Origin of the sequence: Enterobacter sp. Ag1 (genome assembly GCA_000277545.1) — a bacterium.
Lineage (GTDB): Bacteria > Pseudomonadota > Gammaproteobacteria > Enterobacterales > Enterobacteriaceae > Cedecea.
The window spans coordinates 228,232-343,574 of record AKXM01000004.1 but is presented as its reverse complement, the minus strand read 5'-3'; the positions used below and the strand labels follow the sequence as shown (position 1 = coordinate 343,574).

At 55.7% G+C, this 115,343-nt stretch carries 109 protein-coding genes, 2 pseudogenes and 1 riboswitch (2 of these 112 only partly in view); of the genes and pseudogenes, 49 read left to right on the top strand and 62 right to left on the bottom strand.

Features of this window, described 5'->3' with window-relative positions; all coding sequences use genetic code 11:
• Positions 1–3,191: the 5' portion of a nitrate reductase subunit alpha gene (locus A936_RS02340; RefSeq protein WP_008454214.1), read on the bottom strand. The gene continues 556 nt to the left of window position 1, outside the view; the window shows 3,191 of its 3,747 coding nt (coding positions 1–3,191); its start codon is at positions 3,189–3,191; the stop codon falls past the left edge of the window.
• 347 nt (positions 3,192–3,538) lie between these two features.
• Positions 3,539–4,930 (bottom strand): NarK family nitrate/nitrite MFS transporter, encoded by a 1,392-nt coding sequence (locus tag A936_RS02335; protein ID WP_008454213.1) that lies wholly within the window; start codon positions 4,928–4,930, stop codon positions 3,539–3,541.
• Between the two features lie 307 nt (positions 4,931–5,237).
• Here A936_RS02335 and narX point away from each other — a divergent pair, with 307 nt between their 5' ends.
• Together narX and narL are read left to right on the top strand one after the other, a co-directional pair.
• Positions 5,238–7,031 carry a nitrate/nitrite two-component system sensor histidine kinase NarX gene (gene narX, locus A936_RS02330; protein ID WP_008454211.1) on the top strand — a complete coding sequence of 598 codons (1,794 nt, stop codon included), beginning with the start codon at positions 5,238–5,240 and terminating at the stop codon, positions 7,029–7,031.
• Positions 7,028–7,678, top strand: a complete 651-nt coding sequence (gene narL / locus A936_RS02325) for a two-component system response regulator NarL (protein WP_008454210.1) — start codon at positions 7,028–7,030, stop codon at positions 7,676–7,678. Before narX ends, narL begins: the two co-directional genes overlap by 4 nt.
• A gap of 6 nt (positions 7,679–7,684) precedes the next feature.
• Here narL and A936_RS02320 read toward each other — a convergent pair whose 3' ends face one another.
• Positions 7,685–9,085, bottom strand: coding sequence for a YchO/YchP family invasin (locus A936_RS02320; protein ID WP_034807413.1), 1,401 nt, complete (start codon positions 9,083–9,085; stop codon positions 7,685–7,687).
• 160 nt (positions 9,086–9,245) lie between these two features.
• Here A936_RS02320 and A936_RS02315 point away from each other — a divergent pair, with 160 nt between their 5' ends.
• The 3 genes from A936_RS02315 (at position 9,246) to A936_RS02305 (ending at position 11,965) form a co-directional block, all read left to right on the top strand.
• Entirely contained in the window at positions 9,246–9,599 is a 354-nt protein-coding gene (locus A936_RS02315) for a DsrE/DsrF/TusD sulfur relay family protein (protein WP_008454206.1), read from the top strand.
• A gap of 110 nt (positions 9,600–9,709) precedes the next feature.
• Positions 9,710–11,497, top strand: coding sequence for a methyl-accepting chemotaxis protein (locus A936_RS02310; RefSeq protein ID WP_008454203.1), 1,788 nt, complete (start codon positions 9,710–9,712; stop codon positions 11,495–11,497).
• A 222-nt stretch (positions 11,498–11,719) separates the two neighbouring features.
• Entirely contained in the window at positions 11,720–11,965 is a 246-nt protein-coding gene (locus A936_RS02305; protein ID WP_008454200.1) for a DUF1883 domain-containing protein, read from the top strand.
• 35 nt (positions 11,966–12,000) lie between these two features.
• Here A936_RS02305 and A936_RS02300 read toward each other — a convergent pair whose 3' ends face one another.
• Positions 12,001–12,696 (bottom strand): gamma-glutamylcyclotransferase, encoded by a 696-nt coding sequence (locus A936_RS02300; RefSeq protein WP_008454197.1) that lies wholly within the window; start codon positions 12,694–12,696, stop codon positions 12,001–12,003.
• A 572-nt stretch (positions 12,697–13,268) separates the two neighbouring features.
• Here A936_RS02300 and chaA point away from each other — a divergent pair.
• Positions 13,269–14,372 carry a sodium-potassium/proton antiporter ChaA gene (gene chaA / locus A936_RS02295; RefSeq protein WP_008454195.1) on the top strand — a complete coding sequence of 368 codons (1,104 nt, stop codon included), beginning with the start codon at positions 13,269–13,271 and terminating at the stop codon, positions 14,370–14,372.
• A gap of 161 nt (positions 14,373–14,533) precedes the next feature.
• On the opposite strand, the gene kdsA is transcribed toward chaA, so the two are convergent.
• From kdsA to hemA, 6 genes are read right to left on the bottom strand one after another with little or no spacing between them, the layout of a single operon-like run.
• Positions 14,534–15,388, bottom strand: a complete 855-nt coding sequence (gene kdsA / locus A936_RS02290) for a 3-deoxy-8-phosphooctulonate synthase (protein ID WP_008454194.1) — start codon at positions 15,386–15,388, stop codon at positions 14,534–14,536.
• 24 nt (positions 15,389–15,412) lie between these two features.
• The gene (sirB1, locus tag A936_RS02285) at positions 15,413–16,222 is read right to left on the bottom strand and encodes an invasion regulator SirB1 (protein ID WP_008454192.1); all 810 of its coding nucleotides are present in this window, start codon (positions 16,220–16,222) and stop codon (positions 15,413–15,415) included.
• Between the two features lie 2 nt (positions 16,223–16,224).
• Positions 16,225–16,614: a SirB2 family protein gene (locus A936_RS02280; protein ID WP_008454190.1), complete on the bottom strand. Its 390-nt coding sequence runs from the start codon at positions 16,612–16,614 to the stop codon at positions 16,225–16,227.
• 20 nt (positions 16,615–16,634) lie between these two features.
• Positions 16,635–17,465 carry a peptide chain release factor N(5)-glutamine methyltransferase gene (prmC, locus tag A936_RS02275; RefSeq protein ID WP_008454188.1) on the bottom strand — a complete coding sequence of 277 codons (831 nt, stop codon included), beginning with the start codon at positions 17,463–17,465 and terminating at the stop codon, positions 16,635–16,637.
• Positions 17,465–18,547, bottom strand: coding sequence for a peptide chain release factor 1 (gene prfA, locus A936_RS02270; RefSeq protein ID WP_008454187.1), 1,083 nt, complete (start codon positions 18,545–18,547; stop codon positions 17,465–17,467). The genes prmC and prfA overlap by 1 nt, the downstream gene beginning before the upstream one ends.
• Positions 18,548–18,583: 36 nt before the next feature.
• Complete coding sequence (gene hemA / locus A936_RS02265; RefSeq protein WP_008454185.1) at positions 18,584–19,840, bottom strand: glutamyl-tRNA reductase; 1,257 nt, start codon at positions 19,838–19,840, stop codon at positions 18,584–18,586.
• Between the two features lie 202 nt (positions 19,841–20,042).
• Here hemA and lolB point away from each other — a divergent pair, with 202 nt between their 5' ends.
• From lolB to dauA, 4 genes are all read left to right on the top strand, one after another.
• Positions 20,043–20,666: a lipoprotein insertase outer membrane protein LolB gene (gene lolB / locus A936_RS02260; RefSeq protein WP_008454183.1), complete on the top strand. Its 624-nt coding sequence runs from the start codon at positions 20,043–20,045 to the stop codon at positions 20,664–20,666.
• Between the two features lie 2 nt (positions 20,667–20,668).
• A complete protein-coding gene (gene ispE, locus A936_RS02255) occupies positions 20,669–21,535 on the top strand; it encodes a 4-(cytidine 5'-diphospho)-2-C-methyl-D-erythritol kinase (protein ID WP_192810965.1) in 867 nt (288 codons plus the stop codon).
• Positions 21,536–21,660: 125 nt separating this feature from the next.
• Positions 21,661–22,608, top strand: coding sequence for a ribose-phosphate diphosphokinase (gene prs / locus A936_RS02250; RefSeq protein ID WP_008454180.1), 948 nt, complete (start codon positions 21,661–21,663; stop codon positions 22,606–22,608).
• Between the two features lie 116 nt (positions 22,609–22,724).
• On the top strand, positions 22,725–24,407 hold the full coding sequence (gene dauA, locus A936_RS02245) for a C4-dicarboxylic acid transporter DauA (RefSeq protein WP_008454178.1): 1,683 nt from the start codon (positions 22,725–22,727) through the stop codon (positions 24,405–24,407).
• A 15-nt stretch (positions 24,408–24,422) separates the two neighbouring features.
• Here the strand turns inward: dauA and A936_RS02240 are convergent, their stop codons facing one another.
• Entirely contained in the window at positions 24,423–24,635 is a 213-nt protein-coding gene (locus A936_RS02240) for a tautomerase family protein (RefSeq protein ID WP_008454175.1), read from the bottom strand.
• Between the two features lie 13 nt (positions 24,636–24,648).
• A complete protein-coding gene (locus tag A936_RS02235) occupies positions 24,649–25,389 on the bottom strand; it encodes an SDR family NAD(P)-dependent oxidoreductase (RefSeq protein ID WP_008454173.1) in 741 nt (246 codons plus the stop codon).
• A 117-nt stretch (positions 25,390–25,506) separates the two neighbouring features.
• Here A936_RS02235 and A936_RS02230 point away from each other — a divergent pair, with 117 nt between their 5' ends.
• Positions 25,507–26,418, top strand: a complete 912-nt coding sequence (locus A936_RS02230; RefSeq protein ID WP_008454170.1) for a LysR family transcriptional regulator — start codon at positions 25,507–25,509, stop codon at positions 26,416–26,418.
• Here A936_RS02230 and A936_RS02225 read toward each other — a convergent pair.
• Together A936_RS02225 and ychH are read right to left on the bottom strand one after the other, a co-directional pair.
• Positions 26,375–27,427, bottom strand: coding sequence for a MerR family transcriptional regulator (locus tag A936_RS02225; RefSeq protein ID WP_008454168.1), 1,053 nt, complete (start codon positions 27,425–27,427; stop codon positions 26,375–26,377). The two genes, A936_RS02230 and A936_RS02225, sit on opposite strands and share 44 nt — an antisense overlap.
• Before the next feature lie 123 nt (positions 27,428–27,550).
• Positions 27,551–27,829: a stress-induced protein YchH gene (gene ychH, locus A936_RS02220; protein ID WP_008454166.1), complete on the bottom strand. Its 279-nt coding sequence runs from the start codon at positions 27,827–27,829 to the stop codon at positions 27,551–27,553.
• A 274-nt stretch (positions 27,830–28,103) separates the two neighbouring features.
• On the opposite strand from ychH, the gene pth reads away from it, so the two are divergent.
• Together pth and ychF are read left to right on the top strand one after the other, a co-directional pair.
• Positions 28,104–28,688, top strand: a complete 585-nt coding sequence (gene pth / locus A936_RS02215) for an aminoacyl-tRNA hydrolase (RefSeq protein WP_008454164.1) — start codon at positions 28,104–28,106, stop codon at positions 28,686–28,688.
• Between the two features lie 139 nt (positions 28,689–28,827).
• A complete protein-coding gene (ychF, locus tag A936_RS02210; RefSeq protein WP_008454161.1) occupies positions 28,828–29,922 on the top strand; it encodes a redox-regulated ATPase YchF in 1,095 nt (364 codons plus the stop codon).
• A 63-nt stretch (positions 29,923–29,985) separates the two neighbouring features.
• Here ychF and A936_RS02205 read toward each other — a convergent pair whose 3' ends face one another.
• The 7 genes from A936_RS02205 to A936_RS02175 form a co-directional block, all read right to left on the bottom strand.
• Positions 29,986–31,422: a purine-cytosine permease family protein gene (locus A936_RS02205; RefSeq protein WP_008454158.1), complete on the bottom strand. Its 1,437-nt coding sequence runs from the start codon at positions 31,420–31,422 to the stop codon at positions 29,986–29,988.
• 331 nt (positions 31,423–31,753) lie between these two features.
• Positions 31,754–32,155 carry a DUF6515 family protein gene (locus A936_RS02200; protein ID WP_008454157.1) on the bottom strand — a complete coding sequence of 134 codons (402 nt, stop codon included), beginning with the start codon at positions 32,153–32,155 and terminating at the stop codon, positions 31,754–31,756.
• A 205-nt stretch (positions 32,156–32,360) separates the two neighbouring features.
• Complete coding sequence (locus A936_RS02195) at positions 32,361–32,996, bottom strand: carbonic anhydrase (RefSeq protein ID WP_008454155.1); 636 nt, start codon at positions 32,994–32,996, stop codon at positions 32,361–32,363.
• 156 nt (positions 32,997–33,152) lie between these two features.
• Positions 33,153–34,031, bottom strand: a complete 879-nt coding sequence (locus tag A936_RS02190) for a cycle-inhibiting factor (RefSeq protein ID WP_008454153.1) — start codon at positions 34,029–34,031, stop codon at positions 33,153–33,155.
• Between the two features lie 104 nt (positions 34,032–34,135).
• Positions 34,136–35,599: a hypothetical protein gene (locus tag A936_RS02185; RefSeq protein ID WP_008454152.1), complete on the bottom strand. Its 1,464-nt coding sequence runs from the start codon at positions 35,597–35,599 to the stop codon at positions 34,136–34,138.
• An 87-nt stretch (positions 35,600–35,686) separates the two neighbouring features.
• Positions 35,687–36,394, bottom strand: a complete 708-nt coding sequence (locus tag A936_RS02180) for an SDR family oxidoreductase (RefSeq protein ID WP_008454150.1) — start codon at positions 36,392–36,394, stop codon at positions 35,687–35,689.
• Between the two features lie 92 nt (positions 36,395–36,486).
• Complete coding sequence (locus A936_RS02175; RefSeq protein ID WP_008454148.1) at positions 36,487–37,854, bottom strand: formimidoylglutamate deiminase; 1,368 nt, start codon at positions 37,852–37,854, stop codon at positions 36,487–36,489.
• Positions 37,855–37,961: 107 nt separating this feature from the next.
• On the opposite strand from A936_RS02175, the gene hutC reads away from it, so the two are divergent.
• Positions 37,962–38,723: a histidine utilization transcriptional repressor HutC gene (gene hutC, locus A936_RS02170; protein ID WP_008454147.1), complete on the top strand. Its 762-nt coding sequence runs from the start codon at positions 37,962–37,964 to the stop codon at positions 38,721–38,723.
• Positions 38,720–39,274 carry a HutD/Ves family protein gene (locus A936_RS02165; protein ID WP_008454145.1) on the top strand — a complete coding sequence of 185 codons (555 nt, stop codon included), beginning with the start codon at positions 38,720–38,722 and terminating at the stop codon, positions 39,272–39,274. The genes hutC and A936_RS02165 overlap by 4 nt, the downstream gene beginning before the upstream one ends.
• Positions 39,275–39,316: 42 nt before the next feature.
• Here the strand turns inward: A936_RS02165 and A936_RS02160 are convergent, their stop codons facing one another.
• From A936_RS02160 to A936_RS02125, 8 genes are read right to left on the bottom strand one after another with little or no spacing between them, the layout of a single operon-like run.
• Complete coding sequence (locus A936_RS02160) at positions 39,317–40,078, bottom strand: enoyl-CoA hydratase (protein WP_008454143.1); 762 nt, start codon at positions 40,076–40,078, stop codon at positions 39,317–39,319.
• Positions 40,071–40,964 (bottom strand): 3-hydroxyacyl-CoA dehydrogenase family protein, encoded by an 894-nt coding sequence (locus A936_RS02155; protein WP_008454141.1) that lies wholly within the window; start codon positions 40,962–40,964, stop codon positions 40,071–40,073. Before A936_RS02155 ends, A936_RS02160 begins: the two co-directional genes overlap by 8 nt.
• Before the next feature lie 16 nt (positions 40,965–40,980).
• A complete protein-coding gene (locus tag A936_RS02150) occupies positions 40,981–42,177 on the bottom strand; it encodes a CaiB/BaiF CoA transferase family protein (protein ID WP_008454139.1) in 1,197 nt (398 codons plus the stop codon).
• Positions 42,170–43,729, bottom strand: a complete 1,560-nt coding sequence (locus tag A936_RS02145) for an HAL/PAL/TAL family ammonia-lyase (RefSeq protein WP_008454137.1) — start codon at positions 43,727–43,729, stop codon at positions 42,170–42,172. The genes A936_RS02150 and A936_RS02145 overlap by 8 nt, the downstream gene beginning before the upstream one ends.
• A 9-nt stretch (positions 43,730–43,738) precedes the next feature.
• The gene (locus tag A936_RS02140; protein WP_008454135.1) at positions 43,739–44,623 is read right to left on the bottom strand and encodes an ABC transporter substrate-binding protein; all 885 of its coding nucleotides are present in this window, start codon (positions 44,621–44,623) and stop codon (positions 43,739–43,741) included.
• Between the two features lie 33 nt (positions 44,624–44,656).
• On the bottom strand, positions 44,657–45,337 hold the full coding sequence (locus tag A936_RS02135) for an ABC transporter permease (protein ID WP_008454133.1): 681 nt from the start codon (positions 45,335–45,337) through the stop codon (positions 44,657–44,659).
• 3 nt (positions 45,338–45,340) lie between these two features.
• Complete coding sequence (locus tag A936_RS02130; RefSeq protein ID WP_008454132.1) at positions 45,341–45,985, bottom strand: ABC transporter permease; 645 nt, start codon at positions 45,983–45,985, stop codon at positions 45,341–45,343.
• Complete coding sequence (locus A936_RS02125; protein WP_008454130.1) at positions 45,982–47,079, bottom strand: ABC transporter ATP-binding protein; 1,098 nt, start codon at positions 47,077–47,079, stop codon at positions 45,982–45,984. The genes A936_RS02130 and A936_RS02125 overlap by 4 nt, the downstream gene beginning before the upstream one ends.
• 497 nt (positions 47,080–47,576) lie before the next feature.
• On the opposite strand from A936_RS02125, the gene hutU reads away from it, so the two are divergent.
• From hutU to gap, 5 genes are all read left to right on the top strand, one after another.
• Positions 47,577–49,253, top strand: coding sequence for a urocanate hydratase (hutU, locus tag A936_RS02120; protein WP_008454128.1), 1,677 nt, complete (start codon positions 47,577–47,579; stop codon positions 49,251–49,253).
• A 51-nt stretch (positions 49,254–49,304) separates the two neighbouring features.
• Entirely contained in the window at positions 49,305–50,513 is a 1,209-nt protein-coding gene (gene hutI / locus A936_RS02115; protein WP_008454125.1) for an imidazolonepropionase, read from the top strand.
• Positions 50,506–51,303, top strand: coding sequence for an N-formylglutamate deformylase (hutG, locus tag A936_RS02110; RefSeq protein ID WP_008454123.1), 798 nt, complete (start codon positions 50,506–50,508; stop codon positions 51,301–51,303). The genes hutI and hutG overlap by 8 nt, the downstream gene beginning before the upstream one ends.
• 40 nt (positions 51,304–51,343) lie before the next feature.
• A complete protein-coding gene (locus A936_RS02105; RefSeq protein ID WP_008454121.1) occupies positions 51,344–52,324 on the top strand; it encodes a GlxA family transcriptional regulator in 981 nt (326 codons plus the stop codon).
• A gap of 78 nt (positions 52,325–52,402) precedes the next feature.
• A complete protein-coding gene (gene gap / locus A936_RS02100) occupies positions 52,403–53,413 on the top strand; it encodes a type I glyceraldehyde-3-phosphate dehydrogenase (protein ID WP_008454119.1) in 1,011 nt (336 codons plus the stop codon).
• 86 nt (positions 53,414–53,499) lie between these two features.
• Here gap and mqo read toward each other — a convergent pair whose 3' ends face one another.
• Positions 53,500–55,158, bottom strand: a complete 1,659-nt coding sequence (gene mqo / locus A936_RS02095) for a malate dehydrogenase (quinone) (RefSeq protein WP_085938874.1) — start codon at positions 55,156–55,158, stop codon at positions 53,500–53,502.
• Between the two features lie 301 nt (positions 55,159–55,459).
• Positions 55,460–56,020, bottom strand: coding sequence for an NADPH-dependent FMN reductase (locus A936_RS02090; RefSeq protein WP_008454115.1), 561 nt, complete (start codon positions 56,018–56,020; stop codon positions 55,460–55,462).
• A 97-nt stretch (positions 56,021–56,117) separates the two neighbouring features.
• On the opposite strand from A936_RS02090, the gene A936_RS02085 reads away from it, so the two are divergent.
• Positions 56,118–56,888, top strand: coding sequence for a helix-turn-helix domain-containing protein (locus A936_RS02085; RefSeq protein WP_008454114.1), 771 nt, complete (start codon positions 56,118–56,120; stop codon positions 56,886–56,888).
• Here the strand turns inward: A936_RS02085 and A936_RS02080 are convergent.
• Positions 56,852–58,273 carry an MFS transporter gene (locus A936_RS02080; protein WP_008454112.1) on the bottom strand — a complete coding sequence of 474 codons (1,422 nt, stop codon included), beginning with the start codon at positions 58,271–58,273 and terminating at the stop codon, positions 56,852–56,854. The genes A936_RS02085 and A936_RS02080 overlap by 37 nt on opposite strands.
• Positions 58,274–58,384: 111 nt before the next feature.
• On the opposite strand from A936_RS02080, the gene A936_RS02075 reads away from it, so the two are divergent.
• From A936_RS02075 to A936_RS02050, 6 genes are all read left to right on the top strand, one after another.
• A complete protein-coding gene (locus tag A936_RS02075) occupies positions 58,385–59,260 on the top strand; it encodes a helix-turn-helix transcriptional regulator (protein ID WP_008454110.1) in 876 nt (291 codons plus the stop codon).
• Positions 59,261–59,745: 485 nt separating this feature from the next.
• The gene (locus tag A936_RS02070; protein WP_008454109.1) at positions 59,746–60,240 is read left to right on the top strand and encodes an SH3 domain-containing protein; all 495 of its coding nucleotides are present in this window, start codon (positions 59,746–59,748) and stop codon (positions 60,238–60,240) included.
• 120 nt (positions 60,241–60,360) lie between these two features.
• Positions 60,361–61,320: a hypothetical protein gene (locus A936_RS02065; protein WP_008454108.1), complete on the top strand. Its 960-nt coding sequence runs from the start codon at positions 60,361–60,363 to the stop codon at positions 61,318–61,320.
• Between the two features lie 38 nt (positions 61,321–61,358).
• Positions 61,359–62,741 carry a serine/threonine protein kinase gene (locus A936_RS02060; RefSeq protein WP_008454107.1) on the top strand — a complete coding sequence of 461 codons (1,383 nt, stop codon included), beginning with the start codon at positions 61,359–61,361 and terminating at the stop codon, positions 62,739–62,741.
• 174 nt (positions 62,742–62,915) lie between these two features.
• Complete coding sequence (treA, locus tag A936_RS02055) at positions 62,916–64,673, top strand: alpha,alpha-trehalase TreA (protein ID WP_034807478.1); 1,758 nt, start codon at positions 62,916–62,918, stop codon at positions 64,671–64,673.
• Positions 64,674–64,913: 240 nt separating this feature from the next.
• Positions 64,914–67,091, top strand: a complete 2,178-nt coding sequence (locus A936_RS02050) for a TonB-dependent siderophore receptor (RefSeq protein WP_008454105.1) — start codon at positions 64,914–64,916, stop codon at positions 67,089–67,091.
• A 65-nt stretch (positions 67,092–67,156) separates the two neighbouring features.
• Here the strand turns inward: A936_RS02050 and A936_RS02045 are convergent, their stop codons facing one another.
• A complete protein-coding gene (locus A936_RS02045; protein WP_008454104.1) occupies positions 67,157–67,408 on the bottom strand; it encodes a GlsB/YeaQ/YmgE family stress response membrane protein in 252 nt (83 codons plus the stop codon).
• Positions 67,409–67,644: 236 nt separating this feature from the next.
• On the opposite strand from A936_RS02045, the gene ycgR reads away from it, so the two are divergent.
• Positions 67,645–68,376, top strand: coding sequence for a flagellar brake protein YcgR (ycgR, locus tag A936_RS02040; RefSeq protein ID WP_008454103.1), 732 nt, complete (start codon positions 67,645–67,647; stop codon positions 68,374–68,376).
• 1 nt (position 68,377) lies between these two features.
• Here ycgR and emtA read toward each other — a convergent pair whose 3' ends face one another.
• Entirely contained in the window at positions 68,378–68,989 is a 612-nt protein-coding gene (gene emtA, locus A936_RS02035) for a membrane-bound lytic murein transglycosylase EmtA (RefSeq protein ID WP_008454102.1), read from the bottom strand.
• Positions 68,990–69,084: 95 nt separating this feature from the next.
• Between emtA and ldcA the strand changes: the two genes are divergently transcribed.
• Both ldcA and A936_RS02025 read left to right on the top strand, forming a co-directional pair.
• Positions 69,085–69,996 (top strand): muramoyltetrapeptide carboxypeptidase, encoded by a 912-nt coding sequence (ldcA, locus tag A936_RS02030; protein ID WP_008454101.1) that lies wholly within the window; start codon positions 69,085–69,087, stop codon positions 69,994–69,996.
• A gap of 83 nt (positions 69,997–70,079) precedes the next feature.
• Positions 70,080–71,798, top strand: a pseudogene (locus tag A936_RS02025) (potassium/proton antiporter); the annotation flags it as partial.
• Here the strand turns inward: A936_RS02025 and A936_RS24035 are convergent.
• From A936_RS24035 to A936_RS02015, 3 genes and pseudogenes are all read right to left on the bottom strand, one after another.
• Positions 71,748–71,882 (bottom strand): annotated as a pseudogene (locus A936_RS24035) (hypothetical protein); the annotation flags it as partial. The pseudogenes A936_RS02025 and A936_RS24035 overlap by 51 nt on opposite strands.
• Before the next feature lie 125 nt (positions 71,883–72,007).
• Entirely contained in the window at positions 72,008–73,078 is a 1,071-nt protein-coding gene (dadX, locus tag A936_RS02020; protein ID WP_008454096.1) for a catabolic alanine racemase DadX, read from the bottom strand.
• Between the two features lie 11 nt (positions 73,079–73,089).
• The gene (locus A936_RS02015; protein WP_008454094.1) at positions 73,090–74,388 is read right to left on the bottom strand and encodes a D-amino acid dehydrogenase; all 1,299 of its coding nucleotides are present in this window, start codon (positions 74,386–74,388) and stop codon (positions 73,090–73,092) included.
• Positions 74,389–74,713: 325 nt separating this feature from the next.
• Here A936_RS02015 and A936_RS02010 point away from each other — a divergent pair, with 325 nt between their 5' ends.
• Positions 74,714–76,246, top strand: coding sequence for a SpoVR family protein (locus A936_RS02010; RefSeq protein ID WP_008454091.1), 1,533 nt, complete (start codon positions 74,714–74,716; stop codon positions 76,244–76,246).
• Between the two features lie 208 nt (positions 76,247–76,454).
• Here A936_RS02010 and fadR read toward each other — a convergent pair whose 3' ends face one another.
• Positions 76,455–77,174: a fatty acid metabolism transcriptional regulator FadR gene (fadR, locus tag A936_RS02005; protein ID WP_008454089.1), complete on the bottom strand. Its 720-nt coding sequence runs from the start codon at positions 77,172–77,174 to the stop codon at positions 76,455–76,457.
• Between the two features lie 228 nt (positions 77,175–77,402).
• On the opposite strand from fadR, the gene nhaB reads away from it, so the two are divergent.
• Positions 77,403–78,968: a sodium/proton antiporter NhaB gene (gene nhaB / locus A936_RS02000; protein WP_008454085.1), complete on the top strand. Its 1,566-nt coding sequence runs from the start codon at positions 77,403–77,405 to the stop codon at positions 78,966–78,968.
• Between the two features lie 145 nt (positions 78,969–79,113).
• Positions 79,114–79,644: a disulfide bond formation protein DsbB gene (dsbB, locus tag A936_RS01995; RefSeq protein WP_008454083.1), complete on the top strand. Its 531-nt coding sequence runs from the start codon at positions 79,114–79,116 to the stop codon at positions 79,642–79,644.
• Positions 79,645–79,694: 50 nt separating this feature from the next.
• Here dsbB and A936_RS01990 read toward each other — a convergent pair whose 3' ends face one another.
• From A936_RS01990 to A936_RS01970, 6 genes are all read right to left on the bottom strand, one after another.
• Entirely contained in the window at positions 79,695–79,934 is a 240-nt protein-coding gene (locus A936_RS01990) for a putative hemolysin (protein ID WP_008454082.1), read from the bottom strand.
• 24 nt (positions 79,935–79,958) lie between these two features.
• Positions 79,959–80,168 (bottom strand): cold shock small protein YmcF, encoded by a 210-nt coding sequence (gene ymcF, locus A936_RS24030; protein ID WP_442892445.1) that lies wholly within the window; start codon positions 80,166–80,168, stop codon positions 79,959–79,961.
• Positions 80,169–80,266: 98 nt separating this feature from the next.
• Positions 80,267–80,713, bottom strand: coding sequence for a cysteine cluster protein YcgN (ycgN, locus tag A936_RS01985; RefSeq protein ID WP_008454079.1), 447 nt, complete (start codon positions 80,711–80,713; stop codon positions 80,267–80,269).
• 89 nt (positions 80,714–80,802) lie between these two features.
• Positions 80,803–81,462 (bottom strand): fumarylacetoacetate hydrolase family protein, encoded by a 660-nt coding sequence (locus tag A936_RS01980; protein WP_008454077.1) that lies wholly within the window; start codon positions 81,460–81,462, stop codon positions 80,803–80,805.
• Positions 81,463–81,552: 90 nt separating this feature from the next.
• Complete coding sequence (locus A936_RS01975; RefSeq protein ID WP_034807475.1) at positions 81,553–82,614, bottom strand: lytic murein transglycosylase; 1,062 nt, start codon at positions 82,612–82,614, stop codon at positions 81,553–81,555.
• A gap of 75 nt (positions 82,615–82,689) precedes the next feature.
• A complete protein-coding gene (locus A936_RS01970) occupies positions 82,690–82,965 on the bottom strand; it encodes a YcgL domain-containing protein (protein WP_008454073.1) in 276 nt (91 codons plus the stop codon).
• Positions 82,966–83,091: 126 nt separating this feature from the next.
• Between A936_RS01970 and minC the strand changes: the two genes are divergently transcribed.
• Genes minC through minE form a run of 3 tightly spaced genes read left to right on the top strand, consistent with a single transcriptional unit; the run spans position 83,092 to position 84,918 of the window.
• Positions 83,092–83,802 carry a septum site-determining protein MinC gene (gene minC, locus A936_RS01965; protein ID WP_008454072.1) on the top strand — a complete coding sequence of 237 codons (711 nt, stop codon included), beginning with the start codon at positions 83,092–83,094 and terminating at the stop codon, positions 83,800–83,802.
• Positions 83,803–83,826: 24 nt separating this feature from the next.
• Complete coding sequence (minD, locus tag A936_RS01960; RefSeq protein ID WP_008454070.1) at positions 83,827–84,639, top strand: septum site-determining protein MinD; 813 nt, start codon at positions 83,827–83,829, stop codon at positions 84,637–84,639.
• 3 nt (positions 84,640–84,642) lie between these two features.
• The gene (gene minE, locus A936_RS01955; protein WP_008454068.1) at positions 84,643–84,918 is read left to right on the top strand and encodes a cell division topological specificity factor MinE; all 276 of its coding nucleotides are present in this window, start codon (positions 84,643–84,645) and stop codon (positions 84,916–84,918) included.
• A 140-nt stretch (positions 84,919–85,058) separates the two neighbouring features.
• Here minE and rnd read toward each other — a convergent pair whose 3' ends face one another.
• From rnd to yoaA, 5 genes are all read right to left on the bottom strand, one after another.
• Positions 85,059–86,180 (bottom strand): ribonuclease D, encoded by a 1,122-nt coding sequence (gene rnd, locus A936_RS01950; RefSeq protein ID WP_008454065.1) that lies wholly within the window; start codon positions 86,178–86,180, stop codon positions 85,059–85,061.
• A 69-nt stretch (positions 86,181–86,249) separates the two neighbouring features.
• On the bottom strand, positions 86,250–87,935 hold the full coding sequence (gene fadD, locus A936_RS01945; RefSeq protein ID WP_008454062.1) for a long-chain-fatty-acid--CoA ligase FadD: 1,686 nt from the start codon (positions 87,933–87,935) through the stop codon (positions 86,250–86,252).
• 201 nt (positions 87,936–88,136) lie between these two features.
• A complete protein-coding gene (locus tag A936_RS01940) occupies positions 88,137–88,730 on the bottom strand; it encodes a Slp family lipoprotein (RefSeq protein ID WP_008454060.1) in 594 nt (197 codons plus the stop codon).
• 42 nt (positions 88,731–88,772) lie between these two features.
• Complete coding sequence (gene tsaB / locus A936_RS01935; protein WP_008454058.1) at positions 88,773–89,468, bottom strand: tRNA (adenosine(37)-N6)-threonylcarbamoyltransferase complex dimerization subunit type 1 TsaB; 696 nt, start codon at positions 89,466–89,468, stop codon at positions 88,773–88,775.
• A 68-nt stretch (positions 89,469–89,536) separates the two neighbouring features.
• Positions 89,537–91,447 carry a DNA repair helicase YoaA gene (gene yoaA / locus A936_RS01930; RefSeq protein ID WP_008454055.1) on the bottom strand — a complete coding sequence of 637 codons (1,911 nt, stop codon included), beginning with the start codon at positions 91,445–91,447 and terminating at the stop codon, positions 89,537–89,539.
• A gap of 128 nt (positions 91,448–91,575) precedes the next feature.
• On the opposite strand from yoaA, the gene A936_RS01925 reads away from it, so the two are divergent.
• Entirely contained in the window at positions 91,576–91,920 is a 345-nt protein-coding gene (locus A936_RS01925; protein WP_008454054.1) for a RidA family protein, read from the top strand.
• Positions 91,921–91,941: 21 nt separating this feature from the next.
• On the opposite strand, the gene A936_RS01920 is transcribed toward A936_RS01925, so the two are convergent.
• On the bottom strand, positions 91,942–92,142 hold the full coding sequence (locus tag A936_RS01920; protein WP_008454053.1) for a YoaH family protein: 201 nt from the start codon (positions 92,140–92,142) through the stop codon (positions 91,942–91,944).
• A gap of 62 nt (positions 92,143–92,204) precedes the next feature.
• On the opposite strand from A936_RS01920, the gene pabB reads away from it, so the two are divergent.
• The 3 genes from pabB to sdaA all read left to right on the top strand — a co-directional run bounded on the left by pabB (position 92,205) and on the right by sdaA (position 95,720).
• A complete protein-coding gene (gene pabB, locus A936_RS01915) occupies positions 92,205–93,572 on the top strand; it encodes an aminodeoxychorismate synthase component 1 (protein WP_008454051.1) in 1,368 nt (455 codons plus the stop codon).
• A gap of 3 nt (positions 93,573–93,575) precedes the next feature.
• Positions 93,576–94,172 (top strand): CoA pyrophosphatase, encoded by a 597-nt coding sequence (locus tag A936_RS01910; protein WP_008454050.1) that lies wholly within the window; start codon positions 93,576–93,578, stop codon positions 94,170–94,172.
• Positions 94,173–94,355: 183 nt separating this feature from the next.
• Complete coding sequence (gene sdaA / locus A936_RS01905; protein ID WP_008454048.1) at positions 94,356–95,720, top strand: L-serine ammonia-lyase; 1,365 nt, start codon at positions 94,356–94,358, stop codon at positions 95,718–95,720.
• A 142-nt stretch (positions 95,721–95,862) separates the two neighbouring features.
• Here the strand turns inward: sdaA and A936_RS01900 are convergent, their stop codons facing one another.
• Positions 95,863–96,723, bottom strand: coding sequence for a LysR family transcriptional regulator (locus A936_RS01900; RefSeq protein WP_008454046.1), 861 nt, complete (start codon positions 96,721–96,723; stop codon positions 95,863–95,865).
• A 95-nt stretch (positions 96,724–96,818) separates the two neighbouring features.
• On the opposite strand from A936_RS01900, the gene A936_RS01895 reads away from it, so the two are divergent.
• Together A936_RS01895 and pdeD are read left to right on the top strand one after the other, a co-directional pair.
• Entirely contained in the window at positions 96,819–97,832 is a 1,014-nt protein-coding gene (locus A936_RS01895; protein ID WP_008454043.1) for a nitrilase family protein, read from the top strand.
• A gap of 200 nt (positions 97,833–98,032) precedes the next feature.
• On the top strand, positions 98,033–99,631 hold the full coding sequence (gene pdeD / locus A936_RS01890; RefSeq protein WP_008454041.1) for a cyclic di-3',5'-guanosine monophosphate phosphodiesterase PdeD: 1,599 nt from the start codon (positions 98,033–98,035) through the stop codon (positions 99,629–99,631).
• A 1-nt stretch (position 99,632) separates the two neighbouring features.
• On the opposite strand, the gene yoaE is transcribed toward pdeD, so the two are convergent.
• A complete protein-coding gene (gene yoaE / locus A936_RS01885) occupies positions 99,633–101,195 on the bottom strand; it encodes a CNNM family cation transport protein YoaE (protein WP_008454039.1) in 1,563 nt (520 codons plus the stop codon).
• Positions 101,196–101,669: 474 nt separating this feature from the next.
• Here yoaE and manX point away from each other — a divergent pair, with 474 nt between their 5' ends.
• From manX to mntP, 5 genes are all read left to right on the top strand, one after another.
• Positions 101,670–102,635 carry a PTS mannose transporter subunit IIAB gene (manX, locus tag A936_RS01880; protein ID WP_008454037.1) on the top strand — a complete coding sequence of 322 codons (966 nt, stop codon included), beginning with the start codon at positions 101,670–101,672 and terminating at the stop codon, positions 102,633–102,635.
• A 63-nt stretch (positions 102,636–102,698) separates the two neighbouring features.
• Positions 102,699–103,499 carry a PTS mannose/fructose/sorbose transporter subunit IIC gene (locus tag A936_RS01875; protein ID WP_008454035.1) on the top strand — a complete coding sequence of 267 codons (801 nt, stop codon included), beginning with the start codon at positions 102,699–102,701 and terminating at the stop codon, positions 103,497–103,499.
• A gap of 12 nt (positions 103,500–103,511) precedes the next feature.
• A complete protein-coding gene (locus A936_RS01870) occupies positions 103,512–104,363 on the top strand; it encodes a PTS mannose transporter subunit IID (protein WP_008454033.1) in 852 nt (283 codons plus the stop codon).
• A 60-nt stretch (positions 104,364–104,423) separates the two neighbouring features.
• Entirely contained in the window at positions 104,424–104,882 is a 459-nt protein-coding gene (locus A936_RS01865) for a DUF986 family protein (RefSeq protein WP_008454032.1), read from the top strand.
• A gap of 198 nt (positions 104,883–105,080) precedes the next feature.
• A riboswitch (yybP-ykoY riboswitch) is annotated at positions 105,081–105,269 on the top strand.
• A 6-nt stretch (positions 105,270–105,275) separates the two neighbouring features.
• The gene (gene mntP, locus A936_RS01860; RefSeq protein ID WP_008454030.1) at positions 105,276–105,848 is read left to right on the top strand and encodes a manganese efflux pump MntP; all 573 of its coding nucleotides are present in this window, start codon (positions 105,276–105,278) and stop codon (positions 105,846–105,848) included.
• Here mntP and rlmA read toward each other — a convergent pair whose 3' ends face one another.
• The 7 genes from rlmA to mgrB form a co-directional block, all read right to left on the bottom strand.
• Positions 105,849–106,652, bottom strand: a complete 804-nt coding sequence (gene rlmA / locus A936_RS01855; protein ID WP_008454027.1) for a 23S rRNA (guanine(745)-N(1))-methyltransferase — start codon at positions 106,650–106,652, stop codon at positions 105,849–105,851.
• A gap of 55 nt (positions 106,653–106,707) precedes the next feature.
• A complete protein-coding gene (gene ftsI2, locus A936_RS01850) occupies positions 106,708–108,453 on the bottom strand; it encodes a peptidoglycan DD-transpeptidase FtsI2/PBP3(PARA) (protein WP_008454025.1) in 1,746 nt (581 codons plus the stop codon).
• Between the two features lie 231 nt (positions 108,454–108,684).
• On the bottom strand, positions 108,685–108,894 hold the full coding sequence (gene cspE / locus A936_RS01845; protein WP_001062678.1) for a transcription antiterminator/RNA stability regulator CspE: 210 nt from the start codon (positions 108,892–108,894) through the stop codon (positions 108,685–108,687).
• Positions 108,895–108,906: 12 nt separating this feature from the next.
• Entirely contained in the window at positions 108,907–109,050 is a 144-nt protein-coding gene (locus A936_RS22530) for a DUF2627 domain-containing protein (RefSeq protein WP_008454022.1), read from the bottom strand.
• A 542-nt stretch (positions 109,051–109,592) separates the two neighbouring features.
• Positions 109,593–110,594 carry an MBL fold metallo-hydrolase gene (locus tag A936_RS01840; protein WP_008454020.1) on the bottom strand — a complete coding sequence of 334 codons (1,002 nt, stop codon included), beginning with the start codon at positions 110,592–110,594 and terminating at the stop codon, positions 109,593–109,595.
• Between the two features lie 16 nt (positions 110,595–110,610).
• Positions 110,611–110,892, bottom strand: coding sequence for a YebO family protein (locus A936_RS01835; RefSeq protein ID WP_008454018.1), 282 nt, complete (start codon positions 110,890–110,892; stop codon positions 110,611–110,613).
• A gap of 54 nt (positions 110,893–110,946) precedes the next feature.
• Complete coding sequence (mgrB, locus tag A936_RS22525; RefSeq protein ID WP_008454016.1) at positions 110,947–111,090, bottom strand: PhoP/PhoQ regulatory lipoprotein MgrB; 144 nt, start codon at positions 111,088–111,090, stop codon at positions 110,947–110,949.
• Between the two features lie 159 nt (positions 111,091–111,249).
• Here mgrB and A936_RS01830 point away from each other — a divergent pair, with 159 nt between their 5' ends.
• The gene (locus A936_RS01830) at positions 111,250–111,489 is read left to right on the top strand and encodes a YobH family protein (protein WP_008454013.1); all 240 of its coding nucleotides are present in this window, start codon (positions 111,250–111,252) and stop codon (positions 111,487–111,489) included.
• A gap of 42 nt (positions 111,490–111,531) precedes the next feature.
• Here the strand turns inward: A936_RS01830 and kdgR are convergent, their stop codons facing one another.
• Positions 111,532–112,323 (bottom strand): DNA-binding transcriptional regulator KdgR, encoded by a 792-nt coding sequence (kdgR, locus tag A936_RS01825; RefSeq protein WP_008454010.1) that lies wholly within the window; start codon positions 112,321–112,323, stop codon positions 111,532–111,534.
• 175 nt (positions 112,324–112,498) lie between these two features.
• Here kdgR and A936_RS01820 point away from each other — a divergent pair, with 175 nt between their 5' ends.
• Positions 112,499–113,872 carry an MFS transporter gene (locus A936_RS01820; protein ID WP_034807375.1) on the top strand — a complete coding sequence of 458 codons (1,374 nt, stop codon included), beginning with the start codon at positions 112,499–112,501 and terminating at the stop codon, positions 113,870–113,872.
• A gap of 46 nt (positions 113,873–113,918) precedes the next feature.
• Here A936_RS01820 and htpX read toward each other — a convergent pair whose 3' ends face one another.
• Together htpX and prc are read right to left on the bottom strand one after the other, a co-directional pair.
• Positions 113,919–114,800 carry a protease HtpX gene (gene htpX, locus A936_RS01815; RefSeq protein WP_008454007.1) on the bottom strand — a complete coding sequence of 294 codons (882 nt, stop codon included), beginning with the start codon at positions 114,798–114,800 and terminating at the stop codon, positions 113,919–113,921.
• A gap of 191 nt (positions 114,801–114,991) precedes the next feature.
• A protein-coding gene (prc, locus tag A936_RS01810; protein ID WP_008454005.1) for a carboxy terminal-processing peptidase crosses the window boundary here: on the bottom strand, positions 114,992–115,343 show its final stretch. The gene runs 1,694 nt beyond the window's last position; the window shows 352 of its 2,046 coding nt (coding positions 1,695–2,046); the start codon falls outside the window, past its right edge; its stop codon occupies positions 114,992–114,994.

Genomic DNA, 115,343 nt, shown 5'->3' with positions numbered 1-115,343 from the left:
CGGTACACCACGAGGCTCTCGCCAAAGTCGCGCATCCACTGGTGATCCTGATAAAGCTGCTGGCGCCCAGACAGGGTGCGCCACGGGATCAGCTCGTGCACGTTGGTGTAACCTGCGTTATAAGAGACATGTTCGTCCTCCAGGCCGGACCAGGTCGGGCTGGAGATAATTTTGCGCGGCTGAACCTGAATGTCGCGGAAGCGAATCTTCTCTTCTTCTTTCGGCAATGCGAGGTGCGTGTGATCGCGACCGGTAAATTCACCGAGCGCGGCCCAGGCTTTCACCGCCACCTGGCCGTTGGTTTCCGGCGCCAGGCTGAGCACAACCTCGGCGGCATCAATGGCCGTGTTGATCATAGGCTGACCTTTCGCCGGGCCGTCGGTCTTCACGTAGTTGAGCTTGCGCAGGAACTCGACTTCTTTTTCGGTATTCCAGCTAATGCCTTTCCCGCCGTTGCCCATTTTCTCCAACAGCGGTCCGACGGAGGTAAAGCGTTCGTACGTCGCCGGATAGTCGCGCTCAACGGCAATAATGTGCGGCGCGGTTTTGCCTGGGATCAGGTCACATTCGCCTTTCTTCCAGTCCATCACGCCATACGGCTGAGCCAGTTCGGCGGCCGAGTCGTGCTGAATCGGCAGCGTCACAACATCGGTCTCTTTACCGAGGTGGCCAACGCAAACTTCGGAGAACTTCTTCGCGATGCTTTTGTAGATTTCCCAGTCGCTTTTCGATTCCCAGCAAGGATCCACGGCGGCGGAGAACGGGTGAATAAACGGATGCATATCCGAAGTGTTCAGATCTTCTTTCTCATACCAGGTGGCGGTCGGCAGCACAATGTCGGAATACAGGCAGGTGCTAGACAGGCGGAAGTCCAGGGTGACCACCAGATCCAGCTTGCCGTCCAGGCCGTTATCGACCCATTCCACCTCCTCCGGCATCAGCCCGCCTTCCTGGCCGAGATCTTTCCCCTGAATGCCGTGCTCGGTGCCCAGCAGGTATTTGAGCATAAATTCATGCCCCTTCCCGGAAGAGCCCAGCAGGTTCGAACGCCAGATAAACATGTTGCGCGGGTGGTTATAGCCGGAGTCCGGCTGCTCCGCCGCAAAGCGGATGCCGCCGGATTTAAGTTGTTCAACGGTGTAATCCACCGGAGACATTCCGGCCTCTTTCGCCCGGTCAGCAATGCGCAGCGGGTTAGTGCCAAGCTGCGGTGCAGACGGCAGCCAGCCCATGCGTTCGGCGCGCACGTTGAAGTCGATCAGGTGGCCGGTGTAGCGGGACTTATCCGCCAGCGGCGACAGGAACTCATCCGCCGTCACCGTCTCATAGCGCCACTGGCTGGAGTGGTTATAGAAGTAGGAGGTGCTGTTCATGTGGCGCGGCGGGCGCTGCCAGTCGAGGGCAAACGCCAGCGGCATCCAGCCGGTCTGCGGACGCAGTTTTTCCTGACCGACGTAGTGGCCCCAGCCGCCGCCGCTCTGCCCGATGCTGCCGCAGAAGATCAGCATATTGATAAGCCCACGGTAGGCCATATCCATATGGAACCAGTGGTTCACGCCTGCGCCAACGATAATCATCGAGCGGCCGTGGGTTTTGTCCGCGTTATCCGCGAACTCACGGGCAATGCGCACGATATCCTGGCGAGGCACACCGGTGATCTGCTCGGCCCAGGCTGGTGTATAAGCCTTCATTTCATCGTAGCTGCTGGCGCAGTTATCATCGTTCAGGCCGCGATCCAGGCCGTAGTTAGCCAGGGTGAGATCGTAGACCGTTGCCACCAGCACGCTTGAGCCGTCCGCCAGCTGCAGGCGTTTAACCGGCAGCTTATGCAGCAGTACGTCTTTCAGTTTGACGTTGTCGAAATGCTCGGTGCTCTCACCGCCAAAGTACGGGAACCCCACCTCGGCAACTTCATCGTGGCTGCCCAGCAGGCTCAGGCGCAGCGCGGTTTCTTCCCCGGTGCTGCCGTTACGCTGCTCGAGGTTCCACTTGCCTTTTTCACCCCAGCGGAAGCCAATGGATCCGTTAGGTGCAACCAGCTCGCCGGACTGATCAGCCAGCGCCACGGTTTTCCACTGCGGATTATTTTCCTGGCCGAGACTGTCGACCAGGTCTGCCGCACGCAGCAAATTCGCCGGGGCATAGAAGCCGTCACGGGCTTCCAGCGTCACTAGCATCGGCATATCGGTGTAGCGACGAACGTAGTCGGTGAAGTACTGGCTTGGTTTGTCGAGATGGAATTCCCGCAGCATAACGTGGCCCATTGCCATCGCCATCGCGGCATCCGTCCCCTGCTTCGGCGCCAGCCACTGGTCGCACAGCTTGGAGATTTCCGCATAGTCCGGCGTGACGGCAACCGTTTTGGTGCCTTTGTAGCGGACTTCGGTGAAGAAGTGGGCGTCCGGAGTACGCGTCTGCGGGACGTTAGAGCCCCAGGCGATGATGTAACCGGCGTTGTACCAGTCCGCGGACTCCGGTACGTCAGTCTGCTCGCCCCAGGTTTGCGGAGACGCTGGCGGCAGGTCGCAGTACCAGTCGTAGAAGCTCATGCAGGTGCCGCCGATAAGCGACAGATAGCGGGTGCCTGCGGCGTAAGAAACCATCGACATGGCCGGGATCGGCGAGAAGCCGGTGATGCGGTCCGGGCCGTAGGTTTTTGCGGTATAGACGTTCGCCGCCGCGATCAGCTCGTTAACCTCTTCCCAGGTCGAACGAACAAATCCCCCGCGGCCACGCGCCTGTTTGTAACTTTTGGCTTTGTCGGGATCGTTAATGATCGATGCCCATGCTTCAACCGGATCGTTATGCTGCGTTTTCGCTTCGCGCCACAGCTTGATCAGACGTTTACGCATCTGCGGGTACTTCAGACGGTTGGCGCTGTAGAGATACCATGAGTAGCTTGCCCCGCGCGGGCAGCCGCGAGGTTCGTGGTTTGGCATATCCGGACGGGTACGCGGGTAGTCCGTTTGCTGGGTTTCCCAGGTCACCAGGCCGCTTTTGACATAAATCTTCCAGCTGCAGGAGCCGGTACAGTTCACGCCGTGCGTGGAGCGCACCACTTTGTCATGCTGCCAGCGCTGGCGATACCCTTCTTCCCAGTCGCGATTGGTATCGAGTAGCTGGCCGTGTCCATTGGCGAAGGTTTCTCCCTTCTGCCTGAAATAACGAAACCGGTCGAGGAACTTGCTCATCGGGATACTCCTGATGTGGAGCCTGGTGGCTCTTCTGGTGAAATCGACATTGCTTGATGCCCGAGACGGTAACGCCTCGAAAGCTGGGGATTTTTGATAACGATCAACTGCTTCTGGTGTGGTTTTTGGGCACCCGGCGGCCACTACCACCAAAGTGTAAGGTCTTAAAAATTACTAACTAACTGAATATAAATACAAAAAAATCAAAACCTATCGGGGAAGGGGTAGCGACAAGCCGGGTTTGGGTATTAAGGGGTAGGCGGCGAATTAACCAGCGCTGAAAACGTAATGGGCAAAAAAAAGCGCGGACGAAGCCGCGCAAAGGGATAACCAAAAAGGTCAATGCATTAGCGAGAGGATTTCCGGCCATAAACGGCCCAGGTAATAACCACACACACAATGTAAAAGACGAGGAACAGCTTCATCGCCCCGGCAGGCGAGCCGGTCAACGCCAGGGAAGTGCCGAAGGCTTTAGGGATAAAGAACCCCCCGATGGCGCCAATGGCCGAAATAAAGCCCAGCGCTGCGGCGGTATCCGTGGCGGCCTCGCGCAGGGCGACTTCATCGCTGCCACCGGCGGCTTTTACTCTGTCCATTGTCAGCTTACGGAAAATCACGGAAATCATCTGGAAGGTCGAGCCACTGCCCAGCCCCGCCGTCAGGAACAGCATCAGGAACACCCCAAAGAAGGCGATGAAGTTCCCGCCCTGTCCGTTCGTTGGCAGCGTGGTGAACAGCAGCGCGCTGAAAATGGCCATCAGCATGAAGTTATACAGCGAAACTCGGGTGCCGCCCCAGCGGTCGGAAATCGCCCCACCTGCAGAACGTGCCAGGGCGCCAAACAGCGGGCCAAAGAAGGCAAAATGCAGAATGTTGACGTCCGGGAACTGGGTTTTAGACAGCATCGCAAACCCGGCAGAAAAGCCGATGAACGAGCCAAATGTCGCCAGGTAGAGCAGCCCCAGAATCCAGAGATGGCCGCGCTTAAGCACCGGCAGCTGCTCACGCAGGGAGGCTTTCGACGCCGAGAGATCGTTCATTCCGAACCAGGCCGCTAAGGTGAATACCGCCAGAAACGGCACCCAGATCCACGCGGCATTTTCCAGGAACAGCATCGTGCCGTCGCCCTGTGCCACGCCTTTGCCGCCAAAAATGGCAAACATCGACAGGGAGATAGCCAGCGGGGCCACCAGCTGCATCACGCTCACACCCATATTCCCCAGCCCGCCGTTAATCCCCAGCGCACCGCCCTGCTTTGCCTTCGGGAAGAAGAAGCTGATGTTTGCCATGCTGGAGGCAAAGTTCGCCCCGGCAAAGCCGCACAGCAGAGAGATACAGATGAAGGTATTAAACGAGGTGCTGGTATCCTGCACGGCAAAGCCCAGCCAGACGCATGGAATAATCAAGATCCCCGTGCTGAACGCCGTCCAGCGGCGGCCGCCAAAGACCGGCACCATGAACGAATACGGGACGCGCAGCAGCGCGCCGGAAACGGAAGGTAACGCCGTGAGCATAAACAGCTGATCGGTGGTGAAGGTAAAGCCGACCTTATTCAAATTCACCGCCACCGCGCTGAACAGCATCCAGACGCAGAAGGCCAGCAGCAGGCTTGGGACGGAAATCCACAGGTTGCGGCTGGCGATCCGATGACCTTGTTGCTGCCAGAACTGCGGATCTTCCGGCCGCCAGTCGGTAATCAGTGCGCCCGACGGCTTCTCGGGAACGGGAGACTGTGACATAAACACCTCATTTCGTGTGAGTAAATGCCGCAACCTTAGGGTTCCTGTGTCGAGATTAGTTGATGTAAATCAAGGGATAATCTATCTCTCCGGCGGGCAAAAAAGCCCCCTCATTCTTTGTGAGTAATCTTCTGGCAAAAAAATAACGTGATTTATCACACCCCTGCGGGACTTGCTGCTGACCGCTCCCATTGCCCTGCCACCTCTGGCAATTTGTGGGTAATCCTTTGGAGGTATGGGTATACTCCAGCTGTTGACTGAAAATAGCGCCACTCGTCACCTTTCCCACTCAGGAGCCCGTTTGCCAATGCTAAAACGCCTGTTTTCTCCCCTTTCGCTGGTCAATCAGCTCGCGCTGGTTGTCATGCTGCTGGCGATGTTAAGCGTGGTGGGAATGGCGATGGCCGGCTGGCTGGCCCAGGGGATTTCGGGCAATGCCCACGCGATCAACAAAACGGGCTCCATGCGCATGCAGAGCTACCGCCTGCTGGCAGCCATTCCGCTGACGGAGCAGGACAAGATGCTGCTGCGAGAAATGGAGCAAACCACATGGAGCGACGATCTCGGCCTTGCCGCCGAGCGCGACGGGCAGCAGGCCAGGCTTCAACAGCTACAAGATTACTGGCGCAGCACGCTTGAACCCGCGCTGATTGCCGCCCAAACGCCGCAGCAGGTAAAACCCGCCGTCGCCCATTTTGTCGCCAGCATTGATGAACTGGTCAGCTCCTTCGACCGCACCACCGAGATGCGTCTGCATCACGTGATTTTGCTGCAGCAGGGTATGGCGGTGTTACTCGGGCTGTTGATCGTCTTTACCCTGATTTGGTTACGCAAAAGATTACTCCGCCCGTGGCGTCAGCTACTGGCGATGGCCACCGCCATTGGTCAGCGAGACTTCACCCAACGGGTGAATTTTCGCGGCCGCGACGAAATGGCCACGCTTGGGAGCGCGCTTAACAGCATGTCCAGCGAGCTGGCGCAAAGCTACGCCGTGCTCGAGCGGCGGGTCCGGGAGAAAACCGCCGGGCTTGAGCAAAAAAACCAGATGCTCACCTTCCTCTACGAGGCTAACCGCCGCCTGCACGCGCAGGCTCCGCTGTGCCAGCGTATTTCCCCTGTACTGAGCGAACTCCAGGTTTTAACCCCGCTGCTGGGCATTGTGCTCCGGGTGTACGAGTACGAAGATGAAGAGAATTATCAGGAATACACGTTCCAGCCGGACGCGCACTGCGATGCCCGGGGCTGCCAGCTGTGCCCGGATGCCGGGGCAGCGCTGCCGCAGGACACCACCACGCTGAAATGGCGCCTCACCGATAACCATCTTCATTACGGTCTGGTGCTGGCCCAGCTTCCGTTGGGCAAAACGCTGACCGAAGACCAGCTGCAGCTTATTGCCACGCTAATGGAGCAGCTCACCGCCACGCTCGCCATGGAGCGTCAGTATGAACACCAGCAGCAGTTAGTGGTGATGGAGGAGCGATCTGCCATTGCCAGGGAATTGCATGACTCCATCGCCCAGTCACTTTCCTGTATGAAGATGCAGGTCAGCTGCCTGCAAATGCAGGGCAAAACGCTGCCGGAGGAGAGTCGGACGCTGCTGGAGCAAATACGCGGCGAGCTGAACACCTCCTGGCGGCAGCTGAGAGAATTGCTGACCACCTTCCGCCTTAAGCTCACCGAGCCTGGTTTGCGCCCGGCGCTTGAGGCCAGTTGCCAGGAGTTCAGCGACAAACTTGGCTTCCCGGTGGTGCTGGACTACCAGCTCCCGCCGCGCTTAGTGCCTTCTCATCAGGCCATTCATTTGGTGCAGATTGCGCGTGAAGCGCTGAACAACAGCCTGAAACACGCGGAAGCCAGTGCCTGCGGTATCAGCGTTACCCGCCACGGAAATCAGGTACGCCTTGCGGTGTGGGACAACGGGCGCGGTATTTCCGGCAGCGGCGAGCGCAGCAACCATTACGGCCTTATTATCATGCGCGACCGCGCTCAAACCTTGCAGGGTGACTGCCAGGTTCGCCCCCGTCCCTGCGGCGGCACCGAAGTGGTCGTCAATTTTATCCCCGAAGCACCGCTTTCTTCCGTAATAAGGAGCGAAGAATGAGTCATCAGGAAGCAGCAACCATTTTGCTGATAGACGATCATCCCATGATGCGTACCGGCGTTAAGCAGCTGATCAGCATGGCGCCAGAGCTGGCCGTCGTCGGAGAGGCCGGCAGCGGCGAACAGGGCGTGCAGCTTGCCGAAGCGCTCGATCCAGACCTGATCCTGCTCGACCTGAACATGCCGGGCATGAACGGGCTGGAAACGCTCGACTGCCTGCGCGAAAAAGCGCTGTCAGGACGCATTGTGGTGTTTACCGTTTCGAACCATGAAGAAGATGTGGTCACCGCCCTTAAGCGCGGTGCGGATGGCTATTTGCTGAAAGACATGGAGCCGGAAGATTTGCTCAAAGCCCTGCAGCAGGCCGCAGCGGGGGAAATGGTACTCAGCGAAGCGCTGACCCCGGTGCTGGCGGCCAGTCTGCGGGCCAACCGTGCAACCTCAGACCGTGACGTCAATCAGCTTACTCCGCGGGAACGCGATATCCTGAAGCTGATAGCCCAGGGGCTGCCGAACAAGATGATCGCCCGTCGCCTGGACATCACCGAAAGTACGGTGAAAGTGCACGTCAAACATCTGCTGAAGAAAATGAAGCTCAAGTCCCGAGTGGAAGCGGCCGTTTGGGTTCACCAGGATCGTATTTTTTAGCGCCGGTTACTCCTCCGGCAGCAAGGAGTAACGCGGGTCACTTTCGGGGGCAATCAGCAGCGGTGCGGCAGGCTGGAGCACAATCTCATTCGATGAGACGCGCTGCCCCTTTTCGTCTTCCACGGTGACCGACAGGTGATATTCATTTGCCGCACCTGCCTGCCACGCAGGCAAAATAATGCTCCAGCCGTCGGTGCTGAGCGGCCGTGCCGGCGGCGTCAGGCTGAGCACCTGGGTATCTCCCTGCCATACCAGCCGCCGGATGCCATGCGTCGCTTTCACCTGCAGCTTAAGCAAAACCGTTTCTCCCGGCTGCAGCTGCCACGGCGGCGTGGCCAGGAAAACTGACAACGTTTTACGCTGACGGAACTGCATCACCGGGGCGGACTCGCACTCAACGCTATCGTAGCGGCTGCCGCGCAGGGAGCTGGTCGCGGCCACTTCGTCCGCCGAGAGCTGCTTCTGCAGCGGCACCCCGAAACGATAATTCAGCTTGAGCCCCAGATTTTCCTGCGCGACGCCGCTTTCACCCTGTTTGTGCTGGGCCGTGAGCGTGATCAGCGGCACGGGCGTATAGTTAATGCCCATCGTCACCGCGACTGGGTTTCGGTATCCGCTATCGCTGTCGAAGAGCGTGACGTTGTCACCAAAGTATTGTTCGAAGCTAAGGCTGGTCGCAATATGCCGATAAAACGGCAGCCAGGCCTGTGCCGTGACGTCATAGCCCCGGGCCAGGCGCTGCTCAAGCGTGTCGGTTTGCCCGCGCCAGCCGTTCAGCGGCTGGTAATAATTGGCCGAAAGCCGCAGGTATTCGCCCCAGGCTTCGGCGCCAAATCCCGCCCGCTGTAGCTGCGTAGTCAGCTGATTATCGTAGAACGAGTTGTAGCCCAGTAGCCAGCTTCCGGCGACCCAGCGCTGCCCCAGCCCGAGGTTACCGGTGGTGCCGTATTTTTGCTGACTAAAGCCGAGCTGGCTCCAGGTCAGATAGCGGCTGTTGTCCTGCCAGGGCGTGAAAAGCGAACCATTGCTGCCCTTCCAGCTCCCGTGTTCATCCACCAGCAAATTGACGCTGGCCTTGCCCCAGGGCGAAAGCAAAGCCTGGGTTTCATCGGTCACTTTGTCGGCCAGTAAATCTCTCAGGCTGGTAAAAGCGAACAGTCGCGCCTGCTCGCCGGTATCCAGCCCGTTGTCCACCATGCTGTCTTCGCCAAACTTCTTCGCCATTGCGGCAATCCTGCGCGCGGCAGCATCGGTTTCAGGCGCGAGGCCCATGTTCGGCAGGTCATCAGCGGGAGAAGAGAAAGGGTTTTGGGCCGCGGGAACAACGTTGTTTGAGGTACTCATTGCCCCTCCCGGACGAGGGAGCAAACAACACAAGGTTAAAAGCGGAACGGCAAATCTACGCATTGATTAATGATAACACACTGGTTTTGCTCTTAACCCACCGGGGAGACATGCATGTACGACTCCAGGATTAATCCTGCTTTTCGGGCACAAATCATACCCGGCGATAACTCAGGGCGATACACTGCTTCTCACTCTCAACGTTATCATCAAGGAGAAACTCATGCAGAAGATAGTCATTATTGCCAACGGGGCGGCGTACGGCAGCGAATCGCTTTTTAACAGTTTGCGGCTGGCCATCGCCCTGCGCGACCAGGAGCCGCAGCCAGAAGTAAAACTGTTCCTGATGTCCGATGCGGTGACCGCTGGCCTGCGCGGTCAGAAGCCCGCCGAGGGATACAACATTCAGCAGATGCTCGAGATTCTCACCGCGCAAGGTGTGCCGGTGAAGCTCTGTAAAACCTGTACCGACGGGCGCGGGATCACCAGCCTGCCGCTCATTGAAGGCGTTGCCATCGGCACGCTCGTTGAACTTGCCGAATGGACGTTAGCGTCGGACAAAATCCTCACTTTCTAATTATTTCAGCGCGGGAATATTATTTGCTTATACCCTCTCCCGCGCCATCAAGTTACCTGCATTTGTTGCCGATATTTTGCTTAGGACAACACAGCAGCAGGATAATAATTATGGTTAAATCTCTTCGTACACGTCTTCTTTTAGTCACAGCAATTTGTCTGGTCTCAGCTCTATGTCTCAACACCTTCATTAATTACGCCGTCACCAGCCGCGATAACCAACGTGCCATCACCGACACACTAACCAGCACCAGCCTGAGCCATTCCGTCGCTATCGGCGACTGGGTCAGCGGTAAAATGGCGATCGTTAGCTCCCTGGAAAACACCGCGCTGAGCGAAGATCCCATCCCGGTCTTCACTCAACTGGCCAAAGCCGGCGGCTTCACCAATATCTACGTCGGTTATGCGAATAAAACCGCAAAATTTTCTGATCCAACGGGGGTACCGGCCGACTTCGACCCCACCGGGCGACCGTGGTATCAGCAGGTGGTGAAAGACGACGCTCCCGTCGTCACCGCTCCTTACGTGGATGCCGGTACCGGTAAGCTGGTCGTGACTTTTGCCGTGCCCATTAAGCAAAATGGCAGCCTTAAAGCCGTCGTCGCGGGGGATGTGGCGATGGACAGCGTGGTGGCGAACGTGCGCAGCATTCACCCAACGCCCGCCAGCAGCGGGCTGCTAATCAACAGCGATGGGACATTGATTGCCGCTCAGGATCCGACCCTGACGCTGAAAGCCTTTTCTGATGCCGTTCAACAGGCTGATTTACCTCAGCTACTCGGCGATACACATCGCGCCGTCGGCATAATCAGCGGGCAAAGCAAACAGCTGATGGCTACGCCGATTAGCGGCACGCATTGGTATCTGGTCGTTGCCCTCGACGAACATGATGCCACCTCCGGGATGCGCGCTTTACTGAAGGCTTCCGCCATCGCCCTGCTGGTGTTGGTGCTGATTTCTGGTGCAATTGTGCATCTGCTGATTAGCAAGGTGATGAGCCGCCTCGGGACGATTCGCGACGGGATGCGCGCCATCAGCAACGGCACAAATGATCTATCTCAGCGGTTGCCGGAAACGGGTCACGATGAAGTGACGGAAATCGCCCACGCCTTTAACGCCTTCAGCGACAAGTTGGGCGTAGTCATGACCCAGCTAAGGGATTCAAGCGCCTCGGTGAAAGTCGCCGCCAACGAAATTGCTGCAGGCAACCAGGAGCTTTCTGCCCGCACCGAGCGGGCCGCCTCCAGCCTGCGAGAAACAGCCAGCGCCGTAGAGCAGATCACCGCCTCTGTCGCAAATTCTACCGCTTCTGCCGCTCAGGCCAACGCTCAGGCCCACAGCGCCGGTGAAGCCGCTGAACGCGGGGGTGAAGTGGTCTCGAAGGTTATTACCACCATGCAGGCTATTGAGCTGGCCTCCGGCAAGATTGGCGATATTACCGGCGTCATTGACAGCATCGCTTTCCAGACCAACATCCTGGCGCTAAATGCCGCCGTTGAGGCTGCCCGCGCCGGTGAACAAGGCCGGGGATTTGCCGTGGTCGCTGGCGAAGTGCGCAACCTCGCCAGCCGCAGCGCACAGGCGGCGAAGGAGATCAAAAGCCTGATCGACTCCACCACCGCAAGCGTTGCCGATGGCTCGCTTTACGTGCGCCAGGCCGGTGAGGCGATGGACAAAATAGAACAAAGCGTCGGCAGCGTTTTGGTCATCATGCGCGAGATAACCCTCTCAACCGACGAACAGATGAAAGGGATTCAGGAGATTAATCACGCGGTGACCCATCTGGACAATATGGTACAGCAGAATGCTGAACTGGTAGTGGAATCCGCGGCGGCGGCGGGTGCATTGCAAAGTCAGGCTGGAGAGTTAGCGGAAACCGCGGGGCATTTCCGTATTTAATGATGCGCTGCCGGACGTTTGCCAACGAAACGCCCGCCGGCTGAAAGGTTTCAGGCACAATATGATTATTGTTTAATCGTTACGGCATTTTTTGATCAACATCAGCATTTACCCCTCTCGGCTCTGGTGTGATGCCATGAGTGATTTGTGAACAACATCACGAACCAGGACAGCACCTTTGGGGGCCAGCAGGCCATGTTTGATGCGGAAGTGGAGTGAAAAATGCCAGTAGTAAAAGCCAGTTTAAAACTTTTTGGTGGCGATACCGTGGTGGTTCGCTGTTCGAATAACTGTCATATCCATTTGATGTGCGACTCAGACAGGCGCGGTAGCGCGGAGGCCGACGTGCTAAGCGTGCAAAATCGCCAGTCGGCCTATATCGCCGTGCCCTACAGCGGGACCTGGAAGGTGCTGATCGACAGTCATACCCAGTCGCTGGAGCACTCCATCAGTTTTGTTCCGGCATAAAACACTGAGGCCACCTTTCGGTGGCCTTTTTCTTACTATGCAAAACCAGGCTGCAGCCCGCTGTTATCCTCATGCCCGCTCAGCCAGGCCCGCACCTGGTTTGCCAGTTCGGACATACAATCGTCCTTCATCCCGTGCTTTTTCATTTCCTGCTCGAGCGAAAAAAGATACTGAGCATTGGTGCCCAGCGGCCCGCTGGCAGAAGCGATCAGCGGCGCGATGGTTTCTGCCCGGGTATCCGCCTCATAAAGCGGGTGACGTGGGTCCATAATGAACACCAGCGCGTTGACCGTCCGCCCATCGTCCAGCTCGAGTTTGCACCAGGTTGGCAAATAGCAGCCGGTAATCATCTCCCGCTTCCAGACCAGCGTCAGCTCGTCTTCCAGGCCAGCCTCTGGCAACCGGTAAGCCAGCCCGGTCGTTCTGCCGCCCTCTTTAAGCGCGAGCATACGTCCAGGACGGCAGGCGGTTCCACGCCCCGCCGTCAACCGCAGGCAAAATGCACGATGCCAGCCCACCAGCATGCCGGGGGCTGACTCTTCAAATTCAAAAGCCGGGTTCCACATCAGTGAACCGTAACCAAAGAGCCATACCGGACTTTGGTCTGGGCGACAAGCGAGCGTGGCGGCAAGAGACGCCGAACGCTGCTCAGGGGACCACAGTAACGATTCCTCAATGGCACCAAAAGCCGTCTTACAATCCGCTTTCATTAAGAAATCACGCGTTAACACGATATACCTCCGCCACTGCTTGCTTCCGTGCGACTGCACACGCTGCGCCTTCCCGGCATTTATTGACAACTTTTGCCTACTAATAGAGCAATATATCAAGACCATAAGCAATTCACCGCGCGCTGGCAAGCATGATAGCGATCACAAAACAGATAAATTGTCATTTTTTCTTGCCAGACTGATGTGTGTTACCCTGTCGCCAATAAATTAGTCACACATAATGGAGGGTTAATTTTCATAACACTTCTTTTTGTAAACAATGCACTCGCCCGTTACTCTACCTCTAACATACTGATTTCGCGCCCAGGTTGTGATTTTCATGCCAATACCCGGGACTAACACCGTCAAAAACAGCGGTTATTTTACTGAATGCAATTCATATCAATATGTTTTATTTAAATTAAATAAAGAATATACGCCGTTTTGGTGCGCCAGACTTAAATTCAAATAAATGCCGTAAAAATAAGTAAATTTTTAACTAAAAGTAACGGTTTTTTGCTAGTTTATATGACTTCAAAAACCTGACTATAATGATCAAAACAGGTTATCGCCTGCAGAGATGGAGAAGTTGAATGACAAAAACACAACATGAGGCGGTAAAAACCCGCCACAAGGAGAGTTCTCTCATTTTCCCGGTACTGGCACTGGCGGTACTGGCGATGTGGGGGGCAAGCCAGTCCCTGCCGGTGGTTGTCGGCATCAATATTTTGGCGCTGGTCGCCATTCTGAGCAGTGCCTTTAGCGTTGTTCGCCACGCGGACGTGCTGGCGCACCGTCTGGGTGAACCCTACGGCTCACTGATTCTGAGCCTGTCGGTCGTTATTCTTGAAGTTAGCCTGATTTCCGCGCTGATGGCCACCGGCGATGCAGCCCCAACGCTGATGCGCGACACGCTCTATTCCATCATCATGATTGTGACCGGCGGCCTTGTGGGCTTCTCCCTGTTGATGGGCGGCCGCAAATTTGCCACGCAGTACATGAACCTGTTTGGTATTAAACAGTACCTGATCGCGCTCTTCCCGCTGGCGGTGATCGTGCTGGTGTTCCCGATGGCGCTTCCGGGCGGCAATTTCTCGCTGGGTCAGTCCCTGCTTGTAGCGCTGATCTCTGCCGCCATGTACGGCGTGTTCCTGCTGATTCAGACGAAAACGCACCAGAGCCTGTTTGTTTACGAGCACGAAGATGAAGGCGACAGCGACGACCCGCACCACGGCAAGCCATCCGCGCACAGCTCCGCGTGGCACACGGCCTGGCTTATCGTCCACCTGATTGCAGTGATTGCCGTGACCAAGATGAACGCCAACCCGCTGGAGCATCTTCTGGACGCGATGGATGCCCCAGCCCAGTTTACCGGCTTCCTGGTCGCCTTGTTGATTCTGTCTCCGGAAGGGTTGGGCGCGTTAAAAGCGGTGCTGAGCAACCAGGTGCAGCGCGCCATGAACCTGTTCTTTGGTTCCGTGCTCGCCACCATTTCTCTTACCGTACCGACGGTGACGCTGATTGCCTGGTTCACCGGCAACGACCTGGTTTTCGCCCTCGGCATGCCGCAGATGGTGGTGATGATGGCGGCGCTGGTCCTGTGCCAGATTTCGTTCTCCACCGGACGTACCAACGTGCTTAACGGCACCGCACACCTGGCGCTGTTTGCCGCCTACCTGATGACAATCTTTGCCTAAGTAAACAGCAAGACCGCCTGTAAAGGCGGTCTTTAATATTAGCTCCCCCCTTCCACGGGGAGAGAGCATCAGGCCACTGCGGACTTATTTCGCTGTCTCCCTCAAGAGAGGGTTCCAAATATAAAAAAACCCGCCGAAGCGGGTTTTCTTTTTTGCAGCAATTACTTGCTGGTGTCCAGCGGCTCGAAGTTCTTCACCAGATCGTCAATCGCTTTAATCTGGGTCAGGAAAGCTTCCAGCTTCGCCAGCGGCAGCGCAGATGGGCCATCGCAGCGGGCGTTATCCGGGTCCGGGTGCGCTTCAATAAACAGACCCGCCAGACCAGTAGCCATCCCGGCGCGAGCCAGTTCAGTCACCTGCGCACGACGACCGCTTGACGCCGCACCAAACGGGTCACGGCATTGCAGCGCGTGGGTGACATCGAAAATCACCGGCGCGCCGTTAGAGACCTGCTTCATCACGCTGAAGCCCAGCATGTCGACAACCAGGTTGTCGTAGCCGAATTGCGTGCCGCGATCGCACAGGATGATTTTGTCGTTGCCGCCTTCGGCGAATTTATCCACGATGTTGCCCATCTGACCTGGGCTGACGAACTGCGGCTTCTTCACGTTGATGACGGCGCCGGTTTTGGCCATCGCTTCAACCAGGTCGGTCTGGCGAGCCAGGAAAGCTGGCAGTTGAATCACATCAACCACGTCAGCCACAGGCTGTGCCTGGTGAGCTTCATGCACGTCGGTAATGATTTTCACGCCGAAGGTCTGCTTCAGCTCCTGGAAAATCTTCATGCCCTCTTCCAGGCCCGGGCCACGGTAGGAGTGAATGGATGAACGGTTAGCTTTATCAAAAGAGGCTTTGAACACGTACGGGATACCCAGTTTTTGGGTCACGGTCACGTAGTGTTCGCAGATGCGCATCGCCAGGTCGCGGGACTCCAGCACGTTCATGCCGCCAAACAGCACAAACGGCAGGTCGTTTGCGACGTTGATATCGCCAATGTTAACCACTTTTTGTTTCATATGTTCGCCTTATCAGGTGTGAACTTAATGCAGGGTAATCTGCTTGTGCGCAATCGAATTGATTTGCGCCTTAATCATTTCGCTAATTGGATCTTCCGGACACTGCTCAACAAAATAGCTCAAGTCGTTGAGCGCCACGTGCTCGCAGTCCAGCTGCGCATAAATCAGGCCGCGGTCGCGAATTTCGTACGGATCTTCCGGATTAAACTGCAGCAGTACTTCGCTGGCGCGCAGCGCCATCTCCATCTGCCGCTCCTCCATCAGCGCGGACTTGAGCGTATCCAGCAGCTTGCGGATCACCTCCGCGTTGTCGGACTCGTCAAGATCTTCATCGAACAGCTCCGCCGTCGGGTTAATATTGCCCTTGATCCACACTTCCAGCGTGTGCTCATCCAGCGTATCGCCGTTAAACGGATTGATAAGCCACATTTCGCCGTCCATCCAGTCGGCACGCAGAATAAGCTGCGTCGGGAAAATCACCGGCATCAGCGGAATATCAAGCTGCTCGGCAAGCCACAGCAAAATTGCCCCAAGGGAAACCGCGCTCCCCTGACGACTTTTTAAAACGTTGTCCAGCCACAGGGCGTCGGACAGGCGATACACGCCGCCTGAGTCCTTAAAGCCCCATTCGCCGTAAAAGAGTTCCAGCAGTTTTTCCAGCTGCAGGTCGGGATGTGTCCCCAGGCAAATCTCTTCTTTTGCCAGCTTCACCAGTTCCCCGAGCTGTGCTTTCACTTCTGCGGTCGGGAAATCATCCCGAATCAGCTGCGAGACCAAAATCATGCCCTCGCAGAGCGGTGCCTGATTAAATTCGAAATCGGCTAACGACTTCATACTTACCCCAATATCGGTATTTTAGTGGTGGCGAGTTTTATGATGATGTAAAGCACCACCAGCCCCAGCAGAAAAGCAAACCAACGAACCTGCTGGCTGCGCGGACGTTTTCCCAGCGCGATAAAACCTAAAGCGATATAGATAATAACGCCAAACAGCTTTTCAGTCAGCCACGTTCCCTGCGGCGTAAAAGGATAGAAATGCGTAACCATAACCAGCGCAAAACCGCTGATCAATAACAGCGTATCATTAACGTGCGGTACGATGCGCACCCAGCGCTTGCCGGACATCACAGACCCGCGATATTGCCACCAGTAGCGTAAAACAAACAGGCTGATTGAAATAACGACGGTGAAAATATGCAGATATTTAAGTGAAAAATAAGTCGCCAAAATGTCTGTTCCTTAATAAGTCAAAGATAGCGTCCTGACGTCAGGCGATCGTTATCGCCATAATCTTTGTAGGTTGCAACCTCGGTAAAACCGGCATCCCGCAGCAAACGCTGCACGCTTTCGCCCTGCGTCCAGCCGTGCTCCAGCACCAGCCAGCCGCCGGGTTCAAGAAAACGGCGTGAATCGTTAACCAGGGTTTCTAAATCGGCCAGACCATGATTCTCCGCTACCAGCGCGCTTTTCGGTTCAAAGCGAACGTCACCTTCACTGAGGTGCGGATCGGCTTCGTCGATATACGGTGGATTACTGACAATCAGCGCAAAGCGCTGGGCATCAAGGGCGTTAAACCAGTGGCTTTGCAACACCCTGACGTTGTTTATGCCCAGGTTTTCTGCGTTCGTTTTCGCCAGCGCCACGGCTTCCGGCACCACGTCCAGCGCGGTGACGTCGCAGTCAGGACGTTCGCTGGCCAGCGCCAGAGCGATAGCGCCCGTCCCGGTGCCAAGATCTAACATTGCGCACGGGGTTTTCGGCAGCTTAGTTAACGCATGTTCGACGAGGCATTCGGTATCAGGGCGAGGAATCAGCGTCACCGGAGAAACGCGCAGCTGCAGCGACCAGAACTCACGTTCGCCCACAAGGTGTGCAATCGGTTCACCGCGCTCCCGGCGAGCCAGAAGCCCATCAAGCTCGGCTTGCTGGGCTGGCGTCAGCGAGGTTTCACCAAAAGCGAGGATAAACGTGCGGGATTTGCCGGTGACAAACCCCAATAAAATCTCCGCATCTCGTTTTGGGCTTTCGCTTTGCGCCAGGCGCTGAACGGCCTGGCGAAGCCATGACTGAAACTCCATTAATCCTGCTCGGACAGCGCCGCGAGCTGATCGGCCTGGAACTCCTGCACAATCGGCTCGATCAGGGCGTCGATTTTCCCTTCCATCACTTCATCCAGACGGTAAAGCGTCAGGTTAATGCGGTGATCGGTCACGCGCCCCTGCGGGAAGTTGTAGGTACGGTTGCGGTCAGAGCGGTCGCCGGAGCCGAGCAGGTTACGGCGAGTGGAAGCCTCTTCCTGCTGACGTTTGGCGACTTCGGCGGCGCGAATTCGCGCCCCCAGCACGGAAAGCGCTTTGGCTTTGTTTTTATGCTGGGAACGTTCGTCCTGGCACTCCACCACAATGCCGGTCGGCAAGTGAGTAATACGGATTGCGGAGTCGGTGGTGTTAACGTGCTGCCCGCCCGCCCCAGAGGAACGGAAGGTATCGATGCGCAGGTCCGCCGGGTTAATGTCCGGCAGTTCCGCCTCTGGAATTTCCGGCATCACCGCCACGGTACAGGCGGAAGTATGAATACGCCCCTGGGATTCCGTGGCCGGAACACGCTGCACGCGGTGGCCGCCGGATTCAAATTTCAGGCGGCCATAGACGCCCTCGCCGCTGATTTTTGCGATCACTTCTTTGAAGCCGCCGTGCTCGCCTTCGTTGGCGCTGATGATTTCAATCCGCCAGCGGCGGGCTTCGGCATAGCGGCTGTACATGCGGAACAGATCGCCGGCAAACAGCGCAGCTTCGTCCCCGCCGGTGCCGGCACGAACTTCGACAAACGCATTGCGCTCATCGTCGGGATCTTTTGGCAGCAGCAGAACCTGAAGCTGCTGCTCCAGCTCTTCGCTGCTGGCTTTGGCTTCGGCCAGCTCTTCCTGCGCCATTTCGCGCATTTCCGGATCGCCGAGCATACTTTCTGCGGTCTCAATGTCTTCCTGTACCTGACGCCATTGCAGGAAACAGCGCGATACATCGCTTAACTGGGCATATTCACGAGACAGGGCGCGGAAACGGTCCTGATCGGCAATGGTCGAGGCATCGCCTAGCAGGGCCTGAACTTCTTCATGGCGCTCCTGCAAGGCTTCCAGTTTGGCAACAATAGAAGGCTTCATGGGCGGTGGTTCACCTTGTAATAAGAGTTGTGTGTGCTAATCCAGCCCGAGGCTGTTACGCAGGATTTGCAGGCGTTCGTCGTCCCCGTCACGGGCAGCCTGCGTGAGCGATTTGGTTGGGGCATGAATCAGGCGATTGGTCAGTTTCCAGGCCAGATCCTGCAGTACGGATTCCGCGTCGCCGCCCTGTTGTAGGGCAGCCAGCGCTTTGGCAGCCAGGTCGTCTCTCACCTGCTCTGCCTGACTACGGTATTCACGAATGGTCTCGGAGGCGCTTTGCGCGCGCAGCCAGGCCATAAATTCACTGCATTCCTGCGCCACGATAGTTTCAGCCTCAACCGCCGCCGCTTTGCGCTGCGCAAGGTTGCTCTGAATAATGGCCTGCAGGTCGTCCACGCTGTAAAGGTAGGCGTTCGCCAGCTTACCGACTTCGGGTTCGACGTCACGCGGTACGGCGATGTCTACCAGCAGCATCGGCTGGTTACGACGGGCTTTAAGCGCGCGTTCCATCATCCCCTTGCCGATGATAGGCAGCGGGCTGGCGGTAGAACTGATGATGATATCGGCATCCGCCAGACGTTCGTCAATTTCACTCAGGCTAATCACTTCCGCGCCGACCTCATCGGCCAGCACCTGAGCGCGTTCTCGGGTACGGTTGGCGATAATCATCTTCTCAACTTTATGCTCGCGCAGATGGCGGGCAACCAGTTCGATAGTCTCCCCGGCACCGACCAGCAGGACCGTTACCGAGGAGAGCGATTCAAAGATTTGCCGTGCCAGGGTGCAGGCGGCAAACGCGACGGAAACGGCGCTGGCGCCAATGTCGGTTTCGGTGCGCACGCGCTTGGCAACGGAGAAGGACTTCTGGAACATGCGCTCCAGCTCGCTGGAAAGCGAATGGCCTTTTTGGGAGTCGGCAAAGGCTTTTTTTACCTGCCCGAGGATCTGCGGTTCGCCCAGCACCAGTGAATCCAGGCCACTGGCCACGCGCATCAGATGGCTGACGGCGTCGTTATCGTGGTGCCAGTAAAGGCTTTTACGCACTTCCTCTTCGTTGAGGTTGTGGTAATCACACAGCCAGCGCACCAGCCCTTCGTGCAGGTTTTCCTGTTGCTCAACGCTCAGATATAACTCGGTTCTGTTGCAGGTCGACAGCACCACTCCGCCCTGAACCATAGGCTGTTCCAGCAAACTGCCCAACGCCTGGTCGAGCGTGTCTGGCGAAAACGTTACACGTTCTCGCAGCGATACCGGCGCGGTTTTGTGGTTAATTCCTAACGCTAACAGGGTCATGGAGCGGTCTGAGTAATACCGATGTTGATAAGGATTTCTGGTCGCATCATACAGGATGAGCCGAATCAATAAAAGAGAGCTTCCCCTTGTGGAGTAAGTGGATGATTTATGATTTAAGACAACATGACCGTAGACGCCCTGCCGCCCGCCCGCTAGCATGAACGGTTGACCACAAAAATGAATTTAAGGATTTGCTGCCGCCATGTTGATGCCAAAAGCCCGCCTGATGCGCCTTCTGCCCCTTGCCAGCCTCGTGCTGGCCGCCTGTTCAGTCACCCAACCGAGCGGCCCGGGCAAAAGTCCTGACTCGCCGCAGTGGTTAGAACACCAGCAACAAGTGCAAAAAATCACCCAATATCAGACGCGTGGCGCTTTTGCTTATCTCTCCGATAGCCAAAAGGTATATGCCCGCTTTAACTGGCAGCAAACTGCCCCGGACCGTTACCGCCTGCTGCTGACCAACCCGCTCGGCAGCACCGAGCTTGAGCTTAATGCTCAGCCGGATCGGGTTCAGTTAACCGACCGCGACGGCAAGCGCTACACCGCCACAGATGCGGAAGAGATGATCGGCAAGCTGACCGGGATGCCTATTCCGCTGAACAGCCTGCGCCAGTGGATGCTCGGCCTGCCGGGCGACTCCACGGACTACAAGCTGGACGACCAGTACCGCCTGCGCGAAGTAAACTACACCCAGGGCGGCAAAACCTGGAAAGTGGTATACAGTGATTACGACAGCAAAACCCAACCTTCTCTGCCGTCCAACATGGAATTGCGCGAAGGCGACCAGCGTATCAAGCTGAAAATGGACAGCTGGACGGTGAAATAATGATTTCCCGCTGGCCTGCCCCTGCAAAACTGAACCTGTTTCTGTACATCACCGGCCGCCGTGCCGACGGTTATCACAACCTGCAGACGCTGTTTCAGTTTCTTGATTATGGCGATACGCTCACCATCGAACCGCGTCCCGACGGCGTCATTCGGCTGGTAACGCCGATTGACGGCGTGCCTGATGAAGAAAACCTGATTGTGCGCGCCGCCCGTATGCTGATGGAATTCGCGGCAGAAAAAGGCACCCTGCCCGCGGGCGCAGGCGCCGATCTCGGCGTTGAGAAGCAGCTTCCGATGGGCGGAGGACTGGGCGGCGGCTCCTCCAACGCGGCTACCGTACTGGTGGCACTGAACAAGCTCTGGAAAACCGACTGCAGCGAAGACGAACTGGCTGCGCTGGGCATTCGCCTTGGTGCCGACGTGCCGGTATTTGTCAGGGGCCACGCCGCCTTTGCTGAAGGCGTCGGTGAAATCCTGACGCCGGTCGAACCTGAAGAAAAATGGTACCTGGTTGCTCATCCGGGCGTCAGTATTCCAACGCCGATCATTTTTGGCGATCCTGACCTCCCGCGCGAAACCCCGGTCAGGTCAATTACGACGTTGCTAAAATGTGAATTTGTCAACGATTGTGAGGTTATCGCAAGAAAACGTTTTCGCGAGGTTGATGCCGCGCTTTCCTGGCTGTTAGAATACGCGCCGTCGCGCCTGACCGGCACCGGCGCTTGTGTGTTTGCTGAATTTAACACCGAGCACGCCGCCCGGCAGGTGCTTGAGCAAGCCCCGGAATGGCTGCATGGGTTTGTTGCGCGAGGCGTTAATAGATCTCCGCTGCATCAGGCCATATCCGGGCAAGCTGGGCATTGGTGACAACGTCACCTCGTTTCAGACGTTGCATCGTGCTCTTTAATACACCGCCTGGATGGGGGCTACCCCGCCCGCACATTATGCGGTAGCAACCATCCGCCACTGGACGCATGCCTGAGGTTCTTCTCGTGCCTGATATGAAGCTTTTTGCTGGTAACGCCACCCCGGAACTAGCACAACGTATTGCCAACCGCCTGTACACCTCCCTTGGTGACGCCGCCGTCGGTCGCTTTAGCGACGGTGAAGTAAGCGTACAAATCAACGAAAATGTACGCGGTGGTGATATTTTCATCATCCAGTCCACCTGTGCCCCAACGAACGACAACCTGATGGAATTGGTTGTTATGGTTGATGCCCTGCGCCGCGCTTCTGCAGGTCGTATCACCGCTGTTATCCCTTACTTTGGCTACGCTCGTCAGGACCGCCGTGTGCGCTCCGCTCGTGTACCCATCACTGCGAAAGTCGTTGCTGACTTCCTCTCAAGCGTAGGGGTTGACCGTGTTCTCACCGTGGACCTGCACGCTGAACAAATCCAGGGCTTCTTTGACGTCCCGGTAGACAACGTCTTCGGTAGCCCAATTCTGCTGGAAGATATGCTGCAAATCGGCCTGGAAAACCCAATCGTGGTTTCCCCGGACATCGGCGGCGTGGTACGTGCCCGTGCTATCGCTAAGCTGCTGAACGACACCGATATGGCTATCATCGACAAGCGCCGTCCGCGCGCTAACGTTTCCCAGGTTATGCATATCATCGGTGACGTGTCCGGCCGTGATTGCGTACTGGTTGACGACATGATTGATACCGGCGGCACCCTGTGTAAAGCAGCTGAAGCGCTGAAAGAACGCGGCGCTAAACGCGTATTCGCCTATGCCACTCACCCTATCTTCTCCGGTAACGCGGTGCACAACCTGCGCAACTCGGTGATCGACGAAGTGATTGTCTGCGATACCATCCCGCTGTCTGACGAAATCAAAGCCCTGCCAAACGTCCGTACCCTGACCCTGTCCGGTATGCTGGCAGAAGCCATTCGTCGTATCAGTAACGAAGAATCTATCTCTGCGATGTTCGAGCACTGATAGACGTTGCTTTTAAAACCCGCTGCGGCGGGTTTTTTCGTTTTTGAACTACTCTTTTTCAATGCCTCCTTCACCTGCCTGAACGACAGATGATGCGCTCACGGATGGAATCACAAGTGAAAACCGTATCTTCTTCTCACGTAATGCCATTCCGCGCCCTGATTGATGCCTGCTGGCGCGAAAAGTACACCCTGTCCCGCTTTAGCCGGGACGCCATCGCCGGTGTGACCGTCGGGATCATCGCTATTCCTCTGGCTATGGCGCTGGCCATCGGCAGCGGCGTTGCGCCGCAGTACGGTTTGTATACTGCCGCCGTGGCCGGGATTGTCATCGCCCTTAGCGGCGGCTCGCGCTTCAGCGTCTCCGGCCCGACAGCGGCTTTCGTGGTGATCCTCTACCCCGTCGCGCAACAATTCGGGCTTGCTGGCCTGCTGGTTGCCACGCTGATGTCCGGGATATTCCTGATCCTGTTTGGGCTGGCACGCTTTGGGCGGCTTATCGAATACATTCCGCTGTCGGTGACGTTGGGCTTTACCTCCGGGATAGGCATCACCATTGCGACAATGCAGGTGAAAGACTTTTTCGGCCTGACGCTGGAGCACGTGCCGGAACACTACCTGAATAAAGTGGCCGCGCTGGCAATGGCGCTGCCCACGCTGAATATGGGCGACGCTGCGATCGGCATCGTGACGCTGGCGGTGCTGATTCTCTGGCCGCGCCTGGGGCTTCGCCTGCCGGGGCATCTGCCTGCGCTGCTGGCGGGCTGCGCTGTGATGGCGATGGTGACTTTGCTTGGCGGTGAAGTTGCGACGATTGGCTCCCGGTTCCACTACGTGCTTGCCGACGGCACCCAGGGCAACGGCATTCCCCAACTGCTGCCTCAGCTAACGCTCCCGTGGGCGATGCCAAATTCGGACTTTACGCTTAGCTGGGACTCACTCAGCGCCCTGCTACCTGCGGCGTTCTCTATGGCCATGCTGGGTGCCATCGAATCCCTGCTTTGTGCAGTGGTGCTGGACGGCATGACCGGCACCAAACATAACGCCAATAGCGAGCTGGTCGGCCAGGGGCTGGGAAATATTATTGCCCCGTTCTTCGGCGGAATTACCGCCACCGCGGCCATTGCTCGCTCAGCCGCCAACGTGCGTGCCGGGGCAACTTCGCCTGTGGCCGCCATTATTCACTCGCTGCTGGTGATCCTGGCCCTGCTGGCGCTCGCCCCTCTGCTTTCCTGGCTGCCTCTCTCGGCGATGGCGGCCCTGCTGCTGATGGTGGCGTGGAACATGAGCGAGGCGCATAAAGTCGTCAACCTGATGCGCCGGGCGCCGAAAGACGACATCATCGTGATGCTGATCTGCATGTCGCTGACCGTGCTGTTTGACATGGTGATTGCCATCAGCGTCGGCATTGTGCTGGCGTCGCTGCTTTTCATGCGACGCGTGGCTCGAATGACCCGCCTCGCCCCGCTTAGCAATGTGAATGTGCCTGAGGATGTGCTGGCGCTGCGCGTCACGGGGCCGCTGTTCTTTGCCGCTGCCGAAGGATTGTTCATTCAGCTGGCCCAGCAGGTGCCGGGGCATCGGGTGGTTATTCTGCAATGGGATGCGGTTCCGGTGCTGGACGCAGGGGGTCTGGATGCCTTCCAGCGCTTTGTAGAGAAAATGCCGGAAGGCTGCGAACTACGGGTGACGAACCTTGAATTCCAGCCGCTGCGCACGATCGCGCGGGCTGGCGTGAAACCGATTCCCGGCCGCCTTGCGTTCTTCCCGGACGTTCAGGCCGCACTGGCCGCCAATTAGCGGCCAGGTTCACTCCTACTCCTGCCCGGCTTCGCGTCGCCGCCGGGCGCTCACGCTTTCACGATTCACGCCCCAGTTGTCGGTTTCAACCTCGTCGATAACCACAAAGGTGTCGGCGGGCTTTTTGTTTAATACCTGCTCCAGCAGGTCGGTGACGCCCTCAATCAGCGCCAGCTTTTGCTCTGCACTGACCCCTTCCCGGGTGACGCGAATATTAACGTATGGCATAGCGGCTCTCCTGTTACCAAACCCCGGCGGTGCTGCCGCCGTCCACGGCCATGACCGTGCCGCTGACGAACTGTGAATCCGTCAGATACAGCACGGCGTTTACCACATCCTGCACGGTGCCTGTCTTCCCGCTCGGCGACAACGTGCTGAGAAAACCTATTGAGCCTGAATAGTCCGCGTGCAGTGGCGTTTCGATAATGCCAGGCGCAACGGCGTTAACCCGCACATTATCCGCCGCCAGCTCTAAAGCCAGCGCCCTGGTCGCCTGATTCAGACCGCCCTTCACCATCACCGGCAACAAGGCAGGCACCTTGACGTTAGGCTGCATGGCCACGCTCGCCGTGATGTTCACAATGTGCCCCGACTTGTTTTTGCTCATATGGCTGGCGGCCAGCTGGGATGGGAACAGAAACCCTTTCAGGTTGGTGTTAATCAACGCGTCGATATCCTGCTCGCTGTAGTCGCTCGCCGGTTTCGGGATAAAGATCCCGGCGTTATTGATCAGAATATCCACGCGGCCAAAAGCGGCGATAGCCTGCTTAAACAGTGATTCTGCAGTGGTCTTCAGTGCAATATCTCCGGCCACCAGCAGGAAATTCGCCGGGTTACCGAGGCTTGCCGCCGCCGTTTCTAAGCGCTTCAGCGTTCGGCCATTGCCGACAACATTGTAGCCGCGAGCCAGGTAAGCCTGCGCGATAGCCAGGCCGATGCCGCTTGAGGCGCCGGTCACAATAACGGTTGGGGTTGAGTTCATGATTTGCTCCTGTGGGTGAATGTGGAGCTCACTATACTTATGACATAATGACCGATAAATTAGCCATCTGTAACATGACAAGATACCTCATGTAATAAATAGAAAGAGAACATCGGAATGAAACGCCACTTCGAAGAGATGCAGATCGGCACGCTGGAGCTGTTTTGCCAGGCCGCGGAACAGCTGAGCTTCAGCGCGGCGGCCAATTTTATGGGGATCACGCCCGCGGCGGTCAGCCGCTCTATCGCCCGCCTGGAAGAGCGCTTAGGCGTGCGCCTGTTCGTACGTACAACCCGCCAGATCAGGCTGACAGAAAGCGGGGAGCGCTACTTCCGCCAGTGCCAGCAGGCGCTGCAGCAGCTCAGAGAGGCGGAGCGGGAAGTCACCGGTGCGCAGAGAGAACCCGCTGGCGTGCTGCGAATTAGCCTCCCTACCCCGTATGCGCATCATCGAGTGCTGCCGCTGCTGCCGGAATTCAGGCAGCTTTACCCCCGCGTCTCGGTGCAGGTTCACATCAGCAACCGCAACATCGACTTTGCCGATGAAAGTTACGACATTGCCATTCGCGGCCGCTCACCTCAGGATTCATCGCTTATTGCCCGCAAGCTCGAAGACGCGGAGCTTATCACCGTGGCTTCTCCGGTCTATTTAGCCCGGGCGGGAATACCCCAAACGCTGGGCGACTTAAATCACCACGAGTGCATCCAGTTTGAGCTGCCGAGCACCGGGCGAAAAGTCCCCTGGACGTACAGCGTCGACGGCAAAGATACCGACATTTTTACCCGCGGCGGCTTTACCTGCGCGGAAGATGTGTTGGGAATAGTGGCGCTTGCCAGAAGCGGAGCGGGCCTGATTCAGACCTACCGGTTTATTCTGGAGCAGGATGTGGCCGACGGAACGCTGGTTGAGGTGCTGCCGGAGTACGGCGGCGCCTCACGACCGTTTATTTTACTTTACCCTCACGCTCGCCATCTCTCTTTACGCGTCAGGAGCCTGGTTGATTTCTTAGTCCAGCGGCTTGGAACATAGCGCCAATCGCCCTCTGCAGCCAGGCCAGCACCTCCGGCGTCATCCAGGTGCCCTTGGCAAGCTCTGGCTCGTTCGCCATCGCGGTGCGGAATTTTTGCTGCGTTTGCACAGACGGCCCGGCAAACGACTGAAACAGTTCCAGCCAGCGACGTGCGAGCTGCTGCGCCTGCTCTGATTCAGCCTGCACGCCTTCCGCATTGGCCTTACGCACCGCGGCCACCAGCGGCGGCCACTCCTGCATACGGTCGAAATAGTGACGGCTGGTGAAAGCAAACTCCTCATCGGTGAGGTAGCGCCGGTAAATGTTCAGCTTGCTGTGGCCGAATGCGTGCGTTACGTATTCGGTCAGCGCCGGCGAAATCCCGGTCTGGCGGGCCATGTCCGGCTCAGCCTGATGCATTTTGTTCAGGCGAACCAGAAAATCCGGCTCACCCGCCGTGTCACGCTCCAGGATTTCCATCCAGTGCGCCGCCAGCCGCTGGGCGCGCTCATCCGCCGGTGGAACGCCCTGGGCATGAAGCCCGGCCACCTCGTCGACCAGTTGTTTCCATTCCCCGTCACGGCGGCTATCGGCCTGCGCAAAAGGCAGGCGCTCTAACTCTTCTTTTGAAAAATAGCGATCGTACATCGTCATTAACTCCAGCGTAGTCAGCCATTCCTCGAGATCAGGTTCTGCGCCGCTGCGCAGAGTTTCACGCAGCGTAACCAGCCGCTGGCGCAGCACGGCGATTTCAGACAGCTGGCCATCCAGCACGGAGATCTGCGAATCCAGGATCTCCTGGAGCGACAGCGCCTGACGCTCGAGACAGTCGCGCACCTCACCCAGGCTCATTCCCATCCGGCTCAACGCCTGAATATGATGCAGCCGGGCGATATCCAGCCGGTTATACAGTCGATAACCCGCGGCGGTGCGGGCAGAAGGCAGCAACAGGCCTATAGCTTCATAGTGGTGTAGCGTCCGTACCGTGATCCCGGCACGCTTTGCCAGTTCACCTACTTTGAACAACATGTCCTGCTCCTTTTGGCTTCTGCTGAGAGGGAGTGTGCAGCCTCACGTAACGTGAGGGTCAATCCGTTAAGCATAAAAAAAACGGCCCCTGAAAAGGAGCCGTTTCTCAAAATCTGCTAAATATTAGCTGTGGCGATGATGTTCATCCCGGCGGCAGCGTTTATCGTAGTGGCGAACCCACCAGTAACGGTCACAGACCTGTTCACGTCCGCCAATACGCGCCCCGGCAAGCCAAAGTACGGCCCCAACGAAGATGCTCAGCACGGCACCGTGGGCGAAAAACTGCGGCAGGTTTAGCTGCGGGAGCTGGTTCAGAATTGAATAGCCCACCCCGACCACCATCACAACCAGTCCCAATCCCATGAGGACATTACCGAGTAACGAAGCGTTTCTGCGTTTCATATGTCACCTCCGCACTATTACGGGTCGGTGGGGAACATCCCCTATCCTTGTGACTAAAGTATAGACAATGCCCCTAAAGAGCGTGTGCGTGAGCGATCACAATTACGAATGAAAGACCTACAAAAGTTTACAAATAAGCGTCTGAGTTACTTGAAATTCTAATGGTTCAGATCCTCAACTATTCAAGAATGTGTCGGCGGGGGGATTGCGCTTTGTCAACGTCGCCCTCGCGCAGTAAACTACGCGGCTGTGAACGGTTTTCAGGAATTTAAACGTGAGCATTAAATTAATTGTCGGCCTGGCCAACCCAGGCGCTGAATATGCAGCGACCCGCCATAATGCCGGAGCCTGGTATGTGGATTTACTGGCCGAGCGCCACAATCAGTCGCTGAAAGAAGAAGCGAAATTCTTTGGCTATACCGCCCGCATTAATCTGGGTGGAGAAGACGTTCGCCTGCTGGTTCCGACCACGTTTATGAACCTCAGCGGGAAAGCGGTTGCCGCCATGGCCACCTTCTTCCGCATCGCCCCGGACGAAATTCTGGTGGCGCACGATGAACTGGATCTCCCTCCGGGCGTGGCGAAATTCAAGCTGGGTGGCGGCCACGGCGGGCACAACGGCCTGAAGGACATTATCAGTAAACTCGGCAATAACCCGAACTTTCACCGGTTACGCGTGGGGATTGGCCATCCGGGCGATAAAAACAAAGTTGTCGGCTTTGTGCTCGGCAAACCGCCGGTCAGCGAACAGAAGCTTATCGACGACGCAGTAGACGAAGCGGCGCGCTGCACCGAAGTCTGGCTGAAAGAAGGCCTGACTAAGGCAACTAATCGTCTGCACGCCTTTAAAGCACAATAAACCGGCCTTCCCCGCACCGGGAAAGGATTTCCACGCCCGCTGGCGGTGGTTTCAGTGTATAATGCGCAAAGTTATCTACATTTTTTCAATGAAAACAGTTAAATTCATTGATAATCAAGCAATTAAGGTGATTTAAACCATGGGATTCAAATGCGGTATCGTCGGCTTGCCGAACGTGGGCAAATCCACGCTGTTCAACGCCCTGACCAAAGCAGGTATCGAAGCGGCTAACTTCCCGTTCTGTACCATTGAGCCGAACACGGGTGTGGTGCCAATGCCGGACCCGCGTCTGGACAAGCTGGCCGAAATCGTTAAACCCCAGCGTATTCTGCCGACCACCATGGAATTCGTGGACATCGCAGGCCTGGTGAAAGGCGCATCTAAAGGTGAAGGCCTGGGCAACCAGTTCCTGACCAACATCCGTGAAACCGAAGCTATCGGCCACGTGGTGCGCTGCTTTGAAAACGACAACATCATCCACGTAAACAATAAAGTGGATCCGGCTGACGACATTGAAGTTATCAATACCGAGCTGGCGCTGTCTGACCTGGACACCTGCGAGCGCGCTATTCACCGCGTGCAGAAGAAAGCCAAAGGCGGCGACAAAGACGCTAAAGCCGAGCTGGCGGCGCTGGAAAAATGCCTGCCACAGCTGGAAAACGCCGGTATGTTGCGCGCGCTGAAAAATCTGACCGAAGAAGATAAGGCGGCGATCAAATACCTGAGCTTCCTGACCCTGAAGCCAACCATGTACATCGCCAACGTTAACGAAGACGGTTTTGAAAACAACCCGTACCTCGATAAAGTCCGCGAAATTGCCGCTGGTGAAGGTTCCGTCGTGGTTGCCGTCTGCGCCGCGGTTGAATCCGACATCGCCGAGCTGGACGATGCCGACCGCGAAGAGTTCATGGCCGAGCTGGGTCTGGAAGAGCCGGGCCTGAACCGCGTGATCCGCGCAGGCTACGAGCTGCTGAGCCTGCAGACTTATTTCACCGCTGGCGTGAAAGAAGTGCGCGCGTGGACCATCCCTGTCGGCGCGACTGCTCCACAGGCGGCGGGTAAAATCCACACCGACTTCGAAAAAGGCTTCATCCGCGCGCAAACCATCGCCTATGAAGACTTTATCACCTACAAAGGCGAGCAAGGCGCAAAAGAAGCCGGCAAAATGCGCGCCGAAGGTAAAGACTACATCGTGAAAGACGGCGACGTGATGAACTTCCTGTTCAACGTCTAACCCCTTCCCTTCGGGCATAAAAAATCCACGCTCAGGCGTGGATTTTTTTTAAACACAGAAAAATCAGCGAGCAGCGCTATTCGGGTAAACCGTCGCCGCTGGCAGAACGCGTTTATCGAGGCGATGCAGGCCATAATAGAGAATCGCCGTACCAAACCAGCCAATGATCCACGACACATCGTTGCCGTCGAATAGCCACGTCAGCGAGCCGTGGAAAAGCGGGTTCTCAATAAACGGCAGCTGAATCAGCACCCCGACGATATAAACCCCTATGCCAAACAGGTTCCAGCGGCCATAGCGCTTATCGGCATCAAACAGCGCGGGAATATCTACGGCTCGGGACGAAATAAAGAAGTAATCGGTCAGGCTAATGGCGCTCCACGGCACAAAGAAGGCCAGCAAGAACAGCAGGAAATGAGTGAAGTGTTTCAGGAATGCCGGTTCACTCAGCAGCGCAATGATGCATGAAGCCGCCACCATCAGCACCACAAACAGAATGCGGTTCTTCTGGCTCAGGGTCACCTGCTTGCGGAACCCTGACACAATGGTGGTCAGCGACATAAAGCTGCCGTAGGCGTTCAGCGTGGTAAAAGTAATTTTGCCGAAGCAGATAGCAAAATAAATCAGCATCGCCATGGTTTCGGTTTTGCCCAGCCCCACAATGTAGCCGACTTCGTGTCCGGAAAAAGCGCTCCCGGCAATCGCAGCGGTGATAACGCCCAGCGTCATTGAAGCCTGAGTCCCCAGCACGGTGCCGCTGAACACCGAGAAAAACACCTTCGGACCAGACACGTCTCGCGGCAGGTAGCGCGAGTAATCGGAAACATAGGGGCAAAAGGCAATTTGCCAGGAAGAGGACAGCGACACCGCCAGCAAAAACATCGGCATGGAGAAATGGTTATTTTGCAGAATGCCCGCGAGATCGGCGTCGAACAGCAGCGACCCAAACAGCCAGGCAAAAGCCAGCACGCCAACAACACTGGCGACCTTGCCAAGCTTATGGATCACGCGATACCCGAGCACGGCAATGACGATAATAATGGCGCTGAACAGGATCATCCCGCTGACATCGCTGATTGACAGCAAATGCGCCATTGCCTGCCCCGCCAGCACGGTGCCGCTGGCGGAAAAGCCGATATACATGATACACACCAGCACCAGCGGAATCACCGCCCCGTAAACGCCAAACTGCGCCCGGGAGATGATCATCTGCGGCAGGCCAAGACGCGGCCCCTGCAAAGCGTGGAAGGACATGATCGATGCCCCCAGAACCTGCCCCACAAACAGCCCCACCAGCGACCAGACGACGTCGCCGCCCAGCACCACGGCCAGCGCGCCGGTGACAATCGCGGTGATCTGCAAATTGCCGCCGAACCAAAGAGTAAACTGGCTAAAAGGATGCCCGTGACGTTCCCCGTCAGGAATGTAATCAATAGATCGGCTCTCGCTTAGACGTGAGCTCTTTTTGGACTGTTCTTCTGTGGATGAAAAGGAAGACATAACGACCTCGCTGAACCTGATTAAACGCCGGAAAACCCATCGCACATCAAATGATCACTCATGTATATACAAGCAATGCGCGTAAACCACACCCTGCTGATAATGAATTTGCGAACTAAGTTGTAGATTTTATGTAACCAAATTGATGTGTAGATGTACCAATATGAAAAACTGATGGTGAACAGGCGTGGAAGACCGGCCCAAGGGTTGACGGGAGGGCGAACGTTGAGAAAAGAGGGAAACTAAGGCGTCAGTTAATGCCAAAAGAAACCCACGCTGACGGTGGGTTTCCTACATTACCGCCTGCCACACAGGCTGAACAAAATGGGGATTACAGTCCGGCGGGGCGCGGCACTTCGAAATAGTTACCGTTAATATCCTTCTGGTAATAGCTGCCGTTACGCACGTAATAGCGTTTGCCGTTGTAATCCAGCACGCTGACGCCAGAATTGATGCTGGACGGCGTCTCTACGCGAATGTATTCCGCCCCCTGACGCTGGTAGTAAATTCCGTTGACCACGTAATAGGTCAGGCCGCCTACGATAATGGCCGTGGCAAGCCCAGGCAATACGGTTAAACGCGGCCCGCCATAGAAATAATGCGGCCCCGGATAATACCGCGGGCCAGACCAGAATCCTGGGCCATGACCAAACCAGGGGCCAGGACGCGCCTGCGCCAGGGACGGCACAACAATCAGCGCAGACATAGCCAATACATACAGATACTTTTTCATCTTAAACTCTCCTGACCTGCGGCTGAGCGCGAGCATTCGCCCGCTTTATGTCGATTATAATCCCGCCGCCTCAAGCTTTTCCGTATAGGGAAAGTAAATCCGTGAAATCTCCACAATCCTGCTTCTGGCGTCTTTATTTATCCATAGATGTAAAAAATCCACGCAAAACGTGGATTTTTTTATCTGCAAGAGCGCTGGCGTGAATTTATTCGAAACAAACGTCAGGGTTATCCGCCAGGGAAACAAAGGATTTGCTGTTTTTATCCAGCGTGCGAATTTCACCGCTTTCGATATCGTAAACCCAGCCGTGCAGGCGCAGGCCGTTGTTACGCAGCCCTACCGCGACGGAAGGATGCGTTTTAATGTTGTTCAGCTGGGCGATAACGTTTTCTTCTACCATGGCGTTGACCTTATCGGTCTCGTTGTTCCAGGTTTTCTTTTCCACAACCGCTTTTGCCGCATCGGCATAGTGCAGCCAGTGCGCAACGGCCGGCATCGGATCCAGGCACTGGCAGGAGGCGATAGCTTTCATCGCACCGCAGTTAGAGTGCCCGCAAATCACAATATCGGTTACGCCAAGGGCAACAACCGCGTACTCGATGGTTGCCGAAACGCCGCCCGGCTCCGGACCGAAAGAAGGCACGATATTGCCGGCATTACGAATAACGAAGAGCTGCCCCGGTTCCTGCTGTGTTACCAGCTCCGGCACCAGTCGGCTGTCGGAACAGGAAATAAAAAGCGCTTTAGGATTTTGGCTGGACGCCAGGCTGCGAAAGAGCTCTTTGCGCTGCGGGAAAATCTCTTTCTGGAAGTTAAGAAAGCCTTCGATGATATGTTGCATAGCACGTTCTCTTGTTCTGTAGTGACACCGACATGATAGAGATCACATTGAGTTAGTCCAGCCCCGACTCGCCAAAAGGCCGCTTTTTCTCTGGCGACAAAGCGGAATAAATCCACATTAAACGTGGATTTATTCCCTGCTACCGGCGGCAAATACTTAGCCGCATCGGGCTTTAATCGCCGAGACGTTTTTCTCCAGATTCGCCGGGGCGTATTCCGCCAGCTGAAAATTAAAACCTTGATTCCTTTGTAGATCCAGGCGCTCCGGGCGCAGCATATTCGGGTTACTGTCGACGTCGAACAGCTTAGCAATATGCCCCGGATCGATTCGCCCGTGCGCCATGTTCATAAAATGCGTATTGATATCGTTCAGCGAAACCGGCTGTGCAGCTTTCTTGCTCATCCAGTCGTCAAGACGCAGCGGGCGAGTCGCCCCTTCCCCTAAATCCGACTGATACAGAAACGCATCGCGCCTTGGTTTTGTGCTGGCCGGGAGATCAATCACGTAAGCATGGCCCATGCCTGCGTCATTCACGCGCAAAATAAAGTGTTTGTGGGCGGGTAAATTGGCAAGCTGTTGCTGAAGCTGGGGTAACGACATTGTTCGCCCGTGTTCAAAAGCGTAGCTGAAATGGTCGGTGTCGAGGAAAAGCTTCATCACGTTATTCGCCGTAACGCCGCAAACAGGCTCGTTAATGCGCTTGCTGCTGCCCAGCATCGCCTCAACTTCATGCTTAGGCATCCCCCACTCTCTGGCCGTATTTGAAATATTATCGTCTATCGCTTTCAGCAGCGCCGACGGGCTTTTATGGTGAATAGGTACCGAATTATCATCGCTGTTAAGCAGCACGTTGGCCCTCAGGTTTTTGCCGCTTAGCTTCGCGAAATCCTGCACCAACCGTGTGGACGGGTTATTCACGTTGCGGGACGACGATGCCGTGGCTGACGTTCTGGCGGTGCGGCTTGACTGGCCGCTTTGCGCCTGCAGGCGAGGATCTGACTGTGTAGGACGGAAAGTATTAAGGATGTTTCTCATCGGAGGGTATTCCACTCGTTGGGCAATTGAGGCTGAGTGGTAACGCCGGCGAGCCGGTTCCCCGACAGAGGTAAAAAACCCACGCCGCAGCGTGGGTAGCAGGATTATTTCAGATTCAATGGATTGGTTGATTTCAGGTTGACATTATCCGCCAGGAGATTGACCTTCTTCGTCTCTTCCTTATCAAACGGGGTGCGTTTCTCATCGGTCAAACGCGCCGCAACGTAAGTCTGAACATATTCGGCGTTATGGGTCGAGCGGCTGGTTTCCACGCTCGCCAGATTGCCCTTTTTGAACGCCAGCGTTGTTTGGGTCGACGTTTCTTCACTAATCACATGATAAGTATAATTTTGTGAGGATTTCAGTCCCGTGAGATCCAATTTTCTGCCCGGGACCAGCGACTCATGATAGCTGGCCTTAAGACTCGCCTTCGTGCTCTGAGCCAGCTTACTCAGGTCACCCCGGGTATCGGTGCTGCCCTGAGTGGTCTGGCTAAAGTCATAGGAAAAACTGTCTTTTTCCTCGGACTTGTAAGGGTTTGAGGCCACGTCCGACTGTTTAAAGGACGCGGTAAAATCAGCCAGCCCGCTCAAGTAAGAGCGTGCTTTATCTTCTGCAGAAACAGTGATGCTTTGCTGTATCCCACTGGTTTTCGATTCGTTAGAGCCATAATCGCTGTTCAGCGCGTGAAAGGCGCTTTTAAACAGGGCAAGCTGGGCTTTGTTCGCATGGCCGCGGGATCCGGCTCCGTCGAGCTGTTTCTCATAGGCGGAAAGCGCCTGGGCCTGCTGACTTTTGCTGCCCAATGTCCCCGCGTTACTGAGGTCGGTCGTCAGGTTAAACGTGGCGTCGCCGTCTTTATAACTGAGCGTGCGCCGAGCGCTGTCGCTCTGGAAACTCAGAGACTGGATTGAGCTGCCGGCCTGGCTGACATCGGTGTTCAGCTCCACGGACTTGAACAGCCTGCTATCAACGTTGAGCAGTCCGCCAATTTTTATCGCCGGTGGCTGCTGCGACAGGCCATCAAGCACGTTCTGGAAGCCATCCGCCAGGCCCGAGATCGCCGCCACGTCATCGTCGGTCAGATCGCCGCCGCTGGTCTGAACTTGCGCGACCAGGCCTTCAGACTGGCGGGATAACGAAATGCTGACCTTTACGCCGCTCTTTGTCTCGATATTCAGCGCGACCGCGCTGTCTTTGTCCTGCACAACGTCGCCCTCTACGGCGGCGGCCGCAGGCGAGGCAACCGCCAGAGAGAAACCTTTCGGATTATCTTTCAGCGCCAGCAGAAGCTCTTTACCCAGCCCCTGAAACGAGACAGAACCCGGCTGCGAAAGGGTTGCCCCCATCAGCGCGGATAAACTGCTGTTGCCTGCGGGCGTATTCGCCCGAAGCTTTTGGGCACCGAACGAATAAACGGCGCTGATGCTGTCGCTCGCTCCGCTGAGGGTAACGCGCGTTGAGGCCTGGATCGCCGGGGCGGGGACCACCGGAGCTTTAACCTTTGCCGCAATATTTGCCCCCATCGAGGGAACAGAAACGCCAATGCTACCAATCGGACCTGTCATTTAATTCATCCCATATTGTTGGTCTGCAAAAAATATCGGCCCGGGCGGGGCTAACTTGAGTGCGAAAGCACCCACGGACAAACGTGCCTACCGCAGCGTATAGCCGCCATCGCAATAAATTGTACTGCCGGTAATATTATGATTATCCAGTAAAAAAAGTGCCGTTGCGGCCTGCTCATCTACGTGTCCTGGGCGACCATTTAACGCCAGACTGTTCCAATATTGGTAGGTCGATTCACGCACTTCAGCCGGTCGGCTACGCCAAAGTTCGCTGTCGGTGGTGCCCGGCGACAGGCAGTTGACTCGCACCGGCTTCAGCTCCACCGCCAGGCCCCGCGCCAGTCCCTCAAGCGCCGCATTGCAGGCGGCATAGGCTGGCGCACCAATGGGGCGAGCAGAAGCGGCACCGGACATCAGCACCACGGCAGAGGAAGCATGTAGATTGGGAAGCGCCTCATAGACGGCCCAATACTGTGACCAGAATTTGGCCTGAAACAGCGCTTCGGACGTGGCGGCATCGCCATCGCGAAAATCGCCAGTTTGATAAGAGGCCGCCGGGGTAAACAACCCAGCCAGCGGCCCGGCATCCGAAAAGAATGCCCGGAGAGACAGGCGGTCGGTCACGTCCACCGTTTTACCTGCGGCATTTTGGCCAAGCTCAGCTAATGCCGCCTGCAGTTTTTCCCCCGATCGTCCGCCGATAAGGACGCTGTCTCCGCGAGACGTCAGCTTCCGGGCAAGCGCCAGCCCGATACCAGAACTGCCGCCCAAAATAGCATAACGTGCATTGGCCATGATTTTCTCCTCGTGAACTTGCAGGCCAGCATTAAAACCTGAAAGCCCGGAGGCGGATAGCTCAATAGCGGATATGCATTTTCACCGGGTAACTAACGCGTTAGCTGCTTCAACACCTGCGCGAAGTCCGCTTTGATCTCTGCGTCTTTCTCATGCCGCCCTTCGCGTATCACCCATTTCCCGCCGGTCACAACGTCTTTGATTGGGTTAGAAGAGCAGGCAAAAATCCAGCGGTTCAACAGCTCGCTATCTTTCGCTGTCGCCAGGAACGGATCGTCCCCGTCCAGCACCAGCCAGTCGGCCCGCCCCCCTACGGCCAGCTCGCCAATGTTTTGCCCCAGCGCCATGCGCCCACCGTGTAGCGCCCCCTGGTAGAGCACGTTGCCGACATAAGGCTCCGTTTCAAGGTGCAACAAATTGCGGCGGCGGTTATTCAGCCGCTGGCCGTATTCAAACCAGCGTAAATCCTCGCTAACGCTGACGCTGATATGGCTGTCCGAGCCAATGCCCCAGTTGCCGCCCTGCTGCAAAAACGCCTGCCCGGGGAAAATGCCGTCCCCGAGATTCGCTTCGGTGGTCAAACACAACCCGGCGACTGCGCCAGAATCAGCCATAAGCCGCGTTTCACTTTCGGTGATGTGGGTGGCGTGAATCAGGCACCAGCGATCATCGACGGGCATATTGTCATACAGCCACTCGACGGGACGCAGCCCGGACCAGGCGAGGCAGTCCGCCACCTCTTTCTGCTGCTCGGAAATATGGATGTGTATCGGCTGAGGCTGCGGCTGGCTGGACAGCACCAGATGCATTTGTTCCGGCGTCACGGCGCGCAGCGAATGGAAGCACAACCCGGCGCGCTGCATCGGCTCCGGGGCAAGCGCTGTGGCAATGCTGTCATACAGCTTCAGGTAGCTGTCGGTGTCGTTAATAAAGCGACGCTGCCCCGACGATGCGGGCTGCCCCCCGAAACCGGAATACGTATATAGCACCGGGAGCAGCGTCAGGCCAATGCCGACGTTTTTTGCAGCCTGAGCCACGCGCAGCGCCAGTTCCGCAGGCTGCGCGTAGGCTTTGCCGTCCACATCGTGATGCAGATAGTGAAACTCGGCCACCGAGGTATAGCCGGCTTTTAACATTTCGATATACAGATAGCTGGCGATGGTTTCCAGCTGTTCCGGGGTGATTTTGCCCACCAGGCGATACATTAGATCGCGCCAGGTCCAGAAGCTGTCTGCCGGGTCGCCAACGACTTCCGTCAGCCCCGCCATCGCCCGCTGAAAAGCGTGCGAATGCAGGTTCGGCATCCCCGGCACAACAACGCCGTCCAGGCGAATATCGCCTTCATCCGGCACGCTGTCAGCGACCACGGACTGAATGACGCCCTCGGGCGAAACGCCCACTCTGACATTTTCCGCCCAGCCCTGCGGCAGAAGCGCTTTTGCCGCGAAATATACCGCCATATCAGCACCCCGGTTCGATGTTAATCAATTGTATATACATGCATGTATATATACATCCAAATAGGGGTAGAGTAAACTTTAAAGGATACCCGGGCGAGGAATGATGAATGGCACAAAACGACGTTTTTAAAGCAGCGGCAGAGACCGACAATCTGGACCAGCCGGCCCCCTATTATGAAAGGGTCAAAATCATTATTAAGACCAATATTCATAGTGGATTATGGCCAGTAAACTACCGGGTTCCCTCCGAAAGTGAACTGGTGAATCAGTTTGGCTACAGCCGCATGACCATCAACCGCGCCCTGCGCGAACTGACCGCCGAAGGTCTGCTGGTGCGTATGCAGGGCATCGGGACTTTCGTCGCCGAAGTGCGCGGGCAGTCCGCGCTGCTCGAAATCAATAATATTGCCGACGAAATTGCCAGCCGCGGCCACCGCCATCACGCCCGCGTGCTGGAGCTAACCCAGGTGTATGCCGACGCGCAGCAGGCCATGGCCTTCAATTTACCCAAGGGCAGCCGCCTGTTCCATTCGCTGATTTGCCACTACGAAAACGGCGTGCCGGTGATGCTGGAAGACCGCCTGGTGAACTCGCTGATCGTGCCGGATTACTTCCAGCAGGATTTCACCCGTATCACGCCCAACGCCTATCTCTCGTCCATCGCGCCCATCGTTGAAGGTGAGCATATTATTGAGGCGGTAAACGTGCCTCGCGAAGAGTGCGCGTATCTGGAAATCGACGAGCACACGCCTTGCCTGCAGGTCAATCGTCGCACCTGGACCGGCCGCCAGAACAAAAAAATCGTCACCAGCGTGCGCCTGGTTTACCCGGGTTCACGCTACCGCCTCGAAGGAAGCATGCACAAATGATCCAGCTTCTGCCCTACGAGCAGTGCCCGGAAATGCTCTGGAAAAACGGCCAGGGCGTGACGCGGGAAATTTATCGTTTCCCGGCGACGGATAACTACGCCTGGCGCATTTCGGTGGCGACCATCCGCCAGGACGGCCCCTTCTCTCTTTTTTCAGGCTATCTGCGCAATATCAGCGTGCTGGAAGGCGAAGGCATGTATCTCACCGTCGACGGCGAACAAAGCCCGCTGATTACACCGTTCCAGGCCACGAATTTTAGCGGCGACAGCGAAGTCAGCTGTACGATTGTCGGCGGGCCGCTGCTGGACTTTAACGTCATCTATAAAGCAGAGAGCACGCGAGCCACGGTAAGCTGGCTGCGGGAAGGCACCTGGAAACACCAGCAGGGTACACAGCTGCTATTTAATGCCGGTGACGTTCTGGAGGTTGAGGTCAACGGTGAACGCCAGGTATTACAACACTACGACAGCCTGTTGATGAGCGCCCCGGCCACGGTCAGCGTGGTTTCTGCGGCCTCTTCCCTTTTCGCTCGCGTCACCCTTTCGGCATAAAAAAACCGGCAGACTGGCTGCCGGTTTCAGCGTTATCTCACTTCATCGCCCCTTAAACTCGGGCGATTGCTTATTTTTAAACGCCGCCAGCCCCGCCGCCCGGTCTTCGCTGTCGGCAATTAACGCAGAGAGCGATCGCTCGTAGGCCACGCCCGCACTCAGCGGCATTTCGTAGCTGGCCGCCACGGCTTTTTTGATCATCATCGCGGCAAGCGGCGCGGCTTTTGCCACCTGAGTCGCCAGCGCTAAAGCCTGCTCTTCCAGCGAATCCGTCACGCGGCTGACAAGCCCGGCACGCAGCGCTTCCTGCGCGTCAATTCTTCTGCCGCTTAACAGCATGTCCATCGCCAGCGATTTGCCCACGGCGCGCACCAGCCGCTGCGTCCCGCCCGCCCCGGGGATAATCCCGATGTGGCTTTCCGGCAGGCCAAAGACGGCGCTTGAATCGGCGATAATAATGTCGCACAACAGCGCCAGCTCCAGGCCACCGCCGAGGGCGTAGCCAGACACGGCGGCAATCAGCGGCGTTTCAATGCTCGCCACCTGGTCCCACTTCTCGCTGAATCCGCTGCGCCATAATGTTGTCGCCGAAGCAGACGCCAGCGTGCCGGTATCCGCCCCGGCAGAAAACGCTTTGGGAGAGCCAAGCAAAACGATTGCCCTGACGTCCGGTCGCCCGTCCAGCTCGGTTAAGACGCCGAGCAGCTCATCAAGCATTTCAGCCGTGAGCGCATTGTATTTCTGTGGCCGATTGAGCGTCACCACCGCAACCGCGCCATCAACGTGAGAAAGGATATCACTCATGCTTATCTCCCCCGGTCAGCTGCCTGACGATTTCATCCCGGTGGCGCATTCCGGCTGCGGCGGTCTCTGCGGTCCACGCATAGAAGCCCTCCCCGCTTTTCGCGCCGAGCTTACCGTCGGCCACTTTGGCTTTCAGCCACGCCGGGAGTTCAGCGCTGTTATCCAATTCGGGCAGTAAAATACCGGCCACTTTCTCTACCGTATCCAGCCCGGCAAAATCCATTAGCTTCATCGGCCCCATCGCCGCCCAGCGGGGCGCCAGCGTGCGCTGCACCGCGCAGTCAACATCCTCTACGGAGCCGATTCCGGCATCCACCAGGTAAAGCGCCTCGCGCAGCATCGCGTACTGCAGCCGGTTGATAATAAAACCCGGAATATCCTGGTTGACGACGATAGTCTCTTTCCCCAGGTGCTGGCAGATGTCCCGCACGCGCTGGCAGATGTCATCCCCGGTCTGTGCCCCGCGCACAATCTCGATCATCGGCATGGTATCCGCCGGGTTAAACCAGTGCATACCGATCAGCCGCTGCGGCTGGCTCAAGGCCGAGGCCAGCAGCGTAATAGACACGCTTGAAGTGTTCGTCGTGATAACGCAATGCTCACTCACCAGGCGCTCGACATCCCTCAGCACGCGCTGCTTGAGCGCCACGTCTTCGGCAACGTTCTCGGACACCAGGTGGGCGTCGCTCAGGCAAGCCTCAAAGGAGGTGGTGAACTCTACGGCTTCACCAGCGCCGAGCGATTCCACAATAGTCCGCGCTTTATCAAGCGTCGGCTCAGAGCGCGACCACAGGCTAACGCGGTAGCCCGCTCGCGCCATCACCACGGCGATGCGCGCGCCCATCGTTCCGGCCCCGACCACCGCCACTTTATGTATTTGCACCATTTTCGTTCTCCACCGGTTAAATGACGCCCTGCGCCTTGAGCTGCGCCAGCGTTGCCTCGTCGATAGCCAGTAATTCTCGCAGCACGCTGGCCGTATGCTCACCCAGCCCAGGCGGCACCAGCGCGGGCTCGGCCTGCATGGCGCTCATTTTCACCGGCTGCGGAACAATAGAGATGGTGCCTGCCGTCGGGTGCGTCACCTGCTTAACGAGTTCACGTTCCTTCGCATAGTCGCTGGTCAGAATCTGGTCGAGACGCAGCACGGCAGAAGCCGGGACGCCCGCATGGTCCAGAATGGCCTGAGCATCGTTCACCGTTTTATCCACCAGCCAGCGCTCAATTTCTTCCCGCAGTGGCCGCTGGTTCGCCAGGCGTAGCGGATCGGTGAGATACAGCGGATCGCTTGTCAGTTCGGGCTTATTCATCGCCGAGCAAAGCTGGCGGAAAAGTTTATCGTTGGCGACGGCAATGACAATGTGGCCATCCTGCGCCGGATAGCTGTCCATCGGGGCGCTAATCGGGTGCGCGTTGCCCAGCCGCCCGGCGGAAGGCTGCCCGCCGATCCACTGGGTCAGGGAAACCATTTGCATCGTCACCATCGTGTCGAGCATCGACACATCAAGATGCTGCCCTTTGCCGCTGATCCCGCGCTGCAGCAAAGCCGCGAGCACCGCCCAACTGCCGTACAACCCGGCCACAACATCCCCAATGGCATCGCCGACGCGTGTTGGCTCTCCTTCCGCCCAGCCGGTGACCTGCATAATGCCGCCGTAGGCCTGCACGATATGGTCGTAGGCAGCTTTGTGTGCCATCGCCCCGTGCTGCCCAAACCCGGAAATGCTGGCGTAAACCAGCCGCGGGTTGATTTCCTGCAGCGTCGCGTAGTCGATGCCGAGGCGTTTGGTTACGCCCGGACGGAAGTTCTCCACCAGCACATCGGCCTGCGCCACCAGTTGCTTAAGAATGGCTAACCCCTCCGGTGCCTTTAAATCCAGAGTGACGCTTTTCTTGCCGTGGTTAAGCTGCATGAAGTAGCTGCTTTCCCCGCCGATGTGCGGGGTGAAGCTACGGGAGTCATCCCCGCTGCCCGGCATCTCAATCTTGATGACTTCCGCCCCGAGATCGTTCAGCAGCGAGGCGCACCACGGGCCGGCCAGCACACGGGATAAATCAAGCACTCTGACGCCTTTCAGCGGTTGCAAAGCTTCACTCATGTTCGGACTCCTCAACCAGGGCGAGCAGCCGTTGGCTCAGCTCACCCTCAGCAATCAAATCGCGCACGGCGTGCATATCCGGGTAAAGCGCCGTGTCTGTCTCACGGAATGGCACACGGGCGCGCACCATGCTCAGCGTTAACTCCGCGCCAACCGAGGCGCGAAGCGGGCGGTGAAACTCCAGCGCCTGGCTGGCGCACAGCAGCTCGATGGCAACGATATCCACCGCGTTGCTCACCGCCAGCATGGCTTTTCGCGCCGAAGAAACGCCCATGCTGATATGGTCTTCCTGCCCGGCACAGGTGGTGACGGTATGCACGCTCGACGGCGCGGCCAGGCTGCGGTTATCCCCCGCCAGCGCGGCGGCCACGTAAGGCGGGATCATCATCCCGGAGTTCGCGCCGCTTCTGCCCACCAGGAACGCAGGCAGGCCGCTCAGGTGCACGTTGGTAATACGATCCGATCGCGCCTGGGACGCCGTGCTGACCTGGGCAATGGCAACGGCCAGAGAATCCAGCGCCAGCGCCAGCGGCGCACCGTGCCCGTTGCCACCGGGCAGAATAACCAGCGCATCTTCTTCGATAAGGAAGACCGGGTTATCGGTCACCGAATTGAGTTCGATAGTCACAATCTGACGGCAATGGGCGAGCTGGTCGCGCACCGCGCCGTGAATTTGCGGAATGCAGCGCAGGCTGAGCGCATCCTGCACCCGATGGTCGCGGTAGCGGGCAAAGATCTCGCTGCCGCTCAGTAACCGGCGAAGAATCGCGGCGGTTTTCTGCTGCCCATCGTGCGGACGCAGGGCGTGCAGACGGGCATCATAGCCACGAGTATTGCCCTTCAGCGCCTCAAGGCACATACCGCCGGCCATGTCCGCCACCGGCAGCAGCCGCTCAAAATCATGCACGGCAAGGCACGCCAGGCCGGTGATTTCGTAGGTGCCGCTGATCAGCGCATGGCCTTCGCGCGGGCCAGGCACTCGGGGAGCAATCCCCGCTTTTGCCAAAGCTTCGGCGGACGGCAGAAGCTCGCCCTGATACCAGCACTGCCCCTCGCCAAACAGAGACAGTCCGATATGCGCCGTCGCAATTAAATAGCCTACCGAGCCGCTGGCCGGTGACCATGGCGTCACCTGCCGGTTAAGCATTTCGGCCATGCGTGTCGCCAGCTCGGCGCTGACGCCGCTATACCCCTGCAGCAGCGACTTCAGCATTACCGCCATCATGGCGCGCACTTCACGCACGGACAAATCTGGCCCCATCCCGCAGGCGTGGCTGCGCAGCATATTGAGCTGCACGCTGGCGATTTGGTCGGCGGAAAGGCGCTCCGTCACCAGGTCGCCTACCCCGGTGGTCAGGCCGTAGATCACCTGCCCCTCATCTATTGCCCGTCGAATATAGCCGCTGACGTGGTTCATATTCGCCAGGGCTTCGGGGGCCAGTTTGACCGGCGCCCCGTCGGCAATGCGTACCAGCTCGTCAATGGTGGTTTGCGCCCTGCCTAAGGTGACGGTTTCATGGGAACGTGCGGTGGAGCCAGTTTGTCTTGTCATCGTTCGCCCTTACTTGCTCAGACCATGTTTAACCAGCCACTGATGCGCCACGTCATCAATGCTGGCAAATTCCGCAAGCTGCCCGTTCATGGCGATCAGATCCGCGGTGGTTAACTGAGCCGAGACTTTATTCAGCGTGCCCTCAATCGTCGGATTCAGCGTAGTAGTGGCCACAATCGGGACGATATTTTGCGCCGCAAACAGGTTTTTCGGATCGGCCAGCGCCACCAGATGGTCTTTCTGAATTTCAGGCGTGGTGGAGGTTAAATCCGCCGCCTGAATTTGGTTGTTCTTCAGCGCGGTCAGCGTCAGCGGGCCAGCCACGTCCAGCACTTTGAAGCTCTTGAAGTTCAGGCCATACACTTCTTTCAGCCCCGGCACGCCTTCGTGACGCGTTTTCCATTCGGCCGGGCCGCCCAGAATCAGCTCCGCCGCATGAGGCTTCAGGTCTTCAATGGTTTTGAGGTTGTATTTATCCGCCGTTTTTTTGGTGACGGCGATAACGTCGCTGTTTTGCGCCACGGAGGTATTCAGCATTTTCACTTTGGCCGGCAGCTTCGCCGCCAGCGCGGTCGCCACTTCGTCAGAACTGTGCGCCGTGTTCTTGGCATCCAGGTAGCTCAGCAGTGCGCCACTGTACTCCGGGATAACATTAATGGAGCCGTCCAGCAGGGCCGGAATGTAAACTTCGCGGCTGCCGATGTTGAGCTTCTTCTCCACCGGGATGTTCTGTGCTTCCAGCGCCCCGGCGTAAATCGTCGCCAGCAGCTGGTTTTCCGGGAAGTCAGCCGAGCCAATAATTACCTTCTGCCCCGCATCTGCCGCCCACGCGGAGGAAACAACGGACAGCATCGCGGCACTCAACAGCGTCAAACAACGTTTCTTCATATTCATCGCTTTCACCTTGTGTAATTAACGGGCTCAACATCACTGGGTTTTGATACGTCGGGAAATGCCGTGGGACACCACGTACTTCACCGAAAGGGAAAAGAACACATCTACGAGCAGCGCCAGAATGGCAACGAGCACCGCGCCAGCGGTCATCTGGGCAAAATCGTTCGCCGCACGGCCATCGATAATCAACCGCCCCAGGCCGCCAAGGGAGACGTAGGCCGCGATGGTAGCAGTAGAGATAATCTGCAGCGTGGCGCTGCGAATGCCGGACAGAATCAACGGCGTGGCGCAGGGTAACTCCACCTGAGTCAGCACCTGGAACGGCGTCAGGCCGATGCCTTTGGCGGCGTCGTGCACGCTGGGGTCAACGGAGCGAATCCCCGCATGCACGCCCAGCGCTATCGGCGGCAGGGCTAATACCACCAGCACGATGATGCACGGCAGAATAAAGGCCATGTCGGACTCGAAGTAGCCCGCCATCAGAATAACCAGCAGGATAATCAGGCCAAACGACGGCAGGGAGCGCAGCGCGTTGGTGGTGCCAATCAGCAGCGCCTCCCCTTTGCCGGTATGGCCGGTGTAACAGCCCACAGGAAACGCAATGGCTATCGCTATCGCCAGTGCCACCGCGCTGTAGCCGATATGCTGCGCCAGCAGTGGAATAATACCGTCATCGCCATACCAGTGGCTGAGCGTAAAGAACCAGTCAGACATACTTTATCCCCTTGTTGGCTGCCAGCGGCTTAATGAGCGGGTGACGGCCACAACCACGCAGTCGAGCACGAAAGCCAGCACGATACACAGCACGATGCCGGCAATAATCGGCGTCAGAAACTGCAGCTGAAACCCCTGGGTAAACAGCGACCCAAGCTGCGGGGCACCGATCAGCGCAGCGACGGAAACGATGCTGACGTTAGACACCACGGCAACCCGCATCCCGGAGCCAATCACCGGCACCGCCAGCGGCAAATCAACCTGGAAAAACTGGTGCACCGGTTTGTAGCCGAGGGCAAAGGCGGACTGCCGGGTGTCGGTGGGTACTGAATCCAGCCCGTCGCACACGGTTCTGACCAGCAGCGCAAAGCTATAAATTGTCAGCGCCACCACCACGTTGATCGGGTCGAGGATCTGCGTGCCGAGCAGCGGCGGCAGCAGCACAAACAGCGCCAGTGACGGGATGGTGTACAGCAGCCCGAACAGGTTAAGAATGACGCCCTTCACGCGCGGCATACTGCTCACCAGCCAGCCAGCCGGAATGGCCAGCAGCAGGCCAATCAGGATCGGCGTCACCGAAAGGTAGAGATGCCACAGCAGCAAATGGAAAATTTTGTCGCTCTGCGCCCACAGCCAGTCAAATCTCATACCGCCTCCCGCGCCATCGACTTGCAGGCATCCAGGACGTGATCCAGCCCCAGCGTCCCCAGCACTTCTGCCCGCTCGCCAATCACCACCGCCCGGTGGCACGGCGAGCTGAGCGCAGAGTCAAGCATCTGGCGCAGCGTGCCGGTTTGCGGGAAGAAGGTGGCGCCCAGATTAATGTGCTCCGGCACCACGGCCTCAACCTGCTGATGCGTATCAAACCAGCCGCAGGCTTTGCCTTCGCGGGTGACCAGCAGCCAGCGCTGCACCGCAATGTTGCGAGCCATATCAATAGGCGTGCCCACTTCGGCGGTCGGCTCCGTTTGCATTGAGGTAAGCGGCCCGGAATTGTAGAAACTCAGCTTGCGATAGCCGCGGTCGCGGCCAATAAAGTCGGCGACAAAATCACTCTGCGGGGCGTTAAGCAGTTCACCCGGGGATGCCATCTGCCCCAGCTTGCCGCCGGGCTTCAGGACCGCGACCAGATCGCCCAGCTTCATCGCCTCGTCAATATCGTGCGTCACCATAATGATGGTTTTACTCACTTCCTTTTGAATGCGGAGAAACTCCTCCTGCAACTGGTCACGCACCACCGGGTCCACGGCGCTAAAGGGTTCATCCATCAGCATGAACTCCGGGTCAGCGGCCAACGCTCGGGCAACCCCGACACGCTGCTGCTGGCCACCGGAAAGCTGCCACGGATAGCGTTTGGCCAGCTGCGGGGCCAGGCCGACGACTTCCAGCAGTTCCCCCGCTCGCGCACGGGCTTTGGCCTTAGGCATGCCGTTGAGGATCGCGGTGGTAGCAATGTTGTCGATGATGTTTCGATGCGGGAACAGGCCCGCATTCTGGATAACGTAGCCAATGCGGCGGCGCAGCTGCACCACATCCATGGCGGAGGTGGATTCGCCGTTAAGCAGAATGTCGCCGGAAGACGGCTCGATCAGCCGATTAATCATGCGCAGTGACGTTGTTTTCCCACAACCTGAAGGGCCTACCAGCACGGTGATCTTGCCGCCGGGTGCGGTGAGATTCAGTCCATCCACCACGACCGTGCCGTCGTCATAAAACTTGGTCACATTGTTGAAAGTAATCATCGCTACGCCTCATGGTCATCTGGCTGCCGAAGAAATGAACGGCTGCGTAAAAAAGCTATGTATAGCATTGTATGTACAATCTGCAAAGCCTGTGCCATAACAAATACGCAACATTAAAAATGATCAAATTTATTGTTTAAAAACAAATAAATAATGAATTTATTAAATTTTAAGTGTGATCAATCCGTGATTTTTATCAGGATTAAACGGTGCCTTCCGGGCGATTTGCCAGCTATCTGAACTGCTATTTTTGCCCCAAAAAGGATCAATCTCTTTGTAAAGAGCGCCAAAATAGTGCGGAAGAGGTCGAAAAAGAAACGATATATGATGTAACTACTTATCCGTTATTATTTAATGTGTTGATTTAAAAGAATAATAAAATGTTTTTTCGTGCCTGGCATCAAATGTGCTAATCATGTATATACAAGCAAACGAAAAGATGACATGGTATTTTTCGTGAGCACTTTCCCCGTTATCTTCAAAACAAGGTGAACCCCATGAAGAGTGAGTTTTCTCGTTATCGTGATGTTGAAATCAGGGCGCCACGCGGCACGAAGCTGAATGCCAAAAGCTGGCTGACGGAAGCTCCGCTGCGCATGCTGATGAATAACCTCGATCCCGATGTGGCTGAAAACCCGAAAGAACTGGTGGTTTACGGCGGCATTGGCCGGGCGGCGAGAAACTGGGAGTGCTACGACAAAATGGTCGAAGCGCTCAAAGCCCTGAATGATGATGAAACCCTGCTGGTGCAGTCCGGCAAGCCGGTTGGCGTCTTTAAAACCCACGCCAACGCCCCTCGCGTGCTGATTGCCAACTCTAACCTGGTGCCGCACTGGGCTAACTGGGAACACTTCAATGAGCTGGACGCCAAAGGTCTGGCGATGTACGGCCAGATGACCGCCGGGTCGTGGATCTACATCGGCAGCCAGGGCATTGTGCAGGGCACCTATGAAACTTTCGTGGAAGCTGGCCGCCAGCACTACAACGGCTCGCTAACCGGGCGCTGGGTGCTCACCGCGGGTCTCGGCGGCATGGGCGGCGCGCAGCCGCTGGCCGCTACCCTTGCCGGTGCCTGTTCACTGAACATTGAATGCCAGCAGTCGCGCATCGACTTCCGCCTGCGCACCGGGTATGTCGACGAACAGGCTAAAGATCTGGACGACGCCCTCAACCGCCTCAAACGCTACACCGGCGAAGGGAAAGCTGTTTCTATTGCCCTGCACGGTAATGCGGCAGAAATTCTGCCTGAACTGGTGAAGCGCGGCGTGCGCCCGGACATGGTTACCGATCAGACCAGCGCCCACGACCCGCTCAACGGCTACCTGCCCGTTGGCTGGAGCTGGGAAGAGTATCGCGAGCGCGCAGCCGTTGAGCCTGCGGTGGTCACTCAGGCAGCGAAAGCGTCCATGGCGGAGCACGTGAAAGCGATGCTCGCCTTCCAGCAGCAGGGCATCCCTACCTTTGATTACGGCAACAACATCCGCCAGATGGCCAAAGAGATGGGCGTCAGCAACGCCTTTGATTTCCCGGGCTTTGTGCCGGCCTATATTCGCCCGCTGTTCTGCCGTGGGATCGGGCCTTTCCGCTGGGCCGCACTCTCCGGCAACCCGGAAGATATTTACCGCACCGATGCCAAAGTCAAAGAGCTGATCCCGGACGACAAGCACCTGCACCGCTGGCTTGACATGGCCAAAGAGCGCATTAGCTTCCAGGGCCTGCCGGCGCGTATCTGCTGGGTCGGCCTCGGCCAGCGCGCAAAACTGGGCCTGGCGTTTAACGAAATGGTCAGAAGCGGCGAGCTGTCCGCCCCTATCGTCATTGGCCGCGATCACCTTGATTCCGGCTCGGTGGCAAGCCCCAACCGCGAAACCGAATCGATGCAGGATGGCTCCGATGCCGTGTCCGACTGGCCACTGCTGAACGCCCTGCTGAACACGGCCAGCGGCGCGACCTGGGTTTCCCTGCACCACGGCGGCGGCGTCGGCATGGGCTTCTCACAGCACTCCGGCATGGTTATCGTCTGCGACGGTACCGACGAAGCGGCGGAGCGTATTGCTCGCGTGTTGAACAACGACCCGGCCACCGGCGTGATGCGCCACGCGGATGCGGGCTATGATATTGCTATTGAGTGCGCCAGAGAACACGGCCTGAACCTGCCAATGCTGGCGAAGTAGTTCCCCTGGGGCGCGGCTTTCGTCGTGCCCCGTCCTGATGAGAGAGATCTTATGCGGATTTTATGGCGTAACTGCCGCATCACCACCATGGTCAGCGGCAAGTACAATATTATCGAAGACGCGGCGCTGCTGACCGAAGGTGAGAAAATTGCCTGGGTTGGCCCCGAAAGCCAGCGTCCCAACCAGCCCCACGACGAAGAACGCGACCTTCAGGGTAAATTCGTCACCCCCGGCCTTATCGACTGCCACACCCACAGCGTGTTCGGCGGCAACCGCAGCCAGGAATTTGAGATGCGCCTGAACGGGGCCACCTACGCGGATATTGCCGCAGCCGGCGGCGGGATAGCCAGCACGGTGAAGGCCACGCGTCAGGCCAGCGAAGCCGAGCTGCTGGCAAGCGCCAGTCGCCGTATCAATGCGCTGCGTAAAGACGGCGTGACGACTCTGGAAGTGAAATCGGGCTACGGCCTCAGCTTTGACGACGAGCGCAAAATGCTGCGCGTTGCCCGCCAGCTGGCACAAAGTCTGCCGCTGACGATTTACAGTACCTGCCTGGCTGCACACGCCCTGCCCCCGGAATACAAAGACCGCAGCGACGATTTTATCACTGACGTTTGCGAACGTTGGTTACCGGAATTGCATCGCGAAGGGCTGGTTGACGCCGTCGATGCCTTCTGTGAACACCTGGCCTTTTCCGTGCCGCAGGTTGAGCGCGTCTTTGTGAAAGCCCATGAGCTGGGCCTGCCGGTTAAGCTTCATGCCGAACAGCTTTCGCTGCTGCATGGCGCGGGGCTCGCCGCCCGCCACAATGCGCTTTCCGCCGACCATCTGGAATATCTCTGCGAGGACGATATTGCGCTGATGGCAAAACACGGTACGACCGCCGTGCTGCTGCCCGGCGCATTTTACTTCCTGCGCGAAACGCAGAAGCCGCCGGTGGCGCTGCTGCGTAAACATCATGTGCCAATAGCCATTTCCAGCGATCTGAACCCGGGCACCTCCCCGGTGCAATCCCTGCGTCTGATGATGAATATGGCCTGCACGCTGTTTGGCCTGACGCCGGAAGAAGCGCTTGCTGGCGTGACGCTGAATGCGGCGCGCGCACTCGGGATCGGTGAGAAAACGGGCACTCTTGAAGCCGGGAAAGAAGCCAGCTTTGTTGCCTGGGAAATAGATCATCCCGCCGAGCTGAGCTACTGGCTGGGCGGCACGCTCTCCAAACAGGTTATCTATCAAGGTAAAGAGGTGTGGAATGATTAAGGGCTTTGAGCTTCATCAGGGCAAGCTGCCGCTGCTGATCAGCATGCCGCATCCCGGTACACAGTTAACGCCGGAAGTGGCAAACGGGCTGACGGCGCGTGCCAAAAAACTGGAAGATACCGACTGGCATATTCCCAAACTTTATCAGCCTATACGCGAGATGGGTGCCAGCATACTCAGCGCCAACTACTCCCGCTACGTGGTGGATTTGAACCGCCCGTCGGACGATAAGCCGCTGTACACCACCGCCACTACCGGGCTTTACCCGGACATTTTTTTCGACGGTGAACCGCTGTTCGAGGCGGGAAAATGCCCCGATGTGCAGGCCAGAGCAGATATCCTGACCAACATCTGGCAGCCCTATCATCAGGCGCTGGCCCAGGAACTGGCAAGGCTGAAAGAAACCTTTGGCTATGCGCTGCTGTGGGATGCGCATTCCATCAAATCCGTGGTACCTCGCCTGTTCGAAGGCCGCCTGCCGGATCTTAACTTCGGCACCGCAGACGGCACCAGCTGCGATCCGGTACTCAGCGCTGAACTGTTAAAAACCAGCGAGCACTTCAACGGCTACAGCAAAGTGCTGAACGGGCGCTTCAAGGGCGGGTACATCACGCGCCATTACGGTGCGCCACAGCAAAATATCCATGCGGTACAGCTGGAAGTGGCGCAGTGTTGCTACATGGATGAAGAGAGTTTTGCCTGGTCTGACGAGAAAGGAACCCAATTCCAGCAGGTGCTAGCCCGACTGATTGAAACCGCCCTGGCCTGGGGGCAGCGGCATTACGGCTAGCCCACTTGACTTAATTTGTTAAAAGCGTACTTTTCAGGACATGAAAACGATCCTGATAATTGTTCCTGACGGCGGCATGCTGTTCGAAGCCGCCGGTATCGCCGATATTCTGATGCAGGCTAACCGCCTGCATGCGGACGCCTTGACCGAGCCTCGCTACCGCATCAGTATCGCCACCACTCAACCTCATCACGTCGTACACGGCATGTCCGGCCTGAACCTGCTGGCTGACCACAGGCTGGCCGACCTCGACCCCAATGAGCCCCGCGACACCATCATGATCACCGGCAAAGGCCAGAGCGAACCTGAAGGCAGTGCGGTGGTCGACTGGTTATGCCGCGCCGCGCCAAATACTCAGCGCATTGCCTCCGTGTGCGGCGGTGCGATGCTGCTGGCCCGCGCCGGGCTGCTGGATGGCCGCCGGGCAACCACCCACTGGCGAATGCTGGAAGAGATGCAGGCCAGGTGGCCGCAAATCAAAGTGGAAGGCGGCCCTCTGTATATTCAGGACGGCCCGGTGTGGACCTCCGGCGGCGTGAGTTCCGGCTTTGACCTTACGCTCGCGTTAGTTGAGGCGGATTACGGCTTTACCCTCGCGCGGGATGTGGCCCAGGATCTGGTGATGTACCTCCATCGCCCCGGCGGTCAGCTACAGTTTAGCCGCTATCATCTGCGCCAGGCGGCCAATACCGGGCCGATAAGTCAGCTCCAGGACTGGCTGCTGGATAACCTGGCGGAGGATTTATCGGTGGAAAAACTGGCGGAACGGGTCGCCATGAGTCCGCGTAATTTTACCCGCGTCTTTACCCGTGAAACCGGCGTCACGCCCGCCCGCTATGTGGAAGAAGCCCGGCTGGCCGCCGCCCGCCATCATCTTGAGCAGTCGAACGACACCCTGGAGCGGGTCGCCTGCGCCTCGGGCTTTGGCACCGCCATTAACCTGCGCCGCGTCTTTGAGCGCCAGCTTCACCTCACTCCGGGGGAATACCGCGAGCGCTTCCACTGCCGGAAGTTGGCATGAATTGATCCTTTTTTGTCATTTACGCCATTTCACTCTGCGCCTACTCTGACCTCAGACATTCAAGAGAAGGAGTGAATCATGGTTAAGGTCGGGATTAATGGTTTTGGCCGAATCGGACGTAACGTGCTGCGCGCTGCCCTGGGTAACCCCAATATTGAGATCGTGGCCATCAACGATCTGACGGACAGCAAAACCCTTGCGCACCTGTTAAAACACGACTCGCTGATGGGTAAACTGCCTGCGCCAGTGGAAGCCTCCGAAGGGCTGCTCCACGTTGATGGCAAGCCGGTTCGCGTTTTTAGCGAAAGAGATCCGGCGCAGATCCCATGGCATGAGGTTGGCGTAGATGTCGTTATCGAGGCCACCGGCTTCTTCACCAGCCGCGAAAAAGCTGAAGTTCACATCACCCACGGCGGCGCAAAACGCGTGATCATTTCTGCCCCAGGCAAAGACGACGATCTGACTATCGTGCTGGGCGTGAACCACGAAAGTTACGATCCGCAGAAACACTTTGTGGTCAGCAACGGCAGCTGTACCACCAACGGCCTGGCCCCTGCCGCGCAGGTACTGCATCAGGCATTCGGCATTGAACACGGCCTGATGAACACGACTCACGCCTACACCAACAGCCAGGCGCTGCACGACCAGCCAGAAAAAGACCTGCGTGGTGCACGTGCGGCAGCGCTATCGATTGTGCCATATTCCAGCGGCGCGGCTAAAGCCCTCGGCAGGGTTATCCCCGAGCTTGACGGTCGCCTGACAGGCTACTCTTTGCGCGTGCCTGTACCAGTGGTGTCTATCGTTGATTTAACCGTGACGCTCAAACGCGATGTCACGGCGGAAGAAGTGAATGCCGCGTTCCGCAAAGCCGCTGAATCTGGCCCGCTGAAAGACATTCTGGGCTACAGCGATGAGCCGCTGGTTTCCAGCGACTATCAGGGCGACCCGCGATCTTCGATTATTGACGGGCTTTCGACCCTGGTGATTGGCGGTAACCTGGTGAAAATCCTGGCCTGGTACGACAACGAATGGGGCTTCTCTAACCGCCTGGTTGACCTTGCCCTGCTGATGGATAAACGCGGGCTGTAACGGCACCTGAAAGAGAAAAGCCAGCCTTGCGGCTGGCTTTTTTTATCATTGCCTCTGTCGTAACAGCGGCTGGCTGAGGCGTTAACTTACAGCGCCATGTCGTGCTGGGTAGCCGCGTCCGCTTTCGCTTCGGCTGGTTTTGCTACCGGGGTTGCGCTCTGGTCGTTCATTTGAATGACCGGCGGTTTGGTCAGCTGCAGCGTGGCCGCGGTGTCATCCCACACTTTCTGCGTCAACGCCGCGTTGCCGTTCATCTCCTGGCCGTAGCTTGGCACAACAGCGCGGACCTTACTCTGCCACTCAGGCGAGTTGAACTGCTGCGGGAACATCTGCTTCAGCACGTTCAGCGTGATAGGTGCCGCGGTAGACGCGCCTGGGGATGCGCCCAGCAGAGCAGAAATGGTTTTCTGCTGGTCAACAACCACTTCGGTACCGAGCTTCAGGACGCCGCCTTTGTTTTCATCTTTTTTGATGATCTGCACGCGTTGGCCAGCCTGAATCAGTTTCCAGTCTTCTTTACGCGCCTGCGGGTAGTACTCTTTCAGCGCTTCAAAGCGATCTTCATCACTCAGCATCACCTGACCAATCAGGTATTTCACCAGGTCAAAGTTATCCAGACCTACGTCGGTCATCGGCATAAAGTTGCTGGTGGTGGTGGTGCTCAGCAGATCAAAGAAAGAGCCGTTTTTCAGGAATTTGGTAGAGAAGGTCGCGAACGGCCCGAACAGCACCACGCGCTTGCCGTCGATAAAGCGGGCATCAATGTGCGGCACGGACATCGGCGGTGCACCCACGGAGGCCTGACCATACACTTTTTCAAGATGCTGGCTGGTTACCGCCGGGTTTTCGGTCATCAGGAAGGAGCCACCCACCGGGAAACCGGCGTAGTTTTTCGATTCCGGAATACCGGTTTCCTGCAGCAGTTTCAGTGCACCGCCGCCAGCCCCGATAAAGACATATTTCGCGTCGATGGCGTGCTCTTTGCCGCTGGTGACGTCTTTGATAGTGACGTGCCAGGAATTATCGCCGTTGCGTTTGAAGTCGGTGACTTCAGAAGAGGTCTGCAGGGAGAAATTCGGGCTTTTTTTCAGGCTGCCGATCAGCTGGCGGGTAATTTCACCGTAGTTAACGTCGGTCCCTACTGGCGTCCAGGTCGCCGCCACTTTTTGATTTGGGTCGCGCCCTTCCATCACCAGCGGAGCCCACTGTTTAATTTGCTCGTGGTTGGTGGAGAATTTCATCCCCTGGAACAGCGTGGTTTTCTGCAACGCGGCATAGCGCTTGGTCAGATACTCAACGTTTTTATCGCCCCAGACAAAACTCATGTGCGGTGTGGAATTAATAAACGAATGCGGGTCGTTCAAAATACCGCGCTGAATTTGTGCGGACCAGAACTGGCGGGAAATCATAAACTGTTCGTTAATTTCCAGCGCTTTGCTGACATCAATAGAACCGTCCGGGCGCTCCGGCGTATAGTTCAGTTCCATATTTGCCGAGTGCCCGGTACCGGCGTTATTCCAGCCGTTAGAGGACTCAAGCGCCACGCCGTCAAGCTTCTCAACCATGACCTGTTTCCAGTCCGGCTGCAGCTCCTGGAGCCACGTCCCGAGAGAGGCGCTCATAATACCGCCGCCAATCAGCAGGAAGTCAGTTTTTTGCGTGGAATCCGCGTTAGCGTAGCTAGCAGAGCTGACGAATAACGCCAGTGTTGTCAGAGAAATAATTGTCTTTTTCATTGCAGGCATAATAATTCTATTGCATCGCAGGTGAATGAAGTAAATCTATGTTAACCCACTTTCACGATATTTTAAAATCTCATTCACATCCTGATTAAACCATACAATTAATGCCAATGATTTTTTTAATTAAAAAAACCAAATAAAATCAAATATTATAAAAATAACACCGCCGAATAATACATCCTGTATTCCGGGTATTATTAGCGGTAATTCGCTTAGTTATCGGGATGTTATTGGCAAAAAAAATCCACACACATGTATGGATTTTATCCTTATTTTGTTGCCATATAAGGCGATAAATCCGTCGTTAACGGTTTGTGCTATTCTGCTCTACCGCCTTAATAAAGACGGCAAGCTGGGTACGAATAGACGCCGCCGTGGCGGAATCAACTAAACGCCCGTTCTCTAATTTCTGATTCGCGAAGCTGATCGCCAGCTCCGGCAGCGGCACCATATTACACAGCATTGAGGCCAGCGTTTCCCGCAGCTGGTATTGCGCCCTGACGCCGCCAAGCGCGCCGGTCGACTGCGAAACGAAAAAGACATATTTTCCCAGCATACAGCTGGCTCTGACCGGCCGAGACAGCCAGTCGAGCGCATTCTTGAGTACGCCGGGCATGCCGTGATTGTATTCCGGTACCGTAATGATCACCGCATCGGCCTCAGCCACTAACCGGCGGGCGCTTACCACCGGCTCCGGTAATTCCCCCTTTTCCAGATCCTGGCAGTAATGTTCCATGGCGCCAATATCAAGCACGCTAAAATGACTCTGCTCAGGCAACATTTCACCAAAGCTGTTGAGCAATGCACGGGAAGCGGAATCTACCCGCAAACTACCGGCGATACCTACGAAGCGTAATGTTTTCATCTTTTTCTCCTCTAATTTTCTCGATGCAGGCATTATCAGAAAAAGAATGAGATAATTCTTTCGCTAATCCGCCAAAACACTTCGCAGGAGTGCCAACATGCCAGATGCCCTATCCGTGGCTATCGCTGCTTCCGACATGGCCCATCACCGGGGTGACGATGTGACGTTTCACCGCCATATACACGGCCAGTTAAGCGTGACGCTGGAAGGCACTCTTCGTCTGCAAAACGAAACAGGTTGGTGGCTGGCTACGCCTGGTAACGGTATTTGGGTGCCGCCGGGCCTGCTACACCGGGCGCTTTACACCGAGCGTACGCGGCTGATCAATTTGCGTTTCAGGCAAGGATTTGAGCTGCAATTGCCGGAAAATAGCTCGCTTATCGTCGCCTCTAACCTGCTGACGGAACTGGCCAAAGAAGCCTTAGCGATTCAACACCACGTCGATTCTGGCGCGCAACTTGAGCTCATTGCACAACTGCTGCACTTCCAGTTGCGCAAGCAAGTTTTGAAAACCGATCTGTTTGTGCCTGAGGGTAAAGATAAGCGGCTGAGGCTAATCACCAGCCTGCTGCGGGAAGATCCGGCCTGCAATAAAACGCTGGTGCAGCTGGCCGCCGTTGCCTTCATCAGCCCCAGAACATTAGGCCGCCTCTTCGAAAGCGAAGTCGGGATGAGTTTTACCCGCTGGCGGGAAAGAATGCGGATTATCAGTTCGGTGGAGAAATTGGTTAACGGCGAGCCGATAACTCAGGTGGCCTATGATATGGGCTATCAAAGCGCCAGCAGCTTTACCACTGCCTTTACCCGAATTATCGGCCAGCCGCCGGGGCGTTATCTTAAAGAGACTTTCACCCCGGACAAAAGCTGACGGCGGGTGACGGCGGCAACCGCCAGCGCCAGCATCATCACGATTTCAGCCGCCAGGAAACCGATCATCGCCACGGAGTAATCCCCGCTTTGGTGCTGCAGATGCAGGAACAATGCTCCGAGGACCGCCGGGCCAAGCCCCAGCGCCGACTGCTGCAGGGTGCTTAATATGGCGCTTGCCGCCCCGGCATCGTTCAGGTCGATATCGCGCATCCCGATGCGGTAGAAACTGTTCACAATCAGCGCCTGGCCGTAGCCCACCACCAGCGTCGCCGGGGCAATAGCCAGCGGGCCTGCGTGGGTGCCAAAGTGCCAGAGCGTAAATATCAGCCCCAACAGGCCAACCACCTGGATAGCAATCCCACTCAGCAGAATCGTGCTTAGCGAGTGGCGCACGATAAGCCTCGGCGCAAACCACGCTGAGACAAAATACGAAATGCCCATGGCAATAAAGCTGTTCCCGGACTGCCACGGCGCCATTCCCATGCCCGACTGGAGCGTCAGCGCCATGCAGAACATGAAGCCCGACCAACAGGTAAAGAACAACAGCGCGATCAGCAGGCCAAACCTTATGCTGCCCAGCTTAAGCAGTCTTGGTGGCAACAGCGGCTGTAGCCCCCGCTGCTGTTGGTTAAGCGCGCCAACGCGCATCAGATAACCGAGCGGCAATGTCGCCACCAGCATCAGCTGCATCGGCCATGGCCAGTGCAGCTCGGGGCCAAGCGCCATCGGGAACAGCAGGCAACACAGCACCAGCGCGAGCGTGACGGTGCCCTGCCAGTCAATACGCGAGTGGCTTTCGCTGCGCGTTTCAGGAATATAAAACCGACTCAGCACCAGCACCAACAGGCAGATGGGTACGTTAATAAAGAATGCGTTTCGCCAGCCCAGCCCGGCAATATCCGCCGACACCAGCCAGCCGCCGCCCATCTGGCCGATAATAAAAGCGATCCCACCAATACCGCCGTACAGACTGATGGCGCGGGCGTGAGCGGTACCCTTGAGCGTCACGTGCAGCGTGGCAAGGATCTGCGGCACGATCAGCGCCGCCCCGACGCCTTGCAGGGTCCGGGCCGCCAGCAGCTCAGTGACCGAGCCGGAGATCCCGCACAGGAAAGAAGCAATACCGAACAGGGCCACGCCCCAGAGCAACGTTCTGCGTCGGCCGTGGTTATCCCCCAGCTTGCTGCCCACCGCCAGGCTGACGGCAAAGGCAACGCCGTAAAGTGCCACAATAAGTTCAAGCTGGGTTGGCGTGGTGCCGAGGGACTGGGTGATCGAGTCCAGCGCCACGTTGGTGATAGAAGTGTCGATTAACGGCAACATCTGGCCCGTCAACAGCAGCACCAGGCCTGCACGACCGGGTGAAACAGGCGAATTATTCATCAGGGACTCCATTGCATAGTTCAGGATACCGACGTAGGATCCCTGAACATTTAACCGGGTACCAGTTCTTACTTATACTGGTACTGGCACTACTATTCTGGAGTATTTGTGATGCTCATCACTCAGCCTGAGCTGCGGCATGGCCCCCTGGACGACAGCCGTAAAATGCTGGCGCTGTTTTTACGCACCCGGCGTGAAAGTCTGGACCCGCAGCGGCTGGGGCTTCCGCGCAGCGGGCGTCGGCGCACGCCCGGCCTTCGCCGTGAAGAAGTGGCGCTGCTGGCTGACATCGGCGTAACCTGGTATACCTGGCTGGAACAGGGCCGAGAAGTGAATCCATCCTCAAGCGCCATGGCGGCGATCGCCAGCGCGCTACAGTGCTCCCCGGCGGAAACCCGTCATTTGTTTATTCTGGCCGGACTGCCTCCGTCCGAAGCGCCCGCCGCCGCGCAGTGCGAGGGGCTCAGCCCCGCCGCCCGCCGGATGCTGGACGCCCTGATGCCCAACCCCGCCAGTATCCAGAAGCCGAACTTCGACATCCTCGGCTACAATTCACATTTTTGCCAGCTAATGGGGGTCGATCTCGACAATGAACCGCCGGAGCATCGCAACTGCATTTATCAATATCTGACCAATGAGACCTGGCGCAGCCGGGTGGACTGTAACGAAGATGTGCTGCCCAAGTTTGTCGGCTGGTTCCGCGCCGGGATCACCGAGCACCGCGGCGACCCGCGCTGGGAAGCGCTGCTGGAGTCGTTTTTCACCGCCTCTCCCGCGTTTAAAACGCTCTGGGAGCAGCGCTATGAAATCCGCAATATCGAAAACCATATCAAACAGTATACGCATCCGCAGATCGGCACCTTCGGTATGCAACAGGTCAACTGGTACTCTGCCCCACGAGACGGTTCAAGGCTGCTGGTTTACCTGCCGATCGATGAAACAGGTGAGCGAGCTTTGCGGTTATTTTCTCAATCGAGCGGAGCCTGAACCTCTGCCTTCTCATCGGGCATCCTGAAGACGGCCCGATTTTTTTTTATTGTTTTAAGAATAACCTCAGGGAAACCCCAAAAGACGATGTGCATTGACCACAGAATAAAAATAACACCACAACGAAAAGTCTGAATTTATCAAATAAATTCAAAAAATTACCGTCATCTCCCTGCTTTTCATTCCTTTTAAGTGGCGAGCCGATTACATTTACCTCAGCCCAATTTTTTACTGCGCTAACCCGGCATCAAACCTTCATGTACGTAATAGGTTATTCCACTGTTATAACACCATTGAATTGTTAACCGGGCTATGTAAAATCACGCTACTATGCTGAAACCACGCGAATTCCTTGCGCCGGCGAGATACTCAAGCCGCCGCACCGTTTTGCGTGGGCGTATCTCACGTCGTGGATAATTTTCCTGTGCGGCGCTCCTTGCTCCCGCGGCGGTTGAGTTTTAACCTTTTTCTCAGGGAACGTCTCAATGAAATTGCGAAGCCTGTTAGTCCTCCTTGTTGTCACTGCGGTTGTCGGCTGTAAAGCGCCGCCGCCGAAGATGACCGACGACACCATTGTGACCAGCACGGTAAACGGCGTCACCCTGACTCACCGCTATATCGTTGAAGTACCAAAAGAGTTTACGCCTGTTGACGCCGAGTATCGGGCGCTTTATCCGGGCTCCATCATGAGTAAACCCGATTTTGGTGGCAAAGTGCTGGCCCAGCTTGAAAACGGCCAAAGCTACACGGTGCTGGGCGAGGTAGAAAATCACTGGTTTGCTATCGCCGAGCAGGATAAACAAGAGCTGCTGGGCTATGTGCCGCTCAGGGCGCTGGTCAAAAGCGAGCTGTATACCCAGACGCTGAAAAAAGACCGGCCTCGCCCTCGCCGCGCGGCCAAAAAATCCACCTGCGTTGCGGTAGATAATAAAAGCAAAGCCTGCCAGAACGCCGACAACGGAACGTGGATCATTAATTAAACTTCCCCTTCGGGGGTTTTCTAACCAAAGATTTTGGTATGAGAGTAGCAACGACTCGCCCGGCAACCTGTATGGGCGTTAACGTAGCCCCTCTTTACACACAGGCTAACAAGGATTTTTATGAAACTCTGGCTTTCGGGTATGGCGTTGCTGCTGGCATCCACTACCGTCTGGGCAGGGAACTACCGCATCGTTCAATCGCCGTCCCAAAAGCTGGACGTGTGGATAGACAACATCAAAAGCAATGCCCCGCAAAGCTGGTGCGGAAGCGATCTTCCGGTTCGAATTGTGGCAAACGGGGATAAAAACCCCCTTATTCTGAAAACATTCATGCCTCGCCTCGGCGCGCTTCTGGAAAATCAGTGCAGCGAGATTGAGCGCGTCAACTGGCAGCTTGAAGATCCCGAGGGGGCTTCCCTTGCTCGCGGGTCTGCCACCAAAACCAGCGACTGGGGAGTGACTATCGAGTCCCCGCTTTCTTCGGTTGCGACCCGTAATGAGCGCCCGGAAGATCTTTCCACGCCTCTCGACCGCACACCATGGCTGGAATTTACCCTACAGGATGGCTGCCACTTGCGCACATTCTGGCAGGGCGATGCCTCCAGCAGTTCCCTGTTTATTCCGGGTAAAGAGAATGGCAAATGTGAAAAAGGCGGCTGGCTGAACGGCACCAGCGAAGTGGTGCAGCGCGGCGTCGGCGGCGAAAAGCGCATTATGATGACGTTTGTCCACGGTTTCCCGGTCAGCGGACTGAACCCCTCAGCGGACGCCGACAGCCTGCTTATCACCAGCGTGAACAATGAGCGCATGGTCGTCAGCAGTGAACAGGCACCGCAAAGCTGGCTTATTTTGCCTTACCACCCTGAAATTAACGGCTGGAAAGCCAGCGGCACCGTTGCCGTGGAAGTGTCTCGCGACATGGCATTGGATGAACAGCGTCTCCAGACGCGGCTCAACGAGGTGCGCAAGCTCTGGTCCGGCTGGGTGACGCCGGGGACGGCCATTACGTTGTTGCTGGTCGAGTCCCTGCACCCGCAGCTGCGCGACCCGGCCGCGGGTGCCTGGCGAGCCCAAAAATAAATACGCCGCATGTTGCATGACTACGCGCAGAGAACATCATGATAGATAACGATTTTATTCCAAAAGTGCCCAATGCTCTGCCGCCTGGCTACCGCTTTGACGAATTTGAAATTCAGGAAGCCATCGACGCCAGCATGACCAGTATTCTTTACCGGGCGTGGGATCATCAGCTCGAGCGTCTGGTGGCTATCCGTGAATACATGCCTAAAGCTTACGTCATGCGCAATGACGTGATGGAGCTGGTGCTGCACAGCGAGCGCGACCACCTGGTCTACACCACCGGTCTGAACGGTTTTATGCAGGAAGCGCGTCAGCTGGCGCACTTTAATCACCCGAATCTGCCTCAGGTGCTGCGCATCTGGAGCGACAATAATACCGCTTACGTCGTGACGCTGTTTTATAGCGGCATTACGCTGGATGAACTGCAAAAGCAGCAGCCGTCGCTGATCGATGAAACGTGGGTCCGCCGGATGCTGCCCATGCTTTGCGGCGCGCTGGCAACGCTTCACGCGGCCGAACATCTGCACCGCAACCTGTCGCTGAAAAGCATTCAAATTCAGGATAACGGGCTGCCCATCCTGCTCAATACCGGCGCGCCACGCCGGGGACAAGGCTCGCTGGATGAAGGCAATACCCTGCTTCACCCCGGATTTGCACCGCTGGAGCAGTACACCGGAGATCTGGCAAGCCAGCTGGGGCCGTGGACAGATATTTACGCCGTCGGAGCCGTGCTTTATACGCTGATTACCGGCAATGCACCGCCTGCCAGCGTCGCCCGCAGTATTCAGGACAGCTGCATCCAGCTCGCGGAAAACCAGCCCGAGGGCTATTCCCTGAATTTACTGCAGGCGGTTGATAAAGCGCTGTCGCTGAAGCCGGAAGATCGCCCCCAATCCATTGACGCTTTTGCGGCCCTGCTGAATATCCAGCCAGACGACGTGCGTGAACTGATCGGTAATAAAAAAACGGGTACCGCGCTGGTACCGGTAGAAGATCCAGAGAACACGGCGACGCGTCCGCTCTGGAAGCGCCATCAACCTGCCCTGCAAATTGGTGCGGGCGCCGTCGCGGGTCTGATTGTTGGCGCGGTACTTTTTGGCCGGGGAAGCCCTTCAGTGAGCTCGCCGGAACCTGCTCCCGCGCCGCTTGCAGCGAATCAAAGCCCGGCACAGGCAAGCGCGACCCCTGTAGCCGTCGCGGCTGAAAGCACGCTCGCCCGAGTGTATGTTCGAATGAACGACGGCGAACAGCTGGCGGTCAACGGCAAAGCGCAAAAGCTGACGCCCGCCGCCAACGGTTTTGCGTCGCTTCAGCTCCCTGCCGGGAAATATTTGTTGACGCTGAGCGGCGGCGAAACGCCCCGCAAGCAAACTATTGTGGTAACGAATTCCGGCACGTGGCTGGTAAACCCGCAGGGGTGATTACAGACTTAACGAATACTTCAGCCCCGTTCTGCGGGGCTTTTTTATGGGGTAAATAATCCGGTTTTTCTCTTTTTATCTTCAACGGCGCTCGAAATTCGGAAAATTCAACTAAGGTTTTCAGGGAGTTGATCGCAACGTAGCGTGTTGCGTCCCGTCGATGGAGAAGGAATGATGATAAAACCCGTTTTGCGCCGGCCTTATGCGCTTTGCTTTGCGGCCCAAATGGCCGCTGCCGGTGCCGTATTTGGCCTTACGCCGCTTGCTTCGTTTGCAGCCCAGGAAACCGAATCCCCACGCCCGCCCGAGCCTCAATCGCCCGACGAGCTTTTTGGGCCTTTGTTTATTGATGTCCAGACCGCGAAGCTGTTCCCCGACCAGAAAACCTTTGCGGATGCCGTGCCCAAGGGCGATCCGCTGATGATCCTTGCTGATTATCGTATGCAGCGCCGCCTCTCGGGGTTCGACTTACGCCATTTTGTTGATGTGAACTTTATCCTGCCAAAGGAAGAAAAAAGGTCTGTGCCGCCGGAAGGAGAAAGCCTGCGGGAGCATATCAACGGGCTCTGGCCTGAACTGACCCGTTCCGCGAACAGCGACAACAAATGGGACCCGCTTCTCCCGCTACCAAAACCTTACGTTGTGCCCGGCGGGCGCTTCCACGAGCTTTACTATTGGGACAGTTACTTCACCCTGCTGGGGCTGGCGGAGAGTGGGCGCTGGGATGACGTGCAAAATATGGTGGACAACTTCGCCCACGAAATCGATACCTGGGGCTACATTCCCAACGGGAACCGCAGCTACTACCTGGGCCGTTCACAGCCGCCGTTCTTCGCCATGATGGTGGAACTGCTGGCGCAGAATAAAGGCGATAGCGTTTACACAGCCTACCTGCCGCAGCTGAAGCAGGAGTACAGCTGGTGGATGGAGGGCAGCGACGTCCTCAAACCGGGCGAAGCCCATGCCCGCGTGGTGAAACTCAAAAATGGTGCCCTGCTCAACCGTTACTGGGATGAGAAAGACACGCCGCGAACCGAGTCCTACCTGGACGACGTCACCACTGCGAAAAATACGCCGTCGCGTGCGGCCACGGATATTTATCGTGACCTGCGAGCTGCCGCCGCTTCCGGCTGGGACTTCAGCTCCCGCTGGATGGATAATCCAGCCCAACTGGGCACCATCCGTACCACAAGCATTGTGCCCGTGGACCTTAATGCGCTGCTCTACCAGCTTGAAAAAACGTTGGCTCACGCCAGCGAGCTGGCAAAAGATAGCGACGCAGCACAGCGCTATAAGCAGGCCGCGGACGATCGACAGAAAGCAATTGAACAAAACCTGTGGAACGCCAAAGAAGGCTGGTACGCGGATTACGATCTGAAAAGCCACACGGTTCGAAACCAGCTAACCGCTGCCGCCCTGTTCCCACTGTACGTTCATGCGGCGACGCAGGACAGAGCGGACAAGATGGCGAAAGCCACCCGTCAGCACCTGCTCAGCGCGGGCGGACTTGCCACGACCAGCGTAAAAACCAGCCAGCAATGGGATGCCCCCAACGGCTGGGCGCCGCTGCAGTGGGTGGCCACCGAAGGTCTGCAAAATTACGGGCATAAAGATCTCGCGCTGGAAGTCAGCTTCCGCTTCCTGAGTACGGTGCAGAACCTCTACAACAAAGAGCAAAAGCTGGTTGAAAAATACGATGTCACAGCCGGAGGTGCGGGCGGTGGAGGCGGTGAATATCCGCTTCAGGATGGCTTCGGCTGGACCAACGGCGTCGCGCTGAAAATGCTGGATATGCTCTGTGCAAAAGAAAAACCCTGCGACAATGCGCCGGATAAGCTGCCTTCGGCCACGCCCGGCCCGGTAACGGAAGCGGCCAAACCTGCCGCAGATAAAACGGGGATCTCACCAGCCTCGAGCAAGCCAGCGCCGTAACCTGACCATACTGACCACGGCGTGATTGCCGCTTAATCATTTCATTTAAAACAATAAGCCCATGAAATCATCATTGATTTCATGGGCTTTTATGCATTAAAAATCATCGCACGCCTTGCACTTGGTAATAATAACGATAACAATTCTCATTCGAAACCGCATTTAAAAACCGCGTTTTCCCGTCGCATGCCGGCGGAGGACTTCCATCAGGATGATGATCTCAATACTTCCGGACAAAAAATGATAAAGGACCTTACCGTAAAGCGCTCCGCTTTACTCTGCACGCTGGCGCTCATCGCCCCTTTTTCTTCATCGGCTGAAGAAACACTGGTTGTGACCGCTAAACCTGCTGACACCGCAACCTCTCCAACAATAGGTTATACCGCCACCACAACCCGTGGCGCGACCAAAACCGACGAGCCGCTGATTACCACCGGGCAAAGCATTTCCGTCGTGACCCGTCAGCAAATGGAAGACCAGGGCGCGCAAACCATTAATAGCGCGCTGAACTATAGCCCGGGCGTGTTTACCGGATTCTCCGGCGGTGCAACCCGTTACGATACCGTCGCATTACGGGGTTTCCACGGCGGCGACGTGAATAACATCTTCCTTGATGGCCTCCGCCTGATGAGCGACGCGGGTAGCTTTAACGTGGTCCAGGTCGATCCCTGGTTCCTGGAACGCCTTGACGTCATCAAAGGCCCGTCTTCCGCACTTTACGGCCAGACTGTTCCGGGTGGCCTGGTGATGGAAACGTCTAAACGCCCGCAGTTTGTCGAAGAAGGCCACGTGCGGGCGATATACGGCAACCACAACACCAACGGCACGGCGTTTGATTACACCAACGCGATTAATGACCAGTGGGCCTTCCGTATCACCGGCCTGACCAAAAATAGTGATACGCAGTATGACAACACGCGTGACGAACGTTACGCTATTTCGCCGTCCCTGCTTTGGCAGCCGGATGATGCAACGTCTCTGGTACTAAGAGCCTACCTGGAAAAAGATCCGTCCGGGGGCTACCACGGTTCTGTTCCGGGCGACGGCAGCCTTTACACCACCACGGGACGCAAGCTGGATACTGGCTTTTCTGACGTACAGCCGGGCGATGACGCCTTTAAGCGCCACCAGCAGATCTACAGCTACGAGTTTGCTCACGCCTTCGATGAGGTCTGGTCTTTCCGCTCAAACGCCAGCTATACCCACTCAAACGTAGCGCTACGCCAGGCCTATCAAATTGGCTGGGCAGATACCGCGCATAACGAACTTTCGCGCTACTACAGCCGTGAAAACTCCTCGCTGGATGCCTGGGCCATCGACAATCAGTTAGAAGCCGACTTCGCGACCGGCGATCTGCAGCATAAAGTGGTGCTCGGCGGGGAATATCACCGGTTCACCAACGATCTGACCGACGGGACGGGCTACACTTCCAACCTGAAACCGTGGACCGGCGTTTCTGGTGGCGTTGGCGGTTACTATTATTACGATCCACGTGACCCAAGCTACGCGACAATTAATCAGGGGCTTTTGGTTAAATCAGGCCGCCGCCAGTATGAGCAAACCGGGGCTTATCTGCAGGATGAGATGAAGTGGGACCGCTGGCATATGACGCTGTCTGGCCGCTACGATCATCTTGTGACTAAAAGCCATCTGGTGGCGACGGCGATCGACAGTGACGTGACGGACAACCGCAGCGACAACCACTTTAGCGGCCGCGCATCTCTGCTGTACGCCTTTGATAACGGTATTTCGCCGTATGTGAGCTACAGTCAGGCCGTCACACCGCAGGTACTTTCCGATGCCGAAGGCAAACTGCTGAAACCCACAACTGCCGAACAGTACGAAGCTGGCGTAAAATACCAGCCTGTGGGAACCAGCGATCTCTATAGCGCCGCCGTTTACGATTTGACCCAAAAAGATGTGGGGAACCGTAACGTGCAGGGGGGATATTTTGAACCGGCAGGCAAAGTGCATTCGCAAGGACTTGAGCTGGAAGCCCGCACTCAGTTGACACCACGCCTGTCAACCATCGCCAGCTATACCCTTAACCGGGTGCGCTATAAAGACGCCATTGACGGTAATGACGGCAACACGCCGTACGTCACGCCAAATCAAATGGCGAGCCTGTGGAGCACGTTCAAAGCCGATTATGGTCTGAGCCTGGGCGCAGGGATTCGCTACATCGGCAAACAATGGGCCGACAACGAAAATACCCTGCGTGTTCCTTCCGTAACGCTGCTGGATGCCATGGTTCGGGCAGATATGGGCGCATGGACATCGTCGCTGAAAGGCGCGTTTGTGCAGCTTAATGCCACCAACCTGACGGGCCGTGACTATGTGGCGGGCTGCTACGGGACGGGCTATTGCTATTGGGGCGCGGAACGTTCGATCATTGCGACCGTGGGCTACGATTTCTAAACTTATATAGAAAGCTAAACGTAAAAACGGCCCTTCAGGGCCGTTTTTACGTAATGAATGACTTTCTACCGTCGTACCATCCTGAAAATAGCCAGCACAATAATGGCGCCAATCACCGCCACAAAGAAACTTGGCCAGTTAAAACCGGTTACCGGTCCGCCAAGGTGCAATGCCGTCGCCACCCAACCGCCGACAACCGCGCCCACGATCCCCAGAATACAGGTGAGGATAATACCGCCGCCGTCTTTGCCAGGCATAATCCACTTAGCTACCACACCCGCGATAAGACCAAAAATAATCCAGGCCAGGATACCCATTTTAGAACGTCCTCTTCTACATTGTGAGCTTTAGCAGGCTCGCCCGAGGCTGTCTGCGCCCCGGCCAGCGACCTGCTGTCAAAAAGAGTATAGTTCGGCTGCAAAAAAACGTGATGAATCTCACCTGGTTATGCGCATTTTCAGGAAAAAATAGTCAAAAATTTGTATTAAGTTTTGTGCGGTTTTGCCGATAAGCTTCGTTACCACAACCTGAAAACACAACAAGGACTTGAGCCTTGAGTCACTATAACGATCAGTTCCTGAAGCAGTCTCCTCTGGCAGTATTAGGTGTGTTACGTGATTTACACAGACAGCAGGTTCCCGTCAGGCTGGAATGGTCTAACGGGCAGTTCATCAGCAAAATTCTCGATGTCTCGGCGGAGCGTTTAGTGCTGGACTTTGGCAGCCAGGCGCGGGAAAACCTTTCCGTGCAGAAGGCCAACGATATTGATTTCATCGCTGAAACGCAGGGGGCAAAAGTCGAATTCTCCCTGCCCGGCCTTAAAGCGACGGAATATCAAAATCTCCCCGCGTTTACCACGCCGCTACCGCCATCGCTGTGGTTCGTTCAGCGCCGGGAATATTTCCGCATTACCGCGCCTACGCAGCCCCAGTATTATTGCCGCACCGAACTTGCCGACGGTTCTCAGTTTGCCTTCCGGCTCTGCGACCTGTCTCTTGGTGGAATGGGCGCCCTGGTGGACGGCACGTTACCGCCGGGCCTTGCACCCGGGCTGCGTTTTGGCCGCGTAGAGATGGATCTCGTAGAATGGGGCAAGTTTTACTTTGATATGCAGCTGGTGATGGTTTCAGAGCGAAAAGTCGTGGACAGTAAAAACGAGACCATTTCTACTCCGCGCCTGAGTTTTCGTTTCTTAAACGTCAACCCGGCGGTCGAGCGCGAACTGCAAAAGATTATTTTCTCGCTGGAGCGGTCGGCCCGGGAAAAGGCCAACCGCGTGAAATAGCTTAAATGGCGTTCATGGCCCGCGTGACCTTATACAGGTAGCGCGGTGCCTGCGGCGCAGGATGGTTGGTCGCTACATGCTGATAAAATTCATCCGGGCTCAGGCGGTTAATTTTGTCGATTGCGGTCTGCCTGTCGGAATCAAAGGTTCTTAGTAGCGCCCCCGCCCCGTTCACGTAAGAAACAATCAGCGCGTACTGCATCACCTGCGGGTCGTTGATTCCCCGCAAAATGCCGTGTTCCAGAATACTCAGATAAGCCGTACCGATGTCGATATTACGCGCCGGCTCTCTCAGTTCACTGTCCGAGGGCTGCCCTCTGAAGCCCTGATTGCGATACACCTCTTTGCCCGCCGTGGAGCCTTTGATCTGCATCAGGCCAATGGCATTAGAGGCGCTAACCAGCTGCGGATTGCCGCCCGACTCTACCGCAATAATTGCCGTTATCAGTCTCGGACTAACGCCCCATTGCTGGCCGGAGAGTTCGGTCAGCGGCATCCAGTTCAGCGCCCGCTGGGTGGGGATCGTCGGATCCCACGGTGCCTGCTGCTGCGGAGAATGGCTGGAGCAACCGGCCAAAAAAAGCACCAGAATGATAAACCCTCTTAATTTCACGCCTCTATCCTTATTGATGTGGCCGGCCATAACGGCGATGACAAGCGCTCTCGATAGCGGCATGATAACCAATTCATATTCAGCAAGGAAATGCCATGTCTCTGATTCATTTAATCGCCCCGTCCGGCTACTGCATTAATCAACAGGCCGCCGCCAGGGGCATTCGTCGGCTGGAAGAGAATGGGCATCAGGTCGTCAATCAGCAGGCAGTGACCCGGCGTTTTCAGCGTTTTGCCGGCACGGACAGTGAACGACTGGCTGAACTTAATCAGCTGGCGGCGCTGCCGCCGGAAACGGACATCGTGCTGGCCGTGCGCGGGGGTTACGGCATGAGCCGCCTGCTTGAGCACATTGATTTTTCACGTCTTGGGGCTTCGCTTCGCGCCCGGCCACAAATTATTTGCGGTCACAGCGACTTCACCGCTTTCCAGATGGCCCTGCTGGCACAGTGCGGAGCCATCACCTTCAGTGGCCCGATGCTGGCCGGAAATTTTGGTGCCGAGGAGATGGATGAATATACCTGGCGCCACTTCTGGCAGGCGCTAAGCGAACCGACGTTCACACTAAGTTGGGAAAACGATGCGCCCGCGATGCAGGCCAGCGGCACGGTTTGGGGCGGCAATCTCGCAATGCTAATCTCTCTGGTCAGCACGCCTTTTTTGCCGCCAATAGACGGCGGTATTTTGGTTGTGGAAGACATCAACGAACATCCCTTCCGCGTTGAGCGCATGCTGCTGCAGCTTTACCATACGGGCATTCTGTCACGCCAGAAAGCGATTATTTTAGGAAGTTTTAACGGTACAACCGCAACGGATTACGATGCAGGATATACTTTTGAAGTAATGCGTAAAACGCTGCAACAGCGCCTGAACGTGCCTGTCCTTTCCGGCCTGCCTTTTGGACATGAACCACAAACCGTGACGCTGCCGCTCGGCGCGTTTGGCGAGCTGGCCCACGACGGCGTTACCTCCCGATTGACGTTAAGTGGACACCCGGTACTTCGCTAAAGAAGCCCGGTTTAAGCGCCCTTTTTGAGCGTTTGCGTAACAGATGACATGTTACAATTCGACAACATAGACAAAGGAGACGAATGATTTTGGACGCAGGGGCGATTGTCAGTCTGTTTATTTTGGGTTCCGTTCTGGTAACTTGCAGTATCTTATTAAGTTCTTTCTCCTCTCGTCTGGGCATTCCCATTCTGGTTATCTTTCTGGCTATCGGCATGCTGGCCGGGATCGATGGCCTTGGCGGTATCCCGTTTGATAATTATCCCTTTGCCTACCTGATCAGCAACCTGGCGCTGGCGGTGATCCTGCTTGACGGCGGGATGAGAACCCAGGCGAGTTCGTTTCGCGTTGCGCTGGGCCCCGCGCTCTCGCTGGCAACCGTTGGGGTATTAATTACCTCCGGACTGACCGGGATTGCCGCCGCCTGGCTGTTCAACCTGAACCTGATTGACGGCCTGCTTATCGGCGCCATTGTCGGCTCCACCGACGCCGCCGCGGTCTTTTCCCTGCTCGGTGGGAAAGGCCTGAACGAACGCGTAGGCGCGACGCTTGAAATTGAATCGGGCAGCAATGACCCGATGGCGGTGTTTCTCACCATCACGCTGATTGAGATGATCCAGCAGCACCAGACCGGCCTGAGCTGGCTGTTCCTCGTGCACATCATTCAGCAATTTGGCCTGGGGATTGTGCTTGGCCTCGGCGGCGGCTATCTGCTGCTGCAAATGATTAACCGGATAACCTTACCCCACGGGCTTTACCCGATGCTGGCCCTGAGCGGCGGGATTATGGTATTTGGCGTCACGACGGCGCTGGACGGCAGCGGTATTCTGGCGGTTTATCTGTGCGGCTTTGTGATGGGCAACCGCCCGATTCGCAACCGTTTCGGGATCCTGCAAACCTTCGACGGCCTGGCCTGGATGGCGCAAATCGGCATGTTCCTGGTGCTGGGTTTACTGGTGAACCCGTCCGATCTGCTGCCGATTGCAGTCCCTGCTCTCCTGCTTTCCGCGTGGATGATCTTCTTTGCTCGTCCGCTGTCGATTTTTGCCGGTCTGCTGCCATTCCGCGGTTTTAATCTGCGCGAACGCGTATTTATCAGTTGGGTTGGGCTGCGAGGCGCAGTGCCGATTATCCTGGCGGTGTTCCCGATGATGGCCGGGCTGGATAACGCCCGCCTGTTCTTCAACGTGGCCTTCTTTGTGGTGCTGGTGTCTCTGCTGCTCCAGGGCACGTCGCTGGGCTGGGCCGCCAAAAAAGCCAAAGTCGTCGTGCCGCCAGTAGGCTGGCCCGTTTCGCGCGTGGGTCTGGATATTCATCCTGACAATCCGTGGGAACAGTTTGTCTACCAGCTAAGCGAAGAGAAATGGTGCGTGGGTGCCGCCCTGCGTGACCTGCATATGCCAGAAGAAACGCGTATTGCCGCGCTGTTCCGCAATAACGTACTGCTTCACCCAACGGGCAGCACCCGCCTGCGAGAAGGCGATGTGCTTTGCGTTATTGGCCGGGAACGCGATCTTCCCGCGCTGGGGAAACTGTTTAGCCAGTCGCCGCCGGTGGACTTGGATCAGCGTTTCTTTGGCGACTTTATTCTGGAAGCCAGCGCCCAGTTCTCCGACGTGGCGACCATTTACGGCCTGACGCTGGATGAAGAAGTGGATCCTCAGCAATCGTTAGGTGATTTTGTGCTGGGGATGCTCGGCGGCGCGCCGGTGGTTGGCGACCAGGTGGAGTTTGCCGGAATGATTTGGACGGTGGCCGAGAAAGAGGACAACCTGGTGCGTAAGATTGGTGTCCGGGTGGCTGAGGAAGAAGAGGAGTAGTCTCCCCTCACCCCGGCCCTCTCCCTGAGGGAGAGGGGGAAAAAAAACAGCGGAAACCTTCTTTATCCCCTCTCCCTCTGGGAGAGGGTTAGGGTGAGAGTAAAAAAACCAGAAGCGATTCTGCGGTTAAATTCAGTGCCTGTCATCAAGCAAGATGACAGCGAGACAACATCTCGAGAGAAGCAGAAACGTTAACTCATCACCACCGGCACTCTCGGCGCTAACGCACACATCAGCTCATAGCCAACCGTACCCGCGGCGCTGGCGACATCGTCAATTTTGACGTTTTTGCCCCATAGCTCAACCGGGCTGCCGATACCCGCCTGCGGGCAAGGCGTCAGGTCTACAGCGATCATATCCATCGACACTTTGCCCACCAGGCGGGTCATGATGCCATCCACCATGACCGGCGTGCCATCCGCCGCAATACGTGGGTAGCCGTCCGCATAGCCACCAGCCACAATGCCGATTCGCTGCTCGCCGCTGGCGGTGTAGCGGCTGCCGTAGCCCACGGTATCGCCAGCCTTCAGGTTCTGAATGCCGATAATTTCGCTGCTCAACGTCATTACCGGCTGAAGGCCGCTGGTGGCGATATCCTGCCATTGCCCGCTCGGAGAGGCGCCATAAAGGATTATCCCCGGGCGAACCCAGTCAAAATGCGCCTCCGGGTGCCACAGCGTAGCAGCCGAGTTTGACAGCGAGCGAGGGGCGTCAATTCCCTCCGCCGCCTGTTCAATGCGCTTCATCGGCTCAATAATGCCTTCTGGCTGCTCCGCATCGGCAAAATGCGCCATCAGGGTCAGTTCGCCCACATTCGGGATAGAACGGAGTTTTTGCCAGATGCCGTGTACGCGGTCGGGCGTAAACCCGAGACGATTCATCCCGCTATTGATTTTGAGATAAACATCCAGCGGCGCGCTCAGCTTCGCGTTGGCTATCGCCTTCACCTGCCAGTTGCTGTGCAGGCTGGTGGTCAGCCGGTATTTGTCGAACAACGCCAGCTCATCGGCATGGAAGAACCCTTCCAGCATCAGGATCGGCCCTTTCCAGCCGCGCTCACGCAGCAAAATGGCCTCTTCGAGATTCAGCATGGCAAAACCATCGGTCGCGCCTAACGCCGACCAGATACGGTCGAGACCGTGGCCATATGCGTTGGCCTTAACGACCGACCAGACACGCGAACGCGGGGCGGCTCTGCGCACCACTTCAAGATTATTGCGCAGCGCGCTTAGATCCAGCGTCGCTACCACAGGACGGGACATGACGGCTCCTTTTAGTTATGTGCGCCGTGAAGGTGGCGGGCGCTCAGTGGCGTAAAGCCTGGCGCGTAGCGTGCGATGCCTAAATCCTCGCTTGGGATAGCCGGAGTACGCCCGGAGATCAGGTCGCTCAGCATCTGGCCCGAACCGCATGCCATTGTCCAGCCTAGCGTGCCGTGTCCGGTATTAAGCCAGAGATTCTTGAACGGCGTACGCCCAACAATTGGCGTCCCGTCCGGCGTCATCGGACGCAGCCCGGTCCAGAACGTGGCCTGCTCGACGTGCCCGCCTCGCGGATAGAGATCCCTGACGACCATTTCCAGCGTTTCACGGCGCGGCTGCAGCAGCTCAGTGTTAAAACCGACTATTTCTGCCATGCCTCCCACGCGGATGCGGTTGTCAAAGCGGGTAATAGCGATCTTGTAGGTCTCATCCAGAATGGTTGAAACCGGCGCGCCCTGTTCGTCGGCAATAGGAATTGTCAGGGAGTAACCTTTCAAAGGATAGACAGGAATATCGGCGATGCCCTTGAGCAGGCCAGTGGAATAGGACCCGAATGCCACGACGTAGGCATCCCCCTTCACCACTTCCTGGCCGCACTGTACGCCGCTGATTTGCTGGTTGTCGTAAAGCAGACGATCAACCGGCGTATTGAAGCGAAACTCAACGCCGGCTTCCGCCGCCATCCGCGCCAGGTTTTGGGTAAACAGCTGGCAGTCACCGGTTTCATCGTTCGGTAAACGCAGGCCGCCGGTCAGCTTGTGGGCTACGTCCGCCAGCGCGGGTTCAACGCGGTTAAGCTGGCTAGCTTCCAGCAGCTCATACGGCACGCCTGCGTCTTTCAAGACGGCGATGTCTTTGGCCGCGCTTTCATACTGCTGCTCGGTGCGGAACAGCTGCAGCGTCCCGCCCTGCCGGCCTTCATACTGGATGCCTGTGGCGTGGCGCAATTCTTTCAGGCAATCACGGCTGTACTCCGCCAGGCGTACCATGCGGCCTTTATTTTCCATGTAATGGCGGGTATCGCAGTTGCGCAGCATCTGCCACATCCACTTCAGCTGGAACTGGGTTCCGTCGAGGCTGATGGCCAGCGGCGCGTGGCGCTGGAACATCCACTTAATGGCTTTTAACGGGACGCCCGGAGCCGCCCACGGAGCAGCATAGCCCGGAGAGATCTGCCCGGCGTTGGCCGCGCTAGTTTCCTGCGCCGGCCCTGATTCGCGATCGATGACAGTGACTTCATGCCCGGCCTGACGTAAATACCAGGCGCTCGCCACGCCGACGACACCACTTCCCAGCACCACAACACGCATATCTGCTCCGCAATTAGCTAAAAGAATAATCTTCTGATTACATATTGATAACTCAGTTGAATATGTTATTCAACATATGGCTTTATTATGGTGACTAAACTCACAAACCTGCCCGCCAGCGCTGGAGCGGGATAATTAGCATCTCCTGTACGGGAAAACATTTTCGTCAAAATAAAATGCTGAGTGACGCGCTAAAAGCCCGCTATTGAGATCAATAAATCGCGAAGAAAAAATTTTACTTGTCGGCGCTATCTTTCAGGAGTTGTCTATTCTTGAGAGTGAGGCTTTCCATCCAGAGAAAGTCGAAAACAATGAGGGCGCGCTGATGGCTAACGTAACTGATTTCGCCACAAAGGATCCCACCCGTCTGAGTGACGGCCCCGACTGGACGTTTGAGCTACTGGACATTTACCTGGCCGAGATTGACCGGGTAGCAAAGCTCTACCGCCTGGACACCTATCCCCACCAGATTGAGGTCATTACCTCCGAGCAGATGATGGACGCGTATTCCAGCGTCGGGATGCCGATTAACTACCCGCACTGGTCTTTTGGCAAAAAATTCATCGAAACCGAGCGCCTGTACAAGCACGGGCAGCAAGGGCTGGCGTATGAGATCGTCATCAACTCTAACCCCTGCATTGCCTATTTGATGGAAGAGAACACCATCACCATGCAGGCGTTGGTGATTGCGCATGCCTGTTACGGGCACAACTCTTTCTTTAAAAACAACTACCTGTTCCGCAGCTGGACGGATGCCAGCTCGATAATCGACTACCTGATTTTCGCCAAAAATTACATTACGCAGTGTGAAGAGCGCTACGGGGTTGATGAGGTGGAGCGCCTGCTGGACTCCTGCCACGCGCTGATGAATTACGGCGTGGACCGCTATAAACGCCCGCAGAAGATATCCCTGCAGGAGGAGAAAGCGCGCCAGAAAAGCCGGGAAGAGTATCTGCAAAGCCAGGTGAATACGCTCTGGCGCACGCTACCGCGTAAGGAAGAGGAAAAAGCCGCGGAATCCGCCCACCGCTTCCCTTCGGAGCCGCAGGAGAATCTGCTGTATTTTATGGAGAAGAATGCCCCGCTGCTGGAGCCGTGGCAGCGTGAGATCCTGCGTATTGTGCGCAAGGTGAGCCAGTATTTTTATCCGCAAAAACAGACCCAGGTCATGAACGAGGGCTGGGCCACCTTCTGGCACTACACCATTCTCAATCATCTGTATGACGAGGGCAAAGTCAGTGACCGCTTTATGCTGGAGTTTTTGCACAGCCATACTAATGTGGTGTTCCAGCCGCCCTATAACAGCCCGTGGTACAACGGCATTAACCCCTACGCGCTGGGGTTCGCCATGTTCCAGGATATCAAACGTATTTGCCAGTCACCGACCGAAGAAGACCGCTACTGGTTCCCGGATATTGCCGGCAAAGACTGGCTGGAAACGCTGCATTTCGCCATGCGTGACTTCAAGGACGAAAGCTTTATCAGCCAGTTCCTTTCGCCTAAGCTGATGCGCGACTTCCGTCTGTTCACCGTGCTGGACGATGACCGTAATAATTACCTGGAAATTTCGGCCATCCACAATGAAGAGGGATACAGGGAAATACGTTCCCAGCTGTCGGCCCAGTACAACCTGAGCAACCTCGAGCCGAATATTCAGGTTTGGGATGTAGATTTGCGCGGGGATCGTTCGCTAACGCTGCGCTACATCCCGCACAACCGCGCCCCACTGGATAAAGGGCGCAGAGAAGTGCTCAAGCATGTGCATCGCCTGTGGGGCTTTGATGTCGTGCTGGAGCAGCAAAATGCGGATGGTAGCGTGGAACTGCTGGAGCGCTGCCCGCTGCGAAACCCGCTGTAAGAGTGAAAAAAAACGCTTCCCGAGGGAAGCGTTTAAAGTTGCTGACAAAGAGGGAAAAAGCGTGATTTTTCCCTCTTTGTGGTTATTAGCCAAAAATCAATGAATTGATTTTCCTGTTTTTTTAACGAACCCTCTGTTATTTCTTATATCAGCAGAGGTTTGTCAATAGTCTGTAGCGCTTCCCGAGGGAAGCGTTTTTTATGCTGGCCTAGCGACTGTGCATCGCCAAATCGCCAGGCAGGTTTTTCTGCATACGGTGCCAAATCTCGCCGCTCTCGCGACCGTAGTTACGCACGGTATCAAAGACCTGCTCGTGAAGCCCCTGCTGGCAGATTTCTGCCAGGCGGTGGTAAAAGCCCAGCGCCAGGCTACGGGCTTCAGGATTGGAGAAGTAGTGACGCCCGATGCGGGTGTACAGCCCTTTCATCCCGTTCAGGATCAGCCCATAAATTGGGTTACCTGATGCAAACGCCAGGCCGCGGAAAATGTTGTAATCCAGCTCGGCAAACGCGTCCGCGTGGTCTTCAACTTTGCTAGCCGTGGCCAGCACTTCCTGCGCTTTATCTGGATACTGACGAATCGCCGTACGAATAAATATCGTGGAAATATTGGTTCGCACCGAAAGCAGATTATCAATCAGCTGCGGCACGCTGTCGTGATCGAGACGAGCCAGCGTTTCCAGAATGTTTAAGCCCGAGGTTTCCCAGAAATTGTTCACCCGCGTTGGCTTCCCGTGCTGAATTGTCAGCCAGCCGTCGCGTGCAAGACGCTGAAGCACTTCACGTAAAGTGGTACGCGTAACGCCAATCAGTTCTGAAAGTTCACGCTCTGCCGGCAGAATAGAACCCGGCGGAAAACGGCTGTTCCAGATACTTTCTATAATATACTCTTCCGCGAAACCCGCTGGGCTCTGCGCCTTAATGACCATAGTAAGATTTCCATTACTCAGGTTTTGCTAATTGGACTCATCATACCAGATGCCATGCGCGCCAGATAGCGGGGGCGACGCGCAAATGCGGGATCGGCGTTGAATTTTGACGATAAACGCCTTAACTCAGGATTTCCTTCGGCTTGATCGCGTGCGCCATAAACGAGTACCCTGAAGCGTTATCTTTTTTAACATCAACATAATACAACGGATAATGGTAACTATACGATGGAAATGTCCTTTGGGCGGGCGTTGTACCGCAATTTTCTGGGTCAATCACCTGACTGGTACAAACTGACGCTGCTTCTCTTTTTAGTGCTTAATCCGCTAGTCTTTTGGTTTGTCAGCCCGTTTATCGCGGGATGGATGCTGGTGGTGGAGTTTATTTTTGCCCTGGCGATGGCGCTGAAATGCTACCCGCTGCTGCCGGGTGGCCTGCTGGCCATTGAGGCCGTGCTGGTCGGCATGACCAGCCCCGATCACGTTCGTGCTGAAATTGCTTCAAACCTCGAAGTGCTGCTGCTGCTGATGTTTATGGTGGCCGGGATTTATTTCATGAAGCAGCTCCTGTTGCTGCTCTTCACCCGCCTGCTGTTGGGGATCCGGTCTAAAGTTGCGCTGTCGCTGGCCTTTTGCGTCGCCGCCGCGTTTCTTTCCGCCTTCCTTGATGCCTTGACGGTCGTGGCCGTTGTCATTAGCGTCGCCGTGGGCTTCTACAGCATCTATCACCGAGTAGCATCTGAAGCACAGGATGACAGCAACGTTCAGGACGACAGCCATATTCGGAGCGACAGCCGCGAAGTGCTTGAGCAATTCCGCGCTTTCCTGCGCAGCCTGATGATGCACGCTGGCGTCGGTACCGCACTGGGCGGCGTAATGACCATGGTTGGCGAGCCGCAGAACCTGATCATTGCTAAAAACGCTGGCTGGCACTTCGGCGATTTCTTCCTGCGCATGATGCCGGTGACCGTGCCGGTGCTGATTTGTGGCCTGCTCACCTGCATTCTGTTGGAACGTTTTAAAGTGTTCGGCTACGGACAAACGCTGCCGGAAAAAGTGCGTGGGATCCTGTATGACTTTGATGCTCAGAGCACCAGGAAGCGAACAAAGCAGGACAAGATGAAGCTGCTGATCCAGGCGCTGATTGGCGTCTGGCTGATTATCGCTCTGGCCTTCCATCTGGCAGAAGTCGGCCTGATTGGCCTGTCGGTGATTATTCTGGCGACATCGCTGTGCGGGGTTACCGACGAGCATGCTATCGGCAAAGCCTTTACCGAAGCGCTGCCGTTTACCGCCCTGCTGACCGTTTTCTTCACTATCGTGGCGGTTATCATCGACCAGCATCTGTTCAGCCCGATAGTTCAGTACGTGCTCGATGCCTCTCCGCACGCCCAGCTGTCGCTGTTTTATATCTTTAACGGCCTGCTCTCCTCGATTTCCGACAACGTCTTTGTCGGCACCGTTTATATCAACGAGGCGAAAACTGCGCTGCAGAATGGTGCCATCAATATGCAGCAGTTCGAACTGCTGGCGGTGGCTATCAATACCGGCACAAACCTGCCCTCGGTGGCAACGCCAAACGGCCAGGCGGCGTTCCTGTTCCTGCTGACATCGGCGCTGGCGCCGCTGATTCGCCTCTCTTACGGCCGCATGGTTGTGATGGCGCTGCCCTACACGCTGGTTCTGACCCTTGTGGGCCTGCTATGTGTGGAATATACCCTGACGCCTGCTACACAATGGATGCTGGACAGTGGCTGGCTAATGACGCCTGATACGCTGCTTGCACCGCACTAAGGCAATTTGACGGGAAGTCCGCTTCCCGTTACAAATTTTTTCCTTATAAACATCCGATTACTGCGTTATTTTCATCTGCGCTACTGGCGCAAAAAGGGAATTGGTTTACACTGCCGATTCTACGCATGCTGCAGGGAAACTGATTATGTTGCGATATTTAAACCAATGCTCTCTTGGGCGCACCGCCTGGCTGCTTTTAGCCTTTACGGCATTTGCGCTTGAGATGGTGGCATTGTGGTTCCAGCACGTTATGGGGCTGAAACCTTGTGTGATGTGTATTTATGAGCGTTGCGCGCTGTTTGGCGTGATGGGGGCAGGCATCGTGGGCGCGATAGCCCCTAAAAGCCCGCTTCGCTATGGCGCCCTGGCCATCTGGCTCTACAGCGCAGGGAAAGGCGTTCAGCTGGCATGGGAGCACACCATGCTGCAGCTTCACCCGTCCCCATTTGTGACCTGTGATTTCTTCGCTCGCTTCCCAAGCTGGCTGCCGCTGGATAAATGGCTGCCGCAGGTCTTTGTTGCCAACGGTGACTGCTCCGTTCGTCAGTGGGAATTCCTGTCGCTGGATATGGTGCAGTGGCTGCTCGGGATCTTCGCCGTGTTCCTGGTAATCGCGGTTCTGGTGCTGATTGCCCAGTTCTTCAAACCTAAGCGTCGCGATCTGTTTGGCCGCTAAGTTAACAAACACGTTAGACAAATAACCCACCTTTCGGTGGGTTATTTTTTTCAGGAATGATCGCGCCGGTACAGAGCCCATTCATCAATTCTTTCCCCGCCTGGCAGCAGGCAGTCACTTCTTTCGCCCTCAGGCGTTTTCACCATCACAGATTTCCCGCCTTTGGCCTGGCAGTAAACCGAAGCCGGGTTCGCCATGCCTATGCTGTGCGGAGGCTTCGGCGCCTCACGCTCTGCCGTCGCACAGCCGCTGAGCAACAATAGGCTCATGATGGTTGTTAGTTTTTTCATTTTTCCTCCTTTGAGGACGGAATCTTAACAGCGCGGCTGGGAAGAAGCCAAAGACTGTTGCCCCAGCGGGCTAAAACCGGAGAAGGTCGCATTTAATGGACGATGAGCGAACGCCTGCATTGCGGATTTGCAAAAGATACAGACTGCGCCATGGGGATTTGATTCTCGGACATCGTAGGGGGAGGTGCGATACTGCGATCCGCCACATGACGGACACTGGAATGTTAAATTCAGGATAAAAACTCTCTTATTTTGGTTATTGAAAGTCTATCCTATCACAAGATTGGTTATATAAAGGATTTATTTTCATTCCCGACCAGCATCGAAATACGCTAGTCAGCCCACTCGGGCTTGTTGAGGATATGATCCTGCCAGTCGCGGACCTCTGACTCTTTCACCGCGATATGACGCACGGAAATGCGCTCACCGTGCATGGCGGCTTTTGAACCGGTAATCAGCGGGTGCCATTCCGGCAGCGGTTTGCCTTCGGCCAGCAGGCGGTAAGCGCAGGTGTGCGGCAGCCACTCAAAAGTCGGCAAATTGTCGCGAGTGAGTTTGATGCAGTCCGGCTCGTATTCGAAACGGCGGGCGTAGTTCTTGCACTGACAGGTTTTGATATTGAGCTGCTTACAGGCGACGTTGGTGAAATAAATCTCGTCGGTGTCTTCGTCCATCAGCTTATGCAGGCAGCACTGGCCGCAGCCGTCGCACAGGGATTCCCACTCGGCGTCGCTCATTTCGTCGAGAGTTTTACTTTGCCAAAAAGGAGTGGGTGTCATAGCGGTTCCTGCATTTAAAAATTAAGCTGCACCTTATAAACAGTCTGACACCCGGATGCAAGTTTTGCCGCCCTGAAGCGGCAAATTGTTTATAAAACGCGCGTCGTCAGGCTGTGACCTGCAAAGCTCACTTCCAGCTCATCGCCGCTAAGCAGCGGGCCTACGCCCTCCGGTGTACCGGTCAGGATCACATCCCCCGCACGCAGGGTGAAGAACTTGCTCATATAGGCAATCAGCGGCACGATCTTGTGGATCATGTCTTCGGTATTGCCCTGCTGGCGAGTTTCACCGTTGATCTTCAGCTCCAGCGGGGTATTTTGCGGATCGTGAGTGAACTGTGCCGCAGGGATAAACCCGGAAATTGGGCAAGAGTTATCGAAGCCCTTGGCTTTTTCCCACGGCTGGCCTGCTTTTTTCAGTTTGGCCTGCAGATCGCGCAGCGTAAGGTCCAGCGCAACACCATAGCCGGCGATGGCTTTTTGCACGTGCTCTTCACTTGCCTGCTTAAGGGTTGAGCCGATCAGAATGGCCAGCTCTACCTCATGATGCACGGAGCCGAATTCCTGTGGTAACGCCAGCGGCTGGCGAATATCGCACAGGGCACTTTCAGGCTTAATAAACACCACCGGCTCGTCCGGCGTCGCACTGCCCATCTCTTTAATATGTTTGGCATAGTTGCTGCCAACACAGACTACTTTGTTTACCGGAAAATCAAGCAGCGCACCCTGCCAGTTATGATGTTGATACATGCCTTTCCTCTGTGTCGTGTGTGTTAACTGCCTTTGATACTAGATAAAAAAATGCCTGCTGAATACCGGGGAAGTGTTTCTAAGCGTGCCTTATTTATCTGCGATGGCATCCGCCATTTTGCCGATGCTAATGGCAAAGTAGTAAGAACGGTTCCAGTGCATCAGGGTGCGGAAGTTGTTATAGACCAGGAACGAACGATCCAAACCATCGTCTGGCTTCACCAGCCAGGCTTTCTTTGACGACGCTGGAAGATGGGAGCCTTTTGGCAGCGTCACGCCTAGTTTTTTCCACTGGGCCACGGACTTGCCCTGCCTCTGGCTTGTGCCCAGCAGCGAAGTATTAAAGCCCGTGGGCAGTTTCACTTCATAGCCCCACGCCCCACCACGCTGCCAGCCCTCTACCGCCAGGTAGTTTGCCGTGGAAGCGAAAACGTCGCGGGTGTTATTCCAGATATCAATTTTGCCGTCGCCATCGCCGTCTTTGCCGTAGCGCAGCAGCGAACTCGGCATAAACTGGTTCTGCCCCATCGCCCCGGCCCATGAGCCTTTCATCTGCGTCGCGCTGACATCACCTCGCTGGATGATTTTCAGCGCCGCTATCAGTTCGTTGATGAAAAAGGCTTCACGACGTCCCTCAAATGCGAGCGTCGCTAAAGCAGAAATGACATCTTCTTTGCCCTGCAGCTTGCCGAAGTTACTTTCCATTGCCCACAGCGCGACGATGTAGCGACTCTGCACGCCACTTTTGGCGCTGACTTTTTCCAGCTCTGCCCGGTGCTGGCGGGCCAGGCTACGCGCCTGTTTGATTTTGGCGGGAGTAATAACGCGGTTTAAATAGTCATCCAGCGTTATTTTCTTTTCCAGCTGATTGCGATCGGATTGAATGACCCGATCGACAAAATGAATATTGGCAAAGGCTTTTGCCAGCGTCGCATTGCTGATGCCCTTTGCTCTGGCTTGTTGTTTTAATTTTTCGACATAAGCCGGAAATTCAGCGGGATTTCGCCCTTGCTCAGCGAGCGTGGTGGTTTGACGCGGGCTAGTTTGAGGAACTGAGGCGGCTGTGGGAGTCGCCTCAGCAGCGAGAAGATAACCGGCCCCGCTGGAAAGAATTAAGGCGCTGAAGGTATAACGCAAAGCTGCATTTTTCATCATCATTTCTTCAATAATGTGTTTCACACATTCTCCGTGTGAAAGCATGGAAAAGATTTACCTTCAGTCCGAAATTTATTTTTTAGGACTCTTTTCCAGGTGCATAGTCAGCAAACTTTCTACCGGAGGTGGGATCTGTAAATAATAGCCCTCAGTTTCCAGCGCCTGTTTCACTTTATCCAAATCGGCATTGGCCAGTTTTTTACTGCCGTCCAGCGGCAACAGCATCGACAGGACCGGTTTGCCAAAGCCTTTCATCAGCTCTTCCGGCACTCGGGAGAAATCGTCTTTTTTTTCGACATAAAGATATGTCTGGTCACGTTTAGTACTTCGGTAGATCACACAAAACATTTTTTTTACTCTATTTTCGCCAGCGAGTGGCTTGCCTGAATATAAGCTGGACTATAACATGCCTGATGTACTTCGGAATATCGTCCCACAATAGTGGGGATTGAAACTGAATTGAGTAAGGCCAGGATGTCAAACACGCCAATCGAGTTAAAGGGCAGCAGTTTTACCTTATCTGTGGTTCATTTGCATGATGCACAACCTGAGGTTATTCGCCAGGCTCTGGAAGATAAAATCGCCCAGGCTCCCGCATTCTTAAAGAATGCCCCGGTGGTCGTTAACGTCGCCAGTCTCGATGGTTCCGTCAACTGGAAGAAAGTACAACAGGCCGTTACCGCAACCGGCCTGCGCGTGGTGGGTATCAGCGGCTGTAAAGATGAAGCTTTAAAGGCTGAAATTGAGCGTGCTGGCCTGCCCTTGCTGACCGAAGGGAAAGAAAAGGCCGCAAGAACGCCAAAAGCCGCACCTGCTGAGCCCGTGGTGGTCACCGCGCCGGATGTTACACCGATCACAAAAACGCGTTTAATTGATACTCCGGTCCGTTCCGGGCAGCGCATTTATGCGCCAAACTGTGACTTGATTGTGACCAATCACGTCAGCGCCGGTGCAGAACTGATAGCAGATGGTAATATTCATATTTACGGCATGATGCGTGGCCGTGCGCTGGCTGGTGCAAGCGGCGATCGTGATGCACAAATATTTTGTACTAACCTGGTAGCAGAGCTTGTCTCTATTGCGGGCGAGTACTGGCTGAGCGAGCAGATCCCAGCCGATTATTATGGAAAAGCGGCTCGCCTGAATCTGGCGAGTGGTGCGCTCTCCGTTCAATCTTTGAATTAAGCCCTTTTAACAAGGAAATCCTTTATGGCACGCATTATTGTTGTTACATCGGGTAAAGGGGGCGTCGGTAAGACCACGTCCAGCGCGGCCATCGCTACGGGGCTGGCCCAAAAGGGAAGAAAAACCGTCGTTATTGATTTCGACATTGGTCTGCGTAACCTTGACCTGATCATGGGCTGCGAACGCCGCGTTGTGTACGATTTCGTTAACGTGATTCAGGGCGATGCCACGCTGAATCAGGCGCTTATCCGCGATAAACGCACTGAACAGCTCTATATCCTGCCTGCTTCACAAACCCGCGATAAAGACGCTCTGACCCGCGAAGGCGTGGCCAAGGTGCTGGAAGACCTGAAAAACATGGACTTCGAGTTTATCGTTTGTGACTCCCCGGCAGGTATCGAAACCGGCGCGCTGATGGCGCTGTACTTCGCGGATGAAGCGGTCATTACCACCAACCCGGAAGTCTCCTCGGTGCGTGACTCAGACCGAATCCTCGGCATTCTGTCGTCCAAATCCCGCCGCGCTGAAAACGGTGAAGAGCCGATTAAAGAGCATTTATTGCTGACCCGCTACAACCCAGGTCGCGTCAATAAAGGCGATATGCTGAGCATGGAAGATGTGCTCGAAATTCTGCGCATTCCGCTGGTTGGCGTTATCCCTGAAGACCAGTCAGTGCTGCGTGCGTCCAACCAGGGCGAGCCGGTGATTCTTGACGGTGAATCGGATGCAGGCAAAGCCTACGCCGATACCGTGGAACGCCTGCTCGGCGAAGAACGCCCTTTCCGCTTCATTGAAGAAGAGAAGAAGGGTTTCCTGAAACGCCTGTTCGGAGGATAAGTTATGGCATTACTCGACTTTTTTCTGTCACGAAAAAAGAACACCGCCAACATCGCGAAAGAGCGTTTACAGATCATCGTAGCTGAGCGTCGCCGTAGCGATGCGGAACCGCATTACCTGCCGCAGCTGCGCAAGGACATTCTCGACGTGATTTGCAAATACGTGCAAATTGACCCGGAAATGGTCAGCGTCCAGCTCGAGCAGCGGGATGGAGATATTTCGATTCTGGAGCTGAACGTGACGCTCCCGGAAGCGGAAGAAGCCAGTAAGTCGGCATGAATAAAAAACCCCCTGCATTTGTCAGGGGGTTTTATTTTTACGCAGTCACTTAACGTTTATTCAGCTCATTCTTGTTGCAGCTTGCCAATATATTCAAACCCGAGAACAATACTGTAATTATTCCCAGGTCATATAAATAATCAGTATTCCGCCAGCAATTTCGTTAACGCTTCTGCCATTAATTCTGCCCGCCAGCCGCTAATTAATTCCGGTGCCACACTTTGCGGTTTCAATTTCCAGTGCCAGTTTAACAGCTGATTGATTTGGCGGCGGGAGGCCAGTAATTCGGCGCTCAGCCCTTTAGCCTCGCTCACTTCCTGCACCAGGGCTTTAATGGCCTTAAACACTTTGCGATAGCCCGGCATATCCACCAGGTTTTGCAGCGGCTGCGGCAGCTCGCTCTCCGGCAGCGCCTGCGCCTCGGCCACCAGGGCGATAAGCGTTTTGCCGTGGAAGCGAATTTCGCTGCCGCTCAGGCCAAGCGAGTCCAGTTCGCCCAACGAGCCAGGCATGTATCTCGCCACCTGCCACAGGTTTTCTTCGCGGACGACAAAGTTCACCGCCATGTCGCGCTCGCGGGCTTTACGCAAGCGCCAGGCCGCCAGCTTCTTGAGGCAGGCCAGCTGTCGGGTACGCAGCTGCCAGGCATTGCCTATTTCGCGCCAGGCTTCTTCCGGATCGAGCTGATCGCGACGACGGGAGCACATCAGATGGCATTCATCGAGAGCCGCGCCTATCCAGCCCGCCGCTTCCGTTTCGGCCATCAGTTTCTCAGCGATAGGCAGCAAATAAAGCACATCTGCCGCGGCGTATTCACACTGCCTCTCCGTGAGTGGACGCGCCAGCCAGTCGGTGCGGGATTCACTTTTATCCAGCGCAATGCCGGTGTAAGACTCAACGATAGTGGCAAAGCCGCAGGACAGCGGGCGGCCAGTAAAGGAGGCCAGAATTTGCGTATCAATAAACGGATCAGGCAGCATGCCAAAGGCATTCAGGAAGACTTCGAGATCTTCGCTGCCCGCATGCAGATACTTGATGGTGTCAGGATCCTGCAACAACGCCTTGAACGGCGACCAGTCGCCGATGGCTAAAGGATCGATCAGCGAAACCTGCTGGCCGTCATAAAGCTGGATCAGCCCCAGCTGCGGGTAATAGGTTCTGGTGCGAACAAATTCGGTGTCCAGCGCCAGCGCGGGGAACTGACGAGCGGCCTGGCATACGGCGGCCAGCCCTTCATCGGTAGTAATCATCTGGTAAGTCAAATTCAGTTCTCTTAGGTTGCGCCCATAAAAAATGCCGGCGAACCGGCATCAGGACGAGTGACTTGGAGCTCAGGCGTTATTGTTGCCTGTCTTGCCCGCTTCGTCACGCAGTTCTCGTCGTAAAATTTTCCCGACGTTCGATTTTGGCAGTTCCGTGCGGAATTCGATCAGTTTAGGCACTTTATAGCCGGTTAACTGGCGACGACAGAAGGCGATCAGCGCCTCTTCCGTCAGGGCAGGATCTTTTTTCACCACAAAGATTTTCACCTGCTCACCGCTCACCCCGGCAGGAACACCCACCGCCGCGACTTCAAGCACGCCTTCGTTCTGCATGACCACATCTTCAATTTCGTTCGGATAAACGTTGAAGCCGGAAACGAGGATCATGTCTTTTTTGCGGTCAACGATGTTCATGAAGCCTTCTTCGTTCATTACCGCAATATCCCCGGTGCGCAGCCAGCCGTCTTTAATGATTTCATCCGTTTCTTTCGGTCGCTGCCAGTAGCCCAGCATTACCTGCGGGCCTTTAACGCACAGTTCACCAGGCTCACCGGGCGGTACTTCATTGCCCTGGTCGTCTATCAGCTTCACATCGGTGGACGGCACCGGCAGGCCAATAGATCCGCTGTGATAATCCATATCATGCGGGTTCGCGCTGACCAGCGGCGCGCATTCCGTCAGGCCATAGCCTTCAAGCAGGAAGCGGCCCGTGAGTTTTTCCCAACGTTCGGCAACAGCGTGCTGGACGGGCATACCGCCGCCCGCAGCGAGGTGAAGGCTTGAAAAATCAAGCTGCTGGAACTCTTTGTTATTCAGTAACGCGTTAAACAACGTATTCACGGCGGTCATGGCAGTGAAAGGATATTTTGCCAGCTCTTTTACCAGTCCCGGAATGTCGCGTGGGTTGGTAATCAACAGGTTCTGCCCCCCCATGTCGATAAACAGCAGGCAGTTAATGGTCAGAGCAAAAATGTGGTACAGCGGCAGCGGAGTCACCACCAGCTCTTTACCTTCGTGCAGTAGCGGGCTGTATGCCGCCCTGACCTGCTCGAGGTTGGCCAGCATATTACGGTGCGTCAGCATGGCGCCTTTAGCTACGCCGGTTGTGCCGCCGGTGTACTGCAGGAAGGCTAAATCGCCATTGATAATTTCAGGTTTGATGTACTGCATGCGGTAACCGCTTTGCAGCGCCCGACGGAAAGAGATGGCGTGCGGCAGATGGTATTTGGGCACCAGACGCTTGATGTACTTCACCACGAAGTTAACCAGCGTCCCCTTCGGCCCGGAGATCTGGTCCCCCAGTCGAGTCAGGATGACGTGTTTCACCTGGGTTTTTTCGACCACTTTCTCCAGCGTATGGGCAAAGTTTGACACGATCACAATCGCGCTGGCCCCGCTGTCATTCAGCTGGTGCTCCAGCTCTCGCGGAGTATAGAGCGGGTTAACGTTAACCACCACCATACCGGCGCGCAGAATGCCGAACAGCGCGACAGGATACTGCAGCAGGTTTGGCATCATCAGCGCCACGCGGTCGCCTTTTTTCAGGCCCAGCCCCTGCTGAAGGTACGCGGCAAATGCCCGGCTGCGCTCTTCCAGTTTGCGGAAGGTCATCACCTCCCCCATGTTGATAAAAGCGGGTTTGTCAGCGTAGCGAGTGACAGCCTGCTCAAACATATCAACCAGGGATTGATAGCGGTCGGGATTTATTTCAGCCGCAACGTCGGCCGGGTAGCGGTTAAGCCAAACCTTATTCAAGGATCCACCTCTGAAATTATTATTTGTCGTCATCACAACCCCAGGGAATACATTTCGTTAACATAATATTAACTCAGCGTACCAGTTTATTAATTAGCCTGATTAAAGGTTGCGAAGCACATCACTAAATTTTTTCATCCGTCCTGGATAAAAACAAACAGCGGCCAGGCCGCTGTTTGAAAACATTTTAAAAACAACAGATTATTCGGTTACAACGGTTTGCACCTGTGCAGGCCCCGGATTGTACCAGCCGCCGCCCCACATGTCGTAATGGTGGCGATACGGGTAAGGCCCGCCCCAGAACCACGGATCGATCGGCTGCGGCGGCATGACGACCTGCTGGACTACGTTCCAGCGTTTGTATCCCGTTGCCTGCATGGTCATGAATTTATAGGGCGTCTGACCAATCTTACCTTCTGCCGTGCCGGTAATTGGCCCGACGACGGTCACCAACTGATTGCGGAAATCTACCGGATCAAGGAAGCCATTGACGTCGGCATAAATGCGCCCTTGCGAAGGCTCATTCAATGCCGGACGGGCACCTTCATCGAGGCTGACGGTGGCAATCTCCAGGCGAGTTTTGCCCTTCAGGTTGTCCACGTTCACCACTCGCCCGCCAAAGCGCGCTTCCTGCCCGACATAGAGCTGGGGCGCACTCATCACCGCCGTCAGATCCTGCTGTGGGGTGGCGGAAGTCCCTTTAATTGCATCCGGCACGCTCACGCAGCCGCTCAGGACCAGCGCCGCAGCGGCGGCCAGCAGCCAGCTGCATTTTTTGACATTACAAACAGCCATACCTCATCTCCTTAACCTGCCCGCCGTTTAGCGGGGTCGGTCTTACTCTCTGCCAGGTAGCTTTTTCCAGGTGACTTCGTTACGCAGGTAGACAGGCTCCGCATGCTCGACGGCGACGGTTTTGCCGGCGCTAAACGCCTGCTGCGCCAGAGGAAGCATATCTTCAGCTTCAGGCAGCGTAGTTTCACCGTCCTGCAACAAAAGTCCGCTATCCTTCGCCATATCAGGCCAGGCCTGCCAGCCTGTTCCGACTGTAGCCCAGGTGCCGCTCAGATGCTTCAACCGCCCGGCAACGTCTTCAGGCTTAAGGACGGCTTCGCTTGCTTCACCGTGCCACACGCCCTGCTCGTCACGCTCATATTCAGCCCAATAAACTTCGCCCATGCGGGCATCTATTGCGGCGAGTACGCGGGTGGCGCCCGTTCTGCGCCATGCGCCCTGAGCCATTGTCGCCAGCGTTGAAACGCCAATCATCGGCAGCTCAGCACCCAGCGCCAGCCCCTGCGCAATCCCAATCCCAATGCGCACACCGGTGAAACTGCCCGGCCCACGCCCGTAGGCAAGTGCGTTCACCTCAGACAAAGTAATCCCGCCCTGGTTCAGGATCTCTTTGACCAGCGGTAAAATTCTTTGCGTGTGCTCACGCGGGCAGAGTTCGAAATGGGCGTAGGACGCCGCGTCGTTTTGCAGGGCAACAGAACAGGCTTCTGTTGCGGTATCGATGGCTAAAATTCGCATGGGCTTGCCAACCTCTGGCGGAGATAAGGTCAAAAAACGGCGCGCATCATACCATAGCCTGGCACAAATTACTGCGCACCAGAGGCATTGAGGAACTCAACTGCCCGATTTATATCCCGGGTACGCGGCGTGGGCGGCAGGCTGTTAAGGAAAACAGCGCCATACGGACGCATGACCAGGCGGTTATCGCAGATAACCAGGACCCCACGGTCTTCCACATCGCGGATGAGGCGACCGACACCCTGCTTAAGGGTGATCACCGCGTCAGGCAGTTGGACATCGTCAAATGGATCGCCCCCGCGAATGCGGCAATCTTCCATGCGAGCCTTGAGCAGCGGATCGTCCGGCGAAGTAAAGGGAAGTTTGTCGATGATAACCAGGGAGAGCGCGTCGCCGCGCACGTCTACGCCTTCCCAGAAGCTGCTGGTCGCCACCAGCAGGGCATTACCGGCCTCAACAAATTGCTGCAGCAGTTGGCCTTTGCTGGTTTCCCCCTGCAGCAGCACGGGCAACGTCATGGTGGCCCGGAACTGTTCCGCCAGGTCGCGCATCATGGCGTGGGAGGTACAGAGCATAAAGCAGCGCCCGTTGTTCGCCTCAATGAGCGGGCGCAACAGGTTAGCCAGGTGACGGCCAGCGTGGGGCTGATTCGGCGTCGGCAGCCCTCTCGGCACGCACAGCAGCGCCTGTTTAGCGTAATCAAACGGGCTGGCAAGCAGCAGTGTTTCTGCTTCGTCGATACCCAGCCGCTCGGTGAAATGGCTCATATTGTCATTCACCGCAAGCGTGGCCGAGGTAAAGACCCAGCAGCCCGCTTTTTCACGAATGACTTCCTTAAACTTGTCGGCCACGGACAGGGGCGTCAGGGCCAGCGTGAAGTGGCGGGCGTTGCATTCATACCAGTAGCTGTAGCCCGGCTGATTAATCTCTTTCAGCCGTTTAATTCGCCCACGGTAAATTACCGCGCGTTCAAATGCGGCATCCAGCAGCGCCGAGCGGCCAAGAGAAAGCTTTGCCACGTCATAACACAGCTCCAGGGCATCATCGAGCAGCAGCAGCGAACGCTGGATATTCGCGTCCGCAAGCAGCTCCCGCAGGTTCCCCCGGTAGCCCGGGTCGCCTATTTGCAGGCGGAAGTCCTGCGTGCGCTGGGCAAGGCTGTCGGCGCTTTTTTGCAGCTGCTGCGCGTCACGGACTTCCGTGCGGTAGGCAATGGAAATGTCTTTGGCGAGGTCGAGCAACTGCCGGCTGGAGATAGACTGGCCAAAATACTGGCTGGCGATATCCGGGATCTGGTGGGCTTCATCGAAAATTGTCACCTGAGCCTCGGGAATAAGCTCCGCGAAGCCGCTCTCCTTCACTACCATGTCGGCCAGGTACAAGTGATGGTTCACCACCACCACGTCGGCATCCATCGCCTTTTTACGCGCCTTGACCACAAAGCAGTCCTGATACTGCGGACAATCCTGCCCCAGACAGTTATCGTTGGTGCTGGTGACCATCGGCCAGACGGTGGAATCTTCGGCGACGGACCCACAGGTGCTGATATCGCCATCCACGGTTTCACTGGCCCAGCCGCGCAAATGCATCACGTCGCTTAACGCCTGCACGGGCAAATCACCGCCCGCCAGCGACTGCTGCTCCAGCCTTTCCAGGCAAAGATAGTTAGAGCGCCCTTTCAGCAACGCCACGCGACCGGTAAATTTCAGCGCACGGGATATCGTCGGCAGATCGCGAGAAAACAGCTGATCCTGCAGCGCTTTTGAGCCGGTAGAAATAATGACTTTTTTGCCAGAACGCAGCGCGGGGGCAAGATAAGCGTATGTTTTCCCTGTACCGGTACCGGCCTCTACCACCAGCTCGCCGCCGGCTTGAATCGCCCGGGTTACGGCCTCCGCCATTTCACGCTGAGCTTCACGCGGCTTGAAGCCCGGAATGACCTTAGCCAGTTGGCCGTCTGCTGCAAAATCGTCCGTCACGTTACCCCCTGGTTAAATTGCCAGTGATTATGTCAGCCCCGGCGAGGTTTATCCAGCCAGGCGGTGGCACCGGGCGGCGGATTGTGGCAGTCTGTGCCGCACATATCGTTTGTTGTTAAGGAGTTGCCATGAGTATTGCGCGTATAAAACCTGAAGCCCGCTGGTCTGATGCGGTTATCCATAACCAGACCGTGTACTACACCGGCGTCCCGGAAAACCTGGATGCTGACGCCTACCAGCAGACGGCAAATACCCTGCAGCAAATCGACACCCTGCTGGCCGAACTCGGCAGCGACAAGACCCGCATTCTGGATGCAACGATTTTCCTGCCGGATGGCGAAGATTTTGCGGCGATGAATAGAGCGTGGGATGAGTGGGTCGTGGCGGGTAAAGCGCCGGTACGCTGCACCGTACAGGCTAAGTTGATGAACCCGCGCTACAAAGTGGAAATCAAAATCATCGCGGCAGTGTAACGCTAAGTCGCTAAGGCCCGGCTAGTCCTGCGGGTCTTCTTCTTCGCCGTCTTCATCTTCAAAGCGTACGGCGACGTTACCCCCGGTATGCGAGGCACGAATCTCACTGGCTACGAGGGCGATGGCTTCGCCGCTGCTCATGCCGTCGGCCATCAGTTCGTGAATACGCTCGACGGCCTGCTGCTGCTGCTCGTGGCTAAGCGCCGGTAATCCTGAAATCATGTTTAAGTCCTGTTACAGTGCTGAAGTCGCTATTTTACTCTGCTCCTGACGATGCTACCAAGATGAATGTTACAACCTCCCCCGTTTTTCGCGAACTCAGCTGGCAGGCCGATGCCGTTCAGCACTATTTCCGCTCGGTTTCCACTCAGCCCTGGGCCATGCTGCTTCACTCTGGCTTTGCCGATCATCCGCATAACCGTTTTGATATTATGGTTGCCAGCCCGCTTGCAACGCTGGTCACACGCGGCCAGGAAACCGTGATTGAACGCCACGGGCTTTCATCACAACACAACGAATGCCCGCTTGAACTGTTACAGCAAACGCTGGACAGCTGTGGCCTTGCCACCACGCCCACTAGCGATATTCCGTTCTGCGGCGGCGCGCTGGGGCTATTTAGCTACGATCTGGGCCGCCGCTTTGAGAAAATCCCCGCGACGGCAGAACAGGATTTAACCACGCCGGACATGGCCGTCGGCATTTATGACTGGGCGCTGATTGCAGACCATCATCTGCAGCGTCTGACGCTGGTTTGCAGGGGAGACATTGAAGCTCGTCTGGCCTGGCTGAATGCACTCTCGCCCCGGCAAAATGTTCAGCCTTTCCGGCTGACCAGCCAGTGGCAGTCCAATATGTCCCGCGAAACGTACGGCGAGAAGTTCCGCCAGATCCAGGCTTATCTCAGCAGCGGAGACTGCTACCAGGTTAACCTGGCTCAGCGGTTCCACGCCCGCTATGAAGGGGATGAATGGCAGGCTTTCGAAACGCTGAATCAGGCGAACCGCGCGCCGTTCAGCGCTTTTCTGCGGCTGCCGGACAGCTGTATTCTTAGCCTTTCCCCGGAGCGGTTTGTTCTGCTCGAAGACAAGCAGATTCAAACCCGCCCGATTAAAGGCACGCTGCCTCGTCTTGCCGATCCGCAGGCCGACGCAGCGCAAGCTGAACGCCTGGCGAACTCGCCAAAAGATCGCGCTGAAAATCTGATGATTGTTGATTTGCTGCGCAACGACATTGGCCGCGTTGCGGTGCCGGGCAGCGTCAAAGTGCCAGAGCTGTTTGTGGTGGAGCCTTTCCCTGCGGTGCATCACCTGGTGAGCACGATTACCGCCAGGCTGCCTGAGACGCTTAGCGCCTGCGATCTCCTGCGCGCCACCTTCCCCGGAGGTTCAATCACCGGTGCCCCCAAAGTGCGGGCAATGGAAATTATTGAAGAGCTTGAGCCCCAGCGGCGTAACGCATGGTGTGGCAGTATCGGCTACATAAGCTTCTGCGAAAAAATGGATACCAGCATCACCATCCGTACGCTCACTGCCGAAGGCGGGAAATTATATTGCTCTGCCGGCGGCGGGATCGTTGCCGACAGTCACGAGGCGGCGGAATATCAGGAAACTTTTGATAAAGTTAATCGTATCCTGCCCTTACTGGAGAATTAATGCATGCCTGGTTCGTCCCTGACGCTGAATGATTTCCTTACCCGGTTTCAACTGCTACGCCCGGCAGACAGCGGGCCGGTCAGCAACAAACGTCAGGCGGCGGTGCTGGTACCCATTGTGCGGCGCCCTCAGCCGGGGCTTTTACTCACCCAGCGCTCGCTGATGCTGCGCAAACATGCAGGCCAGGTGGCCTTCCCCGGTGGAGCGGTAGACGACACCGACAGTTCGCTGATAGCCGCCGCGCTGCGGGAGGCCCAGGAAGAAGTCGCCATTCCACCAGAATCCGTCGAGGTTATCGGCACGCTTCCACCGGTGGACAGCGTGACGGGTTTCCAGGTCACGCCGATTGTCGGCATCATTCCCCCTGATTTGCCTTGGCGCGCCAGTGAAGATGAAGTTTCTGCGGTATTTGAAATGCCGCTCGCCGAGGCGCTGAGCCTTGGGCGCTACCATCCGTTAGATATCCATCGCCGCGGCAACGCGCATCGCGTCTGGCTTTCCTGGTATCAACGCTATTTTGTCTGGGGGATGACGGCGGGGATTATTCGCGAACTCTCTTTACAGGTAGATAGCGATCCAGGCGACACTTTAAAACGCTGAAAATGGCTATATTTAAGCAACAGAAAGACCATAAATCATCTGCTATTAGGTGATTTATGGTTAAGCATTAGTTTAATTCATGTGAATAGTTTCCTGGTGGAACCAATAAATTTTTAAACTAGCGCTTAGCCATTTCAAAGCATCATGTTCCATGAAACAGGGTGCTATCAGAGGAGTTTTAGAGTGATTAGCATATTCGACATGTTCAAAGTCGGCATCGGGCCTTCCAGCTCCCATACCGTCGGGCCAATGAAGGCCGGGAAACAGTTTGTCGACGCACTGATCGAACAGGGACTGCTGGACAGTACCACCCGCATCGCGGTGGACGTTTACGGTTCTCTTTCCCTGACGGGGAAAGGCCACCACACCGATATCGCGATTATTATGGGTCTGGCCGGCAACCAGCCGGATAACGTCGATATCGACGCTATTCCGGCTTTTATTCGCGACGTGGAAACCCGCGGTCGCCTGCTAATTGCTCAGGGTCGTCATGAGGTCGATTTCCCGCAGGATAACGGCATGCGTTTTCGCAGCGACAACCTGCCGCTGCATGAAAACGGCATGCAGATCCACGCCTATAACGGCGACAAAGGGATCTACAGCAAAACCTATTATTCCATCGGCGGCGGCTTCATCGTCGACGAAGAACACTTTGGTAAAGATGCGGCCAGCGAAGTCACCGTGCCTTATCCATTCCATTCCGCACAGGAAATGCTGCAGCACTGCAAGGACACCGGGCTTTCCGTATCCGGCATGGTAATGCAGAACGAACTGGCGCTGCACAGCCGCGAGGAAATCGAAGATTACTTCGCCAATATCTGGCAAACCATGCGTGCCTGTATCGATCGCGGGATGAATACCGAAGGCGTGCTGCCTGGCCCGCTGCGCGTGCCGCGCCGCGCCTCTGCCCTGCGCCGGATGCTGGTGTCCAGCGACAAGCTGTCCAACGATCCAATGAACGTGGTTGACTGGGTGAACATGTTTGCCCTGGCGGTGAACGAAGAGAACGCCGCAGGTGGCCGCGTTGTGACCGCGCCAACCAACGGTGCCTGCGGGATCGTACCTGCGGTGCTGGCCTACTACGACCACTTTATCGAGCCGGTCACGCCGGACACCTGGATTCGCTACTTCCTGGCCTCCGGCGCTATTGGCGTACTGTACAAAATGAACGCCTCTATTTCTGGCGCTGAAGTAGGCTGCCAGGGTGAAGTCGGCGTTGCCTGTTCGATGGCGGCGGCGGGCCTGGCTGAAATCATGGGCGCAAGCCCGGAACAGGTTTGCGTTGCGGCGGAAATCGGTATGGAACATAACCTCGGCCTGACCTGTGACCCGGTCGCCGGCCAGGTACAGGTGCCATGTATCGAGCGGAATGCGATTGCCTCGGTGAAGGCTATCAACGCCACCCGTATGGCGATGCGTCGTACCAGCGCCCCGCGCGTTTCGCTCGATAAGGTCATTGAGACCATGTACGAAACCGGTAAAGACATGAACGCCAAATACCGCGAAACATCGCGAGGCGGGCTGGCCATTAAGGTTCAGTGCGATTAAGCCGTAACCAAGAAACGCGGCTTAAACGATAAGCCGCGTTCGTTATAAAATGAGCGGGGAGTACCGTAAGGTATTTCCCGCTCACATCGTTTTACTGAGCATCCGCTTGTTCTTTCCCCGACATTCAATATCTAAAATTCAATTAGCCGGTCACCATCTGCAGGAAGCGATCTCGCACAGGATCGTTTAACTGAGCATTCCAGGCTATGCCCGTTTGCCAGGTGGTATCTTCACCTTCAAGTACCACAAGCCTGACTCCGGCTGGCAGAATATGGCTTACCCCCGCCGGCAGTAATGCCACGCCCTCTCCGGCGGCAACCAGCGCCAGCAAAGTCTGAATATCATCTGCCGCTGAAACGGTACGGGGAGCGAGATTATTGCCTGAGAGAAAACGCGCTGCCTGTGCCGACAGCCCTTCTCCCCGATTGCGGGATAGCTGCAGCAGTTGGCTCATTTGCAGCAACTCTGTTGCCGCAGCTGTTTCCGTATTAGGCGCCTGAGCCACGGCAAGAACCAGCCGCTCTTCCGCCAGGATTCGACTTTCCAGCTGTGCAGGCGCAGGCAATCGCACAAACCCAACCTGAAGACTGCCCTCCATTAGCTGCCGAAACTGTTCTGCAGAGGACATATCATTCAGGGATACCCGCACATCCGGAAACTGGCTGCGAAAAACAGCCACCTGCCGAGGGGCCAACTGGAAGGACGAGATCCCAAAGCCCATGGTCAGTTTCCCCGCCCGCCCTTTCTGAATATCGGCCACTTCGGAACAGAAAAGATCGTGGCGTTCGAGTACCGCAGCGGCTCCTGGGAGCAGCAGCTCTCCTGCCACGGTCAGCCTTGCCCCGTGGCGACCTCGCTGAAATAGCGTGATGCCGGAAAGAAACTCCAGCGTCTGGATTTGTTTGGTCAGTGCAGGTTGCGTGACGCACAGTTTTTCAGCGGCTGAATGATACGACCCTGACTGTGAGAGGGTAACGAAAGCGCGCAGCAGTTTTATATCCATTCCGTCTGGTTATCGTATGGGGCGAAACCGTGATTATACACGCGAACATGCTCTCTGATGGAATAGCCTCCGAATCGTTGAATAAGGAGCGCAAAATGGATACCACTATTCGAACTGCCACAGTGCAGTTCTGCCACCGGGCGGGAGATAAACAGTACAATTTATCGGTGATGGAAAAATTTATTATTCAGGCCGCCCAGGAGGAGGTAAAGATTCTGGCCTTCCCTGAAATGTGCATTACCGGATACTGGCATGTGCCGGACCTCAGCCGCCAGGCGCTGAATGCGTTGTCTGAGCGGGCTGACGAGAGCGCATCATTAGCCTGGGTCGCCGCACTTGCAGAAAAATACCAGATGGCTATTGGCGCCGGGTTCATTGAAAAGAGCAGCGACGAACGCCTGTATAATGCCTACGCCATCTGCATGCCGGATGGCACGCGGCATGTGCACAGGAAGCTCCACGCGTTTGAACACCCTGATATTTCCTCCGGCAACAGTTTTACTGTTTTTGACACGCCGTGGGGAGTGCGTGTCGGGGTGCTTATCTGCTGGGATAATAATCTCGTGGAAAATGCGCGCATTACGGCCTTGTTGGGCGCCGATGTTCTTATCGCTCCACACCAGACTGGAGGAACCCATTCGCGAAGTCCCTTCGGCATGAAACCTATTTCCCCCAGCCTCTGGGAAAACAGACATAACGACCCGCAAACGCTGGAGGAAGCCTTGCGCGGGGACAGCGGCCGGGGCTGGCTGATGCGCTGGCTACCTTCTCGCGCGCATGATAATGGCTTTTTCATTCTGTTCAGTAATGGCGTCGGCCTGGATAACGGAGAGGTTCGGACAGGAAATGCCATGGTTATTGATCCCTACGGCAGGATCGTTACCGAAACGGGCTCCTTTGAGGATACGATCGTGTACGCCGACCTCGATCTGGAGTTGCTGCCGATGTCTACCGGCCGCAGGTGGATTCACGGCCGTCGGCCTGAGCTGTATGGTGTCCTGGGCGAATCACAGGGCTACGAGCGAGATGCGAGGACTGCGCGATTTTCTGAAGATGTACCCGGTTTTAGCGGTGACCATCGAAGCAAGGCCGGGAATAAGGCTGAATAGGTTGCCAAATAAGAGGGGAAAAGGAGACCAATACTCCGTCTCGTAAGAGCTGACGTCAGCGACATGAATAATATAGAACACCGCTTATGCGGTGTTTTTTTATCTTATCTTTTTTTATTTTTTTCGCGCTCTGATATCCCGCTACACTTTGATGATAACGTTACGCTTCATTGCTTGCGGCGAGAAACAGGGAAACAGGGATGCAAACGGCACAGCGGATTATTTCTGACTATCGCCGCAGGCGAGTTATTGTCTGCGCTGTACTCGCCATTTTAGTTTTAATCGTTACGCTTAGCGTCAGATATGCGGTGGAGCGAAATCTTAACGAACAACGCGTCGTCCAGTTTAATCAGCGAATCATTACCACACTCGATACTCTCCTCGCTCCGCTGAATACGGTCAGCGACGATATTATGCAGCTTATCGGGACCTCCTGCGACGACGCCCAATTAAAAATTCGTGAACACGCCGCCAAAATGCAAACGGTACGCGCCATTGGTTTAATCAAAGATGGCGTGCTGTACTGCTCCAGTATTTACGGCAGCCGCAACATGGGTATTCATCAGCTCCATACTCGCCTGCCTTCAGACGAGCCGCTGCTGTTTTTATCCCGCGACAGCTCATTGTTAAAAGGCACACCGGTGCTGATTTTCTGGCGACCGCTGCAGGGGCAGCCACACGATGGCGTCATGCAGATTATTAATATTCAGATGTTAACCAGCCTACTGCTTAAGCCGGAGCATCCCTGGGTAACGCGAGCGGTACTGAACGTCGGCGACGATCATCTTGAATACGGTGCCGGTCTGCTGGGGAAGATAGAAACAAACGGAGATGATGTATCTAAACAGACAGTATCTAAGCTTTACCCTTATTCTATTACTGCCATTGGCCCTTCTGCCGACCAGTTAACGCTGCAAAATTTACCGGCCCAGCTTCCACTGGCTTTATTACTCAGCCTGCTGGTGGGCTATATTGCCTGGCTTGCGACCGCCAACCGAATGAGCTTCTCCTGGGAGATCAACCTCGGCCTCGCCGCCCGGGAATTTGAAGTCTTCTGCCAGCCGCTGGTCAGCGCCCGAAACTTAGAGTGCGTTGGCGTAGAGCTGCTGCTGCGCTGGAATAACCCAAGACAGGGCTGGATTTCGCCTGAAGTGTTTATCCCCCTCGCGGAACAGCAGCAGCAAATTGCACCACTCACGCGCTTTGTGCTGGATGAAACCGTGCGTCACCTGGAGATCTTTCCCAAAACGCCCGGGTTTCATATCGGCCTTAACGTTGCCCCTAGCCACTTCCACGACGGCGCAATTATTCGAGACCTGAAACGTTATTGGTTCCCGGCCACGCCTAAGCAAAAGTTGACGCTGGAACTCACCGAACGAAATGCCCTGCCCCCAATGGATCACGGCGTCGTTCAGGAGCTACACAGGCTCGGTATCGACCTCGCTATTGACGATTTCGGCACCGGCCACAGCTCGCTGGCTTATCTTGAAACGCTGAACCCCAATGTGCTGAAAATCGATAAATCCTTCACCGCCGCCATCGGGACTGATGCGGTGAACTCGACGGTGACGGACATTATTATCGCCCTTGGGCAAAGGCTGGGGATCGATTTGGTGGCTGAAGGGGTGGAAACGCAAGAGCAGGCAGAATATTTACGTCGTAACGGTGTCGATGTGCTGCAGGGCTTTTTGTACGCCAAACCTATGCCGCTGAGAGATTTCTCTCACTGGCTCGAGGGCAACACGCCGCCGCCCCCTCGCCATGAAGACCGGGCTATCCCGGCCTTCCCTATGCGCTGACTTACTCTTCTTCGTCCTCGTGTGGAGAGCGTTCTTTTTCCACACGAACTAAATCGACGCGATAATCGTTGGCTTCGACTATCTGAATACGCAGCGGCGCGACTTCGATCACGTCCCCGACTTTAGGAATATGACCATTCACCGCAATCACCAGGCCGGCGATAGAAGCAATATCTTCCTCGCTGTGCACCAGGCGATGGATGTCCAGGCGCTGCTGCAGCGCATGCAGGTCCGTTGAGCCTTTCACCAGCCAGCCGTCACCGTCACGAACGATTTCAGGCGTTTCATCCGCATCCGGGAATTCACCGGCAATCGCTTCCAGCACGTCCAGCGGCGTGACCAGGCCCTGCACCACGCCAAATTCGTTGTTAACGATAACGAAGCTGCCGCGAGCACGACGCAGCACGCCAAGCAGGTTGATTGGGTCCAGCGTTTCCGGCACAACAATCGCCGGTGACTGCGCGGCAATCGCCGCCACGTCAACGCCTTCGTCCAGGGCAACCAGCAGCTCTTTCGCTCGTACTACGCCAATAATTTCATCCAGTTCGCCCCGGCACACCGGGAACAAGCTGTGCGGAGAGGCAAGCAGCTGTTCGCGGATCTCCGGCACGCTCTTCATCGCATCAACCCACGAAATCTCACCACGCGGTGTCATAATGCTGCGCAATGAGCGCGAAGCCAGCGTCAACACGCCGTTAATCATATAGCGCTCTTCTTCCGCAAAGGATTCCGCCTCAATTGGCGTCATGGCTTTGCTGTCTTCGCTGCTTTGTACACGTTCCTGACGCTTACCACTCATCATGCGCAGAATCGCATCGGCAGTACGCGCTCGCAGAGGCTGGCGCGACTGATGACGAATAAAGTTACGACGCGCGATCTGGTTAAACAGCTCGATGATGATCGAGAAACCAATGGCCGCGTACAGGTAGCCTTTTGGAATGTGGAAACCAAAGCCTTCTGCCACCAGACTCAAACCAATCATCAACAGGAAGCTCAGGCAGAGCACCACCACCGTCGGATGTTGGTTAACAAAGTTGGTTAGCGGTTTGGAGGCAAGCAGCATGACGCCCATCGCAATGATGACCGCAGCCATCATCACCGGCAGATGGTTGACCATCCCCACGGCGGTAATCACCGCATCCAGCGAGAAGACGGCATCCAGCACCACAATCTGCAGCACCACCACCCAGAAGCTGGCATAGCCCTTACCGTGGCCGTCATCATGCTGACGGTTTTCAAGGCGTTCGTGCAGTTCCGTGGTCGCTTTAAACAGCAGGAAGATACCGCCCACCAGCATAATCAGGTCACGGCCTGAGAAGGTGAAATCCGCGATGCTGAACAGCGGCGCAGTTAGCGTGACCAGCCATGAAATCAGCGACAGCAGTGCCAGGCGCATAATCAGCGCCAACGACAGGCCAATCAATCGAGCCTTATCCCGCTGCTTAGGCGGAAGCTTATCCGCAAGAATGGCGATAAACACCAGGTTATCAATACCCAGTACGATTTCCAGCACAACAAGCGTGAGTAAACCGGCCCAGATTTGCGGGTCCATTAACAGTTCCATGTCAGACTCCCGTTAAGGGCACAGCAAGTCGGCATTCCGTAGGTTACGGACGCAAAGCGGCTGGTTAATCGTATTTGCGGGCATAAAACGCCGCTGAGAGGGTGGGATTTAGGCATCCCGGCAGTGAAAAGACGTCGGTGACGGTCCATAGGGTGGGCTACTGCCCGCTACTCCTGAAAGTGAATCGGACGCTAACATTATCAAAGTAAACCAGGGCTTGGCAAAGATTTACCTGACTTTGCAATTTTTTTGCAACTTATGCTGACCATATTTTACAGCGTAATGCCATGAAATCACGGCAACGTTAAATTACGGATCTTCATCACATAAATTATTTTTTCACTGTCTAAAATAATTCCGGCAAATGGTTTGTTCTTTCTTGAACGTGTTATCTGAATCGATTCGCTGAAACGATCCCGATACACCACCGCACCCTTCGAGGGGTGTTGTAATGACAAAAACAGGAGGTAGCAAGTGACTATTGCTATTGTCATAGGCACACATGGCTGGGCAGCGGAACAATTGCTGAAAACCGCCGAAATGCTATTAGGCGAACAAGAGAACGTTGGCTGGATAGATTTCGTCCCGGGTGAAAATGCTGAAACCCTGATCGAGAAATATAACGCTCAGCTGGAGAAACTGGACACCAGCAAAGGCGTGCTATTCCTCGTGGATACCTGGGGTGGCAGTCCATTCAATGCGGCAAGCCGTATCGTTGTGGATAAGGAACATTACGAAGTGGTCGCCGGGGTGAATATCCCGATGCTGGTCGAAACCCTGATGTCGCGGGACGACAATCCCACCTTCGACGATCTGGTTGCCCACGCCGTTGAAACGGGCCGCGAAGGCGTGAAAGCGCTGAAAGCTAAGCCGATAGAAAAAGCCGCACCGGCCCCCGTTGCCGCCGCGCCGAAAGCCGCAGCGCCAGCCAAACCGATGGGGCCAAACGATTACATGAACATCGGTCTCGCGCGTATTGATGACCGTTTAATTCATGGCCAGGTCGCCACCCGCTGGACGAAAGAAACCAACGTTACCCGCATTATCGTCGTCAGTGATGAAGTGGCGGCAGACACCGTTCGCAAAACGCTGCTGACCCAGGTTGCACCGCCGGGCGTCACCGCCCACGTGGTGGATGTCGCAAAAATGATCCGCGTTTACAACAACCCCAAATACGCGGGTGAACGCGTCATGCTCCTGTTCACCAACCCAACCGACGTTGAGCGCATTGTTGAGGGTGGCGTAAAAATCACCTCCGTCAATATCGGCGGCATGGCTTTCCGCCAGGGCAAAACCCAGGTTAACAACGCCATTTCCGTAGATGAGAAAGATATTGAGGCCTTCAAAAAACTGAACGACCGCGGTATTGAGCTTGAAGCGCGGAAAGTGTCTACCGATCAAAAACTGAAAATGATGGATCTGATCGCGAAAGTTAAATGATTGTCATCACTAATAATATTGCTCAGATTTCACACATAAGTCATCGTCAATAGGAGAAGTACAATGGAGATTACCACTCTTCAGATTGTGCTGGTGTTTGTCGTAGCCTGTATCGCCGGTATGGAGTCGGTGCTCGATGAATTTCAGTTCCACCGTCCGCTTATCGCCTGTACGTTAATCGGCGCCGTCCTCGGCGACATGAAAACCGGCATCATCATCGGCGGTACGCTGGAAATGATCGCCCTGGGCTGGATGAATATCGGTGCCGCCGTGGCCCCGGATGCCGCCCTCGCTTCAATTATCTCGACCATTCTGGTCATTGCCGGGCACCAAAGCATCGGGGCCGGTATCGCGCTGGCTATCCCACTGGCTGCTGCGGGCCAGGTGCTGACCATTATCGTGCGTACTATTACCGTGGGCTTCCAGCACGCGGCGGATAAGGCGGCCAATAACGGCAACCTGACGGCGCTTTCCTGGATCCACGTCTCTTCCCTGTTCCTGCAGGCAATGCGTATCGCTATTCCAGCGGTTATCGTCGCCATCTCCGTAGGCACCAGTGAAGTTCAGAACATGCTGAACGCCATTCCTGAAGTGGTAACCAGCGGCCTGAACATCGCCGGCGGCATGATTGTGGTGGTCGGTTACGCGATGGTCATCAACATGATGCGCGCGGGCTACCTGATGCCGTTCTTCTACCTCGGTTTCGTTACCGCAGCGTTCACCAACTTCAACCTGGTGGCACTGGGCGTGATTGGCGCAGTGATGGCCATTCTCTACATTCAGCTCAGCCCGAAATATAACCGTAGCGCGGGTGCTCCGGCTCAGGCTGCTGCCGCGAACGATCTTGATAACGAACTGGACTAACAGGTGAGCGAAATGGTTGATTCCACTAAATTAACGACTGAGAAGAAAATCACCCAGAGTGATATCCGTGGCGTATTCCTGCGTTCTAACCTGTTCCAGGGCTCGTGGAACTTCGAACGTATGCAGGCGTTAGGCTTCTGCTTCTGTATGGTGCCGGTTATCAAACGCCTGTACCCGGAAAATAACGACGCCCGTCGCCAGGCTATCAAGCGCCATCTGGAATTCTTTAACACCCACCCTTACGTTGCCGCCCCGGTACTTGGCGTCACGCTGGCAATGGAAGAGCAGCGTGCTAACGGCGCTGAGATTGATGACGGTGCGATTAACGGCATCAAAGTTGGCCTGATGGGGCCGCTGGCCGGCGTAGGCGACCCTATCTTCTGGGGGACCGTCCGCCCGGTCTTTGCTGCCCTGGGCGCCGGTATCGCCATGAGCGGTAGCCTGCTTGGCCCGCTGCTGTTCTTTATTCTGTTCAACGCGGTGCGCCTGCTGACCCGCTACTATGGCGTGGCCTATGGCTACCGTAAAGGCGTCGATATCGTTAAGGATATGGGCGGCGGCTTCCTGCAAAAACTGACGGAAGGGGCGTCTATTCTCGGCCTCTTTGTCATGGGGGCGTTAGTTAACAAATGGACGCACGTTAACATCCCACTGGTGGTGTCAAAAATTACCGACCAGACCGGGGCCGTTAAAGTGACCACCGTGCAAACGATCCTCGACCAGCTGATGCCGGGCCTGGTACCGCTGCTGCTGACCTTTGCCTGTATGTGGCTGCTACGCAAAAAAGTCAACGCGCTGTGGATCATTATGGGCTTCTTTGTAATCGGCATTGTGGGTTACGCTATTGGCCTGCTGGGTCTGTAATTTGTTCTGACAAACGGGGGCATTCAGCCCCCGTTTTTTTTATCTTTAAGGGGAGGTTTCATGACGTTAACGGATGTCGTGCTGGTTGTGTTTATCGCGTTGCTGCTGGCTTTTGCCGTTTACGATGAGTTTGTGATGGACAAACTAAAGGGCAAAACCCTGCTCAAAATCCCCCTGCTTCGCCGTAATCGCGTGGACAGCGCCATCTTTGTCTTTCTTGTCGGCATTCTTATCTATAACAACGTGACCTCGCACGGTACCCCGCTAACCACATGGTTATTATCTGCTCTGGCGCTAATGGCCATTTATCTTTCCTGGTTCAGGCAACCGAAGATCGTCTTCAAAAGTCATGGTTTTTTCTTCGCCAATGTTTGGGTGGAATATAACCGCATTAAAGAAATGAATTTATCGGAAGATGGCGTGCTGGTGATGCAATTAGAACAGCGGCGCTTATTGATTCGCGTAAAGAATATTGATGACCTCGAAAGAATTTACAAAATAATGGTTTCAACTCAGTAAGTTACACATATAGCAATGTCTATATTGGTGGGCTATTTTTCATCAATTGAAACATAGCCTTTGCTATTTCATAAGATTTATATGGCTTTATTTTAACCTTTACATTGCATGTCTCATTAAAACGAAAATCGTTATCAATAAATGATCAGAAAAATAGAATTCAAAGATTGTTTTAATTTAAAAAAATATGTTAAGGTTGCGCCCGTCGTTGGGGAGTAGCCGATTTCTGCCACAGGCAGAAATGTACATGTCAACATACTCGTTATATCCGCTCCTGAGATTAACGTGGCATGTACGCCTCAGAGTTCTGAGTAGGCGAGACCATAGGCACGCGCCATCGTAAAGTTGGGGATGGTTTGCGTGTATATGGATATTCCCAACTGAGGCGTAACGATGAATCTCTCCGCAACAATCCTGCTTGCTTTCGGCATGTCCATGGACGCTTTCGCCGCTTCCATCGGCAAAGGTGCCACTCTACACAAACCTAAATTCTCAGAAGCCCTCCGTACCGGTTTGATCTTTGGCGTCATTGAAGCCATTACTCCGCTTATCGGCTGGGGCCTTGGCCTGCTGGCGAGCAAAGTTGTGCTGGAATGGAACCACTGGGTGGCCTTTATTCTGCTGGTGTTCCTCGGCGGGCGTATGGTGCTGGAAGGCTTCCGCGGGGCGGCTCAGGAAGATGCGCCTAAAATTCATCGCCACGGTTTTTGGCTGCTGGTGACCACCGCGATTGCCACCAGTCTTGATGCAATGGCCGTAGGCGTTGGGCTTGCCTTCCTGCAGGTCAATATTATTCAGACTGCGCTAGCCATCGGCTGCGCTACCGCGATCATGTCCACGCTGGGGATAATGGTCGGCCGCTTTATCGGGCCTATGTTAGGCAAACGCGCCGAGATCCTCGGCGGTATCGTGCTGATAGGCATCGGCTGCCAGATCATGTACAGCCACTTCGCCCCTTTTAACTGATCAATCGCGCTGCCAGACCCGCACCACAAAGTCAGTTTCACAGCTAAATGCCGTTTCTGTTTTCAGCCCGTCCCAGACTTCCGGGCGGGCGCGCCAGGCGAACGGCGTCATTTGCAGCAGAGCGGCAGCCTCATCCCCACGCAGGTTCATCATCCAGCCAGGCTGAAGCGTCTGCTGCAGCGTAAAGCCCGGCATAGATTCAACCTCTTCACTGTGCAAGACAATATCCTGATAAATCAGCCCTTTTAGCTGCATCAAATGGCGTGGGCCAGGCGTGGCTGTCACCACTACGCCGCCACGCTTCACGACCCGGGCAAGCTCTTCGCCCTTGCAGGGTGCAAAAATGCGCACAATCGAGTCCATACTCTCGTCGGCAAACGGCAGGCGGTGGCTGGATGCTACGCAAAATTTAACTTCACGGTAGCGTTTGGCGGCGTAGCGAATCGCAACTTTTGAAACGTCCAGTCCCCAGGTTTCACCCCCGTTATCTGCCACAACCGACGCAAATCCCGCCGTGTAATACCCTTCCCCACAGCCAATATCCAATAGCGCCGAGGGCGCTATCTCTTTTAACAGCTGGCAAACGGTATCGCGTAGAGGCTGATAATGTCCGGCGTCGAGGAATGCCCGGCGAGCCTGCATCATTTCCGCGCTGTCACCCGGGTCTTTCGAACGTTTATGCTGAACGGGCAGCAAATTAACGTAGCCTTCTTTGGCAATATCAAATTGATGGCCCTGAGGGCAACGATAGCTGTTCGCGCTGGCGCTAAGCACGGAATGGCAGAGTGGGCAAAGCCAGGACATAAAAAACTCCGGAAACAACAAAGGGCGCAATTTTAGCGCCCCTTTTGCCAAACCGCTACATGGCGGCGCGGTCATTCTCCATTTTGTTCAGCACCATAATGCTGTTGTCTCCGGCGGGTAGCCCGTCCGGCTCAATATTTTCCAGACGTAAAACATCCCCCATGATTTGGCTGAAAACAGGGGCAGAAACCGCACCGCCGTAGTACTTCCCGTTGGAAGGATCGTTAATCACCACCACCAGCGCATAGCGAGGATTACTGGCCGGCGCCACGCCAGCCGTGTAGGCAATGTACTGATCTATATATTTGCCATCAGGACCGATCTTTTTGGCTGTGCCCGTTTTCACTGCCACACGGTAGCCATGAACTGCTGCCTTAACCCCCCCGCCGCCGGGCAGCGCCACGCTCTCCATCATATGTTCCACTTCATGCACGATTTCTTCAGGCATAACCCTTTTCCCTTCCACAGGCGGGTCTACGCGGGTGATGGACAGCGGACGGGAAATGCCAAAGCTGCCGATCGTGGCGTAAACATGAGCCAGCTGCAGCGGGGTCACCATCAGGCCATAGCCAAATGCGAAAGTGGCGCGATCCAGTTCTCCCCAGCGCTGGCGCACCGGCAACAGGCCGCGGCTTTCCCCCGTCAGGCCGATTGCGGTAGGGACGCCAAAGCCAAATTTATGATAAGTGTCCCAAATATTCTGAATCGGCATCGCCAGTGAAAGACGGGACACGCCGGTATCGCTCGATTTTTGTAGCACGCCTGTCAGGGTGAGCTGCGGGTAATAGCCCACGTCACGAATGTGGTGCCCGTCCAGTGTAAATGGATGAGTATCAATAACGCTGTCAGGCCGGACAATTCCCTGCTGCAGCGCGGTCATTACCACCATCGGTTTTACGGTCGAACCGGGTTCGAAGGTGTCGCTTATCGCACGGTTACGGAAATCATCGAGCTTTGCATCATCGCGGTTGTTCGGATTGAAAGTCGGGTAATTAGCCATCGCCAGAACTTCACCGGTCTGTACATCAATAACCACCGCAGCGCCTGACTCTGCTTTGTTCCAGGACACAGCGTTGCTGAGTGCATCTTCCGTCACAGTTTGCAGCCGTTCATCGATGCTGAGCTGGATATTATGCGCGGGGCTGGCAGGGTTCTCAGTAATATTCTCTACAACATGGCCGTAACGGTCTTTACGCACCAGACGCTCACCTTCTTTACCGGTCAGCTGCTGGTTAAAGCTTTTCTCGATCCCTTCAATGCCCTGATCGTCAATGTTGGTGAAGCCGATCAGGTTTGCCCCAACCCGGCCTGCGGGATAAAAGCGGCGAGATTCATCGCGCAGCGCAATACCAGGGATATTTAGTTTGTCGATGTATTGTGCCTGCTGGGGATCCAGCTGGCGCGCAAGGTAGATAAAACGGCCGCGCTCGTTGCTGTGAATACGCGCGGCAATCTCGCTCAAAGGGACGTGCAGCGCCGAGGCCAGCGCCTGCCAGCGGCTGTTAACCAGTACGCCGCCCTTCTCCATAACCGTTTTCGGATCGGCCCACACAGCCTCGACCGGCACACTGACCGCCAGCGGTTTTCCGTTGCGATCTTCGATCATCCCACGGGGCACCTCAATCGGCTCCTCGCGCAGGGAACGCATATCCTCCTGTTTAACCAGGTTATCCGGGGAGATAATTTGCAGCCAGGCAATACGTCCGAGCAGGAACACCAAACTCCCGGTGATGGCCACACACAGAAGCCCAAAACGCCACTGGATAAAATTACCGGTTAATACGGGGACACCCTTCTTCACAACTATTCCTTGAGGAGCCTAAGCGATTGAAAGATTTAACCAGATCCCAGACATTTTGCCGGGAGAACAGTGCTAAAACCTTCGCAGCTTTGCAACAAGAGGCAACAAATGATTCAATTTGTTAATAGCTTGAAAAACAGTAGATTAGCGACAGAAATGAAAAAGCCCCGTCGAAACGGGGCTTTTATCTCAATTCGGCGTTATTCGCGCCTGAGCTCTAATCCAGAAGAATTAGATGGCAGTCACGTTAACTGCAGCAGGGCCTTTCTGGCCGTCCTGGATTTCGAATTCAACGTTCTGGCCTTCAGCCAGAGTTTTGAAGCCGTTACCCTGGATTGCAGAGAAGTGTACGAATACATCTTTGCTGCCGTCTGCTGGAGTAATGAAACCAAAACCTTTAGACTCGTTGAACCACTTAACTTGACCTTTAATCTTTGCCATTTTGCAAATTCCTTAGATTGTATTCTTCGCCCGCAGGCATAACTTAGATAAAACAGAGACATTACTGCATGAGGCACTAATATAAGGCTCGGCAGAGAAGCGGTATTCAACGACAACGTGTTTACTCAGGTCTTCTTTACTGAAAATGCCACACATAAACAGAACTGTACCTCGTTTAACCCAACGTGTTATCACACACAACGTAAACAATGGCAAGCCATTTTTAAGCATGTGTCGATCTGCCGCACAGATTCAGAAAATTACACGATTACTTTGGGAAAGTAATCCGCGCTTTTTGATATATATTTTCACTACACAAGATTGTCGCAACAGATTGTGTTTTAACAACATTCCGACAACTTCTGAACCTTAGCGTAAAGTGCACTTTTCGTCCAGACACATGAACAATAAAATCCTTTTTGAAGGATATATCTTTATGATTTTTTATGCATACCTATGCACAAATCAACCTAAAGCCAGTCATCGCGTTCAATACCCGGATTTCATCCCTGTATTTTTTATGTCCACCGAATAAAGCCTGTACAACAGACCATGTATTCTGCACCAAAATAATGAAAGTTTAATGACACTTTGCCCCAGGATAAGGCAATAAAAACGTTTCGATGAAATTTAAAGCATGATTATCAGGCGTTAATTTAGCCAAATAGAAATAAAGCTCTCTGCACGGGCAATAATAATTAATTCTTATTTTTTGTTAGGGGCAAACTTTGACCAATACGCAGCGGTGAAAACAGATCATCGCTTTCCCCTTTCTCACGCAGGGCCGCCAGCAATTCCTGCGGTGGTTTATCGAGAGACTCATCGGCCAGTTCAAATACGCCCCAGTGGATAGGAATTGTCTCAGGCTTGCCGATTGCTTGCCATAAAGTCACCGCCTGTTGCGGATCCATATGATGATCGCCCATAAACCAGCGAGGCTCATAGGCCCCGATCGGCAATGCAGCGATGTCAAATGGACCCAGCCGTTTTGCGATCTCCGCCAGAGACGGGGTATAACCCGAATCACCGCTGAACCAGAAGCGCAAATTCCCCTGCTCCACAACCCAACCGCACCAGAGCGAACGGTTTCGATCCCAAAATGTTCGCATACTCCAGTGCCGGGCAGGCACGGCGGTGAAAACCATGCCGCACCAGTTAAAGCTTTGCCACCAGTCCAGCTCTGTTACCTGTTCAATGCCGCGCTGGCTGAACCATGCTTTCAAGCCCAGGGGCACAAAAAAATGCACGTCGGGAAAACGCTTGATCAAGCGACGGACAGTTTTTTTGTCCAGATGGTCGTAGTGGTTATGGGAGATGAGTACCGCATCGAGTCGAGGCAACTGGTTAAGGTCGAGCGGGACTTCGGTTCGCCGGACAGGACCGGCAAAAGAAACCGGGGAAGCTCGACGGGAAAATACCGGATCGGTCAGCAAAAAATGACCATTAAGCCGCAATAACAGGCTGGCATGGCCCAGCCACCATACGCGGTCATCGCTACCGCTCAGATCGGCCTGTTGCCACCAGCGTTCAATAAACGCGGAATAACCTTCACCGGGAGGATGAGGCAGCTTCTGCGCTTTGCGCTCCTGCCGCCACCTTTGGACGTCGCCAGGTTGCCGGACTGAAGGCTCAGCGTTACAAAACCCATCAGGTAGATGGTGGGATAACTGCGGATTGTACCAGGGGTTTTTCCAGCTCATCCCACCTCCAGCCTGATTAGCGTTCCGCTACCAGACGAACAAAGTCGTCGTCATTTTCTTCTTCAGCCTTCGCAGTCGGTTTGTGTTCCGGCTCGGGTTCGTTGGCTTCGCACAGGCGACGCAGCAGGGCATTTTGACGTTTCTGTAAATCAACCAGCTCTTCAAGCAGCGCAATCTGCTCGTTTGCACGGCTGCTGGAACGATTGACAAAAAACCACAGGACAAGACCGACAATCAACGTCACCAGCGAGATTGCCAGCGGCATGATACTTAAAGCACTAACACCCAGTTCGTTCATCTTACCACCTCAAAAAGAACGCATTCTACACCTGAGGCAGAGAGAGACAAATCACTACCAGGGGATAAATTTATTAATGGTACAAATGCCGCTGAAAAATTGCACATCCTGGTCGCACATCACATTTATCATTTGAGTCCATAGCAGCAGGCAGGTAACAACAATCACCAGAACGATCACCCATCTGTACTTTCTCACTACATCGCCACCTCTTGGCCATAGAATTTCGCTAATTTAACACTAACCAACTAAACCATAAGTAACGTTTCCTGCTTTTTCATTTCAGAATCATCAGATTGTGACGTCAATTATTCAGAGTAAGGTTGATGCAGGATTGGATTGATGTTTGAGGTCAGTATGCGAGCGATTATTCGTACCATCATTGTTATTGCCATCATCTGGATTGGCCTGTTGCTTTCAGGCTATGGCGTTTTGATTGGCAGCAAAGAAAATGCGGCCGGACTGGGATTGCAATGCAAGTACCTGACGGCACGTAATACCGTGACAGCACAGTTTATTCATACCGACAGCGGAATTATTGGCCTGACCAACTGCCCACTGCTGCGTAAGGTCGACACGCCGATTGATAATGGTTAGATCTAAAGGGCCGCGTGTTCTGCGCGGCCCACTTTAACAAAATCAGAAAGGAGAGTGGTGATAGCCCATTTGCTCTGACAGCGCACGCGCAGCCTGATGAAGAAGACTAACGTATTCAGACAGTCCCTCATCCGAATAGCGAAGCGTTGGAAATGAAATACTCATTCCCGCAATGACAGTACCAAAACGATCAAACACCGGTACCGCCACGCAGCGAATGCCTTCTTCCTGTTCTTCGTTATCTTCGCCGTACCCCTGCTCACGCACCAGATCAAGCACCGGGAGAAGCGCTTCAGTACTGACAATAGTGCGTTCCGTGCTGCGGACATATTCTACGTCAGAGAGAATATCCAGAATCTCCTCGCGCGGTCGCCAGGCCAGCAAAACCTTCCCTATTGCTGTGCTGTACAAAGGATTCCGACGCCCTACGCGGGAATACATGCGTAAATTATAGAGCGAGTCAATTTTATGGATATAGACAATACTGCTGTCGTCCAGCGCCCCGAGGTGAATCGCCTCTTTGGTTCGGCGGGAGAGCTCTCGCATCTGTATGTCTGCACTGCGGACAAGATCAACGTTCTGCAGGGCGCGGCTGCCAAGCTCAAAAAGCTTCAGCGTCAGCGCATATTTCTCTAACTCGCCTTCCTGAGAGACATAGCCCAGGGACTTCATGGTCTGCAAAAAGCGATACACGGTACTCTTGGACATCATCACGCGCTGAGAAAGTTCGGTTATCCCAATCTCTTTTTCTTCCCCAAGCGCCTGCAGGATGCCGAAAACTTTCAGCACGGAAGAGACTGCATCGGGCTGTTTGTCGGAGTCTGAGAGTGCCATACATCACCTCGGGGGTTATTGTTTTATAAAAATCAGAACTGCTTTTTAGTATATTGATGCCCCGTGAGTGTCGCAATCAAAGCCTGCTGATTCGTTACAAATCTGCGGCATCAGCGAGATTAATTAATGATAAAATCATTACCCTCCTAACGACTTCAGACAGCCTTTTCAAAGTATGGATAAATCAGTGTCCGACGGCTTGCCTACGCCCCAGCGTTATGGCGCCATTTTCACCATCGCGCTCGGCATTATGATGGCCGTGCTGGACGGCGCTATTGCTAACGTTGCCCTGCCTACCATTGCCCACGATTTGAATGCCAGCCCGGCGGAATCTATTTGGGTGGTTAACGCTTATCAAATAGCGATTATTGTCTCGCTGCTGTCGCTTTCGTTTCTCGGCGATATTTTTGGCTACCGCCGTATCTATCAATGCGGTCTGGTCCTGTTCTGCCTGACCTCACTGTTTTGTGCCGTCTCAACTTCATTGCCGATGCTCACCTTTGCCCGCGTACTGCAAGGCTTTGGCGGTGCGGCACTGATGAGCGTAAATACCGCCTTGATACGCCTCATTTATCCTCAACGTTTTCTTGGTCGTGGGATGGGGGTCAATTCATTTATCGTTGCCGTCTCCTCCGCGGCAGGTCCCACCGTTGCCGCCGCGATTCTTTCGGTGGCCTCCTGGCAGTGGCTGTTTTTAATCAATGTGCCGATTGGCATCGTTTCGCTGATTCTGGCGCTGCGCTATTTACCTCCAAATCAGCAAAAATCCCAGGGGCAGCGTTTTGATATCCCGAGTGCGGTGATGAATGCCCTCACCTTCGGTCTGCTGATTTCAGCGATCGGTGGTTTTTCACAGGGCCAGCCGGGGTCAGTCATTATCGGTGAGCTGGTTGCGCTTGTCGTGATTGGCTATTTCTTCATCCGTCGCCAGCTTAGCTTACCGTTCCCTCTGCTGCCGGTAGACCTGCTGCGAATCCCGATTTTTTCGCTGTCTATTGGCACATCAATATGTTCGTTCGGCGCTCAAATGCTGGCGCTGGTTTCACTGCCCTTTTTCTTGCAAACCGTCCTGGGCCGCAGTGAGGTTGAAACCGGTCTGCTGTTAACGCCGTGGCCGCTGGCAACGATGGTGATGGCCCCGCTGGCCGGTTATCTTATCGAACGTGTTCATGCCGGCCTGATGGGCGCCGTAGGGCTTTTAGTGATGGCCTGCGGCCTGTTTGCTTTGGCCATGCTCCCGCACGATCCGTCCGACCTGAATATTATCTGGCGTATGGTACTGTGTGGGGCAGGATTCGGCCTCTTCCAGTCCCCGAATAACCACACCATTATCTCCTCGGCGCCCCGCCACCGCAGCGGAGGGGCAAGCGGAATGCTGGGGACAGCTCGCCTGCTCGGGCAAAGCTGTGGGGCTGCACTGGTCGCGCTAATGTTTAACTTGTTTGGTAACAGCGGGACGCATGCCTCGCTGATTCTTGCAGGCATATTTGCCACCATTGCCGCCGTCGTTAGTGGGCTGAGAATGTCCCAGCCACGGGCTCAGGCATAAAAAAAAGCGTGCCGCCAGGGCACGCTTTTTCACTTCAACCTTTCGGTTACTTCAGGTATTCACCGCTGCGCAGCGCTTCGATACGTTTGTCCAGCGGTGGGTGCGTCATGAACAGTTCGCTCATTGACTTAGCCTTACCGTTGATGCAAAACGCCATCATGCTGCTGGCTTCCTGCGGCTCGTAGCTGGTTTTCAGGCGCTGCAGGGCAGCAATCATCTTCTCGCGGCCCACAAGCTTCGCGGAACCCGCGTCGGCATGGAATTCACGATGGCGTGAGAACCACATGGTGATGATGCTTGCCAGAATGCCAAACACCAGTTCAAGCACCGTCGCCACCGCAAAGTAAATCAGCGGGTTGCCGTTGCTGCTTTCGTTGTCATCACGGTTCCCGGACAGGAAGCCGGAAGCGACCTGAGCGATGATGCGGGAGATAAAGATAACGAAGGTGTTCACCACACCCTGAATTAGCGTCATGGTGACCATATCGCCATTGGCGATGTGGCTGATTTCATGCGCGATAACCGCTTCCGCTTCGTCACGACTCATGTTTTGCAGCAGACCTGTGCTGACCGCAACCAGAGAGGCGTCACGGCGCGCTCCGGTGGCGAAAGCATTGATGTCTGGCGCATGGTAAATCGCAACCTGCGGCATGGCGATACCCGCCTGCTGTGACTGCCGACGCACGGTTTCCATCAACCAGTGCTCAGTTTCATTACGAGGTTGCTCAATCACCTCACCGCCTACTGAACGCAATGCCATCCATTTTGACATCAGCAGGGAAATAAAAGAGCCGCCAAAGCCAAACAGCACCGCCATGATCATCAGACCCTGAACGCTGCTCGACTGGATCCCCGTCAGGCTTAGCACCAGCCCGAAAACGACCATTACCGCAAGGTTGGTCAACAGGAAAAGCCCGATACGCATCATAATTTTCTTTTTACCTCGGTTAAAAACACGCTCTTTGCGCTCCCACACATCGTAGGGGCGCGCCGCCTATTTTCAAGCATCCGCCCCGCCCAAGTGGTTAATAATACATAACTTTACATTTTGTATGCATTTATCTTACATCACGAAGACAGGCAAAAAAATGGGCACCGCTTGGGTGCCCATCAGGGAGGTTATTTCGCCGCCGGTTGTTCAGCCGGCCTGTCTTGCTCCATACCGGCAAGATCGATGGCAATATGTACCGTCTCGTCGAGATACGGATCGGGCTCCTGGTAGTCCTTCGGCAAATCGTCGAGTTTCTTAAGCGGCGCTTTCCCTTCCCGCTTAAAGCGATCGTTGATTCTGGCCAGACGCGTCGCGTCGTCTTCCTGATTCTCTTTTTCACGTACCGCATAATTCAGAGAAACAGCGTTACGTTTTTCCTTCAGGGCATTGAAGCGAGCAATGTCCTTCATGATGTACTGGAATTCAGGGTCTTTGGCGATGCGATCCTGATGCAGCTTCAGCAACTCAGGTTCAAACGGC

Bases quoted from the DNA above. Each gene is read 5' to 3' on its own strand.
- A936_RS02335 (WP_008454213.1), bottom strand. From the start codon at position 4,930: ATGTCACAGTCTCCCGTTCCCGAGAAGCCGTCGGGCGCACTGATTACC.
- narX (WP_008454211.1), top strand. From the start codon at position 5,238: ATGCTAAAACGCCTGTTTTCTCCCCTTTCGCTGGTCAATCAGCTCGCG.
- narL (WP_008454210.1), top strand. From the start codon at position 7,028: ATGAGTCATCAGGAAGCAGCAACCATTTTGCTGATAGACGATCATCCC.
- A936_RS02320 (WP_034807413.1), bottom strand. From the start codon at position 9,085: ATGCGTAGATTTGCCGTTCCGCTTTTAACCTTGTGTTGTTTGCTCCCT.
- A936_RS02315 (WP_008454206.1), top strand. From the start codon at position 9,246: ATGCAGAAGATAGTCATTATTGCCAACGGGGCGGCGTACGGCAGCGAA.
- A936_RS02310 (WP_008454203.1), top strand. From the start codon at position 9,710: ATGGTTAAATCTCTTCGTACACGTCTTCTTTTAGTCACAGCAATTTGT.
- A936_RS02305 (WP_008454200.1), top strand. From the start codon at position 11,720: ATGCCAGTAGTAAAAGCCAGTTTAAAACTTTTTGGTGGCGATACCGTG.
- chaA (WP_008454195.1), top strand. From the start codon at position 13,269: ATGACAAAAACACAACATGAGGCGGTAAAAACCCGCCACAAGGAGAGT.
- kdsA (WP_008454194.1), bottom strand. From the start codon at position 15,388: ATGAAACAAAAAGTGGTTAACATTGGCGATATCAACGTCGCAAACGAC.
- sirB1 (WP_008454192.1), bottom strand. From the start codon at position 16,222: ATGAAGTCGTTAGCCGATTTCGAATTTAATCAGGCACCGCTCTGCGAG.
- prmC (WP_008454188.1), bottom strand. From the start codon at position 17,465: ATGGAGTTTCAGTCATGGCTTCGCCAGGCCGTTCAGCGCCTGGCGCAA.
- prfA (WP_008454187.1), bottom strand. From the start codon at position 18,547: ATGAAGCCTTCTATTGTTGCCAAACTGGAAGCCTTGCAGGAGCGCCAT.
- hemA (WP_008454185.1), bottom strand. From the start codon at position 19,840: ATGACCCTGTTAGCGTTAGGAATTAACCACAAAACCGCGCCGGTATCG.
- lolB (WP_008454183.1), top strand. From the start codon at position 20,043: ATGTTGATGCCAAAAGCCCGCCTGATGCGCCTTCTGCCCCTTGCCAGC.
- A936_RS02240 (WP_008454175.1), bottom strand. From the start codon at position 24,635: ATGCCATACGTTAATATTCGCGTCACCCGGGAAGGGGTCAGTGCAGAG.
- A936_RS02235 (WP_008454173.1), bottom strand. From the start codon at position 25,389: ATGAACTCAACCCCAACCGTTATTGTGACCGGCGCCTCAAGCGGCATC.
- A936_RS02230 (WP_008454170.1), top strand. From the start codon at position 25,507: ATGAAACGCCACTTCGAAGAGATGCAGATCGGCACGCTGGAGCTGTTT.
- A936_RS02225 (WP_008454168.1), bottom strand. From the start codon at position 27,427: ATGTTGTTCAAAGTAGGTGAACTGGCAAAGCGTGCCGGGATCACGGTA.
- ychH (WP_008454166.1), bottom strand. From the start codon at position 27,829: ATGAAACGCAGAAACGCTTCGTTACTCGGTAATGTCCTCATGGGATTG.
- ychF (WP_008454161.1), top strand. From the start codon at position 28,828: ATGGGATTCAAATGCGGTATCGTCGGCTTGCCGAACGTGGGCAAATCC.
- A936_RS02205 (WP_008454158.1), bottom strand. From the start codon at position 31,422: ATGTCTTCCTTTTCATCCACAGAAGAACAGTCCAAAAAGAGCTCACGT.
- A936_RS02200 (WP_008454157.1), bottom strand. From the start codon at position 32,155: ATGAAAAAGTATCTGTATGTATTGGCTATGTCTGCGCTGATTGTTGTG.
- A936_RS02195 (WP_008454155.1), bottom strand. From the start codon at position 32,996: ATGCAACATATCATCGAAGGCTTTCTTAACTTCCAGAAAGAGATTTTC.
- A936_RS02190 (WP_008454153.1), bottom strand. From the start codon at position 34,031: ATGAGAAACATCCTTAATACTTTCCGTCCTACACAGTCAGATCCTCGC.
- A936_RS02185 (WP_008454152.1), bottom strand. From the start codon at position 35,599: ATGACAGGTCCGATTGGTAGCATTGGCGTTTCTGTTCCCTCGATGGGG.
- A936_RS02180 (WP_008454150.1), bottom strand. From the start codon at position 36,394: ATGGCCAATGCACGTTATGCTATTTTGGGCGGCAGTTCTGGTATCGGG.
- A936_RS02175 (WP_008454148.1), bottom strand. From the start codon at position 37,854: ATGGCGGTATATTTCGCGGCAAAAGCGCTTCTGCCGCAGGGCTGGGCG.
- hutC (WP_008454147.1), top strand. From the start codon at position 37,962: ATGGCACAAAACGACGTTTTTAAAGCAGCGGCAGAGACCGACAATCTG.
- A936_RS02165 (WP_008454145.1), top strand. From the start codon at position 38,720: ATGATCCAGCTTCTGCCCTACGAGCAGTGCCCGGAAATGCTCTGGAAA.
- A936_RS02160 (WP_008454143.1), bottom strand. From the start codon at position 40,078: ATGAGTGATATCCTTTCTCACGTTGATGGCGCGGTTGCGGTGGTGACG.
- A936_RS02155 (WP_008454141.1), bottom strand. From the start codon at position 40,964: ATGGTGCAAATACATAAAGTGGCGGTGGTCGGGGCCGGAACGATGGGC.
- A936_RS02150 (WP_008454139.1), bottom strand. From the start codon at position 42,177: ATGAGTGAAGCTTTGCAACCGCTGAAAGGCGTCAGAGTGCTTGATTTA.
- A936_RS02145 (WP_008454137.1), bottom strand. From the start codon at position 43,729: ATGACAAGACAAACTGGCTCCACCGCACGTTCCCATGAAACCGTCACC.
- A936_RS02140 (WP_008454135.1), bottom strand. From the start codon at position 44,623: ATGAATATGAAGAAACGTTGTTTGACGCTGTTGAGTGCCGCGATGCTG.
- A936_RS02135 (WP_008454133.1), bottom strand. From the start codon at position 45,337: ATGTCTGACTGGTTCTTTACGCTCAGCCACTGGTATGGCGATGACGGT.
- A936_RS02130 (WP_008454132.1), bottom strand. From the start codon at position 45,985: ATGAGATTTGACTGGCTGTGGGCGCAGAGCGACAAAATTTTCCATTTG.
- A936_RS02125 (WP_008454130.1), bottom strand. From the start codon at position 47,079: ATGATTACTTTCAACAATGTGACCAAGTTTTATGACGACGGCACGGTC.
- hutU (WP_008454128.1), top strand. From the start codon at position 47,577: ATGAAGAGTGAGTTTTCTCGTTATCGTGATGTTGAAATCAGGGCGCCA.
- hutI (WP_008454125.1), top strand. From the start codon at position 49,305: ATGCGGATTTTATGGCGTAACTGCCGCATCACCACCATGGTCAGCGGC.
- hutG (WP_008454123.1), top strand. From the start codon at position 50,506: ATGATTAAGGGCTTTGAGCTTCATCAGGGCAAGCTGCCGCTGCTGATC.
- A936_RS02105 (WP_008454121.1), top strand. From the start codon at position 51,344: ATGAAAACGATCCTGATAATTGTTCCTGACGGCGGCATGCTGTTCGAA.
- gap (WP_008454119.1), top strand. From the start codon at position 52,403: ATGGTTAAGGTCGGGATTAATGGTTTTGGCCGAATCGGACGTAACGTG.
- mqo (WP_085938874.1), bottom strand. From the start codon at position 55,158: ATGCCTGCAATGAAAAAGACAATTATTTCTCTGACAACACTGGCGTTA.
- A936_RS02090 (WP_008454115.1), bottom strand. From the start codon at position 56,020: ATGAAAACATTACGCTTCGTAGGTATCGCCGGTAGTTTGCGGGTAGAT.
- A936_RS02085 (WP_008454114.1), top strand. From the start codon at position 56,118: ATGCCAGATGCCCTATCCGTGGCTATCGCTGCTTCCGACATGGCCCAT.
- A936_RS02080 (WP_008454112.1), bottom strand. From the start codon at position 58,273: ATGAATAATTCGCCTGTTTCACCCGGTCGTGCAGGCCTGGTGCTGCTG.
- A936_RS02075 (WP_008454110.1), top strand. From the start codon at position 58,385: ATGCTCATCACTCAGCCTGAGCTGCGGCATGGCCCCCTGGACGACAGC.
- A936_RS02070 (WP_008454109.1), top strand. From the start codon at position 59,746: ATGAAATTGCGAAGCCTGTTAGTCCTCCTTGTTGTCACTGCGGTTGTC.
- A936_RS02065 (WP_008454108.1), top strand. From the start codon at position 60,361: ATGAAACTCTGGCTTTCGGGTATGGCGTTGCTGCTGGCATCCACTACC.
- A936_RS02060 (WP_008454107.1), top strand. From the start codon at position 61,359: ATGATAGATAACGATTTTATTCCAAAAGTGCCCAATGCTCTGCCGCCT.
- treA (WP_034807478.1), top strand. From the start codon at position 62,916: ATGATAAAACCCGTTTTGCGCCGGCCTTATGCGCTTTGCTTTGCGGCC.
- A936_RS02050 (WP_008454105.1), top strand. From the start codon at position 64,914: ATGATAAAGGACCTTACCGTAAAGCGCTCCGCTTTACTCTGCACGCTG.
- A936_RS02045 (WP_008454104.1), bottom strand. From the start codon at position 67,408: ATGGGTATCCTGGCCTGGATTATTTTTGGTCTTATCGCGGGTGTGGTA.
- ldcA (WP_008454101.1), top strand. From the start codon at position 69,085: ATGTCTCTGATTCATTTAATCGCCCCGTCCGGCTACTGCATTAATCAA.
- dadX (WP_008454096.1), bottom strand. From the start codon at position 73,078: ATGTCCCGTCCTGTGGTAGCGACGCTGGATCTAAGCGCGCTGCGCAAT.
- A936_RS02015 (WP_008454094.1), bottom strand. From the start codon at position 74,388: ATGCGTGTTGTGGTGCTGGGAAGTGGTGTCGTCGGCGTGGCGAGCGCC.
- A936_RS02010 (WP_008454091.1), top strand. From the start codon at position 74,714: ATGGCTAACGTAACTGATTTCGCCACAAAGGATCCCACCCGTCTGAGT.
- fadR (WP_008454089.1), bottom strand. From the start codon at position 77,174: ATGGTCATTAAGGCGCAGAGCCCAGCGGGTTTCGCGGAAGAGTATATT.
- nhaB (WP_008454085.1), top strand. From the start codon at position 77,403: ATGGAAATGTCCTTTGGGCGGGCGTTGTACCGCAATTTTCTGGGTCAA.
- dsbB (WP_008454083.1), top strand. From the start codon at position 79,114: ATGTTGCGATATTTAAACCAATGCTCTCTTGGGCGCACCGCCTGGCTG.
- A936_RS01990 (WP_008454082.1), bottom strand. From the start codon at position 79,934: ATGAAAAAACTAACAACCATCATGAGCCTATTGTTGCTCAGCGGCTGT.
- ycgN (WP_008454079.1), bottom strand. From the start codon at position 80,713: ATGACACCCACTCCTTTTTGGCAAAGTAAAACTCTCGACGAAATGAGC.
- A936_RS01980 (WP_008454077.1), bottom strand. From the start codon at position 81,462: ATGTATCAACATCATAACTGGCAGGGTGCGCTGCTTGATTTTCCGGTA.
- A936_RS01975 (WP_034807475.1), bottom strand. From the start codon at position 82,614: ATGAAAAATGCAGCTTTGCGTTATACCTTCAGCGCCTTAATTCTTTCC.
- A936_RS01970 (WP_008454073.1), bottom strand. From the start codon at position 82,965: ATGTTTTGTGTGATCTACCGAAGTACTAAACGTGACCAGACATATCTT.
- minC (WP_008454072.1), top strand. From the start codon at position 83,092: ATGTCAAACACGCCAATCGAGTTAAAGGGCAGCAGTTTTACCTTATCT.
- minD (WP_008454070.1), top strand. From the start codon at position 83,827: ATGGCACGCATTATTGTTGTTACATCGGGTAAAGGGGGCGTCGGTAAG.
- minE (WP_008454068.1), top strand. From the start codon at position 84,643: ATGGCATTACTCGACTTTTTTCTGTCACGAAAAAAGAACACCGCCAAC.
- A936_RS01940 (WP_008454060.1), bottom strand. From the start codon at position 88,730: ATGGCTGTTTGTAATGTCAAAAAATGCAGCTGGCTGCTGGCCGCCGCT.
- tsaB (WP_008454058.1), bottom strand. From the start codon at position 89,468: ATGCGAATTTTAGCCATCGATACCGCAACAGAAGCCTGTTCTGTTGCC.
- A936_RS01925 (WP_008454054.1), top strand. From the start codon at position 91,576: ATGAGTATTGCGCGTATAAAACCTGAAGCCCGCTGGTCTGATGCGGTT.
- A936_RS01920 (WP_008454053.1), bottom strand. From the start codon at position 92,142: ATGATTTCAGGATTACCGGCGCTTAGCCACGAGCAGCAGCAGCAGGCC.
- pabB (WP_008454051.1), top strand. From the start codon at position 92,205: ATGAATGTTACAACCTCCCCCGTTTTTCGCGAACTCAGCTGGCAGGCC.
- A936_RS01910 (WP_008454050.1), top strand. From the start codon at position 93,576: ATGCCTGGTTCGTCCCTGACGCTGAATGATTTCCTTACCCGGTTTCAA.
- A936_RS01900 (WP_008454046.1), bottom strand. From the start codon at position 96,723: ATGGATATAAAACTGCTGCGCGCTTTCGTTACCCTCTCACAGTCAGGG.
- A936_RS01895 (WP_008454043.1), top strand. From the start codon at position 96,819: ATGGATACCACTATTCGAACTGCCACAGTGCAGTTCTGCCACCGGGCG.
- pdeD (WP_008454041.1), top strand. From the start codon at position 98,033: ATGCAAACGGCACAGCGGATTATTTCTGACTATCGCCGCAGGCGAGTT.
- yoaE (WP_008454039.1), bottom strand. From the start codon at position 101,195: ATGGAACTGTTAATGGACCCGCAAATCTGGGCCGGTTTACTCACGCTT.
- A936_RS01875 (WP_008454035.1), top strand. From the start codon at position 102,699: ATGGAGATTACCACTCTTCAGATTGTGCTGGTGTTTGTCGTAGCCTGT.
- A936_RS01870 (WP_008454033.1), top strand. From the start codon at position 103,512: ATGGTTGATTCCACTAAATTAACGACTGAGAAGAAAATCACCCAGAGT.
- A936_RS01865 (WP_008454032.1), top strand. From the start codon at position 104,424: ATGACGTTAACGGATGTCGTGCTGGTTGTGTTTATCGCGTTGCTGCTG.
- mntP (WP_008454030.1), top strand. From the start codon at position 105,276: ATGAATCTCTCCGCAACAATCCTGCTTGCTTTCGGCATGTCCATGGAC.
- rlmA (WP_008454027.1), bottom strand. From the start codon at position 106,652: ATGTCCTGGCTTTGCCCACTCTGCCATTCCGTGCTTAGCGCCAGCGCG.
- cspE (WP_001062678.1), bottom strand. From the start codon at position 108,894: ATGGCAAAGATTAAAGGTCAAGTTAAGTGGTTCAACGAGTCTAAAGGT.
- A936_RS22530 (WP_008454022.1), bottom strand. From the start codon at position 109,050: ATGTGTGGCATTTTCAGTAAAGAAGACCTGAGTAAACACGTTGTCGTT.
- A936_RS01840 (WP_008454020.1), bottom strand. From the start codon at position 110,594: ATGAGCTGGAAAAACCCCTGGTACAATCCGCAGTTATCCCACCATCTA.
- A936_RS01835 (WP_008454018.1), bottom strand. From the start codon at position 110,892: ATGAACGAACTGGGTGTTAGTGCTTTAAGTATCATGCCGCTGGCAATC.
- A936_RS01830 (WP_008454013.1), top strand. From the start codon at position 111,250: ATGCGAGCGATTATTCGTACCATCATTGTTATTGCCATCATCTGGATT.
- kdgR (WP_008454010.1), bottom strand. From the start codon at position 112,323: ATGGCACTCTCAGACTCCGACAAACAGCCCGATGCAGTCTCTTCCGTG.
- A936_RS01820 (WP_034807375.1), top strand. From the start codon at position 112,499: ATGGATAAATCAGTGTCCGACGGCTTGCCTACGCCCCAGCGTTATGGC.
- htpX (WP_008454007.1), bottom strand. From the start codon at position 114,800: ATGATGCGTATCGGGCTTTTCCTGTTGACCAACCTTGCGGTAATGGTC.